The 115,343-nt window shown below is 69.7% G+C and carries 93 protein-coding genes and 11 pseudogenes (1 of these 104 cut by a window edge); 61 read left to right on the top strand and 43 right to left on the bottom strand.

All coding sequences use genetic code 11. From position 1 onward, the window contains the following. Window positions 1-5 precede the first annotated feature (5 nt). The 3 genes from HUT19_RS39640 to HUT19_RS39630 all read left to right on the top strand — a co-directional run bounded on the left by HUT19_RS39640 (window position 6) and on the right by HUT19_RS39630 (window position 1,760). Window positions 6-674, top strand: coding sequence for a GntR family transcriptional regulator (locus HUT19_RS39640; protein ID WP_176185941.1), 669 nt, complete (start codon window positions 6-8; stop codon window positions 672-674). A gap of 147 nt (window positions 675-821) precedes the next feature. Beyond that, the gene (locus HUT19_RS39635; protein ID WP_254886063.1) at window positions 822-1,418 is read left to right on the top strand and encodes an IS1634 family transposase; all 597 of its coding nucleotides are present in this window, start codon (window positions 822-824) and stop codon (window positions 1,416-1,418) included. 30 nt (window positions 1,419-1,448) lie between these two features. Beyond that, a complete protein-coding gene (locus HUT19_RS39630) occupies window positions 1,449-1,760 on the top strand; it encodes a hypothetical protein (protein WP_176185939.1) in 312 nt (103 codons plus the stop codon). A gap of 52 nt (window positions 1,761-1,812) precedes the next feature. On the opposite strand, the gene HUT19_RS42480 is transcribed toward HUT19_RS39630, so the two are convergent. Next, window positions 1,813-1,995 (bottom strand): hypothetical protein, encoded by a 183-nt coding sequence (locus HUT19_RS42480; RefSeq protein ID WP_217712337.1) that lies wholly within the window; start codon window positions 1,993-1,995, stop codon window positions 1,813-1,815. Between the two features lie 152 nt (window positions 1,996-2,147). On the opposite strand from HUT19_RS42480, the gene HUT19_RS39625 reads away from it, so the two are divergent. The 7 genes from HUT19_RS39625 to HUT19_RS39595 all read left to right on the top strand — a co-directional run bounded on the left by HUT19_RS39625 (window position 2,148) and on the right by HUT19_RS39595 (window position 7,980). Then, window positions 2,148-2,417 carry a hypothetical protein gene (locus HUT19_RS39625; RefSeq protein ID WP_254886062.1) on the top strand — a complete coding sequence of 90 codons (270 nt, stop codon included), beginning with the start codon at window positions 2,148-2,150 and terminating at the stop codon, window positions 2,415-2,417. A 238-nt stretch (window positions 2,418-2,655) separates the two neighbouring features. Further along, a complete protein-coding gene (locus tag HUT19_RS42475) occupies window positions 2,656-2,874 on the top strand; it encodes an acyl-CoA dehydrogenase family protein (protein ID WP_217712336.1) in 219 nt (72 codons plus the stop codon). Between the two features lie 141 nt (window positions 2,875-3,015). Then, entirely contained in the window at window positions 3,016-3,582 is a 567-nt protein-coding gene (locus HUT19_RS39615; protein ID WP_217712402.1) for a PhnD/SsuA/transferrin family substrate-binding protein, read from the top strand. Window positions 3,583-3,916: 334 nt separating this feature from the next. Beyond that, on the top strand, window positions 3,917-4,831 hold the full coding sequence (locus HUT19_RS39610) for a ferritin-like domain-containing protein (RefSeq protein ID WP_217712335.1): 915 nt from the start codon (window positions 3,917-3,919) through the stop codon (window positions 4,829-4,831). A 127-nt stretch (window positions 4,832-4,958) separates the two neighbouring features. After that, window positions 4,959-6,470 (top strand): hopanoid C-3 methylase HpnR, encoded by a 1,512-nt coding sequence (gene hpnR, locus HUT19_RS39605; protein WP_176187877.1) that lies wholly within the window; start codon window positions 4,959-4,961, stop codon window positions 6,468-6,470. A gap of 107 nt (window positions 6,471-6,577) precedes the next feature. Continuing rightward, a complete protein-coding gene (locus HUT19_RS39600; protein WP_176187875.1) occupies window positions 6,578-6,910 on the top strand; it encodes an NADH-quinone oxidoreductase subunit A in 333 nt (110 codons plus the stop codon). 410 nt (window positions 6,911-7,320) lie between these two features. Beyond that, window positions 7,321-7,980 carry a hypothetical protein gene (locus HUT19_RS39595; RefSeq protein WP_176185937.1) on the top strand — a complete coding sequence of 220 codons (660 nt, stop codon included), beginning with the start codon at window positions 7,321-7,323 and terminating at the stop codon, window positions 7,978-7,980. A 54-nt stretch (window positions 7,981-8,034) separates the two neighbouring features. Here HUT19_RS39595 and HUT19_RS39590 read toward each other — a convergent pair whose 3' ends face one another. The 3 genes and pseudogenes from HUT19_RS39590 to HUT19_RS39580 form a co-directional block, all read right to left on the bottom strand. After that, window positions 8,035-8,712: a sensor domain-containing protein gene (locus tag HUT19_RS39590; RefSeq protein WP_303332638.1), complete on the bottom strand. Its 678-nt coding sequence runs from the start codon at window positions 8,710-8,712 to the stop codon at window positions 8,035-8,037. A gap of 91 nt (window positions 8,713-8,803) precedes the next feature. Beyond that, window positions 8,804-9,577 carry a CPBP family intramembrane glutamic endopeptidase gene (locus HUT19_RS39585; protein WP_254886060.1) on the bottom strand — a complete coding sequence of 258 codons (774 nt, stop codon included), beginning with the start codon at window positions 9,575-9,577 and terminating at the stop codon, window positions 8,804-8,806. A 702-nt stretch (window positions 9,578-10,279) separates the two neighbouring features. Then, window positions 10,280-10,430 (bottom strand): annotated as a pseudogene (locus HUT19_RS39580) (NAD(P)H-dependent oxidoreductase); the annotation flags it as partial. A 134-nt stretch (window positions 10,431-10,564) separates the two neighbouring features. Between HUT19_RS39580 and HUT19_RS39575 the strand changes: the two are divergent. From HUT19_RS39575 to HUT19_RS39535, 10 genes and pseudogenes are all read left to right on the top strand, one after another. Further along, window positions 10,565-11,366, top strand: a pseudogene (locus tag HUT19_RS39575) (helix-turn-helix transcriptional regulator); the annotation flags it as partial. Window positions 11,367-12,060: 694 nt separating this feature from the next. Further along, a complete protein-coding gene (locus HUT19_RS39570) occupies window positions 12,061-12,381 on the top strand; it encodes a MerR family transcriptional regulator (RefSeq protein WP_176185935.1) in 321 nt (106 codons plus the stop codon). A 344-nt stretch (window positions 12,382-12,725) separates the two neighbouring features. Beyond that, window positions 12,726-13,340 carry a thioesterase domain-containing protein gene (locus HUT19_RS39565; protein WP_176185933.1) on the top strand — a complete coding sequence of 205 codons (615 nt, stop codon included), beginning with the start codon at window positions 12,726-12,728 and terminating at the stop codon, window positions 13,338-13,340. An 843-nt stretch (window positions 13,341-14,183) separates the two neighbouring features. Further along, window positions 14,184-15,101, top strand: a complete 918-nt coding sequence (locus HUT19_RS39560; RefSeq protein WP_176185931.1) for a haloalkane dehalogenase — start codon at window positions 14,184-14,186, stop codon at window positions 15,099-15,101. A 1,053-nt stretch (window positions 15,102-16,154) separates the two neighbouring features. After that, entirely contained in the window at window positions 16,155-17,015 is an 861-nt protein-coding gene (locus tag HUT19_RS39555) for a hypothetical protein (protein ID WP_254886059.1), read from the top strand. Beyond that, window positions 17,012-17,584, top strand: a complete 573-nt coding sequence (locus HUT19_RS39550) for a hypothetical protein (protein WP_176185927.1) — start codon at window positions 17,012-17,014, stop codon at window positions 17,582-17,584. Before HUT19_RS39555 ends, HUT19_RS39550 begins: the two co-directional genes overlap by 4 nt. A gap of 114 nt (window positions 17,585-17,698) precedes the next feature. Continuing rightward, window positions 17,699-17,999: pseudogene (locus HUT19_RS43750) on the top strand (hypothetical protein); the annotation flags it as partial. A gap of 137 nt (window positions 18,000-18,136) precedes the next feature. Further along, window positions 18,137-19,105 carry a helix-turn-helix domain-containing protein gene (locus tag HUT19_RS39545; RefSeq protein WP_254886058.1) on the top strand — a complete coding sequence of 323 codons (969 nt, stop codon included), beginning with the start codon at window positions 18,137-18,139 and terminating at the stop codon, window positions 19,103-19,105. 272 nt (window positions 19,106-19,377) lie between these two features. Beyond that, window positions 19,378-19,581 carry a hypothetical protein gene (locus HUT19_RS39540; protein WP_217712334.1) on the top strand — a complete coding sequence of 68 codons (204 nt, stop codon included), beginning with the start codon at window positions 19,378-19,380 and terminating at the stop codon, window positions 19,579-19,581. Window positions 19,582-19,614: 33 nt separating this feature from the next. After that, window positions 19,615-19,752: a hypothetical protein gene (locus tag HUT19_RS39535; RefSeq protein ID WP_176185921.1), complete on the top strand. Its 138-nt coding sequence runs from the start codon at window positions 19,615-19,617 to the stop codon at window positions 19,750-19,752. 246 nt (window positions 19,753-19,998) lie between these two features. Here HUT19_RS39535 and HUT19_RS39530 read toward each other — a convergent pair whose 3' ends face one another. Genes HUT19_RS39530 through HUT19_RS39520 form a run of 3 tightly spaced genes read right to left on the bottom strand, consistent with a single transcriptional unit; the run spans window position 19,999 to window position 22,649 of the window. After that, window positions 19,999-20,418, bottom strand: a complete 420-nt coding sequence (locus HUT19_RS39530; RefSeq protein WP_176185919.1) for a PP2C family protein-serine/threonine phosphatase — start codon at window positions 20,416-20,418, stop codon at window positions 19,999-20,001. Beyond that, complete coding sequence (locus HUT19_RS39525; protein ID WP_176179786.1) at window positions 20,342-21,535, bottom strand: IS110 family transposase; 1,194 nt, start codon at window positions 21,533-21,535, stop codon at window positions 20,342-20,344. Before HUT19_RS39525 ends, HUT19_RS39530 begins: the two co-directional genes overlap by 77 nt. 55 nt (window positions 21,536-21,590) lie before the next feature. Next, window positions 21,591-22,649, bottom strand: a complete 1,059-nt coding sequence (locus HUT19_RS39520) for a PP2C family protein-serine/threonine phosphatase (RefSeq protein ID WP_176185917.1) — start codon at window positions 22,647-22,649, stop codon at window positions 21,591-21,593. A gap of 1,541 nt (window positions 22,650-24,190) precedes the next feature. Between HUT19_RS39520 and HUT19_RS39515 the strand changes: the two genes are divergently transcribed. Continuing rightward, complete coding sequence (locus tag HUT19_RS39515; RefSeq protein WP_176187869.1) at window positions 24,191-25,312, top strand: serine hydrolase domain-containing protein; 1,122 nt, start codon at window positions 24,191-24,193, stop codon at window positions 25,310-25,312. A 199-nt stretch (window positions 25,313-25,511) separates the two neighbouring features. On the opposite strand, the pseudogene HUT19_RS39510 reads toward HUT19_RS39515, so the two are convergent. The 3 genes and pseudogenes from HUT19_RS39510 to HUT19_RS39500 all read right to left on the bottom strand — a co-directional run. Next, window positions 25,512-25,897, bottom strand: a pseudogene (locus HUT19_RS39510) (phosphotransferase); the annotation flags it as partial. Window positions 25,898-26,170: 273 nt separating this feature from the next. Then, window positions 26,171-26,566, bottom strand: coding sequence for a DUF2267 domain-containing protein (locus tag HUT19_RS39505; protein WP_176187867.1), 396 nt, complete (start codon window positions 26,564-26,566; stop codon window positions 26,171-26,173). A gap of 296 nt (window positions 26,567-26,862) precedes the next feature. After that, window positions 26,863-27,297 (bottom strand): Hsp20/alpha crystallin family protein, encoded by a 435-nt coding sequence (locus HUT19_RS39500; protein ID WP_176185915.1) that lies wholly within the window; start codon window positions 27,295-27,297, stop codon window positions 26,863-26,865. A 130-nt stretch (window positions 27,298-27,427) separates the two neighbouring features. Here HUT19_RS39500 and HUT19_RS39495 point away from each other — a divergent pair, with 130 nt between their 5' ends. Further along, window positions 27,428-28,090: a type III effector protein gene (locus HUT19_RS39495; RefSeq protein WP_176185913.1), complete on the top strand. Its 663-nt coding sequence runs from the start codon at window positions 27,428-27,430 to the stop codon at window positions 28,088-28,090. A gap of 50 nt (window positions 28,091-28,140) precedes the next feature. Here the strand turns inward: HUT19_RS39495 and HUT19_RS39490 are convergent, their stop codons facing one another. The 13 genes and pseudogenes from HUT19_RS39490 to HUT19_RS39435 form a co-directional block, all read right to left on the bottom strand. Further along, window positions 28,141-28,353, bottom strand: a complete 213-nt coding sequence (locus tag HUT19_RS39490) for a DUF6328 family protein (RefSeq protein WP_176185911.1) — start codon at window positions 28,351-28,353, stop codon at window positions 28,141-28,143. A 114-nt stretch (window positions 28,354-28,467) separates the two neighbouring features. Further along, window positions 28,468-28,832: pseudogene (locus HUT19_RS44465) on the bottom strand (MOSC domain-containing protein). 167 nt (window positions 28,833-28,999) lie between these two features. Beyond that, on the bottom strand, window positions 29,000-29,326 hold the full coding sequence (locus HUT19_RS39480; protein ID WP_176185907.1) for a plasmid stabilization protein: 327 nt from the start codon (window positions 29,324-29,326) through the stop codon (window positions 29,000-29,002). Window positions 29,327-29,763: 437 nt separating this feature from the next. After that, window positions 29,764-29,997: a hypothetical protein gene (locus HUT19_RS43740; RefSeq protein WP_254886056.1), complete on the bottom strand. Its 234-nt coding sequence runs from the start codon at window positions 29,995-29,997 to the stop codon at window positions 29,764-29,766. Window positions 29,998-30,307: 310 nt separating this feature from the next. Next, entirely contained in the window at window positions 30,308-31,891 is a 1,584-nt protein-coding gene (locus HUT19_RS39475) for an FMN-binding glutamate synthase family protein (RefSeq protein ID WP_176185905.1), read from the bottom strand. Between the two features lie 199 nt (window positions 31,892-32,090). Beyond that, window positions 32,091-32,411, bottom strand: a pseudogene (locus tag HUT19_RS39470) (transposase); the annotation flags it as partial. Window positions 32,412-32,478: 67 nt separating this feature from the next. Beyond that, entirely contained in the window at window positions 32,479-33,903 is a 1,425-nt protein-coding gene (locus HUT19_RS39465; protein WP_176185901.1) for an RtcB family protein, read from the bottom strand. A 299-nt stretch (window positions 33,904-34,202) separates the two neighbouring features. Beyond that, window positions 34,203-34,847: a protein-L-isoaspartate(D-aspartate) O-methyltransferase gene (locus tag HUT19_RS39460; protein WP_176185899.1), complete on the bottom strand. Its 645-nt coding sequence runs from the start codon at window positions 34,845-34,847 to the stop codon at window positions 34,203-34,205. Between the two features lie 9 nt (window positions 34,848-34,856). Continuing rightward, window positions 34,857-35,291, bottom strand: coding sequence for an archease (locus HUT19_RS39455; protein ID WP_176185897.1), 435 nt, complete (start codon window positions 35,289-35,291; stop codon window positions 34,857-34,859). 378 nt (window positions 35,292-35,669) lie between these two features. Further along, window positions 35,670-36,803 (bottom strand): SDR family NAD(P)-dependent oxidoreductase, encoded by a 1,134-nt coding sequence (locus tag HUT19_RS39450; RefSeq protein ID WP_217712333.1) that lies wholly within the window; start codon window positions 36,801-36,803, stop codon window positions 35,670-35,672. Window positions 36,804-36,820: 17 nt separating this feature from the next. Then, on the bottom strand, window positions 36,821-37,099 hold the full coding sequence (locus HUT19_RS43735) for a hypothetical protein (protein WP_176185895.1): 279 nt from the start codon (window positions 37,097-37,099) through the stop codon (window positions 36,821-36,823). A gap of 68 nt (window positions 37,100-37,167) precedes the next feature. Next, window positions 37,168-37,359, bottom strand: a complete 192-nt coding sequence (locus tag HUT19_RS43730; RefSeq protein WP_176185893.1) for a zinc-binding dehydrogenase — start codon at window positions 37,357-37,359, stop codon at window positions 37,168-37,170. Window positions 37,360-37,373: 14 nt separating this feature from the next. Continuing rightward, window positions 37,374-37,547 (bottom strand): hypothetical protein, encoded by a 174-nt coding sequence (locus HUT19_RS39435; protein ID WP_176185891.1) that lies wholly within the window; start codon window positions 37,545-37,547, stop codon window positions 37,374-37,376. Between the two features lie 740 nt (window positions 37,548-38,287). On the opposite strand from HUT19_RS39435, the gene HUT19_RS39430 reads away from it, so the two are divergent. The 4 genes from HUT19_RS39430 to HUT19_RS39420 all read left to right on the top strand — a co-directional run bounded on the left by HUT19_RS39430 (window position 38,288) and on the right by HUT19_RS39420 (window position 40,803). Beyond that, the gene (locus HUT19_RS39430; protein WP_176185889.1) at window positions 38,288-39,370 is read left to right on the top strand and encodes a hypothetical protein; all 1,083 of its coding nucleotides are present in this window, start codon (window positions 38,288-38,290) and stop codon (window positions 39,368-39,370) included. Further along, window positions 39,367-39,537 carry a trypsin-like serine protease gene (locus HUT19_RS43725; protein ID WP_254886055.1) on the top strand — a complete coding sequence of 57 codons (171 nt, stop codon included), beginning with the start codon at window positions 39,367-39,369 and terminating at the stop codon, window positions 39,535-39,537. The genes HUT19_RS39430 and HUT19_RS43725 overlap by 4 nt, the downstream gene beginning before the upstream one ends. Further along, entirely contained in the window at window positions 39,537-39,743 is a 207-nt protein-coding gene (locus HUT19_RS43720) for a hypothetical protein (RefSeq protein WP_254886054.1), read from the top strand. The genes HUT19_RS43725 and HUT19_RS43720 overlap by 1 nt, the downstream gene beginning before the upstream one ends. A 637-nt stretch (window positions 39,744-40,380) precedes the next feature. Continuing rightward, on the top strand, window positions 40,381-40,803 hold the full coding sequence (locus HUT19_RS39420) for a hypothetical protein (protein ID WP_176185887.1): 423 nt from the start codon (window positions 40,381-40,383) through the stop codon (window positions 40,801-40,803). Between the two features lie 391 nt (window positions 40,804-41,194). Here the strand turns inward: HUT19_RS39420 and HUT19_RS43715 are convergent, their stop codons facing one another. The 3 genes and pseudogenes from HUT19_RS43715 to HUT19_RS39405 form a co-directional block, all read right to left on the bottom strand. Then, a complete protein-coding gene (locus tag HUT19_RS43715) occupies window positions 41,195-41,506 on the bottom strand; it encodes a hypothetical protein (RefSeq protein ID WP_176178465.1) in 312 nt (103 codons plus the stop codon). A gap of 67 nt (window positions 41,507-41,573) precedes the next feature. Next, window positions 41,574-42,219, bottom strand: a pseudogene (locus tag HUT19_RS39410) (response regulator transcription factor). 340 nt (window positions 42,220-42,559) lie between these two features. Next, window positions 42,560-42,910 (bottom strand): DoxX family protein, encoded by a 351-nt coding sequence (locus HUT19_RS39405; RefSeq protein ID WP_176185885.1) that lies wholly within the window; start codon window positions 42,908-42,910, stop codon window positions 42,560-42,562. 114 nt (window positions 42,911-43,024) lie between these two features. Between HUT19_RS39405 and HUT19_RS39400 the strand changes: the two genes are divergently transcribed. The 19 genes and pseudogenes from HUT19_RS39400 to HUT19_RS39305 all read left to right on the top strand — a co-directional run bounded on the left by HUT19_RS39400 (window position 43,025) and on the right by HUT19_RS39305 (window position 67,725). After that, complete coding sequence (locus HUT19_RS39400) at window positions 43,025-43,933, top strand: LysR family transcriptional regulator (protein WP_176185883.1); 909 nt, start codon at window positions 43,025-43,027, stop codon at window positions 43,931-43,933. 258 nt (window positions 43,934-44,191) lie between these two features. Beyond that, window positions 44,192-45,439 carry a hypothetical protein gene (locus tag HUT19_RS39395; RefSeq protein WP_254886053.1) on the top strand — a complete coding sequence of 416 codons (1,248 nt, stop codon included), beginning with the start codon at window positions 44,192-44,194 and terminating at the stop codon, window positions 45,437-45,439. 35 nt (window positions 45,440-45,474) lie between these two features. Continuing rightward, a complete protein-coding gene (locus tag HUT19_RS39390; RefSeq protein WP_254886052.1) occupies window positions 45,475-47,028 on the top strand; it encodes a VWA domain-containing protein in 1,554 nt (517 codons plus the stop codon). Continuing rightward, window positions 47,018-47,806 carry a hypothetical protein gene (locus HUT19_RS39385; RefSeq protein ID WP_254886051.1) on the top strand — a complete coding sequence of 263 codons (789 nt, stop codon included), beginning with the start codon at window positions 47,018-47,020 and terminating at the stop codon, window positions 47,804-47,806. The genes HUT19_RS39390 and HUT19_RS39385 overlap by 11 nt, the downstream gene beginning before the upstream one ends. Before the next feature lie 427 nt (window positions 47,807-48,233). Then, window positions 48,234-49,919 (top strand): NAD(P)/FAD-dependent oxidoreductase, encoded by a 1,686-nt coding sequence (locus HUT19_RS39375; RefSeq protein ID WP_176185879.1) that lies wholly within the window; start codon window positions 48,234-48,236, stop codon window positions 49,917-49,919. A gap of 331 nt (window positions 49,920-50,250) precedes the next feature. Beyond that, window positions 50,251-51,732, top strand: a complete 1,482-nt coding sequence (locus HUT19_RS39370; RefSeq protein WP_254886292.1) for a cation:proton antiporter — start codon at window positions 50,251-50,253, stop codon at window positions 51,730-51,732. Window positions 51,733-51,793: 61 nt separating this feature from the next. After that, window positions 51,794-52,780, top strand: a complete 987-nt coding sequence (locus HUT19_RS39365) for an NADPH:quinone reductase (RefSeq protein WP_176185875.1) — start codon at window positions 51,794-51,796, stop codon at window positions 52,778-52,780. A 70-nt stretch (window positions 52,781-52,850) separates the two neighbouring features. Beyond that, window positions 52,851-53,393 carry an SRPBCC family protein gene (locus tag HUT19_RS39360; protein WP_176185873.1) on the top strand — a complete coding sequence of 181 codons (543 nt, stop codon included), beginning with the start codon at window positions 52,851-52,853 and terminating at the stop codon, window positions 53,391-53,393. A gap of 40 nt (window positions 53,394-53,433) precedes the next feature. Beyond that, window positions 53,434-55,002, top strand: coding sequence for a class I adenylate-forming enzyme family protein (locus HUT19_RS39355; RefSeq protein WP_176185871.1), 1,569 nt, complete (start codon window positions 53,434-53,436; stop codon window positions 55,000-55,002). Window positions 55,003-55,106: 104 nt separating this feature from the next. Next, window positions 55,107-55,772: pseudogene (locus HUT19_RS39350) on the top strand (3-carboxy-cis,cis-muconate cycloisomerase); the annotation flags it as partial. A gap of 29 nt (window positions 55,773-55,801) precedes the next feature. Beyond that, the gene (locus HUT19_RS39345; protein ID WP_176185867.1) at window positions 55,802-57,190 is read left to right on the top strand and encodes an MFS transporter; all 1,389 of its coding nucleotides are present in this window, start codon (window positions 55,802-55,804) and stop codon (window positions 57,188-57,190) included. Continuing rightward, entirely contained in the window at window positions 57,183-59,285 is a 2,103-nt protein-coding gene (locus HUT19_RS39340; RefSeq protein WP_254886050.1) for a molybdopterin oxidoreductase family protein, read from the top strand. The genes HUT19_RS39345 and HUT19_RS39340 overlap by 8 nt, the downstream gene beginning before the upstream one ends. After that, window positions 59,282-60,700: an FAD-dependent oxidoreductase gene (locus tag HUT19_RS39335; protein WP_176185865.1), complete on the top strand. Its 1,419-nt coding sequence runs from the start codon at window positions 59,282-59,284 to the stop codon at window positions 60,698-60,700. The genes HUT19_RS39340 and HUT19_RS39335 overlap by 4 nt, the downstream gene beginning before the upstream one ends. A 41-nt stretch (window positions 60,701-60,741) precedes the next feature. After that, the gene (locus tag HUT19_RS39330; RefSeq protein ID WP_176185863.1) at window positions 60,742-61,995 is read left to right on the top strand and encodes an NAD(P)/FAD-dependent oxidoreductase; all 1,254 of its coding nucleotides are present in this window, start codon (window positions 60,742-60,744) and stop codon (window positions 61,993-61,995) included. Between the two features lie 309 nt (window positions 61,996-62,304). Further along, the gene (locus HUT19_RS39325; RefSeq protein ID WP_176185861.1) at window positions 62,305-63,477 is read left to right on the top strand and encodes a 3-deoxy-7-phosphoheptulonate synthase; all 1,173 of its coding nucleotides are present in this window, start codon (window positions 62,305-62,307) and stop codon (window positions 63,475-63,477) included. Between the two features lie 75 nt (window positions 63,478-63,552). Continuing rightward, window positions 63,553-64,323, top strand: coding sequence for a 2,3-dihydro-2,3-dihydroxybenzoate dehydrogenase (locus HUT19_RS39320; protein ID WP_176185859.1), 771 nt, complete (start codon window positions 63,553-63,555; stop codon window positions 64,321-64,323). Between the two features lie 95 nt (window positions 64,324-64,418). Beyond that, complete coding sequence (locus HUT19_RS39315) at window positions 64,419-65,054, top strand: isochorismatase family protein (protein ID WP_176187859.1); 636 nt, start codon at window positions 64,419-64,421, stop codon at window positions 65,052-65,054. Further along, window positions 65,051-66,982: an anthranilate synthase family protein gene (locus HUT19_RS39310; protein ID WP_176185857.1), complete on the top strand. Its 1,932-nt coding sequence runs from the start codon at window positions 65,051-65,053 to the stop codon at window positions 66,980-66,982. Before HUT19_RS39315 ends, HUT19_RS39310 begins: the two co-directional genes overlap by 4 nt. A 161-nt stretch (window positions 66,983-67,143) precedes the next feature. Further along, window positions 67,144-67,725 (top strand): NADPH-dependent FMN reductase, encoded by a 582-nt coding sequence (locus HUT19_RS39305; RefSeq protein WP_176185855.1) that lies wholly within the window; start codon window positions 67,144-67,146, stop codon window positions 67,723-67,725. A 133-nt stretch (window positions 67,726-67,858) separates the two neighbouring features. Here HUT19_RS39305 and HUT19_RS39300 read toward each other — a convergent pair whose 3' ends face one another. The 3 genes from HUT19_RS39300 to HUT19_RS39290 form a co-directional block, all read right to left on the bottom strand. After that, window positions 67,859-68,758: an arylamine N-acetyltransferase gene (locus HUT19_RS39300; RefSeq protein ID WP_176185853.1), complete on the bottom strand. Its 900-nt coding sequence runs from the start codon at window positions 68,756-68,758 to the stop codon at window positions 67,859-67,861. Window positions 68,759-68,764: 6 nt separating this feature from the next. Further along, window positions 68,765-70,624, bottom strand: a complete 1,860-nt coding sequence (gene asnB / locus HUT19_RS39295) for an asparagine synthase (glutamine-hydrolyzing) (protein ID WP_176185851.1) — start codon at window positions 70,622-70,624, stop codon at window positions 68,765-68,767. 93 nt (window positions 70,625-70,717) lie between these two features. Next, window positions 70,718-72,316 (bottom strand): carboxylesterase family protein, encoded by a 1,599-nt coding sequence (locus HUT19_RS39290; protein ID WP_254886049.1) that lies wholly within the window; start codon window positions 72,314-72,316, stop codon window positions 70,718-70,720. Between the two features lie 477 nt (window positions 72,317-72,793). Here HUT19_RS39290 and HUT19_RS39285 point away from each other — a divergent pair, with 477 nt between their 5' ends. Beyond that, window positions 72,794-74,008 (top strand): transposase, encoded by a 1,215-nt coding sequence (locus HUT19_RS39285; RefSeq protein ID WP_176185847.1) that lies wholly within the window; start codon window positions 72,794-72,796, stop codon window positions 74,006-74,008. Window positions 74,009-74,039: 31 nt separating this feature from the next. Here the strand turns inward: HUT19_RS39285 and HUT19_RS39280 are convergent, their stop codons facing one another. The 12 genes from HUT19_RS39280 to HUT19_RS39225 form a co-directional block, all read right to left on the bottom strand. Further along, the gene (locus tag HUT19_RS39280) at window positions 74,040-76,001 is read right to left on the bottom strand and encodes a helix-turn-helix domain-containing protein (RefSeq protein WP_254886048.1); all 1,962 of its coding nucleotides are present in this window, start codon (window positions 75,999-76,001) and stop codon (window positions 74,040-74,042) included. A 151-nt stretch (window positions 76,002-76,152) separates the two neighbouring features. Continuing rightward, window positions 76,153-77,295 (bottom strand): MFS transporter, encoded by a 1,143-nt coding sequence (locus HUT19_RS39275; protein WP_176185845.1) that lies wholly within the window; start codon window positions 77,293-77,295, stop codon window positions 76,153-76,155. 550 nt (window positions 77,296-77,845) lie between these two features. Next, window positions 77,846-78,580 carry a hypothetical protein gene (locus HUT19_RS39270; protein WP_176185843.1) on the bottom strand — a complete coding sequence of 245 codons (735 nt, stop codon included), beginning with the start codon at window positions 78,578-78,580 and terminating at the stop codon, window positions 77,846-77,848. A 995-nt stretch (window positions 78,581-79,575) separates the two neighbouring features. Next, window positions 79,576-79,938 carry an ATP-binding protein gene (locus HUT19_RS39265; protein ID WP_303332508.1) on the bottom strand — a complete coding sequence of 121 codons (363 nt, stop codon included), beginning with the start codon at window positions 79,936-79,938 and terminating at the stop codon, window positions 79,576-79,578. A 407-nt stretch (window positions 79,939-80,345) separates the two neighbouring features. Further along, a complete protein-coding gene (locus HUT19_RS39260) occupies window positions 80,346-81,140 on the bottom strand; it encodes a TIGR00730 family Rossman fold protein (protein WP_176185839.1) in 795 nt (264 codons plus the stop codon). Window positions 81,141-81,163: 23 nt separating this feature from the next. Further along, window positions 81,164-82,156, bottom strand: a complete 993-nt coding sequence (nadA, locus tag HUT19_RS39255) for a quinolinate synthase NadA (RefSeq protein WP_176185837.1) — start codon at window positions 82,154-82,156, stop codon at window positions 81,164-81,166. Window positions 82,157-82,462: 306 nt separating this feature from the next. Then, window positions 82,463-84,592 (bottom strand): hypothetical protein, encoded by a 2,130-nt coding sequence (locus tag HUT19_RS39250; RefSeq protein ID WP_176185835.1) that lies wholly within the window; start codon window positions 84,590-84,592, stop codon window positions 82,463-82,465. Between the two features lie 172 nt (window positions 84,593-84,764). Then, the gene (locus HUT19_RS39245) at window positions 84,765-85,382 is read right to left on the bottom strand and encodes a carboxymuconolactone decarboxylase family protein (RefSeq protein ID WP_176185833.1); all 618 of its coding nucleotides are present in this window, start codon (window positions 85,380-85,382) and stop codon (window positions 84,765-84,767) included. Window positions 85,383-85,516: 134 nt separating this feature from the next. After that, on the bottom strand, window positions 85,517-89,536 hold the full coding sequence (locus tag HUT19_RS39240; protein ID WP_176185831.1) for a type I polyketide synthase: 4,020 nt from the start codon (window positions 89,534-89,536) through the stop codon (window positions 85,517-85,519). Beyond that, window positions 89,533-95,397, bottom strand: coding sequence for a type I polyketide synthase (locus HUT19_RS39235; RefSeq protein ID WP_254886047.1), 5,865 nt, complete (start codon window positions 95,395-95,397; stop codon window positions 89,533-89,535). Before HUT19_RS39235 ends, HUT19_RS39240 begins: the two co-directional genes overlap by 4 nt. Beyond that, window positions 95,394-97,160, bottom strand: a complete 1,767-nt coding sequence (locus tag HUT19_RS39230; RefSeq protein ID WP_254886046.1) for a (2,3-dihydroxybenzoyl)adenylate synthase — start codon at window positions 97,158-97,160, stop codon at window positions 95,394-95,396. Before HUT19_RS39230 ends, HUT19_RS39235 begins: the two co-directional genes overlap by 4 nt. A 640-nt stretch (window positions 97,161-97,800) precedes the next feature. After that, window positions 97,801-98,526 (bottom strand): hypothetical protein, encoded by a 726-nt coding sequence (locus HUT19_RS39225; protein ID WP_176185827.1) that lies wholly within the window; start codon window positions 98,524-98,526, stop codon window positions 97,801-97,803. Between the two features lie 651 nt (window positions 98,527-99,177). On the opposite strand from HUT19_RS39225, the gene HUT19_RS39220 reads away from it, so the two are divergent. From HUT19_RS39220 to HUT19_RS39200, 6 genes and pseudogenes are all read left to right on the top strand, one after another. Next, window positions 99,178-99,561: a VOC family protein gene (locus tag HUT19_RS39220; RefSeq protein ID WP_176185825.1), complete on the top strand. Its 384-nt coding sequence runs from the start codon at window positions 99,178-99,180 to the stop codon at window positions 99,559-99,561. Window positions 99,562-99,728: 167 nt separating this feature from the next. Next, window positions 99,729-99,887 (top strand): hypothetical protein, encoded by a 159-nt coding sequence (locus tag HUT19_RS39215; RefSeq protein ID WP_176185823.1) that lies wholly within the window; start codon window positions 99,729-99,731, stop codon window positions 99,885-99,887. Window positions 99,888-99,990: 103 nt separating this feature from the next. Further along, entirely contained in the window at window positions 99,991-100,314 is a 324-nt protein-coding gene (locus tag HUT19_RS39210) for a Tn3 family transposase (RefSeq protein WP_176185821.1), read from the top strand. Continuing rightward, window positions 100,314-100,913: pseudogene (locus HUT19_RS44460) on the top strand (Tn3 family transposase); the annotation flags it as partial. The gene HUT19_RS39210 and the pseudogene HUT19_RS44460, both read left to right, overlap by 1 nt. 310 nt (window positions 100,914-101,223) lie before the next feature. Next, a complete protein-coding gene (locus tag HUT19_RS44105) occupies window positions 101,224-101,352 on the top strand; it encodes a hypothetical protein (RefSeq protein WP_303332502.1) in 129 nt (42 codons plus the stop codon). A 125-nt stretch (window positions 101,353-101,477) separates the two neighbouring features. After that, window positions 101,478-103,199: an asparagine synthase-related protein gene (locus HUT19_RS39200; protein ID WP_176185817.1), complete on the top strand. Its 1,722-nt coding sequence runs from the start codon at window positions 101,478-101,480 to the stop codon at window positions 103,197-103,199. Window positions 103,200-103,214: 15 nt separating this feature from the next. On the opposite strand, the pseudogene HUT19_RS39195 reads toward HUT19_RS39200, so the two are convergent. Beyond that, a pseudogene (locus HUT19_RS39195) lies at window positions 103,215-103,439 on the bottom strand (IS110 family transposase); the annotation flags it as partial. Between the two features lie 350 nt (window positions 103,440-103,789). Between HUT19_RS39195 and HUT19_RS39190 the strand changes: the two are divergent. Genes HUT19_RS39190 through HUT19_RS39180 form a run of 3 tightly spaced genes read left to right on the top strand, consistent with a single transcriptional unit; the run spans window position 103,790 to window position 106,484 of the window. Continuing rightward, entirely contained in the window at window positions 103,790-104,140 is a 351-nt protein-coding gene (locus HUT19_RS39190; protein WP_176185815.1) for a PqqD family protein, read from the top strand. Further along, entirely contained in the window at window positions 104,137-104,691 is a 555-nt protein-coding gene (locus tag HUT19_RS39185) for a lasso peptide biosynthesis B2 protein (RefSeq protein WP_176185813.1), read from the top strand. Before HUT19_RS39190 ends, HUT19_RS39185 begins: the two co-directional genes overlap by 4 nt. Beyond that, window positions 104,688-106,484 (top strand): ABC transporter ATP-binding protein, encoded by a 1,797-nt coding sequence (locus HUT19_RS39180; protein ID WP_254886044.1) that lies wholly within the window; start codon window positions 104,688-104,690, stop codon window positions 106,482-106,484. Before HUT19_RS39185 ends, HUT19_RS39180 begins: the two co-directional genes overlap by 4 nt. Here the strand turns inward: HUT19_RS39180 and HUT19_RS39175 are convergent. After that, entirely contained in the window at window positions 106,481-109,579 is a 3,099-nt protein-coding gene (locus HUT19_RS39175; protein ID WP_176185811.1) for a tetratricopeptide repeat protein, read from the bottom strand. The genes HUT19_RS39180 and HUT19_RS39175 overlap by 4 nt on opposite strands. 596 nt (window positions 109,580-110,175) lie before the next feature. On the opposite strand from HUT19_RS39175, the pseudogene HUT19_RS39170 reads away from it, so the two are divergent. The 6 genes and pseudogenes from HUT19_RS39170 to HUT19_RS39145 form a co-directional block, all read left to right on the top strand. After that, window positions 110,176-110,789: pseudogene (locus HUT19_RS39170) on the top strand (TetR/AcrR family transcriptional regulator). Window positions 110,790-111,065: 276 nt separating this feature from the next. After that, entirely contained in the window at window positions 111,066-111,293 is a 228-nt protein-coding gene (locus tag HUT19_RS39165) for a hexameric tyrosine-coordinated heme protein (protein ID WP_176185809.1), read from the top strand. Window positions 111,294-111,304: 11 nt separating this feature from the next. Then, window positions 111,305-111,772, top strand: a complete 468-nt coding sequence (locus HUT19_RS39160) for a MarR family winged helix-turn-helix transcriptional regulator (RefSeq protein ID WP_217712331.1) — start codon at window positions 111,305-111,307, stop codon at window positions 111,770-111,772. Window positions 111,773-111,784: 12 nt separating this feature from the next. After that, window positions 111,785-113,203 carry an aldehyde dehydrogenase family protein gene (locus HUT19_RS39155; RefSeq protein ID WP_176185805.1) on the top strand — a complete coding sequence of 473 codons (1,419 nt, stop codon included), beginning with the start codon at window positions 111,785-111,787 and terminating at the stop codon, window positions 113,201-113,203. A 403-nt stretch (window positions 113,204-113,606) separates the two neighbouring features. Then, window positions 113,607-113,951 carry a hypothetical protein gene (locus HUT19_RS39150; RefSeq protein ID WP_176185803.1) on the top strand — a complete coding sequence of 115 codons (345 nt, stop codon included), beginning with the start codon at window positions 113,607-113,609 and terminating at the stop codon, window positions 113,949-113,951. A gap of 371 nt (window positions 113,952-114,322) precedes the next feature. Beyond that, window positions 114,323-115,343, top strand: the beginning of a protein-coding gene (locus tag HUT19_RS39145) for a SpoIIE family protein phosphatase (protein WP_176185801.1). It continues 1,451 nt past the right edge of the window; only the first 1,021 of its 2,472 coding nucleotides appear in the window; it begins with the start codon at window positions 114,323-114,325; its stop codon lies beyond the right edge, outside the window.

Here is a 115,343-nt window from a genome sequence, read left to right as displayed (position 1 = left end):
AAGCGGTGACCGGCAGCCGTCCCCGAACCAACTACGAGTTCGCGCGCCAGACGCTGCGCTCCGACATCCTCGACGGCCGAGTGCAGCCCGGCAGCCGACTGGTGCAGACCGAGCTCGCCGCCCGGCTCGGCGTGAGCACCACCCCGGTCCGCGAGGCGATTCAGGACCTGGCCCGCGAGGGATTGGTGACCCTCGACCCGCATCGGGGAGCCTTCGTCAGATCGCTGAGCCTCGCCGAGGTCCGGGAAATCTACGAGTTGAGGATCGTCCTCGAACCCATGCTGCTCCGCCGCGCGGCGGAGCAGCTCGACAAGGCAGCCCTCGACCAGGCGGAGCGCTTGTACGAGCAGATGGCCGAGGAGCATGACCTCTCCCGATGGGCCGAGCTCAACCAGGAGTTCCACCACATCCTCTTCGCGCCCGCGGAGGACAGCCGCCTCGCCGGCATCGTCGCGGGACTGCGCGACAGTGCGACCCCGTATGTGGCCCTGTCACTGCGTGAGCCCGATCAGCAAGAGCACAGCAACGCCGAACACATCGAACTGCTCGGCCTCCTGCGGGCCCAGGACATCGAGGCCGCCGAAGAGCTGACGCGTCGGCACCTTGCCGCGACTCTGGGCATCATCGAGCAGTCCTACGACAGCACCGGAGCCGACCGAACCCTCCACGGCTAGTCCCATCCTCCGCATATGACCGGTTCGGATGATCCGACGATGTGCCCGCTACCCGGCCGGGTGTGGCTCGTTGAGTGAGACATGCCGATATCTCGTACACCCGTCGCTCACGGGTCCAGTCCTCGCATGACGGTGGAGTTGACTTCCGTGGTGAAGAGGCGTCTGGGCGCTCTGCCTGCCTCTGCTCCGTTTCTGCGCCGGCTGGACGTGGCCGGGATCATCGACGAGCTGCGCCCGGACCGGGACGTGGCGCACTTGACGCACGGACAGGTCATCGAGGTGCTGGTCGCCAACCGGCTCTCCTCGCCGACATCGATGGTCGGGGTGGAGAACTGGGCGCGTGGGTGGGCTGTGCCGGAGGTGTTCGGCGTTGATCCGGAACTGCTCAACGACGACCGGATCGCTCGGGCGCTGGATGCGATCGCCCCGTGCCTGGAGGAGATCACCGGATCGGTCGGCGCGCAGGCGATTTCGGAGTTCGGCATCGATACCGCCCAGATCCACTGGGACCTGGCCTCGATGTCGCTGTTCGGCGCATATGAGGACCAAGAGGAGGGGTTCTGGCAGGTCATGTACGGCCATCCCAAGGACCGGCGGGTGGACTTGAAGCAGACCCAGGCCGGGCTGGCCGTCAGCCGGGACGGGGGCGTCCCGCTGTTCCACCGCGTCTACGACGGCGGGGCGGGCGAGGTCGCCCAGGTCGTCGGCGCGATGAAGTCCCTGCGCAAGATCGCCGACCGCTAAGACCTCCTGCTCGTCGCGGACTCCAAACTCGTGTCCTACCCGAACATCACCGCGCTGCTGGACGCAGGCGTCGACTTTATCGCCCCGCTCCCGGCCGCCCAGGTCAAGGCCGAGGTCTATGCCGCCTTGGACGTGACCTCCGCCCAACTGGTCGACTACGTCAACGACCGCGACCGCGAGCGGAACACCCTTGCTGACCAGCGGGAAACCTACCGAGTCCTGGAGGACGTCCACGTCATGACCGGGCGGCGTAAACGCGACCCGGTGCACCGGCTGCGCCAGATCCGGTCTACTCTACCGGCAATGCCAAAGGCCAGCAGGCCGCCCGCGCCAAACCCCTGACCAAGGCAACGGAAGACCTGGATAAACTGCAGCGCTCCGCCGGCGGCCGCTACTACAACACCGCGGCGAAGGTCGGGGCCCGGATCGGCGTGATCGCCAAGACCCGGCGCGTCGCGAACTGCCTGCGCACCACCGTCACCACCGACTCCGACGGGCGCCCGTCCCTGACCTGGCACTTCGACCAGGACCTCCTCGACACCGAGGCCGCCGCCGACGGCTGGTACTCCCTGGTCACCCGGCTCACTCCCGAGCAGGCCGACGCCGCCGAAGTCCTCAAGCGCTACAAAGACCAGGCAGTGGTCGAACGCCGCTACGGCGATTTCAGGTCCCCTGGCCGTCGCGCCGACCTTCCTGGAGCACAACCGCCGCATCACCGCCCTGATCACCGTGATCTGCCTGGCCCTGCTCGTGTTCTGGCTGATCGAACGCCAAGTCCGCCAGGCCCTGGGAGCCGAGCAGACCATGCGCGGGCTCTACCCCGACCATCGCAGGGTCCGCTTCACCGGACGGATGATCCTCTACCACCTCGACGGCCTCATGCTCCGCCCCGGCACCGCAACCGACCCGCCCGTCATCCTCGTCAGCCAGGGAGCCCAAGCACACCTGCTCGAACTCCTCGGCATCGACGAAACCCGCCCCCGCTGGCAGGAGACCTGATACCCCCATGTGCGAAGTCACCGGCTAGGCGTGGCGGAGGCGCTGACGACGTTGGCGAGGGACCGCATGACGGGCACCCGTCTGTCTCATCTCGACCAGAGCCTGGCCGTGCAGCCCGTCGTGCGACGGGAGTACGCGCGGCTGCGGATCCGCACCGACGAGGTGCGCACGTTCCTGTACGACACCCTGGCCGCCCTGACCGCGGACCGCCCCGACGCCACGCTTCGTGTGCTGCGCCGTGGCCGGGGAGGTCGCGTCCGAGGTGGCGGACGGTGTGATGCGGATCTGCGGCGGTTCCGCGTTCCGCCGCGAACTCGGGGTGGAACGCCGGTTCCGCGACGCCCTGGCCGCGCGCGTCATGGCGCCGACCACCGAGGCCCTGTACGACTTCACCGGACGCGTCGACCTGGGCCTGCCGCTGCTCGACGAGACCTACCCCGCGGGGGAGGAAGCGTGAGGGCCGGGCTGGCGATGGGGGCCGTCGCCTACGACCCGAAAGTGGTGACGATCTGGTCCGGCTTCCGCGCCTGGCTGACCGAGCGGGGACTGCCGTTCGACTTCGTCCTGCTACTCGCACTACGAGCGACAGGCCGAGGACCTGACAGATGGGCGGCTGCACGCCGCCTGGCACTCGCCGCTCGCCTGGGTGCGCACCCGCCGTATGGCCGCCGCCCGGGGCGTGGCCGTCCGTCCGTTGGTCATGCGGGACACCGACCACGATCTCACCTCGGTGGTGATCGTCCGTACCGACTCGCCGTACACGGTGCCCTCCGACCTGAAGGACCGGACCGTGGCCGTCGGAGCGGTCGATTCCCCACAGGCCACCCTTCTCCCGCTGTCCCACCTGCGCGGCCTCGGCCTGCTCCCGGGCGAGCACTTCCGGGTGAACCGCCACGACACCGGTGTGGGGCTCCACGGGGACCACATCGGCGGCGAGCGCGCCGCCGCCCGTACCCTGGCCGCCGGGGAGGTCGCCGCCGCCTGTCTGACCGACGCCAATCACCTGCTGTTCAGCCAGGAGGGATTCCTCTCGCCGGGCGGCACGCGCATCCTGACCCGGACCGACCCCTACGACCACTGCGTCATGCCGAGCGGCGAAGCGCTCGCCCCCGACCTCGCAAGCCGGTTCGTGGACGACGCGGACTTCTACGACGCGCAGGGTTGAGTGACGGCGTCCGAGTACCGGCCGTGAACCCCCGACGCGAGGAAGGCGTCTCCGCGCCGTTCGTCGACCTGGCGGGCCTCGGCTTCGAACAGGGCGCTCACCTGCTGCTGCGCCGGGCCCTGGCGGACGTGGGGCCGGGCGGCGCGGTCGACATGACGGGTGCGACCCGGCCCTGCCGGTGCACCTCGCGGCGTGGGCCCGTCAGGAAGGCCACCGGCTCCTCCCCGAGGACGCGTCCTCCGGAGCCCCGGCCCGATTCCGCGTCGTCCGGGGCCGGGCGGACACCGACCGGTGGTCCGGTGCGCAACGCGCCGGAGGACCCGGGCCGGATGACGTGGTCGCCCGTCCGGAGGCGCACTGGGGCCTGGCCGCCCGTGGCGCTCTGGCGGAGGCGGGCGGCCCCGAGCTCCCCTTCGACGTGGCCGACCGCGACGTAGCCTGGGCCGACCTGGCGCCACGCCTGTACGCCCATGCCGCAACCGCCCAGTGGGACCCGCGGACCGCGGTCGACTGGGATGCCGAGTTCGAACTGCCAGGTGAACTCGAGGACGACGTCGTGCAGGTGATGACCTACCTGGTGGAGAACGAACAGGCGGCCCTGGTACTCCCCGGCCGCATGCTCGCCCGGGTGCACCCGCACTTCCGGGAGGTGCTGCAACTGCTCGCCGTCCAGGCCGCCGACGAGGCCCGCCACGTCGAGGTCTTCACCCGCCGTGCGGTGCTCAAGCGCGGCGCCATGGGCACCACGTCCGCCGAGGGCAGGGCCTCGCTGGCCACCTTGCTCGCCGAACCCGATTTCTCCCTGGCCGCCTTCCTGCTGTCGGTGCTGGGAGAGGGCAGCTTCCTGACCCTGCCGGCATTCCTGGACCGGCACGCCCCCGATCCCGTCACCCGCCGCGTCACCCGGCTCGCGCGTCAGGACGAAGCCCGCCATGTGGCGTTCGGCGTGGCGCACCTGGAGCACCGGGCGGCCGTGGACCCGGCGCTGCGCCCGAGGCTGCGGGCAGCTGTGGAGCGTCGCCACGACGCGCTGACCGCCACCGCGGGGCTGAACCGTGACGTCTTCGATTCCCTCGTGCTCCTCGCTGCCGGGTCGTGGGCCCCGGACGCCATCGCGCGCGGGCACCGTGCCGTCAAGCGGCTGGAGCCGGAGATGGACGAGGGACGCAGACGCCGTATGGCCCGCCTCGGTTTCCCGGACGACGAAGCTGCCGAACTTTCCGCCTTGCACACCCGCAACGCCATGTAGGAGGAGGAATGCATGGCGGGTTCGGTGAAACAGCGGTCGGCCGAATGGCCCGAAGTGCGAGGAATACGTTTGGGACGCCTCGCGGCGCGGATACGTCAGTGACATCCCCTCACCGGCAGAGGTCATGATGCGTCTGTTGCTCGTCCACCCCAGTGCTCTGATGTACTCGGAGATCTTTCTGCGCCTGGAGCCGTTGGGTTTGGAGCGGATCGCGGGTGCCGCTCGTGACGCCGGTCATCAGGTTCGTGTCATCGACCTCCAGGTGCACTCGCACCGGGATCTGGAAGAGGAGCTCACTTCCTTCCGGCCGGAGGCGCTCGGTGTTTCCCTCAACTATCTGGCCAATATTCCGGAAGCGATCGAGATCGCCAGGCGCGTCGAGCAGACCCTCCCCGACTGCTTCGTGTTCTTCGGCGGTCACAGCGTCTCCTTCGTTGCCCAAGAGGTGCTCGAACAGGCGGAGGGCGCCGTCGACGCGGTCGTGCGGGGCGAAGGGGAACCGGTCATCGGCCCGCTGCTGGAGGGGCTGCGGGACGGGAGCGTGGAGGGGGTGCCCGGCATCGTCACACCCTCCGGAGGCGGACCGGCGCCTCAGATGCTGCACAGCATCGACCTGCCCAGGCCCGCCCGCGATCTGATGCGCCGCCGCAACCGATACTTCATCGGAGAGCTCGACCCCTGTGCCTCGATCGAATTCACCCGCGGCTGCCCCTGGGACTGCTCGTTCTGTTCCGCGTGGACCTTCTATGGCCGCAGTTACCGCAAAGCGTCCCCCAAGGCCGCGGGCGAGGAGATGGCGAGTATCCGGGAGCCGAATGTCTTCATCGTGGACGATGTCGCCTTCATCCGCCCCGAGCACGGGCACGCCATCGCCGCGGAACTCGAACGGCGTAAGATCCGCAAGCGGTATTACCTTGAGACCCGTAGCGACGTCCTGCTGCGCAATGTGGAGGTTTTTCAGCGCTGGACTCGTCTGGGCCTGCGCTACATGTTCCTCGGCATGGAGGCGATCGACGCGGAAGGACTCGACCTCTACCGCAAACGCGTCAGCCCGGACGACAACTTCAAGGCGTTGGAGACGGCCCGCCGCCTGGGCATCGATGTCGCCATCAACCTCATCGTCGATCCGGCTTGGGACGAGGAGCGTTTCCGGGTCGTACGGGAATTCGCGCTGGCGGTGCCCGAGATCGTCCATCTGACGGTGATGACGCCCTATCCGGGCACGGAGATCTGGCACACCGAGTCCAGGCGCCTGACCACACGCGACTATCGGCTGTTCGACATCCAGCACGCGGTGGTCCCGACCACGCTGCCGCTGAAGTACTTCTACGAGGAACTCGTCCGGACTCAGGCCGTCATCAACCGCAAGCATCTGGGGCTGTCCACGGCACTCGGCGCGCTGCGGGTACTCGGGGGCAACCTCCTCAGGGGACAGACGAACTTCGCCCGTATGCTGTGGCGCTTCAACCAGGTCTACGACCCCCGCAAGCAGCTCGCCGATCATCACCGCCCGGTGCGTTACGAGCTGCCGATGCCCAAGCGGCTGGACGTCGGCGACCGCCGTCTGCTCTATGTGCACAGCAAGCCCCCGTCGCGTGGTGCCGGCGCGCGCCCGGTCCCGCCTGCCGATGCCGTCTGACGGCCATCGCGGTGGAACCGATGGGCATAAGAGCGGTGGGTTGAGGCACTCGTCCCTCAGTGCGGGGAAGGGAGGCGGGAGTGCCGGTCAGTCAAGCCTGGGAGCCGATGCTGATCACGCTGGGTGTGGTCGCGGCCGCTGTGGCCGCCCTTTACGGGCTCGGACTGTGGCTTGCCGACCGCGGGGATCCGTTGCGGGCGGGAGCGTTCAGCGGCGGGCTGCCTCCCGCTGAGCATGCCGTCTCGCGTTTCCACGTGCGGTGGTATCCGGTGGCCATGATCTTCCTTGCGTTCGACATGGAGATGCTCTTCATGTACCCGTGGGCGAGGGTGGTGGCGAAGACTGGCACCAGCGCCGTGGTGGAGATGTTCCTGTTCCTCTGGATCCTGCTCGCCGCGGTCGCGTACGCCTGGCGTGAGGGCGCCTTCCGATGGGCCTGAGGGACGAGGCGAGGCGTGCGGCGTTGAGCCGCCCCCACGTGCTTCTGGCTGTTTCGGCGGGGGCCACGGAAACCCAAGAGGGAACTGCGCCGGCTCGGGTGGCCGTCGGCGCAAGGTCCGTCCTCTGCTGATCTGCTGGTGGTGGTCGGTGAGACCGGCGCCGAGCAGGACGCTTGGCTCGGGGAACTTTTCGGTGAGGTCCCGCGCCCCCGTGCCCGCGTTGCCGTCCGCTCGCCCCATGCGGCGACTGCCACGCTGCGGGAGGGTCATCTGAGGCTTCTCGCAGGAGAAGAACGAGGAACTGCGGCGGGCGGTTCACCTGGCGGGCATTCCGGTTACGAGGACCGTGACGGCGAGATGACGGTGGCCGACCTGCCGATGGCGGAGCGGGCCGATGGCGGAGCGGGCCGATGACCGGGACGGGCTCAGGCTTGACCGGCTGCATGTGCCCGCTCGGGCCGGTGCTGCCGGACTGGCCCGCCGGACTTGTGCTGCGCCTGGCTCTGCAGGGCGATGTGGTCCAGTGCGCCGAGATCTGCCCCGTGAGGGCCGCGGGCGCCCCGGGGCAGGCGTACTGGGACGAACCGTGGCTGCGTGCCGCCCGCGGTGAGCGGGTGGAACGGGGGCGGGCCGCCCGGCGGTTGCGCGCGGCCCACCCCGACAGCGCTGCCCGGTTCCTGGCTGTGTGCGGCTGGGACGATCTCGCCGCGCGGGCACGGGGCGTCCGCGACGAGGTGGTGGACGGCCGGGACGTGGCAGACGAGCTGAGGGCCGTGGTGCGGCGCGCGGAGCGCTCGTGGGCGCTGCGCCGGCTGGTCACCGGACTCGGCCCACTGCCCGCACCCCACGCCCGAGCAGCGGGGGTCAGCGGTCCGCTGGTTGCCGGTGGCGCGTCGGGCGCGTCCGCCGCGTTGCTCGCTGTAGCGTTCCTGAGCCTGTGCTGCCTGGAGCGAAGCCAACTCGGCGGAGAGCTGGGCGAGTTCTGTGCTGCTCAGTCCGGTCAGTCGCGGGTCGGCCAGGCGGGATCGGCGTCGCTCGGCGACGCCGCGCACCTCGCTGCTGACAGGTGAGGTAGTCGGCTCGGTGGGGTCGGGCAGCAGGGTGTAGTTCCACTGCCGTGGGTCTCATGCTTGACCAGGAGCAGAGCGGCAAAGCGGTCCCTGCTGATCGCGATGGTCCCGTTCGATGCGGGTGAGTTCGGCCGCGTGGACGTCCAGCGCGGTGGACCGTGTGGCGGCCAGCCGGGCCACGCGGCGGGCCAGTTCGGTGGCGCGCGGGGCGGACAGCAGGCGGTGGGTGAGCCGGGCGTGCAGCGTCGTTGCGGCCGGTGCCAGACGCAGACCCGCCGCGAGGAGGACGAGGCCGAGGAGCAGGGCGGACACCATGGTGGCCGTCGTCGTGACCGGTACGAAGGCGTACCAGTTGCCCTCGCCCAGCCGCCGCCACACCCAGGGCTGGACGAGCGCGCCGAACACCCCGTACTCGGCCAGCCCGAGCGGTACCGCCGCCAGCAGTCCGCCCGTCCACGGCTCCAGCCAGGCCCAGCGCAGGTCGCGCCAGAAGCCGTCGTCCCCGAGGATCGCGGACTGCTGCGGCGGGCCGAGGTGTGTGTCGTGCGGGAGGGGGTCGGGAGGGCTGAGGGGGCGGCCGGACCAGCGGGCCGCGCGGTCCCGGTACCGGTCGGAAACGCGGCGCAGGAGCCGGGCGGCCGGAGGCAGCGCCCAGAAGCCGACCCCGAGCGGCACCAGCAGCAACGCCCCGCCGGCCAGCATCCCGGCACCGATCACCGCGACACCGGTCAGCCCGAGCAGCTGGCAGCGCCCGAGGGCGACCCACTCCTCGCGCCGGAAACGCCCTGTCCCCCGCGCCCTGTCCTCATGACCCCCGCCCCGCTCACCCCGCCGTCGCGGTGATCGTAACGGTGGTGGTACGCCGTCCCCACAACACCCAGGGCACCGCCATCGCCGCGCACGCCAGGCCGAACAGGACCATCGGCGCCGCCCTGCCCGTCTCCTCGTCCATGAACCCGAGCATGCCCAGATTGACCAGGGTGTGGAAGGCGCCCGCGCACAGCAGGCGGACAAGCCCTCGCGCCTGGTCCAGGGCCAGGCCCAGTACGACGGACATCGCGGTCGTGGCCAGCAGGAAACCCGCCGCGTAGGCGGGACTTTGGGCCAGCACCTGGACATGCCACAGGCCCCACACCACCCCCACCGCCGCCGACGCGGCCAACGGACCCAAGCGAGTGCGCAGCAGGGGCTGCAGGAAGCAGCGCCAGCCGATCTCCTCACCGCAGGCCCCGGCCAGCTGGGCAACAGCGATGAGGAGGAAGGGGTGGTGGACAGTGGGCGGGCCGGTGGCATGGGCGGTGGTGGTGAGGAAGGCGTACGAGCCTGCCGACAACAGGATGATCACGGGGGCCGTGGCGAGCAACGGCAGCCAGGAGACAACCGCTCCCGGAGCGGATCCGGCCAGCAGCCCGCGGGTCCGGGACGGCCACAGCACAGCCGCGACAGCCACGGCCAGCGCCGGACCGAACTGGGTCAGAACGACCTCGGTGGGAACGCCCGTCGCCGGCTGCACCACCGCTCCCAGCACACCGGCCGCCACGAACGCGACCACCCCATAGACCCCTGCCAGTGCTCTCCACCGCTGTCTCATCTGCATGACCTCGACAATGCCGCGCATGGGGCGTGCCCGGACTGCACCTGACTACCCGACAGCGCTGTACCCAGCACCACCCCCCCAGACGAGCCGCAGCACGGCATCCCGGCATCCCCCGGCCCGGAGAGAAGTCCGCGACGCATCACCTCCCCCGCCGCACTGATACCCCACACGCGTCCCGCAACCACCGCCGGGGAACACCTCGACGCGGCCGCCGTCACCGCCCGGGGCGAGGACGCGCGGTACGGATCTGGGTAGGCGCGCTCATGCGGCAACCAGCCTGGGAGGATGGCCACCTCTTCCGCGCCATCTGGGGTCCCGTCACGCTCCCGGCGGCTGAACTCGGCAGAGGACACCCTGTGCCTTGGCCGCCCCGCGGACCGGAGAGTCCTGGTACCCACGGCGAGCGGGAGACGGTGGCACCCAGGCACCGCTGCCGCCCGGCACGGCGACCGGTTGCGCCTGGACGGCCCTCCTCCGGGCCGCCCCCGGCAGCGCGCCGTCCGGAGCCCGAGGCGTGAGCGGCGGCCAAGCCGAAAACCCCGTCGAACAGGCCAGTGCGGTCAATACCGCCGGCAAACGGTTCACCGGCGGATACGCCGACTGCATCACCGGCTGCGGCCAGTGCGGGCTGCGGCCAGTGCACTTGCCACCACCCGCTCATCCGTTCCTTCCCACTGACGCACCGACATCGCAGACGCCCCGCGCCGAGCCCACGACCGACTTCCAGTTCATCGCGTACAGATCACTCACCCGTACTTCGTGCCCGGCGTTCTCCCATGGACACCGCGAGGTCCTTCAGCGAACCGTTGAGCGACTTCGGCTCCGGGTGGGCGTAGACGCTCAGCGTCTTCATGGGAACTCCTTCGGATCGGATGCCTTCGATCCTGGGCGCCGCGGCGCCCGGCGTTCAGGAGCCCCTCTTCCATCGGACGGGGCTTCCTGGCACTGGCAGGCCACCTTCACGGGCGCCACCGAGGCCGGGTGGGCATGGACGATCTTGCGGGCTTCCTGCGGACCCGGCGTTCCCGGGTCGACCCGACGGCCGTCGGCATCCCCACCAACAGTCGCCGCCGGGTCGAAGGGCTGCGCCGTGAAGAGATCGCACACCTGTCCGGAGTCAGCGTCGACTACTCCGTACGCCTGGAGCAGGGCCGTGCGACGCAGCCCTCCGAGCAGGTCCTCGACGCGCTCGCCCGCGTTCTCGGCTCGGCCTCGACGACACCGACACCTCTACCGGCTCGCCCGGCAACGCCGACGCCGAGCGAAGGCGCCGGGCGTACGGATCCGGCCGGAGCTGCTACGCGTCCTCGGCCCGGTCGCCGACGCGCCCGCGCTACTCAGGAACCACCGTCTGGACGTGCTCGCCGGGAACCGCCTCGCCGGGGTCCTCTACGGCCGGCCGATGCCGGGCCTGAACACTGCCCGGCACATCTTCCTTTAGGGGGCCGCACGCGGCCTTTACGCGGACTGGGACACATGCGCCCTCGACGTGGTCGGGCACCTGCGCCTGGCCGCCGGTAAATACCATGGGGACCCCCGCCTGGCCCCGCTCATCGGCGAGCTGGCGATGGGCAGCGGGCGCTGCCGCCGCCTCTGGGCCCGCGCGGAGGTGCGTGCCCGCACACACGGACGCACGACGTACCGGCACCCGCTGGTCGGACTGCTGGAACTGCATCAGGAGAACTTCGCGCTGCCGGACGAATCAGGCGTGGAGCTGCTGGTGCTGTCCGCGGCTGGCGGCGCCGCCGAGGGCGGGCTGCGCCTGCTCGCGAGCCTGGTCACGGACAGCAGTGACGCTGCGCCCGTCGGCCGGGCCGCCGGGGGCCACTGGCCGACCGCGCCGAGCAGATCGCTTCGGCTGCCCAGCTGGGGCTGCCCCGAAGCGGACGTCGTCCGCGCGGTCTGGGAAGCCGCTCCGCTGTGCCGGGTTCTTCAAGCCCACACAACACTCTTCCAAGTGGTCTCGTTACAGAAATCTCGTCACCAACGGCAGAGAAAACCTGTTGTGGCGGACGTAGACATTGGGGCGCGCCGAGGGTAGCGTTTTCCTCGTACCCAAGAAGTCGAAGAGGGCACGGCAGAGATGAACTGCCGTGCGAGCAGGTCAGTAGGAAGCGGAACGGCAGTGGAGTGACGGGGCCGGGAACGGTGGGTCCCGTTACTGGCTGCCGGGCCGAGCGGCCCCAGGGGCCGCCAGCAGTACCCGCAATATCCAGCAGTACAACCGAGTAGCCGAGTGAAGTAAGGAGCAGACGCCATCAGGATCGCCCGGGCGGGGAAGAACGCCGCTCGGGCACCGCAGGCCCCGATTGGAAGGTGGTCCCCGGTCACGCATTCGCGATCCCCGCGTTTCCGTCCTCCTGTGCGGAGCAGCGGAACAAGAAGGCCGGCGCAGTCAGCCGGCAGATGGTGTTGAAAGCTCGGGGCCCGGGTGCCAGCACGGCACCCGGGCCCCATGACGCGTCTTTCGAAAGAAGAGGTCTATGCCCCCTAGCAGTTCCCGTCCCACCGACAACCTTGACGACGACGACTACCCCGCCTACACCATGGGCCGGGCCGCGGAGATACTCGGCACCACTCCCGCCTTCCTCCGTGCCCTCGGTGAGCACCGTCTGATCACCCCCCTGCGCTCCGAAGGCGGCCACCGCCGCTACTCGCGGTACCAGCTACGCATCGCCGCCCGGGCCCGCGAACTCGTCGACACCGGCACCCCGATAGAAGCCGCCTGCCGCATCGTCGTCCTCGAAGACCAACTCGAAGAAGCTCAGCGCATCAACGAAGAACTGCGCACCCGCCCGAGCTGATCACCCTCGCCGACCCGCGGAGCACCGGCAGACCCGGCTCTGTAGAACAGATTCTGTGCCAGACCCGGCCGTTGCTCCTGCGCTCCGGCACGCCATGCGCCTGCTGGAGGACGCTGCCGAGGCCGCCTACGCGCTCGCCACCGAGCTGACGCGGCGGTACGCCGCCGAGGCACCGTCTGCGGGCGCCCGCCACGTCCGACGGTCTGCCACAGCCAGAGGCTGGTGGCCTTTCGGGCTCCTGCGCCCGGTCTTGGACAGGACTCAGGCCCCGGTGCGACGCACGAACCTGTCATGCTCATGGCGGAGCGGCACGGGAGCCCGGACGGTCTGCCTCCCCGCGCACAGTGAGGTCCGGACCGCAGGAATACGCGCGCCTGGGCGCCGCGCTGCGCGGGCTGCGGCCGGTTTCCGCGGTGCGGCACCCGGGGTTCGAGCCCAAAGAGGCTCTGCCCTCCACACTGGATGCTCTCGTCACCGCCCAGGCCATCGCCGTCCCCTCAGCTGCCGCCGAAGGCCCGCTGGTACTGCTGGCGCGGTCGGCCGGTGGCTCGGTGGCCCATGTCGTGGTCGAGCGTCTGGAGTCCGAGGGCGCCGCCCCGGCGGCCGTCGCCCTGGTGGACACCTGTCCCCCAGGTCCCGGCGACCGGGGTCAGACCCTCTCCGCGATGACGTCGGACATGCTGCGCCGGGCGGCGGAATTCGCCTCTGCCAGCCCCGACCGGCTCACCGCCATGGCCGGATACTTCGAGCTCTTCAGCGGCTGGAAACCCGCGCCGCTCGCCTGTCCCACCCTGTACGTACCGGCCCGGGATCTACCGCCCGGTGCCGAACCTGCCCCGGAGCGGAACCTGCCGCACGCCGAAGACACCGTGCCCGGAAACCACTCCACCATGCTGGAGGAACACGCCCGTACCACCGCACTCGCCATCCACCGGTGGGCGGGGGCCAGCCCGGTCTGAGGCGTCCTGGGAGAGACGCGGGTGCGCGCGCGGGTTTGCGCAGCGCACCCGGACCATCTGCCCCACCCGGTCGATCAGGCGGGACAGCGTTCCCAGTGACAGGCCCATGGCGCGCTCGTCGTCCAGGATCTCCCACACGATGTCGACCAGTCGCGCATCGACCCGTCCATATGGGGCTGCAGTACGCAGGTGCCGTTTGTCGACCAGGCCCATCAGGCCCTCTTCGCGCCAGGCCGCGCACTTTCGTCCCAGGTTGCCGCGGACACCGGTACTCCGGCTTGGGTGAGCTGGTCGGTCTTGGTCGATGAAAACGTTGGAGGGTCCGTGGCTATACGCATGGGGATTACCGCTGAGCCGATACCCTCGCCTGTATCCGCGCTGGATTACGTCATCCGCCCGGCTCTTGAGCAGGGCCACCACGTCGCGCTCCACGTCCCCGTCATGTTCCGCGGCGTAGCCCGGCGGCACGGTGTGGAGTTCCACGGTGCCGAAACGAACTGGACCTGTGATCCCCTCGTTCAGCAGATGGCGAGCCGGTTTACCTGGGGCTATCGGCAGGATGCGAGGGCTTGCGGACCCGGGGTCCCGCAGGCGGGCGGGCACGCGGACGGCCGCCACCCGTCCGAGGCACCGGATGCCTCCAACTCGGTTCGAACTGAGGCGAGTCGCCATACTGCCCGGCGGTGACCAACAGCGCCGGCGGCTCTGCCCTGTTCATCCCCCTTTTCCGCGCACCGGCGGCATGCCGGGGCTGCATAGGTGTGGCGCAGCCCGGGAAGGGATACGTACCTGAAGGCTGGTTGGCCGCCTCCCGCAGGCCGCACATCCCCCTAGAGTCGTCCCATGAATAGCCTGCGTACGCCTGATGAGCGGTTCAACGACCTTCCGGACTACCCCTTCGCGCCCCACTATGCGGAAGTGGCGGCGGACGATGGCAGCGACGAGTCGCTGCGGTTGCACTACGTCGACGACGGAGACGGTTCCTCGGGCGAGACGGTGTTGCTGCTGCACGGGGAGCCGACCTGGTCCTACCTCTACCGGCACATGATTCCGGTCCTCTCCGCGGCGGGGCACCGGTGCGTCGCGCCCGACCTCGTCGGCTTCGGCAGGTCGGACAAGCCGGCCCTGCGCTCGGACTACACCTACCAGCGCCACGTGGACTGGATGTGCGAGGCCCTGTTCGACCGGCTGGACCTACGCGGCATCACCCTGGTGTGTCAGGACTGGGGCGGACTCATCGGCCTGCGCCTGGTGGCCGAGGCACCCGACCGCTTCGCGCGGGTGGTCGTGGCGAACACATTCCTGCCCACCGGGGACCGCGATCCCGGCGACGCCTTCCGCGCATGGCGTGAATTCAGCCAGAAAACCCCGGAGTTCCGCGCGGGCGACATCGTCAACGGCGGCTGCACGACAACGCTCGCTCCGGAGGTCGTCGCCGCCTATGACGCGCCGTTCCCCGACGAGACGTTCAAGGAGGGGGCGCGGCAGTTCCCGCTGCTGGTACCCGTGTCCCCGGACGATCCCGCCGCCGAACCCAACCGCCGGGCGTGGCAGGCCCTTCAGAGCTTCACCAAGCCCTTTCTGTGTTCCTTCAGCGACCAGGACCCGATCACCCGCGGTGCCGACCGGGTCTTCCTCAAGCTCGTTCCCGGCTGCGCGGGCCAGGAACACGCCGTGGTGAAGGACGGCGGACACTTCCTCCAGGAAGACCGGGGTGCCGAGTTCGCGGAGATCGTGAACCGCTTCATCGCCGCAAGCTGACATCCCGGCGCCGGGCACCTCCCCGGACACACGGCGGGCGGCGCCACCCCGGTTCCCGACCGGCGTCCGGCGCCGTCTTCCGCGTCAGACGGCATCGGCACCCCGGGCGGCCTCCGGCCTGGCCTCATGCCGTCTGGGCCGGACGGCCGTCGGCGCGGCCGCACCGGCCGCTACACGCTCCGCGGGAGCGAGACCGAGGCGGCGCTCGCGCGGCTGACGCTTCCCGTCCTGGGCGTCGGGGTGGAAAACGACGCGCTCGCACCGCCCGGAGCGATTGACCATCTGCTGCAGAAGATCCCGGCTGCGCCGGTGAGCCGGTGGCACTACACCGAGGCCCTGGCCGGCGGCCGCCGGTTGGACCACTTCCGTTGGGGTCCGGCACAGCGACGGCATGAGCACGTACATCACGGACTGGATATCCAGCACGCTCACCACACGGCAGGACGGCACCGCATAGCAACGTTCGCAACAGGACTCGGTCGGTGACGGCCGCCACGGCCTGACAACGGTTGAGCTCGCAGAAATCAGCCTCAGCCGGATCCCCGACGTGCCCCAGCCGGTCGGTGGTGAGCCTCTCATGGAACGGTCGCCTCGGCGCAGGGGCGATGTCCAACGGCACGCAGGTCTGCTCGATCACCTCGTGCCAGGAGGCCAGCCGTTCGCCGACGGGCACCGACGCCGTGGACAGCACATGACCCACCCGAAGTCTCCCCGGTTCGTCATGTCCCCCTGGGAACGTGGCCGCCGCAGCGCGGTGGAGATCAGTGCACTCCCGGACAAGTGTCGGTGCGCTGGCAGGCAAGCGGCGCGTGCCACCGGCCCTAACGTCGGGTGGTGGCGCCGACCGGCTGGTTTGTACGTCATGGCGCCTGTCGCGTACGAGATCCATCGCCATCAGGGACGGGAGACATGGAGCCTTCAGCCCGAAACCGCCAGGTGGTCAGCCGGCGCGCTGTGCTGCGCGGCACGGCGGCCGGTGCGGTCGGGATCCCCTTGGGTGCGGGTGCCGGACTCACCGATAGGAAAGCGGCATGGGCGGCAGGGCCGGCCGGGATGCCGACATATCGGTACCTGCGGGACGCGCTGGCAGCGCCGCTGCGCTACAACCCCACCGGTGAGTGCATCTTCCCCACCGTCCGTGGGATGTACGACAAGATCAGCGGAGCCCGGGCGAAGTACTACCTCTACTATGCGCCGCACGAGAACCCCGGCGGCATCTGCGTGGCCTTCGCCGACTCCCTGGCTGGGCCGTTCGCCGAGTATCGGGGCAACCCGCTGATCGACAACCAGCTGCCGAGCACCACGGTCAGCCACGTGTCCTCGCCGCACGTATTGTGGGATGCAGCCACCCGGCAGTTCTTCTGCTACTTCCACGGCGAGAACACCGTGACCCGGGTCGCCCGCTCCAAGGACGGCATCACCTTCACCGACGAGACACCCATCCTGAGCACCCGGCTGGTGCCTGGCACCTCGGAGACCTCCTACGCCCGGGTCTTCGATCACCGGCTCCCGGGTCGCGACAACAGGTACGTCATGGTCTTCATGGGCGTCCGCAACGGGCGGCGGATCTTCTACGGCTGGTCGCCCAACGGCTGGGACGACTGGCAGTTCAGCTCGACCCCCTTGGTCAACCCCGAGCCCGACGGGCTCACGGACATCGCCGGACCGGCGTTGGTCAAGCGCAATGGAACCATCTACGTCGCCTACCACGGCAGCGACGGCCGGATGCGGATCACCGAGGTTGGCAACGGCCTCGACATGGAGAACCACCTGGGCGTCTTCCACTCGCCCATCCCCTCGGACAACGGCCGCGTCGCCGCACCGTCGTTCGGCAGCGACAACGGCACCGAGTACATGTTCTATGAGGCAGGCTCACGGCTCAGCGCCCGCATCTGCATCGCACGTGCCGCGTGAAGCGAACCACCGCAGACGAAAACAACACAACGACACCGGGAGCCCACAAAATGACCCGATGGAAGAGCAAAGCGACGACGCGTGCGGCCGTGATCGGACTGGCCGCCACATTAATGTCGGTCACTCAAATCGGTTCCGCCTCGGCTGATTTCTGGAGCGCGGAAAAGGTGCGGATCAGGGCGGCCACCGGCCAGAGCGAATGTCTCACCGCCTATGAGCGGTCCACCGATCCGATGGTTCTCGAACGGTGCGACACGGACAACCTCCGAGGCAACTGGCGGATCATTCCCTGGAACCCGTACGACCGCTTCATGGTCAAGAACTGGGCTTCCGGGGAGTGCCTGGACGCCGGAGCGGGGATCAGGGCGCTGGTGTACACCTCCCCCTGCGACCGCAACGACTCCGGCCAGGTCTGGGCCTTCGACTGCAACGACGGCGGGCTCCGGAGCGAAGGCCCGACGACACACCTGACCTGGTGGAACGACAACACGGTCAGCATGCGGCCGTTCCTGGACGTGCCAAGGATCAAGCAGACCTGGGAGATTGTGCCACGACCTGCTCAGTGCTGACGGACTGCGGCATCCCGGCCTGACGGTGTCCGGCGGCGGTGCTGCCGGACACCGTCGGGCGCGGGCTCGACAGCGTCGGCCCTTGGTCTTGGAAACCCCGGCCGACCGGATGACCACTCGCCTCTGATCCTCCCCGAGGTCAATCGGGCGCTGTAGGCACAATGCCGCAGCCCGGTTGACGGTCGGCCGGTCATCTTCTGGCGATCGGGCGGCAAGTCCTGTCTGCGACTGCGCATCCGGTGGGGTCGACATCTGGCATGACCCGGCTGGAGCGGCAGCGGTGAGAGCAGCCAACGATGGCAATGAGTCCGTGCCGACTGACTTCGTGGCGGGACAGCCGCACGTCAACCCTGATCCCTCATCTATGCACTCCCTCTACGCCTCATGGGCCTGTTCGTCCAGCGACACCAGCTGACGCCAGACCCGGTGTCCTGGCGCACCCTGTCCGCCGAGGCACCGAGACTTGTCTCAGAGCACACTGATTTTCCCCTGGCCCCGGCGGCTACATTCGCACGGACGAGTCAGGAACAAGGGGGGAAGAAATTGAGTCGCGTGCTGTCCACGGCATCGGTGCCCGCCGCAGATCGGCTTGCCTACTGGCACGAGGTGATCGAGCGGACCTGCGTGCCCTTGGACATCACGCCCATCGCCGACGAGCCCTTCCGTGGCATGGTCACCACCGACCGGCTCGGCTGCTTGCAGATCTCCACGGTTGAGGGCGACGCGAACCGAGTCCGCCGCACCGCGCGCCTGATCGCCAAGGCCGAGGGAGAGCATGTGAACCTGGGCGTCCAAGGGCGTAACTCCGGAGTGGTCGCCCAGGACGGCAGGGAAGCGCTCCTCGGGCCGGGCGACCTCACCTTCTACGACACCACCCGGCCATACGCACTCAGGTTCGCCGAGCCCTTCCGGATGCGGCTCTTCAGCGTGCCTCGGCAGGCGCTGGGACTTTCAGAGCCCGACCTGCAACGCATCACCGCGGTGACTCTGCGGCCCGACACCGGGACGGCCGCGCTGGTGGCCCGCTTCCTCTCCCGGCTTGCAGCCGAAGCGCCCAGCTACCCGCCACGGATCGGTGACATGCTCGCCCGCAACGCCGTGGACCTGCTGAGCACGCTGATCGCCGAGCGGCTGGGCCAGGACACCACCGACACCGCCGGTACCGCGATGCGGCTGCGCATCCAGACCTTCATAGACCGCCACCTCTCCGACCCCGACCTGTCGCCACAGGCCATCGCCGCTGAGCACCACGTGTCCGTGCGCTATGTGCACCGGCTCTTCGAGGCTGAGGGCACCACGGTCAGCCGGTGGATCCAGCGCCGCCGGCTGGAGGCATGCCGACGTGAACTGGGCCGCCCCGGTACTGGCGGCCCCTCGGTGTCGGCCGTCGCGCACCGCTTCGGCTTCACCAGCCCCTCCCACTTCAGCCGGACGTTCCGAATCGCCTACGGAATGTCCCCCCGGCAATGGCGCGCCATCGCAGGCGGCGGTTGTGCCGACGACCAACGGCGCACCGCATGAAGAGCGCCGCGGTGGCCGACAGGGGCGACAGGGCGGACTCACTCAGTCGGCGGTCGGCGTGTGCCGGACACCCACTCCGCGCCCTCGGTCCCCTTGCGTCGCCAGCTTCACGCAGCAAGTGCGGCCGTACGAGGACGACTTCACCCGCTGAGCCATGAAGTGCCGCGCCGATGAACTCCATCGGGCCGCCGGACGGGAAGCCTGGGACCGCGTCATGGACGCGCTCGCAGGCGTCGACGTCGGCGAACTGAATGATCAATGAGTTGCACGACATGGGACTGCGCTCAGAGCACGCCTTCATCGCGCTGATCGACGGCACTCACCAGCTCGTCAAAGCGCCGATCGTGCTGGTGTGGGACCGCTTGAACACCCATGTATCCCACGCCATGCGTGAGCTGATCGCCGAGCGGGCACGACTGACGGTGTTCCTGCTGCTCCGCCTACTCACCGGCCTCACCCCCGTGGAGTGGGTATGAGCGCACGTCAAGCGCAGCCTGGCCAACCTCGCCGTGGTCGCCCTCGACCGGCTCGAGGCCCTCGTCCGCAACCGGCTCAAACGACTTCAGTACCGGCCCGACACCCCCGACACCCTCGACGGCTTCATAGCGGGCACCGGCCTGACCCTCGACGATCCAGCATCACCCTGACGAGCCGACGTCAGTAATGTTGCGGATTGGCCGGTTGCACGCCCCCGGAGGGCGCTTGTCACTCCACCTCGACGCCACCCTTCGAGTGACGCCGGAAGTCAGCCACCGGGGACCCTGGCGCCTCCCCGGACCGGACTTGCACCGGCTGGCGCCCGGACTGCCGGACGACGCTTGGCGTTTAACCTCGCCGGTTCACCTGGCCTGATGATCTTGTCTGCGTCCCCGGACAGCAAGGACGGCCGTGCTTCACGCTTCGAGGTGTCGAGCAACAGCTGCGCGGGCTACTGGTTCGCCTGCTTCTTCGTCGAGCCGGTCAACGACGATCATCGCCGCATCGTCGGCCAGGTGGCCCCCGGTGTGACGGATCAATGCCCGGTGCAGTTGTTCCAGGAACTGTGACGGAGTGCAAGTGGACACCGCTTCCATGGCCTCGGCCAAGGCGAAGAAAACTCCGTCAGGATTGCGGGCTTCGATCACGCCGTTGGTGTGCAGCAGCAGACGGTCACCGGGTGCGAGCAGATAGCTCTCCACCTTGGCGGGAGGATTCCCAATGACGTTGTCAAGCGTCAGCGATGAGCTGTTCGGGTCCTCATGCCGCCATAGCGACGGGTGGGACCGCTTGGTAGCAGCGCCTGTCCCGCAGGAGTGCCCACAGGACGTTGACACGTCTGCGCGCGAGGGCGATGACGGCCTGCGTGTGGCGCTTCCCCTCGGCCCTCTTGCGGTCGTAGAACGCCCTGGACTCTGGGTGGCGTTGGATGCTGATCAGCGCGGAGGTGTAGAAGACACGCTGCAAGCCGCGGTGGTATCGCTGGGGTCGGCGCAGGTTGCCGCTGATGCGGCCGGAGTCGCGCGAGGCGGGAGCCAGACCGCAGAAGCCGGCAAGCCGGTCCGGGGAGCCGAAGAGCTCCATGTCACCGTTGGTGGCAGCGAGGAACTCCGCACCGAGAGTCGGGCCGATGCCGGGCATGCTGGTGATGACCTCGGCGAGTTCGTGCTCCCTGAACCGCTCGGCGATGCGACGGTCCACTGCGGCGATCTGCTCGTTGAGAGCGGTCAGTTGCTGGGCGAGCGTGTGCACCAGCTCGGCGGCGACGTCTTCCCCCGGCACGGCGGTGTGCTGCCGTTCGGCGGCCTCCAGCGCGGTCCGGGCGACCTGACCGGCGCTGCGGACCTTGCGACGGCGAAGCCATGCCTCCAGGCGGGTGCGGCCCAGCCGCCGGATAGAGGCCGGGGTCTGGTATCCGGTGAGCAGGATCAGCGGGCCCGCGTTGCTCAGGTCCAATGCCCGTTCCAGAGCGGGGAAGATGCCGTTCAGCTGGGCGCGGAGCCGGTTGATGGTGCGGGTGCGATCGCAGACCAGATCGGTGCGGCGGGCAGTGAGGAGCTTCAGTTCGGCGCTGAGGCTGTCGGGCAATCGCATCGGGGTCAGGTCGCGGCGCATGCGTGCCTGATCAGCGATGATCGCGGCGTCGCGGGCGTCGCTCTTGCTCTCGCCCCGGTATGCCTCCGAGGCACGGTTGACGGTGCGACCGGAGATGTAGAGCACCTGCTGGTCATGGGCGAGCAGGGTGGTGATGGCCAGTGCGGCGCCGCCGTCGGCGAGGTCGACGGCCCAGACCACCTCATGGCCCAGCGCAAGGACATCGGCCAGGAGTTGGAGGAGTTCCGGCTCGTCGTTGGCCACGCGGCGGGAGAGGAGTTTGTTCCCCTCGGAGTCGATTGCCACACAGTGGTGGTGGGCCTTGCCGGCGTCGATTCCGGCCCATACGCGGGGGTGCATCGCTCTCCTGATCGTCGTCGTGCCGTGTCCCACAGACGACCTCGCCGACGAGTCCCTACAAAGCGATCTTGTCGCATTTCCCAATTGGCGGCCGAGTCGTCGTGGGGCGCCGGGCGGCCAATCCTCCCGAGCCACGAGCGGCAGACCAGTGATAGCCACACCCAGCGCCCCTGGGTGAGCCAACCCTACGAATGGCTCGCTCAGCCCGATCAAGAAGGTAGGGACCAGTGATGAAGTCGTCCAGGCCCAGGGGTGGCAGTGGTGAGCTGGGCATCAGGGCGTGAACCCTGCCCTGGCGCAGTAGCAGCGGAGACGGATGGCCGCGATTGACCACCTGGACCTCGAAGCCGTCGGGCACCTGCGCCACGAGTGCAGTGACGAAATCCTCCGCCCGGTCTTCCCTCTCGCCCTGGTCGACCGCGCCCGGCGCGACTCTCTCCCGGTGCAGCGCAGCCGCGCAGTGGTTCATCACCTCGAGCAGGTCGTCCTCATAGTGCACGGCCTCCCGGAAGGCGTTCAGCACGGCCGCGGCCAGACCCACAGCAGGCAGCCCTTTGCCGCGGACGTCGCCCACGATCATCCGGACCCCGTACCGGGTCTCCACGGCCTCGTACAGATCGCCGCCGATCTGCGCTCCCGTCTCGGCCGCGAGATACGTGCTGGCCGCCCGTACGGGCCCCAGCCGGGCCGGTACGGGCCGCAGCAGGACTCTTTGTGCTGCCATGGCGACCCGGCGAACCTGGTTGAGCTCGCTCTGCCTGCGCGTGCGCACCGCTTTACTCGTGATGACACTGGCCACGGACACTACGAGGAGGCCCAGGAGGTTGCTGTAGATCAGCAGGCCACCCCACGCCTCGTGCAGGGTGGTGGTGGCCAGGCTGACGGCCAGGGCTCCAGCCGCTGCGGAGAAGGTGCCTTTCGGGCCCATCGTCAGCGAAGCCAAGGCCGGCATCGCGACGAGGAGGGGGCCGGTGTAGATATCGTGCGCAGGCGAGAACTCGATCCCCAGCCCGAGCAGTATGATCACGAACGGCACGCACTGCGCGACTCGGAACAGCGCCCGGCTATGACCGCCCGTTCCGGGAGGAGGAGCCAGGCGGAAGAGTGTCCGCATGGGTACAAGCCTGCCTCGCGGAAGTGGACTGTTCCACTCATCGCGCCCCGGGCGTCCAGGGCCGTGACCGACACCGCCCCCCGCGCTACGGCGCACCCGGGGCGGCACCTCAATCTCCATCGCCTCTCACACCGATCAGCCCGCATTCAGGCGGAGCGCGGGTCGGTGCCGTCCGCCGGCGTGCCGGCCGGGGCCGCCTTCCGCCCAGGCCAGGGCGCCGCGACGTCGACGTGCTCCTGGCGCCGCGTGCCGGACGCGGCATGACCTGCTCGCCAGGGGCGAAGGGAGCGGAGGTGGTTCTCGTGCGCAGTCACGGCCACAGCCTCGCCAGGCCGGGGCCGTGGACAGAGCCTGCTCCGCCGTGGCGGGCCGGCCGGTCAACGTGGCCGGCACCGCGGCCGGGGCGGCGCAGCGTAAAAGCTCCGCGAGCTTGTTCAGCAGCCGCACCTATGCCTCGCGCTCCGGGCGGCGCGGCTCGGTCGTCTTCTCCACCGCCTCCCGGCCGGACGCCGACGCCCGCGCGCCTTCAGCGCGGCGGACCACCTCCTCCAGCGTCAGCCCGTGGGCCTGGGCAGCCGCTTGCGCTCCTCCGCCGGCGGCGGCGGAGCGCAGGACGCGACCAGCGCGTCGACCGCGCCGAACAACTCGGACAGGAAAACACCCCCTGACCAACACTCGCCGCCGAACAGTACGGATAGCCCAACGTTCCCGTACGTCGCGCGTACGGGCGGTATTCGAACGCAGGCGAGGCCGGCCTGGTCAGGCAAAGCGCTGGAAACCATCGCGTCACGCGAAGTCTTGGTGGGCAGATACGAGCGGAGGCATTGCTCGAAGTAACCAGATGGTCACGTGGGGTAGAAAGACGCGTTCGGTGACGTGAGGATGGAACGAGCGGCGATACGGCAGCAACTCGAACGTGTTGAAGACCCGACGGTCGGGCTGACCGCACTGCACGGGGAGCTCACGCAGAGCCCCCTGACGATCCTGGAACTCATCCAGGGGGCGTCACCGGACTGTGCGAGAAGAACCGGGAGGTACTCCGACACCACGACCGGATGATCAGCAACCTCAACGAGACGCGGGGCGAGCTTCGGGGACCGCCGGACCCCGTCGACGTCCTGCGCTCCACGCGCAGGCAGAGAAGGCCGGCGACGGCGCGCAGACGCGTCCCGAGTCCCACAGCGAGTAGAAAAGCACGGGCTGACGCCTACCCGGGCAGCCGCGCGGCGCAGGATGCGCAGGCAGGCGCCGTCCGCCGTCGCCGTGAGCAGGGCGGCCAGAGCGATCTGCCGGTCGGGCAGCAGCCGCCAGGCGAAGGGGGACCCAGGCCTGCCGCAACACCCCCTCCCTCCCCGCCAGCGGGCGCACCCCTGCTGCGCGGCGACCTGGCCGTCCCGGTCCTCGGGGCGCGGACCTGTCGGGCAAGATCGAGTTCCCGCGCCCAGTCGCCAAGGCGGAGACCTCACCTGAGATCCGCAGACTCGCCACCCGCCTTGCCCGAGGCCTCATAGAGACACCATGAGAGGGGAAACGTGCTCGACATGGAAATCCACGGCAATTGCAGCGAAGAGTTCAGCGCAGTACGGGAGGCGTTTGCCGATTCCCTGCGCAGCGGAGCGGACGTGGGTGCGTCGGTGGCGGTCTACCTCGACGGCGAACCCGTTGTCGACCTGTGGGGAGGATACGCCGACCAGGCACGTAGCCAGCCCTGGGAACGCGACACCATCACCAATGTGTGGTCCACCACGAAGACGATGACCGCGCTGTGTGCTCTCGTCCTGGCCGACCGTGGCGAACTCGACCTGAACGCACCGGTCGCGAAATACTGGCCCGAGTTCGGTGCCGCAGGCAAAGACCGTATCGAGGTCCGGCACCTGCTCAGCCACACCACCGGCCTCCCCGACTGGGACCAGCCGGTGACGCTGGACGATCTGTGCGACTGGGAGAAAGTCACCACCCTGCTGGCCCGCCAATCGCCCCGCTGGGAACCCGGAACAGCCTCCGGCTACCACCGGTTCACCCATGGCTTTCTGATCGGCGAGGTCGTCCGCCGCATCTACCAACACTCGATCGGCACGATTCTTGCCGATCAGATCGCTGCGCCGCTGGACGCCGACTTCCACATCGGTCTCGCAGCCGAACATGATCACCGAGTCTCCGACGTCATCCCCGCACCCGGCCCCGCATCCGCAGCCAACCCACGAGTAGAAATCCCGGTTGGCGCCTACGTGACTGCCCAGGACACCTGGAGCACCCAGTGGCGCCGCGCGGAGATTCCCGCCGCGAACGGCTACGGAAACGCGCGATCTGTGGCTGCCCTCCAATCGGTACTCGCCTGCGCAGGCCAGACACCCCAGGGACGCCTCCTTTCCGAAGCAACCTGCCGCATGGTGTTCGACGAACAGTCCCACGGCATCGATCTCGTGCTGGGCATCCCCCTGCGCTTCGGTATCGGCTACGCCCTCAACGCGAGCGACGCACCCGTCAGCACGACCAGCACCCATGCCTGCTACTGGGGTGGAAGAGGCGGATCACTGGTCGTCAACGACCTTGACACGCGCATGACCATCGCCTATGTGATGAACCACATGACCAACCTCGGCCTCGCCGACCCACGCGGCCAAAAGCTCCTTCATGCCGCCTACAAGGCACTGGCACCCTGACCGAGAGCCCTGTGGTCAGCTCAGTTCCCAGCCGGGACGTGTGAGTAACTCTATGTAACTGGCAGTCCTCTATCCGCTCGCGCGTGTGCGTGGGGTCGACCAAGGGCCTGGTTCGGGTGAGTCGGCCGGCGGGACCGCATGGAAGAAGGGGCCTTTTGACAGCTCGCGAGATGTCGAATCCAGCAAGAAGCGAGAGGCCCCACGCCGCCGCGTCGGCACCTTTCGGAGTCACCACGGTCTCCGCGGTCGTCAAGGCCACTCCCGGGGCCGCACCGCGTGGATCGCCACGAGTCGGCGGGCCAGCACAGGGACGCGCGTCGCCCATCCCTCATCGTCCAGGACCGTCCCGCCCGCCACATGTGTCATCAGGAGCGACGGATACTCGCACTGCGCGGCGGTCGGATCAACCGCGACCAGCCCAGCAGCCGGCACGCCGGCCCCCGCCAGCAGGGCCAGCGCGCCGGCCTCCCTGTTCAGCCAGTCCTCGGCACGCTCCACGTAGAACGGGCCGACGAAGCTCCGCAGCACCAGGTCACGGTTACCTCCGTCCCGCGTGCCGATGGTCAGCTCCACACGTCGGCAGTCGACCTGGACCATGCGCTTCCGGCGCGACGCCTGGGACGGACGTACGCGTGGTCACCACACCGTACGGCGCTCCAACGAGACGGAGTTCTTCGTCGACACCGCCCTGGACGGCTACGAAACGGAGCGACGGGTGTTTTCCCGAACCTGGAACGAGACGTTGCCCGCGACCTTTTGTAAGCCATGGTGAGGGCGCCCACGCATACATGCATACATGAAGGCAACGTCCCGATGCCGGTGGCCAGCTGCCCGCCCCGGGCAGGAGGGGAAGAGACGTCAGGCAGCGCGCGTGAGTTCGATTCGGCCGAACAGGAGCGCGTAGCCGGAGGGGAGCTGGGCGAGGATCCGGTCCACCAGGTCGTCCCCCACGAGTTGCGCGACGACCTTGAGCACGGAGCCGGTGTCCCAGCGGGCTGTGGCGGGCGTGCCGCCCGCCCGGGTGGCGAGATCCTTGACGAAGCCCCAGCCGGTGAGCGGATCGGGGTCGGGGATCTGGCTTGCGAACATCCGGGCTGCCTCCACGGGCAGACAGCTAGCGAGTTCCACCCGTTCGTCCCCGGTGAGCTGCCGGCCCAGGCCGGTGAGCACGGCACGGACGACCGCCTCGGCCCTTTCACGGGTGGGATAGGCCCCTTCGTAGCGGATCTTCTCCAGCATCTGGGTGAACGTCATTCCCGCTGTGTTCAGGGTGGGTTCGGACTGGGCCGGCATGGCTGGGTCGGTCACCTTTCTCGTCATGATTGCGGTCATTGGAGGGGCCGGTGGACGGCGCGGACAGGCACCCTGGTGTGGTTCAGCCGGTACGCACCACACGCTTCGACCAGTCGGTGGAATTCAGCGTCCGCCGCGTCGACAGCGGCGCCCGGCGCGGCTCTCCCCCCTCCCCCGGGCTGGGGCGGGCGGTCACGGAGGGGGCAGGGAGCATGAGTCCTGCCCCCGCCCGGCCTCCGTCCGCGCGGCCCCGAGGGTCAGCTGCTGATCTGCTTGCGCCCCGCGCCCTCGCCGATGGTGATCTTGCGGGGCCTGGCCCGCTCGGCGATGGGGATGCGCAGGGTGAGGACACCGGCGTCGTAGTCGGCCCTGATGTGCTCGGTGTCGAGGGTGTCCGCCAGCATGAGCTGGCGCGAGAACACTCCCAGGGGCCGCTCGGACAGCTCCATCTGCACATCGTCGGCCTTGGCGACCGGCCGCCGCTCTGCCTTGACGGTGAGCATGTTCCGCTCGACATCGATGTCGATCGCATCGGTCGAGACGCCAGGGAGATCGAGGGCGATCACATAGTCGTCGCCCTCCCGGTAGGCGTCCATCGGCATCGTGGACGGCCTTGACCAGGTTCCGGACGAGCCCATGAGCTGCTGGGTGAGCCGGTCGAGCTCGCGGAACGGGTCGGTGCGCATCAACATCGTGAAACACCTCCAGTGTGCTCGGGCAGTACCGCCAATGCGCTGCAACCTGGTCCCGTTGTATCATGTCATCGGAACGATGACAAGTTTGCGTGTCGTCCATCAGGCGACAGAGAAGGAGGGATACACCATGACCAGCACGGAGGAGCCCGGCCCCGCCCCTTCGTCCTTCCCTGCCGCCGCGGCTGGGTTGGATGCCATCAACGAGGTCGTACGCACCGCCACCACCCCACCGAGCCGGCGGCCGGAGCAGGACCCGACCAGTTCGGAGCAGGCCCTGGCCGCGTTGTTGCTGCTGCGAAAGCTCCGGGACCAGCTCGCCGGGTGGGAACCGTGGCTGATCGAGACGGCCCGTGAGGCGGGCGCCAGCTGGGCCGAGCTCGCCCACCCCCTGGGTGTGGCGAGCCGCCAGGCCGCCGAGCGACGCTATCTGCGCGTACGGCCCGGAGCCCCCGGCGCCACCGGCGAGCAACGAGTGCAAGCAACCCGGGACCGCCGCGCCGCCGACCGCACCGTCACCTCGTGGGCCCGTGGCAACGCGGCCGATCTACGCCAGCTCGCCGGGCAGATCACCGCCCTCACCGATCTCCCCGCCGAGGCCCGCGGCCACATCACCCGGCTCGCGGACGCCCTCGCCCACGATGACGCCGCCCAGCTCATCGCCCCACTCACCGAAGCCCACCAGCACCTGAGGTCGCGGCACACCGATCTCGCCGCCCGCGTCGACACCATGACCCGCCACACCGACCAACTGCGGCAGCACAGCAGCGACCAGCGCCGCGCCCCGGACTGACCGCCGTGTTCAGAGTCAGCCGAACCGCCGTCGGGACTTGCTCCGGAGTCTCAGCGGGATGGCAACCAGCAGATGGCGAACCACAGCATGACCAGGCCGACGACCGCCTCGGCAACAACATGGTCGACGACGTTGAGAACGAGAAGCAGGGTGCAGGCGATGGTGAGTGCCCACAGCACCATTGCGCACACCATGAGGCGGCCGACAGCTTCGACCACCTCGTCCTTCATGCGCAGCCTGGAGAGAAAGCGGCGGATCGACACCGGCGCCATGAGAGCGGCTACCGAAGACGCTCCCGGCTCGTCCGCCGTCAGACGACTTACCTTCCATCCATGGAGCCGCCTCCGGCACGCTGGCCGGCGACTTGCGGTCCGAGGTCACCGCGCGATCGGGCCACCGACGCCGAGCTCCCCCGGCTCGATGACACGCAGCATGGCGCCGGAGGACGCCTTCTGGGTGGAGCGCCGTAGCCAGCCCTTCTCTCCCAGTCCCGCGAAGGTGCGGCGGGGAATGCGATCGTCGGTCATCTCCAGTACGACTTGAGGCCCACGCGCCAGCGTTCGCCGACCAGCGCTTCGCGCGCGTCGATGCCGACCGTGGTGAGGTTCTCTCCGAAGGGACCGTTGTCAGCGCATCGGCCCAGTTGATGCTCCCAGCCGTTCAGATCCTCGGCGCGAAGGGGTGGACGCCCCGGTCGTCGCCGACCGTGGGAAACCCCGATCGCACACCGCGTCCCCCGCAACTTCGCTCGTCCCGACCACCGGAGGGCCCGGCGAACTCACCCTGACCGGCCCTTCGAGGGTGCTCGTGGTCGTGCTTCGGCGGACCTCCTTCACCGGCCGCGCCTCCCCGGCGCGGCCGGACGGAGGCCGGCCGCGCCGGAAGAGAAGAGTGTCGTCGAGCCGCAGGTCAGCGGCCGAGCGCCTTCGCCAGCTGTTCCTTGTTCATCTGCGAGCGGCCCTCGATGCCCCGCTGCTTCGCCTCGTTGTACAGCTGATCACGGGTGGGGCCCCTCGCTCCGCTGTGCGAGCGCTTCCCGCCCCGCTCCGGCGCGGACTTCGGGTCCTTCACGGAGCTCTTGCTGGCGCTCTTGGCCTCGCCCGCGCGGGCACGTTCCTTGTTCACGGTGCGGGCGGCGATCTCCTTGGCCCGTGGCGTGGACGTACCGCGCTCCTCCTGGCCCTTCTTGATGTGCTCGTACTGTCGTTCCCGCTTGCGGCTGGATCCGGCAGGCATCGGTCAGCCTCCCTTTCATGTTCGCGTGCCGCCTTGGGGCCGACCAGACCGACCGGTGAACAGTGAACGGTCCGGGGGACCACCGAGAGGGCAGAAGCTGCCTCCGATGGCGGACACGGCTTTTCCACTCCGTTTTCAACTTTAGGACAGGTCCGCCGAAGGCGAACTCTGCGAGTGAGACGGCCCCGGGGCCGAGGTGGCTGTCCACGTCACCACGACTCCCCCTCTGCGGACATGACCGGGCCCAGCATTGCTGGAAAACCAGGGCACGTGGGTCGCGCGGTGGCCGAGCGCCGGGTCCGCCCGTCCGCCCGTCCGCTCCAGGCGAATGGCCGCTCGGCGGGGCGCAAGACGGCTCGCAGGCGATCACTCAGCGACGAAGACATCGCCGTGATGCTCCTCGGACAGCTCTGCCTGACTGTTGTCATGCGCACGGATCAGGCGTTGTCGGCCAAGGTGGTATAGCCCTGGGCACGTCCGCAGTGAGCGCAACAGAAGAACTTGCCATCGGCGTGGTGACCATGACCCAGAATGCGACACCCACAGTGGTCGCACACGGGGGCGAGCTTGTGTGCGGCACATTCAAGACTGTCGAAGATGTGAACGACACCCGCCGCGCGTACCTCGAAGGCCATCTCGTAATCGTTTCCGCAGACCTCACAAGCGGCCATCCGTGGTCTCCTTCCCGGGCACGATTCGCCGGTCCTCGCGGAAGCGGCTCAGCCATGAGCTCACAGAACCGAGAACCAGGCGCGTTGCGGGCGCCAAATGGCGTAGTGACGGTGGCCGGACTGTAGCCGCTGGACAACAGAGTGCGGGGAGGGAGAAAGCCAAACGGTACAAGCCCCCCGAGGCGGTCCCCAGCCGGCGGTCGCGTCGCTCACCGTTCTGACGGGGCCCGGGGAATCATGGCGTCGGTGCCCTCGCTCGAGATGACGTCGTTCCACCGCAGGCGAGCGGATCGCTGCCGACGGCCAGAGATCACACGGTGAAACGGTCGGGGTCCGCGGCCCTCCAGTCAGCCGCCCAGGAAACGGGCGGCTCGGCGAGCAACTGGCCCGGCGCAAGCCACTCGTACAACGTGTCGTAGGAATGGTCGGTACAGGGGTCGATGCGCCGGCGGAGCATGTGCGGGCGAAGCTGCGCGGGATCGGTGACGCCCATGGACGCCATGATCTGAAGGGCGCTGGCCACGGTCGCTTCCTGGAAGCGCTGAACGCGCAACGTCTTGTCGCTGACGTCGAGGGCGCGGGCTCGGCGGGGATCCTGGGTCGTGACGCCGGTGGGGCACGTATTGGTGTGGCACCGCTGCGCCTGAATGCAACCGACGGCGAACATCATCGCCCGTGCGGCGTTGCCGTAGTCCGCTCCCTGCACCATGCGCTTCACCAGGTCGATACCGGTGGCGATCTTGCCGCTCGCCCCGATCTTGACGCGATCGCGCAGACCCACCCCGACGAGGGCATTGTGGACGGTGAGCAGCCCCTCGGTGAGGGGGGTGCCCACATGGTCCGCGAACTCCAATGGCGCCGCCCCGGTTCCCCCCTCGGCTCCGTCGACCACGATGAAGTCAGGCGTCGCGCCCTCGGCCAGCATGGCCTTGCACACGGCGAGAAACTGCTGACGCGAGCCCACACAGAGCTTGAACCCGGTCGGCTTGCCCCCTGACAACTCCCGCATCCGGACGATGAAGTGGACGAGTTCGCGCGGGGTGGAGAACACCCGGTGGTACGGCGGCGAGACAACCGTTCGCCCTTCGGGCACGCCCCGGGCCCGGGCGATCTCAGCGTTGACCTTGGCTCCCGGCAGGACACCGCCGATGCCGGGCTTGGCCCCCTGCGACAGCTTCAGGGACACGCACTTGACGTGGTCGTGCGCAGCCTTGTCGGCGAACGCGGCCGCATCGAAATCACCTTCCTCGGTGCGGCAGCCAAAGTAACCGGTACCGATTTCCCATATGAGATCACCGCCCGGACGGAGGTGGTACTCGGACACCCCGCCCTCGCCAGTGTCGTGGGCGAACCCTCCAGCCGCGGCACCGCGGTTGAGGGCGAGGATCGCGTTGGCCGACACCGACCCGAAGCTCATCGCCGAGACGTTCAGCAGCGCCATGCCGTAGGGGCGGGCACAGTCCGGGCCACCGATGCGCACGCGGGGCGGTGTCCGCGGCACCGCGCAGGGCGCCATCGAAGGAACGAGGAACTCGTAGCCGGACTGATACACGTCGCGTTCTGTGCCGTACGGCTCCTCGGCGTCGGTGCCCTTCGCACGCTCATAGACGATGCTGCGCACATCCCGGTCGAAAGGGCGCCCGTCGTAGTTCCGCTCGATGAAGTACTGCTGAAGTTCCGGACGTATCCGCTCAAGGAGGAAGCGTGCATGACCCAGTACCGGATAATTGCGCAGCACCGAATGGCGGGTCTGCAGCAGGTCCCAAGCACCCAGCAGACCCAAGAACGTAAGGGGGAGAGCAGCAAACAGCCAGTAGGCCGAAATACCGGCCGCTGCCACCGCGGCCACGAGAGCGGAGATCAGAGTCAGGGTGACGATTCCAACGCGTATCACCTCACTCGCATTGCCCGGGATCCGGCCCCCATGCGCCTCGGTTGTGTCAAAAGATCTTCATGAACTAGCCACGGAACGCCCTCCCTCTGTGCACCACTGCCCGAGCGCTGGCCGTCGGAGCTGGTCGGGCACGCAAGTCCGGTGAGGGAGACTGCGGGCCGTGTCCGGGTTCGCGCGAGATCCGAAGTACTAGGGCGACCCGCGACAGATCGAGCCGGCCTGTGGCCCGCAGCTCGGCCAGCAGCACTTCATGCAGACGCTGCCAGACTCCTGCGCCGTTCCGGTCCCGTAGTCTGCGCCAGCACGTCATGCCTGAGCCGAAGCGGAGTTCGGAAGGCAGCCACTCCCACTGGATGCCGGAGTAGAGGACGAACAGGATGCCGCACAGCACGTTGCGGTCCTCCAGCACCTTCTTCCGACCGGGGCGTCGGTACCGCTGCTGCGGAACCGGCAGCAGCGGCTCGATTCGTGACGACAACTCATCGTCAGACAACCAGGGTTGAGGGTTTCGCCTACTCACGCCCAGGTAACCGGCCTACCCATGTGGTCCGTCACGACGGATCGCTCCTGCATCAACAGCCGTGGCATCATCCCTTGACAACACCGAGGGGCACCAGGCGGACGACAAGGCGGGCCAGTCCCGCCCCCTCGGTGGCGGCGGCCACGGCGTCGACGTCCTTGTAGGCGGCCGGGGACTCTTCGGCGAGGCCGCGCCAGGAGGACGGTCGGACGGTGATGCCCTGGGCCTCCAGCTCTCCGCGCAACTGCTCGCCCCGGACTCGGCGCAGTGCCTGGTGGCGGCTCCATACGCGTCCCGCGCCGTGGCATGCGGACAGAAATGCGTCGTTCTCCCGCGTGCCGACCATTACGTACGAGGCGGTGCCCATGGTGCCGGGGACCAGTACGGGCTGACCGGCCCGGGTGAGGTCCTCCGGCAGGCTCGGGTGGCCGGGAGGCAGGGCGAGGGTGGCGCCCTTGCGGTGGACGCACAGCCGACGCGGTACGCCGTCCACGTCGTGGGTCTCGATCTTGGCGGTGTTGTGGGAGACGTCGTACACCAGGTCCAGGCCCACCCCGGCAGTGGTGGCGAACGCGTGGCGCACGGTGTGGGCGAGCAGTTGCCGGTTGGCGCGACCGTAGTTGGCAGCGGCTGCCATCGCTCCCAGGTAGTCGCGGCCCGGCGGGGACACGACGGGGGTGCAGGCCAGCTGCCGGTCCGGGACCCCGATGCCGTAGGCGCGCAACGAGTGATCCATGACCCGGACGTGGTCGGTGCACACCTGGTGGCCCAGACCGCGTGAGCCGCAGTGGATCATCACGCACACCTGGCCGGGACGCAGGCCGAATGCGGCCGCTGTGTCCGTGTCGTACACGTGGTCCACGGCCTGCACCTCCAGGAAGTGGTTGCCCGCGCCCAAGCTGCCCACCTGCTGGAGCCCCCGGTCCACGGCCCGCTGCCCGACCTGCGACGGATCGGCCTCCGGGAGCGCTCCATGGTCCTCGCACCGCGCCAGGTCGCGTGGCACGCCGTGACCGCGTTCGACCGCGTACTCGGCCCCGCCGGTCAACAGCTTCTCCATCTCCTGGCGTCCGCTCAGCTTCCACAAGCCGCCCCTTCCCATGCCGCGTGGGATCCGTTCGCCGAGTACATCCATGAGCGTCCGCAGCCGGGGGGCGAGCCGACCGCTGTCGATGCCGGCGGCGAGCAGCCGTACGCCGCAGGAAATGTCGAATCCGACGCCGCCGGGCGAGATCACTCCACCGGCGTCGATGTCCGTGGCGGCCACGCCTCCGATCGGGAAGCCGTACCCCCAGTGCACGTCGGGCATGGCACACGAGGCGCGGACGATGCCGGGCAGAGTGGCTACGTTCGCCACCTGCTCCAGCGCCTTGTCCCCGGCCGCTTGCGGCAGAAGTTCCCGGCTCGCGAAGACGACCCCGGGCACGCGCATCGCACCGCGCCGCTCGATACGGAAGCGGAACGGGGCCTCTTCCACCAGCGTGATGTCCATGCCCGTCGCCTCTCTCCGGAGTTTCCGTCAACGCGACACCGGCCATCCGCACCGTTCGCGAGCGAGCCCGGTCAGCAGGCCGACCGAAGGAGCCAGGTGTGCAGTGCCGACCGCAGAGTCAGGGTGGCCAGGAGATTCAGGAAGGGAAGTTATGGTGCGCGGCGCTACTGTTGCGAAAGCGCATCCGTGGAACGAGGCCGTTGCCTGGACTCCTCTGCGTCCCGGCCCCGTGGCATCCATGCTATTGCGGATGGAAGCATGCTGCCGGAACACGGCGGTTCCGGCGCAGACGGCAGGGCTCAGGAGGGGAAGCCGTAGCGTCCTCGCAAGCGGACGAAATAGGCGGGCGTGAGTACCCGCCGACGCTCCAGCCCCTCCGCGGTGCGCAGAAAGGACACGACCTGGTCCCGGCCACCAGGACCGAGGGGCTGTACGAGGCAACCGCCGAAACGCAGTTGTCCGGCCAGTGGCGCAGGAACCTCTGGGAACGCGGCGGACACGATGATCGCTTCGTATGGAGCGCGGTCCGGCACGCCGCCGCTGCCGTCCCCGACGCGCAGTTCGATGTTGCGAAGCCCCTGCCCGGCGAGGTTGCGCTGTGCCTGATCTGCGAGGTCCGGCCACATCTCTATGGTCACGACATCGGCGGCCAACCGGGCGAGTAGTGCGGTCTGGAAGCCGAGCCCGGTGCCGATCTCGAGGACGTGTTCATCCCCGCTCAAGCCAAGCCCCTCGATCATCATGGCCGACAGCGAGGGCTGCGTGGTCACCTGTCCGTGGCCGATCGACAGGGGCACGTCCTGATAGGCGTGCGTGTGGTGGCCGGTGGGGACGAACGCCGCCCGGGGTGTCGCCCGTACGGCCTGGAGCAGCCGCTCATCGCTGATCCCGGCCGCTCGGAGGGCCCGTACGAGATCCTCGGGTGAAAGGGCACCCTCGGTCATGGCCGACGCTCACACATCGAGCGTCACCGAGCACGTCCAACCCGCCGGATCGCGGACAAAGACCAGATCGTGCCACGTCACAGCCTTCGGCGCGGCTCCCGTGACCGGAAGCGCCCCGGCATCAGCCATGTGCAGCCCGCACCGCAGGCCGCCGGTGACGGGCGTCAGTTCCACATCGACCGGGACCTCGCCTTCGGTGTCGAGCCAGTACACGACCTCTTCCAGCAGGGCGACCAGCACGTCCTCGTCCTTGTCCGCCCGCACCACGACGTCCCGCCTGCGGACACCGGCTGCCCCGGTCAGGTCCAGGAACGACTCACAGACGCCCCGCACCGCCTGGGCCAGGCACTCCTCGCGCGTGGGGGCCCAGGCCTCCACGCGCAGGTCAGCGGTGTGCGGAAGGCCGCGACGCCCGGCGCGCCCCGCGGAACTCTCCGGCCTCATCGCCCTGCTTTCCTCTTACACATCCACCCGAACGATCCGTGCTTCCATCGTCGTACCGCGGGCTCGGACACGCGCGTCGGTCGCGTCAGGTCGCGCCGGCACGTGGCAGTACGGCCGACGTAGGTAGGCTGAGCGCTCGGCCCACCGCGGCCCTTGGATGCTCCTCCTTCGGCCCCAAACGGACAGTACGGTGTCTGCTGAGCCACGTCCGCAGAGACCTTTCAGGCTCGGCCTGAGTGGCGAGTGGCGCATCGGCGCCGGTTGCGCATGACCGCTGCCAACGCCGGACACGCTTCCCCCGCGGCCGGCTCGGTCGGGGCGGCAGCACCAGGGCCGAGCCGCACCACTGACTGGCCCTGCTCCGGACGCGCGACCGGTTCAGCACCGCTTCCGCTCGCCGCGTTCCAGCAAGCCGGGGTCAACCCGCCGCTGAGCACGATCGCCGTGCTGTGGAACGGAACACCGGTCACGATCCGCCGGGGCGAGCCCCGACAAGGTGTTCGCGACCCTGCGGTGCACGGTCGCTGACCTGCTCGTCAGCCGGAAGGCCGCGCTCGAGCCCGACCGGCGGCCCGTCCACGCCGGCGCCCTGCACCTGGTGGCCAGTAACGCCCCGGGCTGGCTCACCTTCTGTGGTGCTGTGCCATGCGCGCTCGCGTCCGCAGCTGAGCAGCCTGCTGACCCGAGTCCGTCCGCCGCGGACTGCGGCATGCTCCCTTGGGCCGGGGACGCGGCGGAAGCGGAACGCTTCTGGTTCGCGGCCCCCTGGACGAACCAGCACTCCCCCGCACCGCCGCCGGTGACGATCCGCAGCACCGTGTCCGCCACGACCTCGGCCGGGATGACGGGCAGGCCCGGCTCGGACAGCATGTCGCGCAGCGGGCCGATGATCCGCGATTCGGCGAACCCTGGGCAGACCGCGTTGAAGCGCACCTTGTCCGGCGCGAGAGCCGGGCCCAGGGAGCGTGCCAGTCCGACGACTGCGTGCTTGTCGGCCGCGACAGAGGGTCGAGCGGTACCGCCGCCAGTCCCGCGAGGGAGGCGGTCGCCACGATCGCCCCTCCGCCGCGGGCCCGCGGCGCCGGCAGCACCGCGTGGTGCCGTAGACCACGCCGTCGAGGTTGGCGCCCATCGCCCGGCGGTAGCGCGCCGGGTCGAAGTCGTCACCGACGCCGCATCCGGTCGCCACGCCCGCGTTGAGCAGCGCGGTGTCGACACCGCGAGCAGCGCGATGTCGACACCGCCGTACTGATCCTGGGCGAAGTCCACCAGTGTGCGGTTGGCCTCCAGGTCGGAGACGTCACAGGCGCGGAAGACCCCGCCGACCAGGTCGGCCACCTCGCGGCCGGTCCGCGCGTCGAGGTCCGCGACGACCACCCGCGCTCCGCCCTCCGCCGGCTCGAGTGCCATGGCCCGGCCGAGTCCGCTGGCACCGCCGGTGACGATCGCTGCCTTGTCCACGAGCGGGGCGCCGTCCGTCCGCCCTTCCCGAAGGGCCTCGGCGGCGGTCATGCCAGCTCCAGCACGAGCTAGCCGACGTTCTCCCTGCGGAAGAGCATCTGCAACGTCTCGGGGAAGTCGTCCGCGGTGCCTTTCACCACGTGTTCCTTGACCTTGATGCGGCCGTCTCCGATCCAGGCGGAGATCTTCTGCGCGGCCTTGGCGTACTGCTTGGCGTAGTCGAAGACGACGAAGCCCTCCCTACGGACCCGACGCACCAGCAGCGTGAGGTAGTTGGCGGGGCCCTTGACCCCGGTGGCGTTGTTGTACTGGCTGATCGCACCGCAGACCACCACGCGCGCGTGCATCGCCAGCCGGGGTCAGCGCGGTGTCGCGGATGTCTCCTCCGACGTTGTCGAAGGAGACGTCGATGCCGTCATGCCTCCCGGCACAACACCTTCCTCACATCCTCGGCGCGATAGTCGATCGCCGCGTCGAAGCCCAGTTCGCCAGTGATCAGCTCGCACTTCTGCGGTCCTCCGGCGATGCCCACGACCCGGCAGCCCTTGGCCTTCGCGATCTGCCCCACCATGGTGTCGACCGCACCGGCTGCCCCCGACACCACCACGGTCTCGCCGTCCTTCAGCGCCCGACGTCGAGGAGACCGAGGTAGGCGGTCATGCCAGGCATGCCCAGCGCGCCGAGATGCTCGTTGAAGGGCAGCAGGCCGCCGTTGGCTCCGCCCACCACGAGCCTGGTGACAGCAGTGGGGACCGCGACCCGCTTGAGACCGACCGCCCCCTGGATCCGAGGCACTCAGTGAAAGTGAGGTGCGCGGGAGGTCCAGCCGCCCGCCCCGCACTCCTGCCCCAGGAGCGGGGGGCTACGTCGTAGGCGCTTCCAGCTCGAGGCGGTGCCGCCCGCGCGGCGCTGAGTTGGGCGAACTCGGCACGGATGGCGTCCATCGGCCGTAACACACCCGACCGGCCGCGTACCAGGGCGCTCGCGCTCGCCACCGCGGTCACGAAGACCACCCCTCCCGCGAGCGACCACATCACGGCCCGCAACTGGTCCTGCTCCTTCCGCAGCGGATGTTCCGCCAGCAGAACCCGGTCCGGCGCCCGGCCCATGATCTCGGGATCGCCGGGCACAGCGAACCTGTAGGCGGTGACATCGCTGAACGGAGCGTGTCCGTTCGCCGTTCCCCGTGCACGCGTACGACCTCGCGACGTGGTGCATCGGCCCTCAACCAGGCGCTGATGCGGCCTGGCCTCGGTGGCGGGCTGGCTACCGGGGCCTTCCGGTCCGGACGGCGTGTGGTCGGTCCGTTGAGCAGCCCGCCGTCAGCTCGAACAAAGAGGTGGGAGTTTGGGTTCACGGATACGGCGGGAATGAGCAAGCGAAAGGTGGGCTCCCTGGACAGGGATAGATTGTTTCGATGAAACAGACGCCAGTCCGCAGATCCTGACGGACGCCATCGCATAACGGAACCGAGGAAAGTTGACATGACTGAGCCTTTGCAAGGAAACGGGAAAAGGAAATTACCCGTACCCCCTGTGATCCGTTCCCGTCAGGAGCTGGCCGAGCGGGGTGTGGCCTTCCCGGCGGTTGACGTCGCGCCAACCGACCTGCCCATCAGCGCGAACGGCGCCACCTATCAGATGGCGCAGTCCCTTGCCTGGCTGGACGACCAGCATTTCTCAGTGGGCCGGTGGGACGGATCGCTGAGCGTCTTCGCGTACACCGGTTCGCCGTATGCGGGGCCGGTCATCAGCCGAGCCGCGAACAGCCCCTCGTTCCAGGGCGTGCGCATGGTGGTGCCCGTGTCACGCCGTTCGTTCGTCACATCCAACGATGACCGGTCCGTCGCACTCTGGAGCTCCCCCGGAGGAGCCTGGTCGGATCTGCGGCTGACCGAGACCTTTGAGTACGACGCTTCACTCGGGGTCGCCACCAGCGGGCGTGCCGTTACCGCCGGAGGCCGGGTTGTTGTAATCGGCCACACAAGCGGTCACTTGTCCGTCTGGCGCCGCCTCACCGAGCCGTCCCGGCTTGAATTCATCCGCTCGGTCGACCTCCGCAACCCCCACCCTGTGAACCCTTGGGGACTGCACGACATCAACGCGGTGGAGATATTCGCCGCTTCGCACGGAACTGCCCGGGTCATCTCAGGCTCGGAGGACGGCTATGTCTGCATCGTCGAGGTCCCCTCGGGCGAGATCCTGTCCCAGACCGTCTACAACCCCGACGCCCAGCGCGGTATCAACGATCTCAACGTGCGGGGGGACGCGTTCCTCGTGGCCAACTGCTCGGTGGGGGCGACTGACCACAACCTCTGGTACTACACCGTCGACCGGAAGACGTGGGGGATCGTCCTACGGGACAGGGCCAACCTCATCGCCGACACCAACCGCCCGCAGGTTTTCAACTTCAACGCCATCTGGGGGGCGTACTCGGGCGGCCCTTGCTGGTTCGCCTCCACCGAGGAGGGGGCCCTGTGGATGGGCACTGCGAACACCGGGATCGACGTCCTGGGCTACAGGGAGGTGACCAGCCCACTGGGGTCCGCGCTCGGCTGGAATGACGCACCGGGCCGACTGGTCATGGTCGCCTACGACCTGTACGAGTTCAATACGTGAGACCGCCCGAAACACACGCTGTCTCCAACCATCGCCCTCGTCGCGAACCACGGCGAGGGATATACCGCAAGACGATGGTCTGCGCCGAGGTGGAGGGCCGCGACGCCTGCCTGGGCGACAGCGGCGGCCCGCTGTTCCGCACCGTCCCCGGCCGTGACGTGACGTGATGTACCAGATCGGCATCGTCTCCTATAGCGGCCCCTGCGGCGCCGGCCCAGGCGTCTACACCTCGGTCACCTCCGCCAAGCTGTGGGACACGCTGGGCGAGTCCACCGAAGGCAAGCTCATCAAGGAGGCGTTGCACCGCTGCACCCGAACCGCTGACCGGCGGTCGCCCCCCGCGGGGTGCGACCGCCGTTCTCCGGCCTGGTAGCGGCGGGACCTCGTGTCGTACGCCTGTCGGCTGATCCCGAAGTAGCGGCAGGGCAACCCGACGTTCCCCGGTGACCTCTTCGGCGTGGCGTATTACTGCCAGGCGCCGCTTGGCCTCAGGGTCAAGCGGCGGGGTGCGCGGAGTGGGCTTCGACATGTGGATCAGGCGCGTTCAGGGCGTCACGGAGATGAGGCCTGGCGCGGTGTGCGGCCGTGGCGACGGGCGGCACCCGCACCGGAGTCGGTGCGCCAACCGTTCGCCCAGCATGCCGCGGTGCGCTGGCGGATGGATCACCCCCTTCGAATCGTCTGCCGACCTCGTCGCCGATTGGGGAGATGTGGTCACGGAACGGCAGTGCCGGTGGTGTTGCCGCCTCCGTGATCAGAACTAGGGTCAACGCGGGGACAAGCACGATCAGGCCCGACCGCATCTCCCATAACCCCTCAGGTGAGTCAAGCCAATCGCCATCCGATGGATTCATGCTGAGGAGAGAGGCTCACTGATCTCCAGTGCAGCAGAACTGATCCATAAAATCGGAGGGAAACATTGGTTCCCGGTGGGAGGCGTGTGAAGATAGCTCGCGGCCAGTTACCCGAAGTCCGTAACCGGCCACAGGAAAAAGACCGTTGGGGAACAATTGCGTACACACAAGGCAGCGGCCGGTCTGGTCATGATGGTGGCCCTACTGACGGGCTGCTCCGACGACGGCGACACGGGAAGCAGTTCAGAGAGCGACGGCCTGGTGGCTGTCGAATTCAAGGTGACGGGGGATTCACCGGCGAGCGTGTACATACCTGGCATCAACTCGAACCTGTACACCGACACCAAGAAGAGCGCCAGTGACACGGATCTGGACCTCGACAAGGTCAAGACGCCGTGGTCGAAGAAGGTCAAGGTGAAGCCGGGAAGGTCGCTGTCCCTGCAAGCGGGGTCCGTGGATCCGAAGACGGAGATCAGCTGCCAGATATTCGTCGACGGCAAGCTCGTGGACGAGGAGACGAAGAAGAACAAGCCCGGCAGTACTCTCACCGCCGGATGCAACGGCACGACCCCGAACTGATCGGGGAGCGTCGGGCAGCGCCTCCAAGGCGCCCCCGCACGCCATGGTGGCGGCCGAGGCGCTGAGCGCAGCGACGAACGCCTCGCCCATAGGACCCGGCCGGGCCCGTCCACTCGGCCGGGTCTTGCGCTACGAAGTCCGTGGAGGCTGGGTCCAGCCCAGTCCGCACCGCGCCAGGTGATCGTTTCTGGCGCCGCCGCCCGCCGCACCTGCCCGAGGTCCCCCCGGCAGGCACACAAACCGTCAGCGGCCTGGCCCGGTGAGCTGCCACGCTGCGCATGAACACCATCCGCGGCGTGCGGGACTTGAAGGCGACCGCGGAGACCATCACCTTCCCGCACAGCGCGAGGGCCGCCGCCACGTTCTGCGTCTCCGGCTTGTCGGCGCCGGTTCACCCCTGCTGCCGCGATGGGTCTGCATCTCTCTGTGCATGGCGGACTGGGAACAGCTGCGTGGGCACTGTCACGTTGGCCGGATGGATGATCTGCTTGTTGATCATGTTGGAGAAGTCGTTCGTGGGGGGCGTGTCGCCGTCGCGGACACCGCCGCCGGGGGAAGGACCCGACCCGCCGCGGATGAAGAGCAACAAGTCCTGGGGTGGCCGGTTGACCAGCAGATAGGTGATGATCAGCAGGACTGCGCCCGACGCCACGAACAACACCCCGTACAGCGGGGTGAGCCGCACGCGGACCCGTCGGGGCATCAGACGGGACACACCCCTGCCACGGGGCCGGGCCGCACGAGGCGGGCTGGGCAGACGCATCGGCATCTCACCTCACGTCATCAGATCCGGTACCCGCCACGGGGACGGTCTCGATCAGCGACGGGCAACCGAGCTCAGGCCGCGGCGGCTGATCGTCGCCTTGACCGTCGTGAACGGAGCGGCCGCCTCATCCCACACCCGCTCCAGGAACTCCTCGGCAGACGCCACTCGGCCCTGAGCCGCCAACAGATACTCCAGCACCTCGAACTCCTTGGGGGTGAGCGCGAGCCGCTCCCCCGCCCGGGCGGCGATCCGCTGCGCCGGATCCAGCCTCACATCAGCATGCACCGGAACCGGCGGCACCGCGGGCCCCGAACGCCGGGCGACCGCCCGGATCCGAGCCACCAACTCGGCGTACGCGAAGGGCTTCGGAAGGAAGTCGTCCGCGCCGAGACTGAGCCCCTCCACCCGGTCCGCCGATGTCCCCGACCGTCAGCATCAGCACCCGGGCATGGATGGGCTCGGCCACCAGCACCCCTCAGAACTCGTCGTCGCCACGCACTCCGGGCAGGTCCCCGGTCGAGTCGACCACTGAGGTGCGCTCCAGCGCCGCCTCGCCGTCGTGGACGACGTCGACCGCCATACCGTCCCTGCGCGGCACCGGCCACGGAATCCGCCAGCTCGACATGGTCCTCGACCACCAGCACCCTCACCGCGCACCCCCCGTCATCAGACGCATCGCGACCGATACCGGCGGGCGACGGAAACAGATCATGGCTGACCAGGATGCTCAAGTCGAGGTCACACACTGGTCACAGCCCCTCTGAATGGGCCCTGGTCTCTTGCCGCTCGAGCTGCCGAAGTCGGCCTGCCGCCGTTATCGCCCATGGTCGTTCAGGCGCAGCGGGCCGCTTTCGGCACCGCCCGCCGACCGGGCCGCTGACTCAAGCTGCCATCGTGGAGCACCTGTCCCAGGTTGCGGACCGGTCTTGAGTGGTGTTGCGGAGGTCCACATGTCAGCCGTCCGGCTGTTCCGGAGGCGAATCAGCGAGATCACTCTGCGACGGCGAGCACGAGAGCGGCGACGGCCAGGGCCAGGTAGCCCCCGGGGAACGGGAGGAGGCGGTAGACGCGCCGGGGGAAGTGTGCGGCAACAGCGCCGAGGTAATACAGGACGAGCCCGGCAGCGGCGGCAACGCCGATGGAACGGACACCCAGAAGTCCGAGCAGCAGCCCAGCGGCACCGGCGGTCTTGAGCGCGCCCAGCCACGGGAGCCAGGACTGAGGAATACCCAGTTCGGCCATGTTGGCGAGGATGACCTTGACCCGAGTGAAGTTCGCGATGGCGCTCGCAGCGTTCGCCACGATCGCGATGACGGTGATGATCGTGTAGCCCGTGAACACATGTTCTCCCCTGATCGGCCGCGTGGGGATGCACCCACCGGTGACTCGCTGTGCGCAACAAGCCTGAGCAGGCCTCGACCTGGTGTCCAATGACTTCGGCTATAACCTGACGGCATGGATGTCGACACCCGGCTGTTGCGCTACTTCGTCGCCGTGGCGGAGGAAGGGAGCCTGACCCATGCCGCGCAGCGGCTGTTCGTGTCCCAGCCCGCGCTGACCAAGCAGATCAAGCAGTTGGAAGCCCGGCTGGGCACGACGCTGTTCACCCGGTCCCGTACGGGCATGGTCCTCACGGGCTCGGGTCGGGCCCTGGCGAAGAGGGTGCCCGCCCTGCTGGTCGACTGGGACCGGATGCTGCGGGAGACGAAGGCCACGGCGAGCCGGGCAGCTCGCGTGCTACGGGTCGGTTTCATCGCCAGTGCCGCCAACGAGGCGACCCCCCACATCGTCGCGGAGTTCGCCCGACGCCAGCCGGGGTGGCGAGCCGAAATGCGGCAGGCCTCCTGGTCGAATCCGTCCGCGGGCTTGGCCGAGGGAGACGCCGATGTCGCCCTGGTGCGGCTGCCTTTCCCGGGCCAGAACGCCCTGCGGGTGGCCATGCTCCTCACCGAGCCCCGCTGCGTCGCGCTCGCGGAGGCGCATCCGTTGGCCGCGCGCGACGTCATCCCCTTCCGGGACCTGTGGGATGAGCCGTTCGTGGCGGCCCCGCCGGAAACAGGCCGCTGGCGGGAGTACTGGCTGGCTGCCGACGAGCGTGATGGCCGCCCGGTTCGCGTCGGCGCCGTCACCGAGCAGCCGGACGATTGGCTCAGCGCGATCGCCAACGGCTACGGGATCGCCCTCGCCCCTGAGTCCGCCACCCGCTTCTACGCTCGCCCCGGCGTCACCTACCGGCGGGTCACCGGTGTCAGTCCCAGCAGGGTCGGCGTCGCCTGGGCCCCCGCCGACGACGCCAATCCCGTCCTACAGGACTTCGTCCGTTGCTGCCTGGAGAGCAGACCCCGGCATGAGGCCACCACCTGACTTGTGCGCAGGTAGCCGTGCGTTCATGCCGCGATGGTCTCGGGCCGTTCGACGAGGTGGCCGCGTTCGAAGCGTGCCGCACGTGCGGTCCAGAGCAGGCGAACGCGCTGGCACGAAAGGATCGCGCAGGGCGCAGCGACGATCCTGCTGGCCGAAGTGGAGCGGCCACGGTGAATTCGGCCCTCATCCCTACGGAATTCATTCGTCCGCCAAGGGCAACGGGAAGGATCCTTCCCCTTTCCCAGGCAGGAGGAGCCGGTGAGCGCCGAAAGATCCAACGCGGAGGAGCCCCGCTTAAGCATCCGTGGTCCCTCTCGACGCCTCGCCCTGCGGGGCCGCACCCTCCGTTCGCTGGTGACCGCGCTCGCCTTCCCCGTGGCCGGGCTGCTGGCGCTTACCGCGGGAGGGCATCTCCTGCTCCCCTTCGACGGAGTCATCACCCTCGAGGGCAAGATCGCTTCCAAGTCGGAGTTCTTCGAGGACGAGAAGGTCCAGCGCATCCTGATGAAACACGGCATCAGGGTCCACATCACCCGTATGGGTTCCCGGGACATCGCCACCACCGGCTTCGACGGCTACGACTTCGCCTTTCCGTCGGGCCAGCCCGCGGCGGACATGATCAAGAACGACCGCAAGAGCAAGGATGCGTACGCCAAGGGGCACTCGGCCTTCGTCAGCCCCATCGTTCTCGCCACCTACCGCGAATACGCCGAAACCCTGCGGGACAACGGTCTCGCCAGGCCACGGCAGGGCGTCGGCGCGGACGAGAACAGCCCGCTCTACTACACCCTCAATATGAAGAGGTTCATCGAGCTGAGCGCGGGCGGGAAGAAATGGAGCGATATCGGCATCGAGAAGCACCGGACCACGAACGGCAACCGGATCCTGGCCCAGACCTCGAACATCTGCGAGGCGAACCACGCCGGGACGTACCTGGGACTGGTCGCCTTCGTCGAGAACAGAAACACGGTCCCGACGGACAACGCGGCGGCGGACCGGGTGGCCCGGATGATCAAGCCGACTCTGGTGTCCCAGGGGCTTCCCTCGGAGGAGATGTTCAAGACGTACGAAGTGCCCGAGGGAAAGGGCCTCGCCCCGATCGTGGTGGTGTACGAGCACCAGTACTTCGCCTACCAGATACGGCACCGGCAGCGGACCGGAAAGCCCGACTCGCAGCGAGTGCTGCTCTATCCCTCGACCCAGTTCCTGACCGAGCCCGAGTACATCGCGCTCACCCCCAAGGGCGACCGACTCGGGGAACTGCTCGCCAGTGATGAGCAACTCCAGCGCCGAGCAATGGAGTTGGGCTTCCGCGTCCTGGACACCAGCGGCAAGGCGACCAGCACCGAGCTGTACCGGTTCCTGGAGGACCAGGGCATTCCGGCGCCCGCCTCGACAGCCGAGGACACCAAGGCCACGCTGCCGAGCCTGCCGCTGCTGGAACGGATGATCACGTCCGTCGGCGACTGCCCGCCGCCGAAGCAAACCCCGGAGACATCCTCATGAGGCGGTGTCCGCGCCGCCGGGCTCCTCGCCGCCGGGTGGCTCTCGCGCTCTGTCTGGCCCTGCTCGGCACGGCCACCGCCTGTGGCTCCGGTGACGAGGAGTCCACCACCCTGCATGTGCTGGCGAGTTCGGAGCTGCGGGACATGGAGCCGCTGCTGGACGACCTGCGCCGGGACACGGGGGTGGACCTGGACATGGAGTACAAGGCCACCGTGGACGCCGGGGACGGGCTGACACCCGGCGCCTACCACCACGACCTGGCCTGGCTCTCCTCCGACCGGTACTTCCAGCTCAGGCTCAAGGAGTCCAGGGGCACCTCGAAGCCCCTCTCCACCACGACCATGCTCTCCCCCGTGGTCGTCGGCGTGAAACCGGAGATGGCAAGCGCCCTCCGTGCGAGGGCCAAGGGCGGGCAGGTGTCCTGGGCGGACATCGCCGATGCCGCCGCCGCGGGCTCGATGCGCTTCGGCATGGCCGACCCCAAACGCACCAACAGCGGCCTCTCCGCGCTCGTCGGCGTCGCCACCGCCGCGGCCGGGACCGGCAGCGCCCTGCGCGCCGAGGACATCTCCTGCGACCGGCTGCGCGGCTTCCGCACCGGCCAGAAGCTCACCGCGGACACCAGCGCCGAGCTGCGCGAGCAGTACATCGCCCACCAGGACCGGCTGGACGCCCTGATCACCTACGAATCGGAGCTGCTCTCGCTCAACGCCGGCGGCAAGCTCCACGAAAACCTGGAGATCATCTATCCGAAGGATGGCATGGTGCTGTCCGACTACCCCCTGCTCCTCCTCGACCCGGCCAAGCGCGAGGCGTACGACAAGGTGGTGAACTGGCTCAAGAGCGCCTCGACGCAGAAAAGGATCATGGAGCGCACGCTGCGCCGGCCGCTCGGCGCAGATGTGCGCAGGGACCCGAGACTGCGGGCGGACATCGGCAACGCGCTGTACTTCCCGGACCAGCGAGCCGTCGTGGACCAACTGGTCGAGGACTACGGCGATCCCCGGCTGCCCACCGCCCACCACGTGATCTTCCTCCTCGACTTCTCCACCTCGATGCGGGGCGCGCGGGTGGCCTCGCTGCGCACGGCGTTCGCCGGGCTCAGCGGTGCCGACACCTCGGCCACGGGGAAGTTCGTGCGGTTCTACCAGGGTGAGCGGATCACCGTGATGCGCTTCGGGGGCCGCGTGCTCGTCGAGCGCGATGTCACCGTCGGCGGGAGGCGGGACCTGGACGCCATAAAGGCTTTCGTCGCGGGCGACGACTTCGACAACTCCACCGCCATCTGGTCCGCGCTGGACCACGCCTACGGGAAGGCGTCCGATATCGCCCGCGACCACCCCGGACAGCCCATCTCCATCGTCCTCATGACGGACGGCAAGAACACCTCCGGCATCACCCGCCAGGAGTTCGAGCGCCGGTACGCGGCACGGGCGGAGACGGTCCGCGGTGTCGCCACCTTCCCGCTGCGGTTCGGCGAGGCGGACACCGCAGAGCTGACCCGGGCGGCGCGTACGACCGGCGGGCACATGGTGGACGCGAACGCCCGCTCCCTTCCCGACGCCTTCAAGGAGATCCGTGGCTGTTGACAGCGGAATGTGGTGGCGCGTCTGGTGGCCCTGGATGCTCGTGTGGCTGGTGACCGCCGTGAGCCTGATCGCCGTCGTGGCCTGGCTGGCGGTCCGGGTGCACCGGTACCGCAAACGGCTCAGATCGAGCCCGGAGAAGCCAACGGAGGGCATCTGCCTCTACCTCCACGACCGGGCCATCATGAACCTCTACGAGATGGGCCGCTACGAGAAGGCGCTGGAGCGGGAGGTCCAGCACCGGATCACCCGCACCGCGGACGGCTCGCTGCGGGCCCGGCTCTTCGGCGTGGGCGTCAGCGGCGGCCGCAACGTCAGCCGCGAGGAAATCAGCATGTACATCGAGAGCGCCAAGCCCATCACGGCGATCGGCCTCATCGTGGACACCCTCGAAAGGGCCGACGCCATCGTCCACGGCGACCTCAGGACCGGCACCATCACCTGGAACCACGCCCTGGCCCGGGCCCTGGACACGATCCACCGCCCGGGCCCTGGGGCCGCGGAGAGCGTCCGGCTGCGCGACATCGAGGACTTCGTCTCCATCAGGGGCCGGTTCCGCAAGGCCGGGCAGACCCCCTCGCGCACCGTCTTCCTCGCCCCGTACGGCGACCCGGAGAACCCGGCCCAGGGCCCCCAGGTGCGCGTGGTCTGCGCCACGGACGGGCTGCGCAACGACGACAGCCACGAGGGCACGTTCCCGGCGCGCTGCCTGGGCAAGGTACGGGACTGGAATCCGGGGACCGGCGAGCTGACGATCGAGGCCATCGCCATTTTCAGCTGACGACCTCGTGCGCGGTTGGCCGTGGCTCGGCGCCCAGCAGACAGGCCGCCGCAGAGGCGTTCTACCGCGTGATCGACACAGCCTACGGACGCCGGTCCGTGATCGTGACCTCGAACCTCCACCCCTCAGGACTCGATATCGCCTGCCCGGGAGGCCGGGTCCGCCGCGCGGTGCCCCGGCGGTGGGCCCGTGGCATCCGGAATCGGTGCCGCAGAGTGCGAACTGACGCATGTCCAGCCGCGAACTGACAGAGTCTCGATTCCTTCGTTGCTCCGCTTCAGCCGGATATTTACGCTCCTGACCCAACGATGTTTTCGCCCCTCACCCCCAAAGGCAGCGGTCAGTACAGGTCTTCACCGAGGTTCCGCACCACTGGACCCAGCAATTGATCAGTGCCGCAGACCGACGAAAGGAACACCGGTAACCGATGACCGATCAGCACACGCAAGCCATGACGACCGAACCCGATATCCTCATCATGGGCGGGGGAGTCACGGCCAATCTGCTTGCAGCATACTTCCGCAAGTACGTACCCGACCTCTCAGTGGTCATCGTGCGGCCCAGGGACAGTACGCGGCCGATCGTCGGGGAGTCCACGATCGAGATCACTACCCGGGTCATGCAGGACCTCGGCCTCTCCCGGATGCTGGTGGAAAAACATTTTCCCAAGTACGGACTGACATACTACTACAAGCGGAACCTCAAGGACCCTACCGACCCGGTCTACTACACCAGCGAACCGGCGAACATTCCGCCGTTCCCCGCCTTTCAGCTCAATCGGTTTGTCTTCGACCGTGATCTGGAGCAGATCAATATCGAGGGCGGCGTCCGCGTCACGAACGGCCGGGTCCGTGAGGTCTCCGTGGGGGAGGGTGCTGCCCGGCACCGGACCAAGGTCCAGCTTGATGAGGGCGACGAGATCGAACTGTCAAGCCGCTGGCTGGTTGACGCGACGGGCCGCTCCCGCGTTCTCGGACGCGCCCTCCACCTCCACACTCCAGATGAGCACGGGCAGCGCGATGTGTTCTGGATGCGGGTTTCGAACTTCGACGAAGGACTGCTGCGGGATATCCCGTCAGTGAAGAAGGAGAACCGCTCCTTCGACTCCTACTATGCGACCCACCACTTCATGGGCAAGGGCAACTGGATCTGGGCGATTCCGATGCGCACCGACGAACACGAGAACCTGATCAGCATCGGAATCATCTACCGGCCGGACATCTATCCACACACCATCAGGAACGCGGAGGATTTTGATAAGTACGTGGCCGAGGAGCATCCAGCCGTCGCCGATCTGGTGCGCAGCGGCACGGTGGAGGACACCAACAGGTACCGCAAGTACATGTACACCTCGCGCCAGCGTTACTCCGCCAACGGCTGGTTCTGCATCGGGGACGCGGCCGACAGCGTCGACCCCCTTTACAGCACCGGTTTGGCACTTTCCTCCGTACAGGCCACGCAGATCACCGAATTGATTACCCGGCAGCGGAACGGTACCTGTGGTCCCGATTTCGCCAGCGACCTCGACCGCGCGTTCGAGGTTTTCCACCACACCGCGCAGAACGACATCACCCGGTTGTACGAGGTGATGGACCAGCCGCTCACCTGTGCCCTGTGGCAGCATCTGGGATTCATCACACACCACTACGTCGTGGCACCGTTCGTCCTCTCCGGCTATCTCTGTGATCCGGTGGGGGCCAAGTTGTGGAGCCGACTGGTCGGCGCAGAGCTGGCGGGCCGTGGACTGAACCCGATGAAGCGTCTGGTGCAGCAGGCGGCTGCGCGGGACGGTCTCGATCTGCGGTCCGAACTCCCCCGGCTGCAATCGGGCTTTGCCCTCAATTTCCGTTTCTTCGAGTGGGCCCGGGAAGAGGACATGGCCCGTTCGCTGGCCAGAATGCACCGGTACCTGGTCGGGTTCCGGCTGCGCATGATGCGGCACGCCGGCTGGAGCAATCTGTCGATGGACCAGCTCGGCGAGCTTGCTCGGGACGCGGCGGCCGGTTCGTTGCTTCCCCTGCTGTTCGAAGGCCGCAAGGTACGCAGCAGTCAGCTCGTGGCCCGGTGGCTGGGTGTGCGCGGCCCGGTGGAACACACCACCCGGCGGGTCTAGGCCCTGCCCGGTGGATCTCATCGGGCCCGCGACGCCTGGCACCGTACCCCGCTGCGTTGTCGGAGTCACCCGAGTACGCCCAGCGAGGGCGATCCTCCGCCGTGCGATCTACGGCACCAAGCGCCGCGGGCTGCTCCTCAAAGATCCACCGGACAGGACCTGGTGCTGTGACCTCAGCACAAGCCCGGTTCGAAACATCCCGTCCGTCCACGGCCCTGACACGCACTCCCCCAGCTTCGGCCTTTGCCCGGCGGAGCCCCCGGACAAAGGCCCGGGGGGGAAGCGTCGACACCGCCGTGCGGCGGGCGGCACCAACGATGGGGATGTGGTGATGTCGGAAAGGCTGTCCCGCAGCTTGGGTACCCAGCGCCGGCGCCGACTGGGTGCCGTCGTCGGCACCGTCGTGCTGCCACTCGCGTTGATCATCTGGGTCTCGGCCCTGGTGGATGAGAGACCAACGGCCGGCTCGCCCAACGCCCTGCCGAATCCGGTACTGGACACCACCGGCCACTTCCTGCTCGGCGTGGCTGTCGTCCTCGCCGCTTCGTACCTGATGGGGGCATGCTCCGCATGTCTTGGACAGCCAAAGGTCATCGGCGAGATAGCCGCCGGAATCGCCCTCGGCCCCTCGCTCCTCGGCTCCCTCAGTCCCGGTGCCGCGAGCTGGCTCTTTCCTCCGGCGGTGTCGCCCATGCTGAACGGCCTCGCCCAGCTGGGACTCATTCTCTTCATGTTCGGTGTCGGACAGGAACTCGGCTCCATGCGGTTCCGCGGAGCGACACAGCAAGCCCTGCTGGTCAGTCAGGCATCCTTGCTGGTGCCGCTCGCCGGCGGCACGCTCGCTGCCGTCCCGCTGACGGATCGTTTCATGGGCGAGGGCGCTCACCCCGTATCGTTCGTCCTCTTCGTCGGCTGCGCGCTCAGCATCACGGCCCTACCCGTTCTGGCCCGCATCCTCAGTGACCTGGATATCACGCATACGCGTCCGGGCCGGCTCAGCCTCTTCGTGGCGGCAGTCGGCGATGCGGGCAGCTGGCTGCTGCTCGCCGTCGTCCTCGCGCTCGCCCATGGTTCCGACTTCTCCGGTGTGCTCCTCAGCACCATGGCAGCCCTCGCGGCCACCGGTCTCTTTCTCGGACCCCTACGCCAGTTCCTCGCCACGTGGCGTGACGGCACTCGGCAGGGCCTTGAGACGCCGACGGTGTCGTGCCTGCTGGTCATCGGTATAGCGACGACCGCCACCCTGACGGCCGCCATCGGTATCCACCAGCTCATCGGCGCCCTGCTGGTCGGGCTGATCTGGCCCACCAGGCACCGGGATGCCGAGGCTGCGGCGACCCCGCTGGCGGCGACCGCAAAGACCATCCTGCTGCCCTTCTTCTTCCTGAGCTTCGGCCTCGGAACGGACTTCAGCGCACTGCACTTCGATACCGAAGCCGTAGTCGTGCTGTGCGTGCTGCTGATGGTGGCCATCACCGCAAAGATCGTCGGCGCCGGCCTGTGCGCCCGGCTGACGGGAATGGCACGGCCCGATGCACTGACCCTCGGTGTTCTTCTCAACTCCCGTGGTCTCACGGAGCTGGTCGTGCTGCAGATCGGCTCTGAAGCCCACATCATCAACCAGCACCTGCTGGGAATCCTCACGATCGTCGCCCTGGCCACCACCGTCATGACCACACCTGTGCTCAGACTGATCACCCGCCGGCCCCGTGAGGACCGCGTGGACGAGGGACCACGGATGAGCGATGACCGCCCTCTGACTGCTCTCGGGGATGCCCGGGCGGGTGAAGACAGTCGCCCGCCAACCGCCTGACATGACAGAAGAACTCTCGCGGGGAGCTGCTCCGCGGGACAGGCTGCCAGAATCCGGACCCATGCTCGCTGCCTACGTCGAACGACTCGGCCCACCGGATGTCATCCGCTACGGCCGACTGCCCGCCCCGCGGCCGGGGCCGACGGACGTACTCGTCGACGTCGCGGTCACCGCGGTCAACCATGTGGACACCTTCGTACGTTCGGGGGCCTGGCGCACTCCGCTGGGGTTCCCCTTCGTGATCGGGAGGGATCTGGCCGGGACCGTGGCGGCTGTCTCCCCCGGCACCCCGGGCTTCGCTGTCGGCGACCGCGTGTGGTGCAACAGCCTCGGCCACGGCGGGCGGCAAGGGGCCGCCGCCGAGCAGGCGGTCGTACCGGCCGACCGGCTCTACCACCTTCCCGACCGGGTGGATCCCGCCGACGCCGTCGCGGTCGCGCACCCGGCAGCCACCGCCTACCTGGCCCTGTTCACCCATGGCCGACTGCGCGCCGGGGAGACCGTGGTCGTCCTCGGCGGCGGCGGGAACGTGGGGAGTGCGCTCATCGTGATGGCCGCCCGGGCCGGGGCGCGGGTCGTCACCACCGCGAACGCCCGGGACACGGGCCGCTGCCGTGCCCTGGGCGCGGCCGAGGCCGTCGACTACCGGGCCCCCGACGTCCCCGGATGCCTGCGGGACGCCTGCCCGAACGGCGCGGACCTCTATATCGACACCTACGGGGGGAACGACCTGACCGGCGCGGTCAATCTGCTGGCACCGCGCGGGCGCGTGATCCTGCTCGCCGGGTTGCGCACCCGGCGCGAGCTGCCCATAGGGCCGCTCTACGTCAAGGACTGTTCGATCACGGGCTTCGCCATCTCGCGGGCCGCCGTCACCGAACTCGCCGAGGCGGCCGGTGCCGTCAACCGGCTGCTCGCTGACGGCTCTCTGCGTCCACCGCTCACCGAGCTCCTGCCGCTGAGTGCCGCTGCCGAGGCGCACCGCCGCCTCGAAGCAGGCGGGGTACGCGGCAAAATCATTCTCCGCAACCCGGGTGCGGATTCCTGAATGGCCGGACTTGACGGACCCTCCTCCTACTTTTTGACCGGTGCGACGGGGGACCACAAGGATCTCCACCATGGAAATCTCAGTCATCGACAACTCGCCTCTTTTCGAAGTGCGGGCCAGCGCCCACGTTTCGGTCGCGCCGAACGATATCTACGCGGTGGTCAGTGATCTGTCGCGCAGCGGCGAGTGGAGCCCGGAATGTCAGGGGGGCGCATGGGTTTCCGGCGAACCCTCGACCGTGGGTGCCCTCTTCCGCGGCAGGAACTTCCGCCCCCAGGACGTGGTGGGCTGGGCGCCGCTGGTGCGGGGCACCTGGTACACGCAGGCCCGGGTCGTCGCCGCCGAGCCGGGGCGCACCTTCCGCTGGATGATGCTCAGCCACGCATGCGAGGACCAGGAGAGCATCTGGGGATTCGACATCGAGCCCGCGGACGGCGGTTCCCTGCTGACCCATCACTTCCGCATGGGCAAGGCCACCGCGGGAATTCACAAGATCGTGGCGAAGCTGGACGAGACGGCCCGCAAGAAGTTCATCGACGACTGGACGGCCAAATTGGAGCGGGACCTCAAGGAGACGCTCAAGCGGATCAAGGACATCTCCGAACAGCGCTGAAACCGGTCCGGTCTTCCTGCGGACCACGAGAGGGCGATATATGTTTTTGCAGCGCATTGGCAACAGGGGAATCAGGCTGGGAACGCTTTTCGACCGGGCCGCGGCCCGCCGTCCGGGGAATCTGGTGATCCTCGACCACGAGCTGGACATCGCCCCGGAGAAGGGACGCCGCATGACGCTGACGGAGGTGGCGGATCTGGTCGACGACTTCGCCTCCCGTCTGTGGGCCATGAGGGTCCGCCCCGGGGAGCACGTGGTCGTCCACAAGAGCGACGGCTTCGACATCTCCCTCCTCGCCTGCTCCATCGCGCGGATCGGCGCCGTGCCCGTGCTGTTGTCGCCGAAGCTGGACGGGGCGACCGTCGCCGAGCTGCTGCGCCGCGTGAACCGGCCGTATCTCGTGACAGACCAGGCCAAGCTGGAGTCGGACCTGCCGGAGGAGGTCTTCGGCCTGTCCGAGCGCGTGCTCCTGGCCTCGGGCAGCCATGAGCGCGCCACGGAGCTGGCAGAACTGGCGGGCGTCGTACGGACGGCGCCCGTGCCCATGCCTCCGGACCATCCCACCCTGATCACGCACACGTCCGGGACCACCGGCATCCCGAAGCTGGCCGTGCACACGGGCCGCACCTTCCAGGCGCGCTACCGCCCTCAGGCGGTCGTGGTCTCCGCCGTCAGGAAGCGGGAGCCGGTCGCGATCCATGTGTCGTTCGTGCACTCCCGGATGTTCACCGCGATGCCGATCTCCGTGCTCCAAGGGCATCCGGTCATCATCCTCAAGCACGACGAGCCGGAGACGGTGAGCGATCTCTTCGCGCAGGTGCCACCGGGCCTGATCGAGGCGCATCCCAACACCTTCCTGCGGTGGGAGGGGCTGGCGGACGACCCGCGCCGTCCGCTGGCGAACGTGCGGTACTTCAGCAGCACCTTCGACGCCATCCACCCGCGTACCGTGCACCGGCTCCTGGGTGCGTCACACCGCCGGATGCCGCTGTTCGCCCAGGCGTACGGGCAGAGCGAAGTCGGGCCGATCGCCGCCCGCGCCTATACGAGGAAGCGCGGTGCGGAGGCCGACGGCCGCTGCGTCGGCTCCTCGTTCCCCGGCATGACCGCCGTGCGGGTGGTCAGCCGCGACGGTAGCCCGCCGGCCAAGTCGAACCCCGGATACATCGAGGTACGCAGCGACGGGCGCATCGTGACCTACCTCGGTGAGCACGAGCGCTGGGAGAAACAGGTCGACGACGGCTGGTGGCGCATGGGCGACCTGGGCTACCGCACCAAATGGGGGTGTCTGCACCTGCTCGACCGTGAGGTCGACGAGATCCCCGGCGTCCGGAGCACCCTGGAGATCGAGGACAAGCTTTTCGCGCGTTTGCCCGAACTCGTCGAGGTCATCATCATCCCGGACGGCGACGGCAGGCCCGTGCCCGTGGTGAGCACCCGGGACGACGAGCCGCTGGACCAGGACGCGTGGAAGTCCGCCGTGGTGGACCTGCCGGACCTGGCCGAACCCGTGCAGTGGCGCCTGCGGGACCTGCCGCAGACCGCCACCACGAAGATCAAGCGTCTGGAGCTGGCCCGGCTGCTGATGTCGGGAGGAGAGGCGGGGTGATCACCGGCCCCGCCTCCACCCTGAGCGACGTCGGCCTGCTCCGGCCGGCAGGTGCCGGGACCCCGGTGGAGGCGGCCGTACGCGACCAGGTGTGGCTCCAGGCGATGGTGAACGCGGAGGCCGACCCGGCGGCGGCCGCATACGTCCACCGTGGGGCCACCGGCCGGAACATCCTCGGCACCGGCGCCATGATGGTCGCCGCCCGCGCTCCGCGCATCATCCGCGCGCACCTGGCCCGTACGGCGATCGCTCCGGCCAGGCTCGCCACCGTCCAACAGAACACCGTGACAGCGGGGCGCACCCTCGCCCTCCACACGGTGCCCACCGCCTTCCGGCTCAAGACGGCCGGCCGGCGGCAGCTCGTCCCAGGCCCGGACGTGTACACCGACCGGCCGGCCGGAGCCTTCGCCGCCGAGAAGGGCCTCGCCCGTCGCGTCCTGCCCTGGCACACACCGCGCACCCCGATCGCCGGCCCGGCCGCCGCCCTTGCCTTCACCGCCGGGGCGCTCGGCAGGATCGCCGTCGACGTTCCGTCGCTGTCGAGGACGAAGACCGGGGAGGTCGCCGACGGGTGCGGCGGCCCCTCCGCCATGCCGTACCCGCGCGGCCCCGTGCTGGCCACGCTGGTGCGCAGCGCCGCCCTCCAGGTTCCGGCGACATCGTCCGGTCTGCCGCGGTGTCCGCTCTCCCAGGACGAACGGCCGACCGGAACGTGGCACGCCGAATGGCCTCCGCTGCGGGAGAGCCTGCGATGGGCCGGCGGCGCGGCGGACGCGCCGACGGACCGCGTGGTGCGGTCATGACCGCTCGTGCCGCCCCTACCGCCCGCGGGTCACGCTGGATCAGGGACTGGGATCCGGAGGACGAGGAGGCCTGGGAGCGGGGCGGGCAGCGGATCGCCCACCGCAACCTGGCTCTGTCGGTCCTCTCCGAGCACATCGGGTTCTCCGTCTGGAGCCTGTGGTCGGTACTCGTTCTGTTCATGTCCCCCGAGAACGGTTTCACCTGCGGGCCCGGCGAGAAGTTCCTCCTGATGGTCGTCCCGACGTTGGTGGGCTCGGTGCTGCGGCTGCCGTACGCCTACGCGGTGACCCGCTTCGGCGGCCGGAACTGGACCGTGTTCTCCTCGGCACTGCTGCTCGTCCCCACCGCGTCGGCGCTGTACTTCGTGCAGCGTCCTGGCACCCCCCTGTGGGTGTTTCTGCTGATCGGTGCGACGGCGGGCGTGGGCGGCGGCACCTTCGCCTCGTCGATGACGAACATCGCCGCCTTCTTCCCGCGGCCCCGCCAGGGCTGGGCTCTCGGGCTCAACGCCGGCGGCGGCAACCTGGGGGTCGCGGTGGTCCAGCTCGTCGGCCTGCTGGTCGTCTCCACCGCGGGCAGCGCTCATCCGTCGTACGTGGTGGCGGTCTACCTGCCGTTGATCGTGCTCGCCACGCTGCTGGCCGCGCGGTGGATGGACAACGTGGACGCCGTACGCGCGGAGCCGGGCACCCAGCGGGAGGCTCTCGCCTGTGCCGATACGTGGTGGATCTCGCTGCTGTACATCGGCACCTTCGGCTCCTTCATCGGCTACGGCTTCGCCTTCGGCCTCGTGCTGCAGAACCAGTTCGGCTCCACCCCGCTGGAAGCGGCCGGCTACACCTTCCTGGGGCCGCTGCTGGGCTCCCTCTCCCGTCCTCTCGGCGGGTGGCTCGCCGACCGTTTCGGCGGGGCCGAGGTGACCCTTTGGAACTTCGCCGGGATGGGCGCGGGGACGGTCGTCCTGCTGGAGGCCTCGCGGCGGGGCTCCTTCGGCCTGTTCCTCGCCGGGTTCACGGCGCTGTTCGTCCTCAGCGGGACTGGCAACGGCTCGACGTACAAGATGATCCCGGCCGTCTTCGCCCGGCGGGCCGAGAACGCGGTCACCTCGGGCGAGGACGCCGCACGCGCCTTCGCCGAGGCCCGCGGGCTCTCCGGCGCGGTGATCGCCATCGCCGGAGCGGCCGGCGCGCTCGGCGGGGTCGGCGTCAACCTGGCCTTCCGCACCTCCTACGGCGGCGGATCCGCCTCGGGGGACCCGGCGTTCCTCGCCTTCCTCGGCTATTACGCGGTGTGTGCGGCGGTGACGTGGGCGGTCTACCTCCGACGTGGGCGCCGGGGCACCACGGCACACACGTCCCTACCCCAGGAGACCACTCGTGCATGACCGCGTCGCAGCAGTGCCGACGCACTGCCCGTACTGCGCCCTGCAATGCGGCACGTGGCTGAGCCGCCGTGCGGGCGGGCCGGGCGCATCCGGCGGGCCGCAGGAGGTGGCGGTGCGCCCGTCCGACTTCCCGTCCAACCAGGGCGGCCTGTGCCGCAAGGGGTGGACGGCTCCCGCGCTGCTGTCGGCCCCCGACCGGCTGTTGACGCCCCTCGTGCGCGGCGGTGACGGGCAACTCGCCCCGGCGGACTGGGACACGGCTCTGGACACGGTGGCCGCCCGTCTCCAGCGCGTCCGGGACGCCCACGGCCCGGACGCGGTCGGTGCATTCGGTGGGGGCGGTCTCACCAACGAGAAGGTGTATCTGCTGGGCAAGTTCGCCCGGCTGGCGCTCGGCACCAGCCAGATCGACTACAACGGCCGGTTCTGCATGTCCTCGGCCGCCGTCGCGGGGAACGCCGCCTTCGGCCTCGACCGGGGCCTGCCCTTCCCCGTCACCGACCTGGCCAAGGCGGGTGCGGTCCTCCTCGCGGGCGCCAATCCGGCCGAGACCATGCCACCGCTGATGCGCCACCTGGACGGTGCCGAACTGATCGTCATCGACCCGCGTCGTACCCGGACCGCCGAACGGGCCGCCCTCCACCTCCAGCCCGCGCCCGGCACCGACCTCGCGCTGGCGCTGGCCCTGCTGCATGCGGCAGTCGCCGGCGGACACCTCGACAAGCCCTACGTGGACGAGCGCACCACCGGCTACGACGCCGCCTGGCGGCGCGCCGTGGCCTGGTGGCCCGAGCACGCCGAGCGCGTCACGGGAGTACCGGCCGCCGACATGTACCAGGCCGTGCGGATGCTGGCTGAGGCGGAACGTGCGTATGTGCTCACCGGGCGCGGCGTCGAGCAGCACAGCACGGGCACCGACACGGCCGCCGCCTTCATCAACCTCGCCCTGGCACTCGGTCTGCCGGGCCGCGAGGGCAGCGGTTACGGCTGCCTCACGGGGCAGGGCAACGGCCAGGGCGGGCGCGAGCACGGTCAGAAGGCCGACCAGCTCCCCGGCTACCGCACGATCACCGCCCCGGAGGCACGGGCCCATGTCGCACAGGTCTGGGGCGTGGACCCGGCGTCGCTGCCGGGCCCGGGCCGCAGCGCATACGAACTCCTCGACGCGCTGGGGACGGAGACCGGGCCGCGTGCGCTACTGGTCTTCGGCTCCAATCCGGTCGTGTCCGCCCCGCACGCCGCCCATGTCACCGAACGGCTGGCCGCCCTGGAGCTGCTGGTGGTGGCCGACTTCGTGCCGTCGGAGACCGCGCGGCTGGCCGATGTGGTGCTGCCGGTGACCCAGTGGGCCGAGGAGGAGGGCACCATGACCAGTCTCGAGGGCCGGGTGCTGCGACGCCGTGCCCTGCTGGACCCGCCGCCGGGCGTACGCAGCGACCTGGAGGTCCTGCACGGACTCGCCACCCGCCTCGGCGAGCCGGGCCACCGGTATCCCACCGTCCCCCGGGAGGTCTTCGACGAGCTGCGCGCGGCCTCGCGCGGCGGCACGGCCGACTACTCCGGCATCACCTACGGCCGGCTCGACGCGGGCGAGGCGCTGTACTGGCCGTGCCCGGACACCACCGGTGCCGGGACGCCGCGGCTGTTCCTGGAACGGTTCGCGCATCCGGACGGGCGGGCGCGGTTCGCCGAGGTGGAGCACCGCGACCCCGCCGGGACAACCACGGCCGACCGCCCCCTGTACGCCACCACCGGGCGCGTGCTCGCGCACTACCAGTCCGGGGCACAGACACGCCGCATCCCCGAACTGCGCGAGGCCGCGCCCGAGCCCTTCGTCGAGGTGCACCCCGACACCGCCGCCCGCGCCGGGCTGGACGACGGCGCGCTCGCGCTGGTCAGCTCCGCGAGCGGCCGCACGGTCGCGCGAGTACGCCTGGACGGGACGATGCGCACCGACACCGTCTTCCTCCCCTTCCACTTCGCGGGGCGTGGCCGTGCCAACCTGCTGACCGGTCCCGCCCTCGACCCGCGCAGCGGCATGCCCGGGTTCAAGGTGTCCGCGGTACGCATCGAGCCCTGGGCGGGGCCGGAGTGACCGACGGCCGCACTGTCGTCGTCGGCAACGGGCCCGCCGCGCACCGGCTGACGGAGCGCTTGCGTCGGCACGGCCACCAGGGCCCGGTGACCGTACTGGGGGCCGAGCCGGCCCCCGCCTACAACCGCGCCCTGCTGGCCTCCGTCCTGGACCGGACGCTCCCACCCGCCGCCCTCGCCCTGCCCCGCCCGGCCGGCGACACGCGGGTGCGGACCGGCGTGACCGTCACCCGCATCGACCGCCGCGCCCTCATGGTGCACACCGACGACGGGACGGCCCACGCGTACGACACGCTCGTCCTGGCCACCGGGGCCCGCCCGAACGTCCCCGCCCTGCCCGGCGCCCGCGGCGGCGACGGCGTACACACGCTGCGCACCCTCGCCGACTGCGCGCGGATCGACGCGGGACCCGCCGCGCGGGCGAGGCCCCAAGGACCGGTGGCGGTGCTCGGCGGCGGAATCCTCGGCGTGGAGGCCGCGCTCGCGCTGCGCCGCACCGGGCGGGAGGTCACCCTCGTCCACCGCCGTTCGTATCCGATGAACCGTCAACTCGACCCAACCGGTGGGCGGTTGCTCGCCGCGTGCTTGGAGGGCCAGGGCATCGCCCTGTGCCTGGGCCGCCGGGCCATCCGGTACGGGAGCGGCAGGCTGCTGCTCGACGACGGACGGACGGTCGAGGCACCCACGCTGCTGATGTGCACCGGCGTCACCCCCGAGACGCGACTGGCCGGACGGGCGGGGCTGGCCGTCCGTCGCGGCGTTGTCGTCGACGACCGGCTCCGCACCACCGATCCGCGCATCCACGCGCTCGGAGACTGCGCCGAGTACGACGGACAGGTTGCCGGGCTCGTCACACACGCCTGGGACCAGGCCGAGACCCTCGCGCGGGTGCTCACCGGCGGCCCAGGGCGCCGCCCTGCCGCCAGAACCGTCACCCGGCTCAGAGCCCCCGGCGTCGACGTGGCCTCCATCGGGCCTCCCGGCGCGCCGGACGGGCCCGGCGGGCCCGGCGGGCCCGGCGAGGAGTCCATGACCCTCTGCGACCCCGCCCGGAACCGTTACGCCGCTCTGACGTTGCGCGATGGCCGCATCGCCCGAGCGGTGCTGCTCGGCCTGCCCCGGGGAGCCGCAGCCGTCAGCCGGCTGTACGACCGGGACGAGCCGGTGCCCCACGGGTGGTCGGCCCTGCTTCTGGGCAGGGCGGCCGACGAGCACGGCGGCCCTGTCGAGCTGCCCGCCGACGCGGTGGTCTGCGTCTGCAACAACGTCACCATGGCCGCGTTGGTGCGGGCATGGCACAGCGGCTCCCGCGAACCGGCCGAGGTGGCCGCGGTGACCGGCGCGACCACCGGCTGCGGCACCTGCGCGGAGGAGGTTCGGCGCGTATGCGCCTCGCTGGAGGCCGCCCACTCGTGAGGAGCCGGGCGGCGTGTCATCCCCGGAAGGGACCCTCGCCCATGACCCGTGGCCGCACCACTGCCCGCACGCTCGTCCTCATCGGGCACGGCATGGCCGGCCATCGTCTCGTGGAGGGCATGCGGGCCCGCGACCCGGCGGGCACCTGGCGGATCGTCGTGCTGGCCGAGGAGGACCGGCCCGCCTACGACCGGACCGCCCTCTCCTCGTACCTCGAGGCGGGCCCCGGAGCCCTCGACCTCGGCCTGGCCACCCCGGAGTCGCTGAACGACCCGCGGGTGGAGCTGCGGCTGGGCACCCCCGCCGCGGCGATCGACCGGCGGGCGCGCACGGTGACCACCGCCGGTGGTGAGCGGATCGGCTACGACGCGCTGGTACTGGCCACCGGCTCGCGCCCCTTCGTGCCGCCCGTGGCCGGCCACGATCTGCCCGGCTGCTTCGTCTACCGCACCGTCGAGGACCTGGACGCGCTGCGCGCCGCCGCCTTCCCCGGCCGTCCCGGGGTGGTGATCGGCGGCGGGCTGCTGGGTCTGGAGGCCGCCAACGCGCTGCGTGTGCTGGGAATGCGGCCGCACGTCATCGAGGCGGCACCACATCTGATGCCGGCGCAGCTCGACGAGGGTGCCGGGCAGGTCCTGGCCGGGCTCGTCTCCGAGCTGGGGGTCGGTGTGCGCTGCGGCACCGCCACGGAGTCCGTCGACGCGGGTCCCGACGGCCGGGTCTGTGCGGTGACACTGAGCGACGCCACCCGCGTGGAGGCCGCCCTCGTGGTGTTCTGTGCCGGGATCCGGCCGCGCGACGAGCTGGCGGGACCGGCCGGCCTGGAGAAGGGCCCGCGCGGCGGTGTCCTCGTGGACGCCCGCTGCCGTACGGCCGACCCGTTCATCTGGGCGGTCGGCGAGGGCGCGGCGGTCGAGGGCCGCTGCTACGGACTGGCGGCGCCCGGATACCGCATGGCCGAGTCCGTCGTCGACCAACTGCTGAACCTGGGCGACACGCCCTTCCCCGGTGCCGACACCTCCACCCGGCTCAAGCTGCTCGGCGTGGACGTGGCCGGCTTCGGCGACACCCACGCCGAGACCGAGGGGGCGATGGAGCTGATCCACGCCGACCGCGCCGCGCGTACGTACACGAAGCTGGTGCTCGCCCCCGACACCCGCACCCTGCTCGGCGGCGTACTGGTCGGCGACGCGCGCCCCTACTCGTTGCTGCGCTCCCTGGTGGGCCATGAACTGCCCGCCCCACCCGAGCAGTTGCTCTCACCCGCGCACGGCGTACACCCCTCCCGGAGCTGATGCGCGATCCGACGGCCGACCTGATGGAGAGTCCCCTCATATGACGAAGAGCGAGGCCCGATCTTGGCGTCCGCCCCCGTCCCCTCACAAGATCTGGGCCATGCGCAACGCCACCGCCATAACGGGCTCGTCCTCGGCGCGCCGGCACCCCCGCTCACGCCCCCGGCACCCGTACGGCTCCGGCGGCGTCTCGCGGAACCGCGCCTGAAGCGCCGGGAAGCGCACCCGCGACTCCGGGCCCGGGGAAACCCGCCACCGATCCGGAGAGCGTGCACCGCGCCGCTCGCCCATTCGTTCGTGGAGGAATCAATGGACCATGTTCTGTCCGAAGTCCGGCGAAGGCCGGCCCTGCAGCAGCCGGACTGGGGTGAGGGAGCGTCGGTCCAGCGGGTCCGGAAGCAGCTCGCGAGCCGCCCTGCGCTCGTCAGGGCCGAGGACGTGCGCACCCTGCGCTCGCTGCTGGCCGAGGTGGCCGCCGGAGAGGCCCATCTCGTGCAGGCGGGCGACTGTGCGGAGGACCCCACGGAGAACACCGTGGGCTACGTGGCCCGCAAGGCCGCCGTGCTGGATCTCCTCGCGGGCGCGATGAAGATGATCACACACAAGCCGGTGGTCCGGGTGGGCCGCATCGCGGGGCAGTTCGGCAAGCCCCGCTCCAAGGCCTTCGAACGTATCGGTGGCACCGACCTGCCCGCCTTCCGGGGCCACATGGTCAACAGCCCGGAGCCGGAGCCCGGGGGCAGGCAGCCCGATCCCCGGCGCCTGCTCGACGGCTACCAGACGGCCAGCGACATCTTCACCCACCTGGGCTGGGGAGGGCCGGCCCGGAGGCCGGTCATCGACCCGCTCGTGTGGACCAGCCACGAGGCCCTGCTGCTCGACTACGAACTCCCCATGCTGCGCCGCGACGAGACCGGCACGCCGATACTCACCTCGGCGCACCTGCCCTGGATCGGCGAGCGGACCCGCCAGCTCGACGGTGCCCACGTCGCCCTGCTCTCCCGGGTCGCCAACCCGGTGGCCTGCAAAGTGGGCCCGGGCATCACGGTTCCCGAGGTTCTCGGGCTCTGTGAGCGGCTCGACCCCCGCCGGGAGGGGGGTCGCCTGATCCTCATCGCGCGGATGGGAGCGGACGCCGTGGCAGACCGGCTTCCTCCGCTGGTCGAGGCCGTACGCGCCGAGGGGCACCCGGTCGTGTGGCTCTGCGACCCCATGCACGGGAACACCGTCGTCACCGCCGAGGGGTTCAAGACCCGCTACCTGGAGACGATCGAGCGGGAGATCCAGGACTTCCAGACCGCCGTCAGGTCGCAGGACGGCATCGCCGGCGGCCTCCACCTGGAGACCACACCGGACGACGTCACCGAGTGCGTCCGCAACGAGTCCTGCGCCGATGAGGTCGGCCGCAAGTACACCAGCTTCTGCGATCCGCGGCTCAACCCCTCCCAGGCCGTCTTCGCGGTCTCGGCCTGGCGCGGCTGACCACCGCCCGCGGCCCCCACGTACGGGACGTCATCGCACACCCAACACCCACCCCAGCACACTTGGAGATCCGGTATGGATGAGCACACAGCCCTCGTCACGGGAGCGGCCGGCGGCATCGGCGCGGCTGTCACCCGGGCACTGGCGGAACGCGGGACGCCGGTCGCCGCCGTCGACAAGGACACCGGCCGGCTGACCGAACTGGTGGACAAGCTGACCGTGGACGGACTACCGGTGTGGGCGTTCGCGGCGGACGTCACCGACAGCGCCGACGTGGAGTCCGTGGTCGGCCTGATCGAGCGGGCGATGGGCCCGGTGGACCACCTGGTCAACGCCGCGGGCGTGCTGCGCGCCGGTCCGGCCATCCAGTGCACCGACGAGGACTGGGCGGCCACCTTCGCGGTCAATGTCAACGGCGTCTTCCATATGTCCCGTTCCGTGGTCACACGGATGGTGTCCCGCTCCCGCGGCGCGATCGTCACCGTCGCGTCGAACGCCGCCGGCACCCCTCGTGACGGGATGGCCGCGTACGCCGCGTCGAAGGCGGCGGCCACGCTGTTCACCAAGTCCCTCGGCCTGGAGGTCGCCCGGCACGGCATCCGCTGCAACCTCGTGGCGCCCGGCTCGACCGACACCCCCATGCTGCGGTCGATGTGGCGCGATGAAGCGGCGGCGAGGGCCACGATCGACGGCAACCCCGACGCCTACCGGGTCGGTATCCCGCTGGGAAGGATCGCGAGTCCGTCCGACATCGCCGACGCCGTCGTGTTCCTGCTCTCCGACCGGGCACGGCAGATCACCATGCACGACCTCACGGTGGACGGTGGGGCCTCCCTCGGCGTCTGAACCCTGGCTGAGGCGGCACCGGGCCCCGGGCCGGTCCGCGCGACGACTCCGTCGAGAAGAGCGACGCAGAACGAGGAAGCGAGGAAATGGACGCCATGGCAGGCATGGACACGATCCGGGCCTACCGGATGCCGACAGCGGGAGATCTGCCCCGCAACACCGCCCGATGGACCGTGGATCCCGCCCGGGCGCTGCTGCTCGTCCACGACATGCAGCGCTACTTCCTGAGGCCGTTCCCGCCCCACGGCGCCGGGGCCGAGCTGGTGCGCAACGCGGTGCGGCTGCGCGAGAGCTGCGCCGCTCTGGGCATCCCGGTGGCCTACACGACGCAGCCCGGCGACATGACGGACGAACAGCGGGGCCTGCTGAAGGACTTCTGGGGGCCGGGCATGGCCGCCCACGCCGCGGACCGGGAGGTCATCGAACCGCTCACCCCCGCCCCCGGCGACTGGGTGTTCACCAAGTGGCGCTACAGCGCCTTCTTCCGCTCCGAGCTGCTGGAGCGAATGCGCGAGCACGGCTTGGACCAATTGATCGTCTGCGGAGTGTACGCCCACCTCGGTGTGCTGATCACCGCGGTGGACGCCTTCACCAACGACATCCAGCCGTTCCTCGTGGCCGACGCCGTCGCCGACTTCTCCGAAAGGCACCACCGCATGGCACTCGACTACGCCGCACAGCGCGCCGCCGTGGTCCTCACCACCGACGCGATCGGGAAGGAGCCGGCATGACCAAAGACCTGCTGGGGCAGGTGCTGGAGGGTGAGCCTCCGGCCTTCGCGTTGCTGCACCGGCCGATGACGGCCGGTGCCGGGGAGCTGGATGTGCTGGTGGGGGAGGTCTCCACGCCACCGACACTGGCACAGGTGCCGCTGGCGCGAAGCCAAGCCCCCTGGGTGGCCGGCGGCCAGGAGGTGCTGGTGGTCATCCCCTACCGGCAGATCGGGGAGCGCGGTTTCGCCTGCGCGGACGACGGGGCGCCGCTGCTGGCGATGGCCGTCACCGACCAGGCCAGAGTGCCGCTCCCGACAGCCATGGCCCGTATCGCGGATGCCCCGATCCGGCTGCGCGGCGGGCACTTCGATGTGGACGACGAGACCTACTCCGCCACGGCCCACACCATCATCACTCGCGAGATCGGCCAGGGAGCGGGGGCCAACTTCGTCCTCAAGCGCACCTTCGTCGCCGACGTCTCCGATGACGGCCCGCACAGCGCCCTGGCCTTCTTCCGGCGGCTGCTGCGGCGGGAGAGCGGCGCCTACTGGACCTTCCTCATCCACACCGGCGACCGGACGCTGGTGGGCGCCAGCCCCGAGCGGCACATCAGCGTGCACCGCGGCACAGCGGTGATGAACCCGATCAGCGGCACCTACCGCTACCCGCCCACCGGCCCCACCCTGCGGGGGGTGCTGAACTTCCTGGCCGACCGCAAGGAGGCCGACGAACTGTACATGGTGGTGGACGAGGAGCTGAAGATGATGGCCCGCGTCTGCGAGAGCGGCGGCCGGGTGTCCGGCCCGTACCTGAAGCAGATGGGCCATCTGGCCCACACCGAGTACCTGCTGGCCGGCCACACCGCCCAGGATCCGCGCCGGGTGCTGCGCGACACACTGTTCGCCCCGACCGTGACCGGCAGCCCGCTGGAGAACGCCTGCCGGGTCATCGATCGCTACGAACCCCACGGCCGCGGCTATTACAGCGGGGTGGCCGCTCTCATAGGCCGCGACCGTCACGGCGGCCGCACCCTTGACTCGGCGATCCTGATCCGCACCGCCGACATCAGCGCCGGCGGCCGACTGCGCATCGGGGTGGGCGCCACCCTGGTCCGCCACTCCGACCCCGCCGACGAGGCCGCCGAGACCCGGGCCAAGGCAGCCGGACTCCTCAGCGCCCTCGAGAGCGCGCACCCCGGGCAGGCGCGGGGACGGACCGCCCGCCCCGCCCGGCTCGCCTCGCACCCACGCGTGCGCGCCGCACTGCGGCAGCGCAACCACCACATCGCCGCCTTCTGGCAAGCGGAGGACGAGGTGCGCCACCGTCCGGACCCGGTGCTGGCCGGACGCCGGGTCCTCGTCGTCGATGCCGAGGACACCTTCACCTCGATGCTCGGTCACCAGCTCCGCGTCCTCGGACTGCAGGTGGCGGTGCGGCGGTTCGATCAGTCCTGTGCCTTCGACACTTACGACCTGACCGTCCTGGGCCCGGGTCCCGGTGACCCGCGCGCCACCGGTCATACCAAGATCGCCCGCCTTCATTCCGCCGTACAGGCCCTGCTCGCCCAGCGGCGCCCGTTCCTCGCCGTGTGCCTCAGCCACCAGGTCCTGTGCGCACACCTCGGCCTGGACCTCTTGCGGCGTAAGGCCCCCAACCAGGGCATTCAGCGGGAGATCGACCTGTTCGGGGTCCGCGAAACCGTCGGCTTCTACAACACCTTCGTGGCGGTCAGCCCCGAGGACACCATGGTCCATCCCGGCGTCGGCCGCGTCGAGATCAGCCGTGACCGGCGCACCGGCCAGGTCGACGCACTGCGCGGACCCGGTTTCGCGTCTCTGCAGTTCCACCCCGAATCACTCCTCACCCAGGACGGTCCGCGTATCGTCGCCACGCTTCTCGGAGCGCTCCTCGCGAAGCCGCCGCACAGGGAGGAGGCGAACACATGACGGGCCCGCTCCGGGACGGCGGGCCACGACCCAGGGCGCTCCCCGCGGGCTCACGGGAGTTGACGGACTCCCTGGGGCGCGCTTGATCCTGGGGCACCGTGCCCACGACAGTCCTGCCACGACAGTCCTGAAGGAATCCACCCAGCTGAAGGAGACAGCGCATGTCCGGAAACCCGCACCGCCTCGCCGTCGTGATCGGCAGTGTGCGGCAGGGCCGCATCGGGCCGGGGGTCGCTTCGTGGTTCGCGCAAGAGGCGAGGAAGCACGGACACTTCGCCATCGACGTCATCGACCTCGCGGAGGCGAGGCTGCCGGAGCTCCTCACCGACGAGCCGCCAACCGAGGTGCGGGCCCTTGCCCCCCGCCTGGCCGCGGCGGACGCGTTCGTCCTGGTCACCCCGGAGTACAACCGCTCCTTTCCCGCCTCCCTGAAGACCGCGATCGACTGGTATGTCGAGGAGTGGCAGGCCAAGCCGGTCGGACTGGTCTCCTACGGCGGCATCGGCGCGGGTATCCGCTCCAGCGAGGCGCTGCGGCCGGTACTCACCGAACTGCACGCCGTGGTCGTCCGCGACGCGATCAACATCCGCAATGTCTGGGAAGACATGGACGACTCGGGCACCCTGCGGGCCCCGGCCGAACTGGACGCGGCCGCCAAGGTCCTCCTCGACCAGCTCGCCTGGTGGGGAACCGCGCTGCACGACGCGAAGGCCAAGCAGCCCTTCAAGGCGGGTCCGGCGTAGGACCTGTCAAGGCGATCTTCTCGAGCCCGCGACGCCGGCTACGGCACCCCCGGCTACGCTGGGGGGTGCCCCTGCCTCTGACGCCGCGGGCTGATCCTCACAGATCGCCTGGACAGGATCCGGGCATCTCGCGTCACGGGCTCCGCCGCACCGCCCCGGTCCGCGCGAGGAGGAACCGCGTGAGGAGCCGCTCCTCCTCTCCGGTGAGGGCGGTGCCGAAGGTCTCCCGGAGGTTCCGCGGAACATCCTCGGCGGACAGGACCGTGCGCCGGGACCGCCCGTCGGGGTACTCGGTGACCAGCACCTGGTCCCTCAGCAGGTGGCGCGCCCGCTCCGAGCCGCGCTGCACGATCAGCCGGCCGACGAACGGCGACCCCGGCCTGGTGGAGCTGCAGTAGTGAGCCGCCTGGAAGTCGACCTCGTACTGCGGCTCCGGGCGGAAGGCGTACAGGTCGAACCACGCGCCCGCCCGCAGGCAGCGCAGGACCCAGTGGCCGTCGTCCACACCCAGCTGCCAGGTCCAGCCGGCGACCGTGCTGGTCGCGCCCTCCGCGAGCGGGATGGGCTCGATCAGGCCCGCATGGCCGTAGCCGGGATCGGCCAGCCACACCACTCCGTCGGCCTTGACCAGCAGACAGGTGTGGGAGCGGGCCCTGCGTCTCGTGTCGCCCTCGCGAATGCGCGCCAGAAGCCGGGTGACCGGGAAGCCCAGGCGGTCGAGCGCGGCCGCGAACAGCAGGTTGTTCTCGTAGCAGTAGCCGCCGCGGCCCGCTCGCACCAGCTTCCGCTGGATGCTCTCGAGGTCGATCCGGACCTCACGCCCCAGGGCGATGTCCACGTTCTCGAAGCAGATGGTGCTCATGTGCGCCCGGTGCAGCCGCCGCAGCACCTCGAAGGCGGCGGAGCGCGGCCCGTCGTAGCCGACGCGGGCGAAGTACGCGTCCAGATCCAGCGTTCGGCTCCCCCACTCCGGCGAGTCGTCGACAGCCCAGAGCAGGTCGGCGGCTTTGATGGGACCGGCGTTCACCGGCATGGCCGCTCACAGCTCCACGCGGACGTCGTACGCGTCCACCCAGGCGTTGAACTCGACCAACCGCTCCATGACGGCACGTGTACCCCACAGGCCGCCGAGCCCGGCGTAGGACTCGACCGGCTTGTCCAGCAGCCTCCTGATCCTCTCGGCCGGCACGAGCTGGAGCACTGGTGAGCCGTCCTTGAGCAGGTCGCGTACCTGGACGCGCAGGGCGGCCACGTAGTCCTGGGCCTGAGTGGAGGGGTAGGGGCTCTTCTTGCGCTCCAGCACCGACTGCGGCAGCAGATGGCTGGTGGCCGCGCGCAGCAGGCTCTTCTCCCTGCCGTCGAAGGTTTTCATCGCCCAAGGGGTGTTGAAGACGTACTCCACGAGCCGGTGGTCGGTGAACGGTACACGGACCTCGAGCCCCGTCGCCATGCTGATCCGGTCCTTGCGGTCCAGCAGGAACTTCTCCCACCGGCTGATATTGAGGTAGGTCAGCTCCCGCATCCGCGCCTCATGACCGGACTCCCCCTCCAGCCGCGGAACTTCGGCCAGGGCTTCGGCGTACCGCCGCTTGACGTACTCCCCCAGGCCCAGCCGGTCCCAGAGCCCGGTCTCCTTCAGCGTCTCCAGGCCGCCGTGCCTCCGCCAGGCGTCGTACCAGGGGAAGGTGTCCCCGTTTACCGCCTCCTCGTCGAAGAACCAGTTGTAGCCGCCGAACAGTTCGTCGGCGGTCTCGCCCGACAGCGCGACCGTCACCCGCCGCTTGAGCGCCGTGCACAGGTGGTACAGCGAATGCTCCATGTCCCCGGTGGAGACGGGCAGGTCCTGGCAGCGCAGGACCCGGTCGCGCACCTCGGGATCGAGCACGTCCGCGCTCTCCAGCTCGACGACCATGTGCTCGGCCCCGCAGTGTGCGGCGACGTCGACCGCGTACGGAGCGTCGGGGTCCAGCCAGATGCCATTGCCCTTGAAGGTGTCGTCGTTGCCCCGGAAATCCACGGAGAAGGCGTCGATGGGCTCCCCTGCCCCCTGCTCCCTGAGTGCCTTCGCGGCCAGGACGGTGATCGCGCTGGAGTCCAGGCCGCCCGAGAGCAGCGTGCCCACCTTGACGTCCGCGATCAACTGGCGCCGCACGATGTCCTCGAGGAGTCCGCGGACGCGGCCGACGGTGGTGTGGAGGTCGTCGGTGTGCGGGCGCGCTTGGAGCCTCCAGTACGTACGGGTGCCGCGGCGGCCCGAGCGGCCGAAGCGTACGACGGTGCCGGGCACGACCTCGTGCATGCCCTTGAAGACGGCGTGACCCGGGGTGTTGACGATGGCGAAGATCTCGGCGAGCCCCTCGGCGTCGACCACCGCCTCGGCCTCGGGGTGGGCGAGGATCGCCTTGGGCTCGGAGCCGAAGAGCACACCGTCCGCGGTGGGGTAGTAGAAGAGGGGCTTGACACCCATGCGGTCACGCACCAGCAGCAGTTCCTCGGTGCGTACGTCCCAGATGGCCAGGGCGTACATGCCGTTGAGGCGCTCGGCGAACTCCTCGCCCCATTCGAGGTAGGCGTGCAGCACCACCTCGGTGTCGCTGGAGGTGCGGAACTGGTGCCCGAGGCCGAGGAGCTCCTCCTTCAGCTCCCGGTAGTTGTAGACCTCGCCGGTATAGGTGATGACGGGGAGGCCGTCGCCCTGGTGGGCCACGGGCATCGGCTGGCGGCCGCCTTCGAGGTCGATGACCGCCAGCCGGCGGTGGCCGAGCACGGCGTGGGGCGAGCTCCATACGCCGCGGGCGTCCGGGCCCCGGCACGCCAGGGTCTCCGTCATGGCCGACGCCGCGTCCTCGCAGCGCGTCAGGTCACGGTCATAGCCGACCCAGCCGGCCAGTCCGCACATAGGGATCAGATCCTTCCTCAGAGCTTTCCGGTTGTCCGCACGGTGGTCGCCACGCGTGCGTGGTGCGGGTGACCTCAGCGGAAAGAACGTGCCTCACGGCCGGGGCACCCATTCCGCCTCGTCCCAGTACCGCAGTTGGCGCTGCTTGGAGACGGTGCCGATCTCGGCGGTCCGCGCGCCTCCCAGAATCATCGTGCTGGGTCTTTCCGGTGAGAATTCGGGCCAGGCGGGGGCGTTCGGACTGTTCGGGGACTCACCCCGGGCAAAGGTGGCCACCAGCTCGATCAGCGTGTCGGATATCCGCCGCTCCAGCGGTCCGTTGCCGTATTCCGCGGCGTTCTGCGGCAACGTGTGCGTGCCGAAGAGGAACTTGGAGGTCGCCTCGTGCGGTGTGCCGGAATACGGCGGCCGCACGGGATGGGCGAATTCCATGACGTACTGGGGGGAACTGCCGTGCCCGGCGTGGCGCTCGGCGAGGCGGACGATCTGGTAGCGGAACAGCCCGTCGCCCCACATCTCCGTCCAGAGGGACACCGGGTCCCGGGGCAGCCCGTCGGCCGCGGCGGCCTCCCGGTAGGCGGTGACACAGGCCTCGACCTGCTCGTCACGGACCTCCACGGCCCCCTTGCACAGCAGGTCGCGCACCGCTGCCCTCAGCCCCTGGTCGTCGGCCGGGTGCGGGCCGGGGAAGGGGAAGCCGGGGCCGGTGGTGAAGAACGAGCCCTCGGTGCGGGCGTAGACGGTCATCATGGGCAGTCCCGGGGTGGGAAGTTGGTGGTCGTATCCGCGCATCCAGTGCCCGTCGACCACCGGTCCCCGGTACCCGCGCCCGCCGTCCACGGCGCGCTTCACCGGGCTGCCGGAGAACTCCTTCTCCCAGGCGTTCTTCAGCGCGCCCGCCGGTACGCGGCGCAGGCCCTTCACGGTCGTGCCGAATGTGCGCGCGATGCTCTCGTACACCGCGCTGGACTCCTCGGCGGACAGGGAGCTGGCCGGGTGCCACACATGCTTGGTGCTGATCGGAACGATCCTGTGGACGATGCCGCGCAGTTCCGGGATGAGGGCGAGCTGCCAGGCGCTGGAGCCACCGGCGGAGGTTCCGCTCAGGGTGATGTTGCCGGGGTCACCACCGAAGGCGGCGGCGTTCTTACGGACCCAGCGCACGAGCGCGGCCTGATCCTGGAGACCCCAGTTGGCGAAAGAACCGGTCACGGGGTCAGCGAAGTCCTCGTGCAGTCCCCACCCCAGGGCGCCCAGACGGTAGTTGAAGGTGACCACGACCATGTCGCCGTGGATCGCGAGACGGGCACCGTCGTAGTCGCGCTCGCTGCCCGCGCCGATGTACCAGCCGCCGCCGTGGATGTAGATGAGCACGGGCCGGGAGCCCTCGGTGCCGGGGGTCCAGATGTTGGCGTAGAGGCTGTCCTCGCTGCTGCCTGGGAGGTAGTCCGTTTGCAGCGACGGGGGGCCGGGCCGGGTGGCGTCGCGTACCCGCGTCCAGGGCTCCGGGGGCCACGGCGAGGCGAAGCGCAGGTCCCCGACCGGGGGCGCGGCATAGGGAACGCCCCGGAAGACAGTGACCCCGCCACGGCGCTCCCCCATCACAGGACCGGCCGTGGTCCGCGCCGTCACCGAACGTCCCCGTCCGGGCGGCAGGCGTGCGGCGGCGACCGCCGGGGGCGCGTCGGCCACGAAGGTCTGCCTCCGTCCCCTCTCAGGGACTCCCCGCTCAGACATCGCGGCATCCCCGGAGCACGGAAGAGGTGTCAGGGGGAGGCGGCAGGAATACCGACGCGATGAGCCGGCGCACACGACACGTGCCCGGAGAGGAAATGACGGCGACATGAAGCATACGGGGCTGCCTTCCTCGGGATTTCCGGTGGTCTGGCGCTACCGAGCCTGCCGTGATGCCCCATTGCCACCAAAGGCGGCGGCCCTACTCCGTCATGTCGTGCGTAACGGATCACTTGCGCGGACGTCCCGGCACTCCATAGGCGTCCATGACGCAAGGTAATCGGCGCACGAAGGACGACCGGAGTGGTGGGTGAGCCACCGGCTTCTGATGTATCGGTGTGTCCTGTGCACCTGGGCAGGCACGTTCCACTTCCCCCATCGTCGCTGTCCAGCGCTGAACGTCCGAACCGAACCGGATGATGGGGATGGAAGACGATGAGCGGTGTCGCCCTGTCCACGGAGGACCTCTCAGGTGACGCAAAAGCCTGGCGGCCGCCCGGCATCGGCGATGTCGTCCTCGACGAACTCTGCTCGACGCTCTTCGCATCGCTGCCCCGCAGGGACCAGCGGCGGAGGGCCGCGGAATATGTGCGGGGGCTTTTGGGGACCGAGGGCCGCAAGTCGGTGAGGAACATCGCAGCGCTGATCGGCGGCCAGGCCACCGAACAGAGCCTGCATCACTTCGTGTCCAGCTCCACCTGGGACTGGACCCCGGTTCGCCGGGCGCTGGCCCAGTACCTGGTGAGGGCCGCGCCTCCGCAGGCGTGGGTGGTACGCCCCATGGTCATCCCGAAGGCCGGTGAGAACTCGGTGGGGGTGGACAGGCGCTTTTTCCCCGCGCTCGGGCAGAGCCTCAACGCACAGCAGGCAGTTGGGGTCTGGGCCGCCTCGATGGCCCGAAGCGATCCGGTCAACTGGCGGCTCCAGCTTTCCGACGCGTGGCTGGCGGACCTTACGCGGCGCAGCCGGGCGTCGATCCCGGACGAACTCGTCCCCGAGTCGCTGGAGGACTGCGCGGTCGAGGCGTACTTGGGCATGACGCGGAGCTGGGACCTGCCGGTCCGGCCGGTCGTGCTGGACGCACGCGAGGCAGGGGCGGTGTCCGCCGTCCGCAGGTTCCGCGCCGCGCACGTGCCGCTGCTGGTGAGGATCAACAGCAGCGTCCGGCTGAGGATGACCGACCCCGCCCTGCCGGACCGGGACGAGGCCCTGTCGGCCCACCAGATCATGAACTTGGCCGGGAACAGGAGGCGTCCCGTGCCCTGGCACGGCCTCGGCCGCCCGGCGGAAGCCGTCCACACCGTCCTGGCCGCGACCGCTCGCGTCACCATGGCCTCGCACCCGGGGCGCTTGGGGCGGGGCGCGGCCCGGGAGGAGCTGCTCCTGCTGGGGACAGGAGAGCACGGCTGCCCATGGCCGGCCGAGTTGTGGCTGACGGATCTGATGCACGCCTCGCCCGCCGACCTGCTGCGGCTGACCACGCTGGTTCACCGGGTGGACCGTGACTTCGCCGAGATCTCGGACCGGGTGGGGATGCGGGACTACACCGGTCGCTCGTACATCGGCTGGCACCGGCACGTCACGCTGGCCTCGGCCGCCCACGCCATCGCAACGCTGACCGGCACCACCCAGCGTCATGCCTGCTGCTGAGCCAGGTCCTGTTCGGTCGCCCGGACAGGACCTACGCGCCCTGGCCCTGGGGAGCCCAGGCCGGCGACAGCACCTCCCGCTTGTCGTCGCGCAGGGCGTGCCGCATCCGGGAGAGCCGGAGCGCCACCTGGATCTCCAGGGCCCGGTCGGGCTGCTGCCACTCGGGGCCGAGCAGTTCGCTGATCCGCCTGAGGCGTCGGGCGACGGTGTTGGGGTGTACGTACAGCATCTTGGCGGTCTGGGTCGGGCTGGTGCCCGCGCTGAAGTAGACCTCCAGGGTGCGCGTGAGGTCAGTGAAGTGCTGCCGGTCGTAGTCGATCACGGGACGGACGGTGGATTCGATGAAGCCCTCGACGTCGTGGTTCCCTGAGAGCAGGAGTCCGAGGAAGCCCAGTTCACCAGCGGCGGCGGCGCGCCCGGTGAGCCCCAACGCGGTCATCGCGGACAGGCAGCGCCGCGCCTCCAGGTACGCGTGGTGGACCGCGCCCGCGTCCGGCACCGGGCCCGCGGCGCTCACCGTCACCACGTCCTTCAACAGCGGGGCGAGTTCCTTGAGCACCGCACGGGCGACGGCACTCGGGTCCGTGCCGGGCAGCAACAACACGGTCCGGCCGTCGTGCGCGCTCTTGATCCCGCCCACCCGGTGAACGTACAGATCGGCCCAGACGACTTCCCTGCCGTGGGTCTCTCCCTCGGGGCACGCGACCACCACGACGTGGGGGTCGTCGAGGTTGACGCCGAGCCGGCAGGCCCGCTTGCCCAGCTGCCGTGCCGACCGCTTGGTGCCGGCCAGCAGGTCGTCGAGCAGCTCGTCGCATGCCTGCTGTTCTCCGACGTCGACAGCCCTGCCCCGCTGCACCAGCAGCCCGGCCGCCATCGCCCGGGCGGCTCCGCCCAGGAGCCGCCGGCCGTGGTCGGTGAAGGGCCGGTCGGGGTACGCGAGCAGCGTACCGAGGTGTTCCTCGCCCGCCAGGAGGGGCGTCGCCCAGGCACCGTTGTCCAGTTCCGTCGGCCCGCGGGACGCGTAGGCGTCCATCGTGGCCACCGTCACGGCGGTCCCGTCCGTCGCCGGCTCTTCTCCGGCGGCGAGAACGGTGCCGTCGGGCCCGTACACCCCCAGCGGACAGCCCAGGCCCCGGCCGGCCTCCTCGGCCACCGCCTGGAGGCCACCGCCGCCGAGCACCTGCCCGATCAGCCGGTCGTGGAGGTCGGTCAGCTCGCTCAGCCTGCGCAGTTCGGCACCACGGCGGGAGTCTGCCTGCTCCAGCGCCGCCACGTCGGCGGCGCCCCGCTCCAGTTGGGCGACCGTCTCGACGGCCGCCGCGGCGAGCTCGGCGAGGGAGCTCATCAGGGACAGCTCATCCGCGCTGAAGTGCCGCACCGTGCGGTCGGAGACGTAGAGGATTCCCACCGGGTCCTCTCCAGGCCCCAGCGGCACGGCCATGAGCGCGCATACTCCCTCGTCCCTGACCACCGCGTCGAGGCGGTCGTTGTGCGGGAAGCGCCCGTCGGCCAGGTAGTCGGCGGTCCACAAGGGGGAGGCACTGGCCAGCACGCCGTTGGCGAGCCCGCCGCTGTCGGGCAGTTCCAGCCCCAGGTTGCGCCGGGAGGTGTGCCCGTCGGACGCCGTGACCCGCAGCCGGTCCTCCCTCCCGACCCGGAGACTGACGAATGACAGGTCGGCGCCGAGCAGGTGCCGTGCCCGGCGGGTGACGAGGTGGAGGAGGGTGTCCAGGTCTCCCGCCCTGGCGAGATCTCGCGCGGTCTCGATCAGCGCGGTCAGACTCGCCTCGCGCTGCCGCCACCGCTCCCTCTCCATATGAAGGTGCAGGCCCAGCCGCCGGGACCGCTCCAGCGCGGCCAGCTCCGCGCCGGAGGCACCGGCCGCCCGCGCTCTCGCGACGAGCGACTCGAAGTGGTCCGCCGGAGCCCTGCTCGCCAGCAGCTCCAGTACGGCACAGGCATCCGCTCCTGTCAGGGTCCTCTGTTCCACCCTGGTTACCCTTTCTGCGGCTCTCCACCGCTCTGGCTGAATGGGGCTCGGCTCGGGAAGCCGCGCATCTCTCGTCGCAGGCCCGGCGGCGGCGTCCAGGCGGCTTCCCGGCACGCCCGCGCGGGAGTTCCGGCGTCCGACGGCCGACCCGTCAGACGTACAGGACCGATACAAGGGCCGGCCCGAAGGCCACGCCGAGGAGGTAGGAGAGGTTGAACAGACCGATCGCCGCCGGCCGGTGGCCCCCGGGGACCGCTGAGGTGGCACGCACCGCGAACACACCCTGGCCCGATGCCGCCGCGATCGACGCGAGGGCCTGGGCCCCCAGGAGGACCGACGCCCAGACGCTGATGGCCGCCGTCAAGGCTGCCACGACACCCATGACGACGAGCGCGGTGGTCACGGCCCGGGGCGCCCGGGCGGAGGCGGCCACGACGAACCAGGAGAGCAGGCCCCCGAGCAGCATCGGCCAGACCACGGCCACTCCGATCTGGCTGGTCGTCCAGTCGGTGTACCGGGCCAGCTGCCGGGGAACCGCGTACACCATGCCGAAGTTGATCACGGCAAGGGAGAAGGCGAGCCCCGCGGCGGTGAGGAACGCGGGCGTGCGCACCAGGACAGCGGGCACAAACCCCGCTTCGCGCACGCGAAGGTGGCTCCACAGCTTCGCGGCGGTGATGGCGGCACAGACACCCGCGACGACGGGCCAGTGGGGGACGGAGACCAACGCCGTGACCAGCGCCGTCAGAAGCACGGCCCCGACCCGGTCGAACCGGTCGTCGGAGGGCGGGAGCTGATGCCCCCTCAGGATGACAGCGGGCACGGCCATCACACTGAGCAGGGGGAGGGCAAAGGCCACCTGCCAGGACAGCTTGTCGCTCACGAGCGATCCCACCAGCGGTGCCGTCGAGCCGACCACGGCCAGCGCGGCGGTCACCACCCCCATCCTGCGCGCGGAGTCGGCGAGGTTCATGGCGGTCGCGGTCAGACCCGCGATACCGAGCGCCTGCAGCGCGCTGCCGAGCACGAGGAAAGGCAGCGCGGGTATGGCGGCGAGGAGCGTCGCGCCGGCCAGTACGAGCAGGCCGCAGGCGGTCAGCGCGGCGCGCATGCCCCGATGGCCGAGCAGACCGGCCATCAGCGGCGTCCCGACCGAGAGCCCCCAGCCGAAGGCCGTCACCGCCCAGGTCGCCGCTTCTGCCGGGACATCGAGGTCCCGCGCCACGTCGTCGAGGATGAGCGCCGGTCCCGCGATACCGAAGGCCATCGGCCCGGCCAGTACGGCGAGCCACATCGTCGGGACCGGGGCCCGGCGGCTGCCGGGGTCTAACGCGCTGCCATACCGATCCACCACACCATCACCCGTCTCTCGGCATCATCCGTATGCCGCTCAAGGACGCTTGCGTCGCACGAAGTCCCAGGGCGGCCGGCACCCACCTCCATGGCCTTCCGCGGGAGCCAAGATCCCCCGGCTCCCGGCCTCCGAGGCGGTATGACGCGTACGTCGCGCCGACCCTGACCCGACGGTGCCACCGGGGCCAGGACCTGGAGCGGGGAGCGGTCGGCGTGGACCCGCAATCGGCCGGGATCACCGTGCCCGAACGCTTCGTCGGTCCACCCGCCATCAGGAGGGCCGCATGTGGAGCCCGACCACCCGCAGGTTCACTCTACAGATGACTCGAGCTTTTCTTAGCCTTCTCCACAAGAGTAGAGCACGCTGGTGTGACGGCCAACACAGCTGACAGATGGCGGCAGTTGGGCCACGTCTCGCCGGGCCGCCCCGCCTCCCCCCTCGCTTCCGCCTCTGCGCTTCGCCACCCGGCCCGGGCTGCCGCTGACCGCAGCTACTTCTCCTTGATCGGGAACACCCAGGAAATGTGTCCCGATCCGATGGCCTCCAGAATGGCGTCTGTGGCCTGGCGGCGCCTCTGCGGCGTCCATTGGGGCGCTTCCTCGGCCATTCTGGCGACGAACTCGATGACACCCGCATCTCTGAGGGCGACGAAGTCATCAAGTTCGACATCGATGGCAGCAGCCAGGTCGTCATCAAGGAAATAAGCGGCCTGCGGGCCATTCTCGTCGGCGAGGCCGAAATGGTCTGCCAGAGCGATGACATGCCTGAGGCGGGGATTGGGGAGCGAACCCGCCGGAGGATTCAGCAGCTCACGGATGTAGCTGGATGAAATGGTGCCGTAACTGCCGTCCTGGCTGATCGACTTGGCGGTCTCCTCTGGCGTGAAGGGCCCGCGCCCCGGCGGATGGACCCTGTCGAACAGCCGACGCAACCTGGCGGGAAACGACCGGCGGGGACTTTCGTCACCCGAGCGTTCCTTCCGGCCGCCCACGAAGACGGCCGGGCACACCTGGAGGGCTGCCGCCAGGTCCTCCAGGGTCTGCAGGGTCGGGTTGTCCCGGTGCCCCTTGCGCAAGTGGGAGATATAGCCGTCGGTGATATACCCACCGCGATCGCAGATGAGCTGGGTGAGTTCGGTGTTGGTGTAACGCTCGCGGCGGTGGTCCGGGTTCTGGCAGAGTTCTTCGAGGACCTGGGCGAACGTTTTCCCTTGCCCGTCACCCATCGTCGCGCCTCCCTTGCGACGTCCTCAACAAGCGTGGCGTCACCCGGCAATGTGGAGCAGATACTCCTGACCTGTTCGGCTCCGAGGTTACCTCATGGAGCGTGGATCGGTGGTTGCTGCAAGCGGCTGTGGGCACCGATCCGGCAGGACGCCGGAAGCGGCCGTCATGCGATGACATGCCGCCGATTCATCACCCACGGGGCGCGATCCGCCGTTCCCCATCGTGAGACACGGGACCGCAGGTGGCCGGTCGGCGTTGGGCAGGACCGGCAGGAAGAGCCCCGCCTCGCACAGGAGCTGGACCTGTCCACCCGCATCTGCGCACTGGAGGGGAGCGCCGGCTCGCGGCCCCGACCACCCGGATCCACCAGGCCAGTTCGGTGTCGATGCTGCCACCGCCCCGGACGCTGTGCTCATCGAGGGTGCCGGCGGAGTCCGGGAGGACGTGACACCCCGGTGCCAGCGGCATACTGTTTCAGGCAGCTGAGCGGCTTGGACCGTGGCGTCGGGTTTCTCACTCGCCCGACCGCTGTTCCGGCCGTGTCCCTCCGCGGTCCGACGGACCGCGAGGTCAAAGTGGAGGGGCAGGTTGGAGAACGCCCGCCAAGACGCCACCGTCCGTGTGTCTGGGGCCGGTTCGGGACCGTGAGCCCGGCGACGAGCAGCAGTCCACGCCGGTGACCGCCGTGAGTGCGATGACCGCAGGATGGCCGGAATAGTAGATGGGAAAATCGAGCGGACGCTCTTCGGACATCTACGAGTGCGAGAACAACAGGCCGGCTAATGCGCCAAAAGCCACGTGGGCGAGTTCATGCAGCAGGATTCCGAGCCGGTGGCACCAGGAGTGCGATGTGATGAAGAAGACGATGCATGTCCCGTCTCGGCATCGGCCACAAGCGCCCGGGCCACAGCGACGGCGGGCGGGCGTGGCGGCCGCCGTCGCAGCCGGCCCGTCCACGCGGCGCTCCCGTGGCGGAAGGAACCGTATCCCTTGGTCAGTCGCCGCCACCGGTCGCGGATGGGGCATGGAAGGCGCACCAGGTCGTCTTCGTACCGTGGGCCTTCCGCTGGAACCCCCAGGCGTCGGAGAGACACTGCACCAACTGGAGCCCGCGTCCGCGCTCTCCCTCACCGTCGGGCTGCCGTATCGCCGGATCGTCGGGGGAACCGTCCTCGACCTCGATGCGCAGCTCGCCGTCGGCGTACTTCACGGCGATACCCACCACCCCGTACGGTGCGTGCTGCACCGCGTTGGTGACCAGCTCGCTGGCTACGGTCCGGGCATCCTGGACGAACGACGCCAGTCCCCACCGCTGCAGGTGTTCCGCCACCAGATCCCGGGCAGTTTTCGGGACCATCTCGGTCCGGCAGTCGGTCGGGAAGAGGCAGGCCTCGAACTCATGCGTGACCGCCGAGCTCGAAGTCCCCGCACCTGGGCGGCAGTTGGTGACAGTTTCGGTCATCATAGCCTCTCAGAGGGAGGAGGGTTCGCTGTGCCGGCCCTCCGGGGGCGGGAGAGCCGACCGATGCGGTCATACCCTTGTGGCGAGAACCGCCAGTCATCACCACATCAGTACGGGTAGAAGGTAGTGGCAACCCCGCCGCGGGACAACTGTTGTGGCGATACGACAGGCTTGAGTCACGTGTCAGTATGGCTCGTTGGCGGGCGCCACACCCTTGCCACAGGAGCCGCCCTGCCTGTTACTCGCGTTTCATACTCAGATGCCACAGGGCACGGCCTGGTGTTCCCCCGGTAAGGCAACCTCTACGGCCGCTTAGGTTGCTCGTCATTTGCTCCTGGGGAGCGACTGACCGCGGAATCAGTGCACCAGCTCGGCGACCGTTGCGGAGGTGCAGCTGTGCCGACAGGCCCGTCCCTGCCGTTCACGACCGTGCTCAACGATCTGTGCCTGCACCCCCTCGGCCGTTCACAGCGCTCCACCAACGCCGAACTGGCCCAACTCGTTGTCGACAACGGTGGCGACATCACCGACGGCTGGTCCGTGACGTGGGGGTCATGGACGCAGGAGTTCATGGCGTCGGCGACGGTGGTGGTCCAGACGGGTTGCGCGAGGTCGGTGGAGCGCAGCAGTTTACGACGGGCGACTTCTTCGAACCACTGCCGCAGTGTGCTGTAGTGCCCGTCGGGGTCGAGGATGACGATGGGTTTGTCGTGTGCGCCGATGCAGGCGGCACTCCAGGTGTCGATGAGTTCCTCACAGGTGCCCAAGCCGCCGGGCAGAACCAGGAAGGCGCCGGCGTGTTCCAGGAAGTGCTGTTTGCGCGTGAGCAGGTCCGGGACGGTGATGAGGACATCGGCGTCGGTGTCCGCGCGATGGGCCAGTTTTCTGGGGACGACCGCGGTGGTGTGTCCGCCGTGGGCGCGCACCGTTGTGCCCAGCACGCCCATGAGGGCGTTGCGTTGTCCGCCCCAGAGCAGGTTCCATCGCTGAGCGGCGATGGCGCGTCCTGTCTCCTCGGCCAGTGATCGGTAGGTGGGCAGGGCTGCTTCGGCCGCTGAACAGTAGACGCAGAGGGTGAATTCGGTGTGTGGTGTCATGGTGGCGATTCCCTGCTCTGCGCTCATTCCCCGCCGCCGGGAGTGCCTATCCGGATCATGCGGGTGACGGCCTGCCGGGCCCGGTCCGCGACCTCATCGGGCACGTGGACCTCGTCGCGCCCTTCCTCCAGGCAGCGCAGCAGAGCACCGGCCGTGATCATTTTCATATAGCGGCAGCTGGCCCTTGGGTTGACGGGCTGGAAATCCACTGCGGGGGCCGCGCGGCGCAGTTGATGGAGCATGCCGATCTCGGTGGCTACCAGCGCCCTGGACGAGCGGCACCGCCGGGCAGCCTCGATCATGCCGCCGGTCGAGGTGATGGTGACGCGCTGTTCGGACACCACGCCCGAGCCGGCAAGGTACAGCGCGGAGGTAGCGCAACCGCACTCCGGGTGGATCAGCAGCTCGGCATCGGATTCCTCGGCCGCCCGGTCGGCGAGGGTCTGCCCGTCGATTCCTGCGTGCACATGGCACTCGCCGGACCAGATGAGAAGGTTCTCCCGGCCCGTTTCGCGCTTCACGTGGGCGCCGAGGAACTGATCCGGCAGGAACAGGACGGTCCGGTCGGCAGGAACGGACCGCACGACGTCGACCGCGTTCGAGGAGGTGCAGCAGACGTCGGATTCTGCCTTGATGGCAGCGGTGGTGTTCACATAGGAGACCACCATCGCATCCGGGTGCTCGGCCTTCCACGCCCGCAGGTCGTCAAGGGTGATCGAGTCGGCGAGGGAACACCCCGCGCGGGCATCCGGGATGAGTACGCGCTTGGCGGGGCTGAGGATCTTCGCGGTCTCGGCCATGAAGTGCACGCCGCAGAAGACCACGGTCGACGCTTCGGTGGCGGCCGCGATACGGCTCAGCGCCAGCGAATCACCAACGTGATCGGCAATGTCCTGGATCTCCGGAAGCTGATAGTTGTGGGCGAGAATCACGGCGTCCGACTGTCGCGCCAGTTCCCGTACCGATGTCTGCCAGCGGACATCTGCGTGGACTTCGGGTTCACGCGGACCATCCATGTCGTTGTCCTCCTTTGAGCGTATGGGCCGTTGGTACCGGGTCGTCTACCCGGCCGATGTGCCACGTGCGTCACCCAGGGTTGTGAGAAACCCAGTTGGAAAACCAGCAACCACCCGCAAGCGGGATCTTTGGACCGGACGTGCGGAGTGCTGCACCGGATCGCCAAACGATCTTCGAAGTGCCGCCAACCATGCTTGACGATGTGAGGCCTCCTGCCGAGATCCGAGATGGCACCGCACAGGCTCATCCGGAGTCGTTGGAAGCTCAGCAGGGAGGAGGACGGACCGCCAGTGTGGGGGCCGGGTTTACGTGGTGCTCGGCGGGGGCGTGGCGAGGGCGTAGGCGATGCCGGCCTCGGGATCCATTTCCGCGCCGGCCGTGCGAGCCGCCTCATACGCCGTATCGCCGATGGCCTCCCGCGCTTGGCGCTCACACCTCTCGCGAGCCGCGACAAGCCACTGCGCACCCGCCTGCTGCCGGCCGACCAGCTGCCAAAGCTGCTGGCCAAGACCGAATAACCGGGCCGCCCGCTCCCCCTCACCCTGAGCCGCCGCGGCCGAGGCAAGCGTATCCACGCCCAGCCCGATCCCGGTGCTGTCCTGCAGCTGCCACCAGATCGCCAGGGAAGCGCGTCCATGTGCGGCCGCCGAGGCGACCTCGCCCCGCCCCAAATCCCCCCACGCCCGCAGCCAGCCGGGCAAGGCCCGCATCCACCGATCACCGCGTTGCTCGCACTCCGCCCACAGTTCCTCGGTCACGGCGGCAGCCTGGTCGAGCTCCGTCTGCTGGATGTGGACGAACGCGCGCATCCCCTGGGTAAGGAGCCAGGCCGCGAGCTGATAGCCGCCGCTGCTGCCGGGGAGGGGTGGCGCCAGCGCCTGGTCAAAGACCACGGCTGCGGCCGCCAGTTCCTCTTTGTGATACAGGCTCGTCCCAATGGGATAGGCGGCGGCGCGCACGCCACCCAGATCGCCCTGCGCCTGGGCCGCCTCTTGGCACACGGTGCCCAGCCGCATGCCCGCCTCACTATCGCCCTGGGAGACGGCGATAGCGGCGCAGGTCCACAGGGCCCGGGTGCGCGCCGGGCCGGGCCGGGAGTCGGCGGCCAGCGCCTGCTCCAGATAGCGGCGTCCCTCCCGCCGAAAGCCGCAGTGCCAAAAGAACCACAGGGCACCAGCCAGTTCCAGCGCGGTGCGGCCGTCCGGCTCGGCCAGGCTGAACTCCAGGGCCGCGCGCAGATTGGCGCGCTCGGCGACCGAGCGCTCATACCAGGCCACCTGGTCCGGGCCGATCCACTCGGCATCCCCCCGCAGGGCAAAAGCCAGGTAGAAGTCGCGGTGCCGGCGCTGGGTCCGTTCCTCCTCGCCCAGCTCGCGCAGCCACTGCCGACCGTACTCACGGACCGTGTCCAGCATGCGGTAGCGCTCCGGCACGGAGTCGGGTCCGGGCGGATCTTCCTGCTCAATGATGATCGACTTGTCCACCATGCCGTAGAGGAGCCGGGGGATCTGCTGGGCCGACAACGGCCCGCCGGAGCACACCTCCTTGGCCGCGTCGGCGTCAAAGCCACCGGTGAACACCGACAGCCTCGCCCACAGCAGCCGCTCCAGAGGCGCGCACAACTCATGACTCCAGCCGATGGCGGTGCGCAGCGTCTGGTGCCGGGGCAGCAGCCCAGCTTCGTTGTCCCCGGTCTCCTGGGCGGTCAGCAGGTCGAAGCGTGCGTGCAGCCGCTGTTCCAGCTCGTCCACGGACAGCTCGGGCAGCCGGGCCGCGGCCAGTTCGATGGCCAGCGGAATGCCCTCCAGGCGCCGGCAGATCCCGGTCACTGCCTCCTCGTTGCTCTCGGTGAGAACGAACCCCGGCATCACGGCTGCCGCCCGCTCGGCGAACAGCACCACTGCGTCACTGGGCCCGCTGTCGCTCCGGGGCACGGCAGGCAGCGGGGCCAACGCCACCTCCCGCTCCCTCGCCAGATCCAGACACTGGCGGCTGGTGGCCAGGATGTGGAGCCCGGGCGCGCTCTCCAGCAGCAGGTCCGCCAGCCGGGCACAGGTGTCGACCAGGTGCTCGCAGGTGTCCAGCACCAGCAGTAGCCGTTTGTCCACCAGCCATTCGATCAGCACCTCCACCACGGGGCGCGCCGTCTGGTCCGCCAGCGGAAGCTTTTCGAAGATCACATGTCCGACCAGCGCCGGGTCCTGCAGCGGGGAGAGCTCCACCAGCCACACCCCGTCGGGGAAGGCCGCCTGATTTTCGCCCGCCGCCCGCAGGGCCAGCCGGGTTTTGCCGACTCCGCCGACTCCGGTCAGTGTCACCAGCCGAGCCTGCTTCAGCTGACCGCTCAGCTGGGCCAACTCGGCCCCGCGCCCCACAAAACTGGTCGTCTCGGCCGGAAGATTCCCCGCCTGTCGACCGCGCCTGATGCTTCCCACGGAAATCCTTCCGCGCCGTTCCAGCATGTCCCAGAGGCCACCCCGGACTGTGGCCGAGACAAGGTCCCGTCGTCAGGGCATGCCGGAGAATGAGTCGGCAATCGTAGTGTTCAGAGATGCCCGGGGAACGGGCGACCACGGCGGTGTGCCGATGCCGCCGCCCACGGGCGTACTAACGAAACGGCGTTGGCCACGATCCCGCCTCGTTTGGCTCTTCCGTAGCCTTGCCCGCCGGAGCCTGGAAACCTTCCACTCCGGGCTCCCGCGCGATGTCGATACTGTTGAGAAGGCCGGCGAGCGTCACATAGTGGCCGACCAGGACGAGAAACTCGATGAGCTTCTTCTCATCCCATCCACGGGCAAGCAGATGCCACGTATCCGGACTGACGCACCGTCGATGAACAAGTTCGTCCACTGCGGTCAGCATGGCCGCATCTTCGGCTGACCAGCCAGGATGCCCTGGGCCCTGTGGAATGCGCGAGATATCCCGCGCTCTCAAACCGCATCGTTTCCCCAGCCTGACATGATGCCCCCACTCGTAATCACTCCGGCACAACCACGCAACACGCAGGATCACCAATTCGCGCTGCCGGTCGTCCATGACTCCGTCGCCCAGTAGCTCCAGACCGAATCGCACGTACCGCACGGCCAATTGAGGGTGTCGCGCCAGGGTGAGAAACACATGCCGTGCTCCGGTCCTCTCACACGCTGAATCAATGACCTCTCTCGTGCCGGATGGAAGCTCCGAGAGACGCGCCATCGTGATACGCGATTCGTTCTCGATACCCATGCTGTCCTCCTGATGGAACGGCCGCTGTGGCCCCGGGGGCCACCGGTGCGAGGCCTTCGCTGGTCGCGCCGCAGTCGCCGATGAGCTGCCCTACCCCGTTTCTGAGATGGGTTGCCGTACCCGTTCCTGATATGTCAGGTCGGCAGCGAAACGAGCCACTCCTCCACGGCTTGCGCTGTCGTCGCGGCCTCTTCCGCCACCATCGAGAAATGGTCGCCCGGTACCTCTCGAAGGGTGTGCGCGCTGGGCCATGTGGCCCGCCAGTCATCCGTCCGCGGTGGCGCTCCCCCGCCCCGGAGAGTGGTGACCCACTGCTGCGGCCGGACGAAGAGGAGCGGCGCGGCGAGTTCCGCCAATGCCAGGTCGGGCATCAGGTCGAAGTACCGCGCCATGGCGGACAGCCGTGCGCGGGCGAACCGGCCGAACAGGGAGGCTTCCCGATCGAACGGGAATGACCGCACGAGCAGGGCCTCCGGGATCTTGCCGGGCGGGTAGCAGTCCAGCAGGACCACTGCCATCGGCGGGACACCTGACTGCTCGAGGTGGCGTGCGGTGGCGTGGGCGAACGCACCGCCGCCGGAGTGGGCGAGGAGCACGAACGGATCTTCGCCGACGGCCCGGCCCACGGTCTGCGCCAGGACCTGAAGCACGGCGTCGGCAGAGATCGGGAGGCTCTCTCCCTCGACGAACCCGGGCAGGGGCAGCCCGTGGATGTCACGCCTGCCACGGAAGTGGGACGCGAGCCGGGCGTGCTGGTGGACACCTCCGGTCAGCGACGGCGTGGAGAGACAGACCAGGCTGGGCTGACGATGGCCACGAGCCAGTTGCACCGGTTCCGGCCCGTGCTCCAGGTCGGCCGACGAGGCGAAGGCCGGGCGCAGCGCGGCGACCGAGCTCAACATAGCCAGGCCAGCACGCGTCTTCCCACGGTGGACGGCCTCGCGGAACAGAGCGCTCAAGGTGTCCTGTTCAGGGGTGCCGGAGCCGCCGGACGATGCCGTCCGCCAGGATGTGTCGCGCGGGTTCGCCGGGGCCTCGTGGCCATGGCCCGGGGTGGCCTGACGGGTGGTCATGTCGACCTGCAGGTGCCGTGCCAGGTCAGCGGGGTTCCGGTATTCGAAGATCGCGGCAACCGGTAGCCGCGCCCCGGTCGCCGCGTTGAGGCTGTTGCTCAGCTCGGTCCCGGTGACAGAGGTGAAACCCGATTCCAGAAAGCCCCGGTTCACCTCGACGTCCTCCGGGCTGCGATGCCCGAGCACCGCGGCGGCATGAGCCCGCACCAGGTCCCGCAGCACACGCTCCTGCTCGGCCGGTGGCAGCACGGCGAGCCGGCGCGCCAGACGTTCACCGTCGGCCTCGGTGGATCCGGTCGCGCCGTCGGCAGCCTGTCGGGCCACCGGGACACCGCCTGCCGACACCGCCGGAGCAGGGTCCGGCCAGAACCGCTGCCGCTGGAAGGCGTACGTCGGGAGGTCCACCTGGCGGCCCCCCGGGCAGAAGGCGGGCCAGTCGGGAGAGGGTCCGCGGACATGGAGGGCGGCGGCCGAGACGAGCAGCCGCTTCAGGTCGCCCTCTCCACGCCGCAGCGTCCCCGCCGTCACGGCCGCCCGGCCGTACTCCGCCATGGTCTCCTCGATGTCCATGGTGAGCACCGGATGCGGGCTGACCTCGACGAAGACCCCGTAGCCCTGTGCGGCCAGTGCGCGCACGGCGGATCGGAACCGGACCTCCTGCCGCAGGTTGGCATACCAGTACGCGGCGTCCAGCCCCGCGGTGTCGCACCAGTCCCCGGTCACGGTGGAGACCATCGGTATCCTCCCCGTGCGCGGTCCGACCGGCGCCAGATCCTCCAGGACCCTTTCGCGCACCGCCCCGACCTGCGTGGAGTGCGACGCATAGTCGACCGGGATCCTGCGCGCCCGGACACCGTCCGCCGCGCACGCGGCGACCACCTCCTCCAGGGCCATCGGCTCGCCCGAAACCACCACGGAACCGGACCCGTTCACCGCGGCCAACGAGACCCGCTCGCCCCACCGCTTCAGCAGGGCAACCGCGTCCTCCCGGCCCAGTCCGACCGAGGCCATCCCGCCCTGCCGCGCGAGCCGTTCGCCGATCGCCCGGCTGCGCAGCGCGACCACCCGCGCCCCGTCCTGAAGCGACAGGGCACCCGCCACCACGGCTGCCGCGATCTCGCCCTGCGAATGTCCCACCACCGCATCCGGACGGACACCGTGTGCCTCCCACACCGCCGCCAGCGCCACCATCACCGCCCACAACGCAGGCTGGACCACGTCCACACGCTCCCACGACGGCGCCCCCGGCCCGCCCTTCAGCACATCCGTCAACGACCAGTCCACGAACGACGAGAGCACACGTTCGCACTCCCCAGCACGCTCGGCGAATACCGGCGAGCCCTCCAGCAGGCCCGCCGCCATACCCGCCCACTGCCCGCCCTGGCCCGGAAAGACCAACGCCGTCTTGCCCGACACGTCGGCCACGCCGGAGACCACGGACGGATCCGGCAGACCCAAGGCCAGCCGCCGCACACCGGTGAGCAACTCCGCACGGTCCTCGCCGACCACCACCGCACGATGTTCCAGCGCCGCACGACACGTGGCCAGGGAGAACCCGATGTCCCCGACGCGCAGCCCGGGACGTGCCTCCACGAACGAGAGCAGACGCTCCGCCTGGGCTCGCAGTCCCGGCGCGCTCCTGGCCGACAGCACCCACGGCACCACCCTGCTCACCGCCCCGGCCGTCTCGGTCCCGTCAGGCTCGCGCGAGTCGGCCTCGTCCGTGGTTTCTGACGCCTGCTCCAGAATCAGATGGGCATTGGTGCCGCTGATACCGAAGGACGACACACCAGCGCGCCGGGGACGGTCCGTGCGCGGCCACCGCACCTCCTCGGACACCAGCTCCACCGCACCCGAGGACCAGTCCACATGCGGCGACGCCACATCCCCGCGCAAAGACCCCGGCACCACCCCATGGCGCATCGCCATCACCATCTTGATCACGCCGGCCACCCCCGCGGCCGCTTGCGTATGCCCCAGATTCGACTTCACCGACCCCAGCCACAACGGACGCCCCCGCTCCCGGCCCTGCCCATACGTGGCCAACAGCGCCTGCGCCTCAATCGGATCCCCCAACACCGTCCCCGTACCATGCCCCTCCACCACATCCACCCCCTCCGGCCCCACCCCTGCACATGCCAGCGCCTGCCGGATCACCCGCTGCTGCGACGGCCCACTCGGCGCCGCCAAACCATTACTCGCCCCGTCCTGATTCACCGCCGACCCCCGCACCAACCCCCACACCCGATGCCCATTCCGCCGCGCGTCCGACAAACGCTCCAACAACACCACCCCCACACCCTCCGCCCAGCCAGTACCATCCGCCGCCGCCGAAAACGGCTTGCACCGCCCATCCCGTGCCAACCCACGCTGCCGCGAGAACTCCACGAACACCGACGGCGTCGCCATCACCGTCACACCACCGGCCAACGCCAATGAGCACTCCCCCGCACGCAACGCCTGACCCGCCAGATGAACCGCCACCAACGACGAGGAACACGCCGTATCCACCGTCACCGCGGGCCCCTCCAACCCCAACGCATACGCCACCCGCCCCGACACCACACTGCCCAGGTTTCCGGTCCCCAGGCCCACGCCGTAGTCGTGATACATGACGCCGGCGAAGACTCCCGTCCGGCTGCCACGCAGCGATGTCGGGTCGATGCCGGCGTGCTCACACACCTCCCAGGCGGTCTCCAGCAGCAGCCGCTGCTGCGGATCCATCGCCACCGCCTCCCGCGGACTGATACCGAAGAACGACGCGTCGAACTCCGCCGCCCCCTGGAGGAACCCGCCCTCACGTACATATGACGTTCCGGGCCGATCCGGATCCGGGTCGTACACGTCATTCAGGTCCCAGCCGCGGTCCGTCGGGAACTCCGAGATCGCGTCCCTTCCTTCGGCCACCAACCGCCACAGATCCTCTGGGGAAGCGACACCGCCGGGGAAACGGCACGCCATGCCGATGATCGCCATCGGCTCGTGAGCATTGGCCTCGGCCTCGCGCAGGCGCTCGCGGGTCAGCTGAAGCTCGGCGGTGGCACGCTTCAGGTAGTTCCGGAGTTTCTCGTTGTCCGTCATCGGCCGCCCGTCTCCTCTCCGTGGTGCGGATGTGCCGCGTTCACGCCGTTCGTGTGTCCGGGCCAGATGCCGATCTCGTTGTCGAGGACATCGAAGAGCTCGTCATCGGTGGCCGATGCGTAGTCCGGGCGCGGCGTCACCTGCTGCCGGTCCCCCTGCGGGTCGCGCCATGCCCGCAGGAGTGCCTCCAGCCGCGCCGTGATCAGGCCGTCCTCGCCATGGTCCAAGGAGAGCGACGACAACGACGACAAAGCCGCTTCGACCCGTTTGATTTCTTCGAACGCCTGCTGGGAAGGGACCACCGGCCCGGGATCAATCTCCGCCGTCAGGTGCCGGGCGAGGACAGCGGGGGTCGGATGGTCGAAGACCACGGTGGCGGGCAGGCGCAGGCCGGTGGCCGCGCCCACCTGGTTGCGCAGTTCCACCGCCATCAGCGAGTCGAAGCCGATGTCCTTGAACGCCCGCTCCGGCTCCACCGACTCCTGGTCGGCGTGCCCGAGTACCGTTGCGGCCTGGAACCTGACCAGGTCGAGCAATAGGCGGTCCCGCTCGGCCGCCGTCACGCCGGCCAGCCGTTCACGCAGCGATGCTCCTTCCGGGGCCTGGTCCGCGGAGGCCGATGGCATGGGACGCCGGGTCAGACCGCGCAGCAGCGGCGGCGCGGCCTCGCCGAGACCGCGCAGCCCGGCGGCGTCCAGCCGGAGGGGAACCACCAGTGCCCGGTCCTGGCTCAGGGCGGCGTCGAAGAGCGCGAGCCCTTCCTCGGCCGAGAGCGTGCCGACGCCCTTCCTGCTGAGCCGGGCGAGATCGGCCTCGTCGAGGCGTCCGGCCATCCCGGACGGTTCGTCCCACAGGCCCCATGCCATCGACGTGGCCGCCAGCCCACGGGCACGGCGGTGCTGGGCCAACGCGTCGAGGCAGGCGTTCGCCGCTGCGTAGTTGGCCTGGCCCGCGGTTCCGAGGATGCCCGCGGCCGACGAGAAGGTCACGAACGCCGACAGGTCCATGTCCTGCGTGAGCTGGTGCAGGTTCCACGCCGCGTCCACCTTCGGCCGCAGCACGGCGTCCACCTGTCGCGGGGTCAGCGATGTGACGACCCCGTCGTCGAGCACACCCGCGGCGTGCACCACGGCGGTCAGCGGATGCTGGGCGGGGATCGCACCGAGCAGTGCGGCCAGCGCGTCCCGGTCCGCGACATCGCAGGCCGCAAACGTGACGTCGGCATCCAGCTCCGCCGTGAGCTCGGCGCTTCCCGGGGCGTCGGCTCCCCGTCTGCCGGCCAGCAGCAGACGGCGTACACCGTGCTCGACCGCCAGATGCCGGGCGACCAGACCGCCCAGACCGCCGCTGCCCCCGGTGATCAGCACGGTTCCCTCCGGATCGAAGCCGGGGAAGCTGCCGCGGTCAGCGTGCGCCATCCGCGCGAGCCGGGGCACGCGCACCGCGCCTGCGCGCACTGCGACCTGCGGTTCGCCGGAGGCCACCACCGCCGCGACCGCCCGGTACGACGCGTCGCTGCCGTCCACGTCCACCAGCACGAACCGGCCGGGGTGTTCCGACTGTGCCGACCGCACCAGACCCCAAACCGCCGCGCCCGCCGGCGCCGGGACATCCTCACCGGATTCGGTGGCCACCGCGCCCTCGGTCACCACCACCAGCCGGGAACAGCCGAACCGCTCATCGGCCAGCCAACTCCGCGCGATGTCGAGAGTCCGCCGCGACACCGAGTGAGCGGCACCGATGGGGTCCTGACCGTCGATCGTGCGATACAGCAACACCACATCGGGCACCGGCGCGCCGGAGGTGATCGCCTCGCCCAGCGCCGCGAGATCGGCGTAGGACTTCACCGGCAGTGCCGGTTGTTGCTCGCCCAGGCCCACCCAGCGGTCCGGGGCCTCCGGGACGGGCGCCGAGGTTCCATGGGTGACTGCCTTCGGCCAGTCCAGCTGGAACAGCGCACCCCTGTGTCCGCCGGTTGCCGCGCGGGCGAGCTGGTCGGGGGAGACCTCTCGCACGGTCAGCGCCCCGATTGCCGCCACCGGCCGGCCGCCGTTGTCCGCCGCGACCACCGACACCGCGTCCGCAGCACCGGCGACCGGGGCGATCCTCACCCGAAGTGCCGACGCACCCGTCGCGTACAAGGCCACCTCGCTCCAGGAGAACGGCAGCCGCACCCGCTGATCCTCAGCGAGCAGCCCGAGCGCGAGCGGGTGCAGCGCGGCGTCCAACAGGGCCGGATGCACCCCGAACGCGTCTGCTGTCACGGCCCCCTCCGGCAGGCCCGCCTCGACGAACACCTCCTCCCCGCGCCGCCATACCGCGCGAAGTCCCCTGAAGGCCGGTCCGTAGCCGTAGCCCAGCCCTGCGAGCCGCTCGTACACGTCGCCCATGTCCACCGCGGCGGCCCCGGCCGGCGGCCACTGGGCCAGGTCGAACGACGGGACCCACCCGCCCACGGCCACCACGCCTGTGGCATGCCGGATCCACCCCTCGCCTGAGGTGTCCCGCGCCGAGGGGCCGTCGTCGGGCCGGGAGTACATGGTCAGCCGCCGGCCGCCGGATCCGTCGCTCCCGCCGACCACGACCTGGAGCTGCACCCCACCGCGTTCCGGCAGTATCAGCGGAGCCTCCAGCGTCAGCTCCTCGACCGTGTCGCAGCCGACGTGGTCTCCGGCGCGCAGCGCCAACTCCACGAATCCCGTCCCCGGGAACAGCACGGCCCCCGTCACCGCGTGGTCGGCCATCCACGGCTGGCTCTCCACCGACAGTCTGCCGGTGAGCACCGCCCCGTCCGTGCCGGCCAGCCCCACCGCAGCGCCGAGCAGCGGATGGTCCACGGCCGCCAGGCCGAGAACGCGCGCGTCCCCCCGCGGTTCTGCCGCGTCCGGCCAGAAGCGCCGTCGCTGGAAGGCGTAGGTCGGCAGGTCCACCCGGCGGCCCCCCGGGCAGAAGGTGCCCCAGTCCAAAGAGAATCCGCGGACATGGAGCGCGGCGGCCGAGACGGACAGCCGCCTCCGGTCACCCTCTCCACGCCGCAGCGTTCCCGTCACCACAGCGGGGCGGCCCAACCCCTCCGCACTCGCCTCGATATCCATGGTGAGCACCGGATGCGGGCTGACCTCGACGAAGGCCGCGTAGCCTCGCGCGGCCAGTGCGCGCACGGCGGATCGGAACCGGACCTCCTGCCGCAGGTTCGTGTACCAGTACCCGGCGTCCAGACCCGTGGTGTCACACCAGTCCCCGGTCACGGTGGAGACCATGGGTATCCTCGCGGCACGCGGCTCGATCGGCGCCAGATCCTCAAGGAGCTGCTCGCCCACCCTCTCGACTGCCGTCGAGTGCGACGGGTAGTCAACCGGGATCCTCCGCGCTCGGACACCCTCCGCCGCGCAGGAGGCGATCAGCTCGTCCAGGGTCTCCGACTCACCCGAGACCACGACGGAGGCGGCCCCGTTCTCCGCGGCCACCGAGACCCGGCCGCCCCAGCGTTCCAAACGGGCGACCGCCTGCTCGCGGCCGAGCCCGACCGAGGCCATCCCGCCCTGTCCCGTGAGCTGTTCGCCGATCACCCGGCTGCGCAGAGCGATCACCCGCGCCCCGTCCTGAAGGGACAGGGCACCCGCCACAACGGCTGCCGCGATCTCGCCCTGCGAATGTCCCACCACCGCATCCGGACGGACACCGTGTGCTTCCCACACCGCCGCCAGCGAGACCATCACCGCCCAAAGCACCGGCTGAACGACGTCCACACGCTCCCACGGCGGCGCCCCCGGCCGACCCCGCAGCACGTCCGTCAACGACCAGTCGACGAACGACGAGAGCGCACCTTCGCACTCCCCGACGCGCTCGGCGAATACCGGCGAGCCCTCCAGCAGGCCCACCGCCATACCCGCCCACTCTCCGCCCTGGCCGGGAAAGACGAACACCGTCTTCCCCGACACGTCGGCGACCCCAGACACGACGGACGGATTCGGCAGGCCGGAGGCCAGCCGCCGCACACCGGCCAGCAGCTCCGCGCGGTCCCGCCCGACCACCACCGAACGGTGTTCCCATGCCGCACGGCACGTGGCCAGGGAGTACCCGATGTCCTCGATACGCAGCTCGGGGCATGCCTGCGCGAATGCCGCCAAGCGCTCCGCCTGGGCTCTCAACCCCGCCGCGCTTCTGGCCGACAGCACCCACGGCACCGCGCCGGTGACATGACCGGGAGCGTCGGCAGCCTGCTCCCGTGTCGGCTCCGCTTCCTCCAGGATCAGATGGGCGTTGGTGCCGCTGATGCCGAAGGACGACACACCAGCGCGCCGGGGGCGATCCGTCCGCGGCCACGGCACCGGCTCGGCCAGCAGCTCCACCGCGCCGGATGACCAATCCACATGCGGCGACGGCGCATCCACATGCAACGACTTCGGCACCCTCCCGTGCCGCATCGCCATCACCATCTTGATCACACCCGCCACACCAGCAGCAGCCTGGGTATGCCCCAGATTCGACTTCACCGACCCCAGCCACAACGGACGGCCCCGCTCCCGGCCCTGCCCATACGTGGCCAACAGCGCCTGCGCCTCAATCGGATCCCCCAACACCGTCCCGGTGCCGTGCCCCTCCACCACATCGACTTCCACCGGCGCCAACCCCGCACGCACCAGCGCCTGCCGGATCACCCGCTGCTGCGACGGCCCACTCGGCGCCGTCAAGCCATTGCTGGCCCCGTCCTGATTGACCGCCGAACCCCGCAACACCGCCCACACCCGATGCCCATTCCGCCGTGCATCCGACAAACGCTCCAACAAGAGCACCCCCACACCCTCCGCCCAGCCGGTGCCATCCGCCGCCGCCGAAAACGGCTTGCACCGCCCATCCGGCGCAAGCCCACGCTGCCGCGAGAACTCCACGAACACCGACGGCGTCGCCATCACCGTCACACCACCGGCCAGCGCAAGCGAGCACTCCCCCGCACGCAACGCCTGACCCGCCAGATGCACCGCCACCAACGACGACGAACACGCCGTATCCACCGTCACCGCGGGCCCCTCCAACCCCAACGCATACGCCACCCGCCCCGACACCACGCTGGCGGCGCTGCCGGTCAGGAGGTAGCCCTCGTGCCCGTGCACGGCTCCGCGCAGACGTGCCGCGTACTCCTGGTACATCACACCGGCGAAGACTCCGGTGGTGCTGCCCCGCAGCGAGGTGGGATCGATACCCGCTCGCTCCAGGGCTTCCCAGGAGGTTTCCAGCAGCAGCCGCTGCTGCGGATCCATCGCCAGCGCCTCCCGCGGACTGATCCCGAAGAACGACGCGTCGAAGTCGGCGGCGTCATGGAGAAAGCCCCCCTCGCGCACATACGACGTCCCCGGCCGGTCCGGATCCAGGTCGTAGAGCGCTCCGGCCTGCCACCCGCGGTCGGTGGGGAAGGCGGTCACGGCGTCCTGCCCCGAGGCGACCAGGTGCCACAGGTCCTCCGGTGATCCGACACCGCCCGGAAACCGGCAGCTCATCGACACGATGGCGATCGGTTCGTCGGTGGGGTCCACCTCCGGGGCGGACGCCGCGGCGCTCGGCGCCCGTTCGCCCAGCAGCCCGGCCAGCAGGAACTCGGCGACATCTGCCGGGGTCGGGTGGTCGAACACCAAGGTCGCCGGCAGGTTCAGCCCGGTGAGTGCGGTCAGCCGGTCGCGTAACTCCACCGCGGTCAGCGAGTCGAACCCGAGATCCTCGAAGGTCAGCTCCGGCTGCACCGTGTCCAAGGACGCGCACTCCAGAACGGCGGCCGCGTTTGTACGGACCAGATCCAACACCGCCTGGTGCTGCTCGCGCCGGGGCAACCCGGCCAGCCGCCGCAGGTCCTGGGTGGTGTTCAACTCCGCTCCCTCCGTGCCTTGCACCGGCCCGAGGTCTCGGTGCCGGCCGGTTCGTCGGTCATCTGGTCGGCCCGGTGCGTCAGCGCTCTCGACACCATGCCGGGGGTGTCCGCCCGTTCGGCCCGCTCGGCCTCCACCCGGCGGGCGATCTCCTCGCGCAACGCGGCCTTGTCGACCTTCCCCACGCCCTTCATCGGGAGCGCGTCAAGCAGTTCCACCCGCGCCGGCAGTTTGAATGGGGATAGACCTCGCCGCGTCAGGTAACGACGGATGACGGGCAGCCCGGGGCGCTGTCCGTCGGTGGGCACCACGTACAGGCACACCGCCTCTCCGTACATCCGGTGCGGCATGGCGACCGCCGCCGCATCGCGCACGCCCGGGTGATCGCGAACCAGGTCCTCCAGCTCGTCGGCCGCGATCTTCTCCCCGCCGCGGTTGATCACGTCCTTGATCCGCCCGGAGACCACGTAGTTGCCGGACGGATGCAGCCGGACCAGATCCCCGGTCCGGTAGAAGCCATCGGGCGTGAATGCCCGTTCGTTGGCCGCGGGGTCGGCCCAGTAGCCGGTGATGACGCTCGGTCCCCGGGTGATCAGCTCGCCGACGCCTTCCCGCGTCGGCTCTCCGTCGTCGCCGATCACCAGGAGTTCGTCGCCGGGTGAGGACGGCCGGCCCTGGGTCTCCCGTACCACTGCGTCGGGGTCGTCGAGGCGGGTGAAGTTGAGCAGACCCTCGCTCATGCCATACACCTGCTGCACCCGGCAGCCAAGCCGTGTCTGGATCCGGTCGGCAGTCACCGGGTCCAGGCGCGCCCCGCCGACCTGCAGCACCCGGAGGCTGGACATGTCGTGCGCCGCTGCTTCGGGGGCCACCGACCACTGCCCGGCCAGCGCCGGCACCAGGGCGCAGTGCGTGACCCTCTCCCGTTCGACCAGGCCGAACGCCTGCCCGGGATCGCCTGGGTCCGCGAACACGACGGTGCCGCCCGCGGCGAGCGTGCCGAGGATCCCGGGATGGCCGAAGACGAAGCTGTGCTCGACCGGCATCAGTGCGAGGTAGACCGACTCGGCGGACAGCCCGGAGACCGCGCTCGCGCAGCGGATCACATGGCCGAGGGCCTCGTGCGAACGCGGGATCGCTTTGGGCGGCCCGGTGGTCCCGCTGGAGAGCAGGAACAAGGCGATGTCGCGGGGGTCGCCAGGCGGAGGGCCGTCGTCCGCAACCTCACCACCCGGCTCGAAGCACAACCCTTCCAGGTCAATGTGCCCGGACCGGTCGTGGCCGGTGACCAGCAACAGCCGGACGTCCGGGTGACGGTCCCGCAGGCCCTCGGCCATCGCCAGGTGGTCGAAGCGCTGGAAGCGTGCGGGGACCGCCAGGGCGACCGGCCGGGTGACCGCCAGGACATGGTCGAGTTCATGCTCCCGCAGCATGGGGATGGCCAGCACCGGCAACGCGCCCAGGCGGATGAGCGCCAGCACCAGCACCAAGAACTCCGGATCGTTCGGGAGCTGTACGAGCACCCGGTCCCTCGGGATGATGCCGATGCGCGACAGCCGTCGCGCCGACCGGTCCACCGCGGCGGCCAGCTCCGCGTGGGTCAGTCGGCGCCGACCCGAGACGACGGCACACTTGTCCGGCTGTGCGGAAGGGTGCCGTAGCACCAGGTCGTCGAGTCGCTCGGGCAGCCACCAGCCACGTTGCCGGTACTGCTCGGCGCGCTCCGCAAGGAGCTCCGGAGGCGACGTGACCCACCGATTCACAGACGGTTCCCTCACATTGAACCCCCGTCCTCACCCAATTTCGGAAAGAGTTTGTCTTCATTCGCCATGCGTTGAAGAACCCTCGCTTCTTTGGAGTTTCGAAACCAGCAGCCGCCCGTAAACGGGACCTCCGGACCGGATGTGCAGCGCTGCACCAGAGTCGCCCGACCACTCTTCGAACTGCCGTCCACATGCTTGGCCGATATGAGGCTCCTGCCAAGACCCACGACGGCGCGACGCGGTTCAATCGGAGCCTTTTGAGTTTGCGTGCGCCTCCGACGTACCACCTGCGCCCCCTGCCCACATTTACTGCGGCAGCATTGAGAGGCCCTTTTCTCACGTCGCGGTAAATCGGGTTAACTGGAGCAGCGCCAAAGAGTCCCGTGCTCCTATCGCAGTAAAGGCGGCATCACTGCGGCAGCGCCGATTCACTCACTGGTTGCGTGGCCGACGTGGTGATCGAGGCGCCCTTGCGCCGGCCGGGCGCGATCAGCTCTTCCCGGCACAGCGACTCAGAATCCGGCACGGCTCAGAGTGCCCTGGCCCTGGCCGTCGCGATATGGCACAACTCCGCGCAGACCAGGCGGTCTGCCGCTCACTGAACGCCTACGATCACTGACTGCATGGGGAACAGCGCGTCTCAGCGGAAGCACCCAGGCGGCTCTCCGGATTCCAGAGCCTGGATGAACGTCTCTACGGCCCGGCGGCGCAGGTCAGGACTCAACCGGGGCGCCTGGTCGGCCATCCGCATGGCGAACTCGATCACGCCGGTGTCTCGCAGAGCCACGTAGTTGGCGAGTTGGGCGTCAACGGTCGCGGCCAATTCGTCATCGAGGAAGTACGCCCCCAGCGGGCCGCTGGAGTCGTCGGGAAGGCCGAAGTGGGCGACAAGGCCCAAGATGTGCTTGAAGCGCGGGTTGGGCAGAGTGTCGGCCGGCGGGTTGAGCAGCTCCCGGATGTAACTGGGCGAGATGGAGCCGTACCGGCCCTCCACACAGATGGCCTTGGCGACCTCCTCCGGCGTGTAGGGGCCGCGGCCCGGGGGGTGGGCCGCACTGAACAGGCGGCGCAGCTTGGCCGGGAAGGAACTGCGGGGATTCTCCTCGCCCCTGCGTTCCACGCGCCCGCCGACGAAAACAGCCGGGCACACCCCGAGGGCCGAGGCCAGGTTCTCGACGGTCTGCAAGGTGGGGTTGTCGCGGCGCCCCTTGCGCAGCAGGGAGATGTAGCCTTCGGTGATATCTCCGCCCTGCTTATTGACGATCTGCGCCAGCTCCTTGTTGGCGAATGGACGGCGGCCACCGACAGGACGCGTGCACAGTCTGTCGAAGGTCAGGGCAAACTGCCCCGGTATACCCCCACCCATCACCCAGCCTCCGCATGAGACACACGAGTGGCGCAGCCTCGATGAGAGCGGCGCCTCGTTCACGGGACTGCCGCACGACAGAACGAGACAACCGTAGCGGCATGCCGGATAGTACAACCCCGCCCGGCCGCACGCCCGCCTCTCGACATCGCATCCATGCTTCTACCTCCCCTGCCGAGCCCAGCCCCCGATTTCGGCCGTCACCGCCTCATCAAATGCATACGGTCATGAATCTGATCCAGCTTCGGGAACACCACCTCGTGCACCATATGCGCATCTTCCGGGCACTACTGCCGTGCACCGGGTCGCTCTCATCGCTGTGTGCTCGGCCTCGGCCTCTTGGCCTGCAGCACGGTGGTAGACAGTCCGGTACCACCCCGGCCTCTACCAAAGGCGATTGGACTGGATGAGAGCCCTCGGCACGACGGTCGTCGACGCCGCAGGTCTGGTAGTTCTTCACGGCCAGGTGGGCGGAGATGCGCAGGCCCTGGAGGAAGATCATGATCTCGGCGATGACCTTCTGGGTGTACCAGGCCTGGGTGATGCGTTCCAGGGCGTGTATCGAAAGAGCTGCCAGGTACCCGGCTGTGTACGCGAAGAGCGAGCGCAACTCGGTGGCGTCTGGAGTGGAAATCAGGAAGGCTCGCGCGCATGGTCTCAATATTGCAGAACGTGGCGATTGACTGTGCGGATGCCTACGAGTTGGCCCGGTTCTGGAGCAGAGTGACCGGCCGTCCGCTGCATCCGGAGGACAAACCGGGTGATCCGGAGACTCAGGTGCTGCTGGCGGAGGGCCCAGTGCTGCACTTCAATCAGGTGCCCGAGGCTAAGACGATCAAGAACCGGATCCATCTGTGTCTGCGCCCGGAGACCTCGCGTGAGCAGGAGGTGGAACGGCTGCTGGGCCTCGGTGCCACCCTTGTCGCCGATCGCCGGAATCCCGATGGCTCCGGCTGGGCGGTCCTTGCTGATCCCGAAGGCAACGAATTCTGCGTTCTGCGCAGCGAGTCCGACCGAGCCGCCATGACTTCCTGATGCTTCCGCGGCCATCCTGGCCAGTGTCGGGTGAGTGCTGGTCACCGCCACTCGTCGATGGCCGCGACGAGGACGGTCGCTTCGCAGCGGACGGCGAGTGTGATGCCCCTATGGATGTCACGCAGTAGCTGGTGGGGTGCCACCGTGCCCCTGGGCACTACGGCACCGTGCGCGGCTTCATCCGCCTGTTGGTCGAGGTCATCGACTTCGCTGCGGTCGAGGCCGGTGCCCCGGTCGTGAAGGCGCTCAAGGGGCTGCCGGACCTGATCGGCCGGAAGAAGGTCGGTGCCGAGGAAGTCGCCTGCGACCTGGCGGCCGGCTCGTGACCGCGGCTGGAGTTCGCCAACCCGAACCTGCCGCAGGGCCTGGTCGACGAGGCCGCGTACTCGTTCTGTGTTTGGGAGCACCTGCACCGCTCCCTGCGCCGGCGTGCTGGAGGTCGCCGAGCTGACCGGCATGGCGGACGCGTTCACGCACATCTCCAGCACCGACTCCGGCATGGAGGGCTTCACCACCAGCCTGTGCGCCGTGCTGCTGAGCGAGGCGTGCAACGTGAACCTGACCCCGGTCATCAAGCCGGACGTCCCGGCGCTCACCCGGGCCCGCCTGGTCCAGGTCGACCAGGCGTGCGCTTCACCGTCCCGTGCAGACCCTGTACGCAGGCTCGAACCCTCGGTACTTCGGCCTGCGGTACAAGGGCGCCACCTGGTTGAACGTGGTCAACGACCAGGTCATGAGCTGGCGGTGTCGTAGTGCCGGGCACACTGCGCGACTCGCTGTTCATCCTGGACGCCATCCACGCCCGCGACGGTGAGCCGAAGCCGGAGACCGTCATCACTGACACCGCGTCGTACTCCGACGTCGTCTTCGGCCTCTTCGCGATCTGCGGATACCAGTTCTCCCCGCGGATCGCCGACATCTCCGACGCCCGGCTGCGGCGGACGAACACCGCAGCCGACTACGGGCCGCTCCAGACCGTCTCGAACCACACCATCCGCCTGGACCGAATACGCGCCCACTGGGGCGACATGCTCCGCGTGGCCGGCTCTCTCACCCTCGGCGAAGTCCGCGGCCACGACCTGATCCGCATGCTCTCCCGCGCACCTGCTCCAATTCGTCTCCGACGAGGGATACCGGCGCATGATCGGCGCCCAGCTCAACGTCACCGAAGCCCGCCACCGCCTCGCCCGCCGGATCTTCTTCGGGCAGCGCGGCGAACTGCGCCAGCACTACCGCGAAGGGATGGAGCATCAGCTCGGCGCCCTCGGCCTGGCCCTGAACGCTGTGGTGCTGTGCAATACATCGAGGCCGCCGTCAAACGGCTCGCCGCCGACGGCTTCCCCGAAACCGACGAACTCCTCGCCCGCCTCTCCCCACTCCAGTACGACCACATCAACTTCCTCGGCCGCTACGCCTTCACCCGACCAGCCGCGCCTGGGCTGCGGCACTCGTCTTCGCCTTCGTCCGGCTCGTCGTTGCTGTATGGGTCGCGGGGGGCCGGGCCACTGCGGCCGGGTGCCCGCACAGTAGTCAGGCGATCACGGCCGCACATCACGCGCCGGGCGGCCGTGTCCAACGGATGTCCAGTCCTCGTCCAGACGTACGACGCAACCTGGAGAGCAACACGCACCGAACCCGACCCGAGGGAAGGAAGGAAAGCTGATGAAGAGCAAGCTGGCTTATGCGGAGCCCAGCGTCACCGTGCTGGGCACCGTCGAGGAACTGACCGGATGGCTGACCATCGGGCAGACCTTCGACAACGTCATCACCACCCACCGGCGCCTCCGCTGAGGACGGCCGGCACCACCCGCTCCGCTCCCGCCTCCATCGGGCGGGAGCGGATGCCGATCAGCCACGCCTGAACGAGGCGAGGCGTCAGATACCGGCTGAACCATGTGGCGAAAGAGGGGGCTCCGTTGCTGGTCGGGGAATTTCTCGGCATCTCCGGTCGGGTGGATTTCGACGCCGCCGGTGGGGAGGTCGGGCTCGCCCGCCTGTCGTTCGCAAGCCGGGGGACACCGTCAGCGCCTCACCACGCGGTGCAGCGGCTGGCCCCGAACCCTTCCCTCGGGCTGGTGGCGACCGGCCCCGAAGAGTACCTGCTGCTATCAGGACCGGTGACCCTTCCGGCCACGGACGGGTGGCAGCGGCGGATCGCGGATCTGGTCCGAGAGGGCCGCCATGCGGAGCTCGCGCGGCTGCCCGGTGAACTGTGCGGGGCCCTGGTGACCGCGCGCAAGGTGACGCTGTTCCGAAACCTCGTCAGTACCGAGGGGCTGCTCTACCGCAGGGACGGCCCGGTGGTGCGTTGGTCCACCGATCCGGCCGACCTGCTCGACCAGGAACGCGAGGAGTTCAGCCGGCAAGCCATCTGGCGGTGCTGTCGTGGCGACGAGGTGTTCATCTACCACGGGCTGACCCCCGTACGCCCCGGCGAGATGGTCGTGGTCCGCCCAAGGACCCTGTCCAGCGTCCGCTTCGACTCCCTCACGCCGCTCGACCTACCGCGTCGTACTCCGCTGGCCCAGTACGCCGAGCTCGCCTACGACATGCTGCTGCGGGAGGCCCGCGCGTACGTGGGCGCGGGCCGGGTCGGAGTCATGGTCAGTGGCGGGCTCGACTCGGCGGCCGTGCTGTGCGCGCTGGTCGAGGCCGGGGCCGACGTGGTGGCCTACCACCATGTGGTGGACGACCCGCTGGCCGACGAGTCCGGGTACGCACGAACGATCTGCAACCACCTGTCCGTTCCGCTGGAGATGGTCAAGGCGGGCTACGACAGCCACTTCCCGCCGCGCGAGCGCTCCTTCCCCCACCCCTTCCTGAACGTGGGGTACCCCTGGCTGGAGCAACTGGCCCAGCGGGTGCACGGCGACGGCATCAGGCTGCTGGTGTGGGGCAGGGACGGTGACCTGCGGTTCGGCCCGCTCCGCTATGGCCTGCACGATGCCCTGGCCGCAGACATCCCGTTCCGCGAGAGGGCGGCGCTGTGCGCGGGGCTGGTCAGCTCCCGCTGGGAACTTCCGCAGATCCTCCGCACCGCCTCCCGGTCCCGCTCGCTGTTCGACGACATCCGGTCCGACAGCGGCCTGATACGGGCCACGGACTTTCTCGAACCCATGCCGGGCGTCCCGGACGACCCGTTCGCGGACGTAGCGGCCGAGGACGACTACTCGGTCAAGGACGTCTGCGCGCATCTGACCTCGTGGCGGCCGCGCGGAATCATGATGTGCAACCCTCTGGGCTCCCGGGAGCTGCGCAGGCTGGCCGCGCGCATGCCCGATGCGTATCGGATGTTCCCCTACCAGGGGCAGGTGATCACCAAGCCGGTGCTTCGGCTGCTGCTGTCCACCCGGCTGCCCGCGTCCGTATGGCGTCGGTACGGACGCCTGTGGATGTCCTCGGCGCACAAGAACCGCGCCCTGGCCGATGCCAAGGTCTTCCATGACCTGATGGGTGGAGGGGACTCCCGGCTCGTACGGATGGGTGTGGTGAACCCCGAGCGGCTGGCCGAGGTGCTGACCGACCCGCACCGCAGGCGCCGCAACGCCGAGACGCTCGTCCACGCCGCCATGACCGAGATCTTCCTGCGCCACTACGAGGGAAGGATCCCCAATCATGACGTCCAGTCGAGGCGGTGACGCCTTGTGACTGGATCATGCCGCTGCGGCAACGGGATGGGCAGTGAATGCCGCGAAGGCGCGGTGGTCGCGTATCAGGGCCCAGAGCACGTTCAGACGGCCTCTGGCGAGCGCGAGGACAGCCTGCTTGTGGGACTTCCCCTCGGCGCGTTTGCGCTGGTAGACGACCTTGGACTGCGGACCGTGCATGGCGGCGACCTGGGCGGGGAGATAGAGCGTCCGCAGCAGGCGACGGCTGTAGCTCGTCCTCGTTGTTCGGTATCCGGCGCGAGAGCAGCTTGGGTGCCGTCCACGTCGAGCGCGGTGCAGTGGTGTTCGGCCTTGCCCGCGTCCGTCCCCGCCCACCGTTCGGGCACCCGACCCTCCTTCGTCCTTCTTCTGTGCTGTCCCAGCAGACGACCTCGCTGTCACGTCCATACGAGCGATTCGGTTCGCGCATCCCAATCAGGAGTCGAGTCGTCGCGGGATACCGGACGGCCAATCCTTCCAAGCCACGCATGCGGCAACCACATGACAGCCGCACCCGGCATCCCTGGGTGTCCGATCTTACGAATGGCCCGAATCAACCCAGCACGAAAGGTATGAACCCCATGACCGTGAACCCCGCTCCCGGCACGGAGGGCCCGTGGTTGGTATCGGTGCCGACCGCGCAGGCAGCCCGCGAACCTCTGCTGCGCCTGGCCGACCACGCCGTCTTCGATCCGACCGACGAGGCCGGGGTGATCCTGGACACCCGCAAGGACGTCTACCTGGCCCTGAACGCGACGGCGACGCTGATGCTCAGTGCCGCCCTGCGGTTCGGAACGCTTCAGGAGGTGGTCGCTCACCTTGGGGACCTGGTGGAGGCGCCCCCCACCACCCTGGACGCCGGCGTCACTGCCCTCGCGCACCAGCTCGCACAGCACGGCCTGCTGTCCCCCGGCGAGGAGGGGCGACCGTGAGAGCCGTCACCAAACCCCTGGCGGACTGGGAATTCTTCCTGGCCGACCCGGCCCCGCACACGGCGCCGCCGGGCGTGCCACCGCGTTTACGGCTGCGCGCGCTGTGGGCCACCGCAGCCACGGCGTGGACCTACCGCCGTCGCGGCTGGAGCAGGGCACGCCTGCTCCTCGAAGGAGCCCGGCCGGCCCCGGGCGCCTGGCGTCTGCGCGGCCTCCACCCGGACTTGAGCGTCCGCCTGGCCCGGCGACAGGTGTTCTGGTCCCAGGCGGTGATGCGGGTCTTGATGCCCCGGGCCGACTGCCTGCCCCGCTCCCTGGCCCTTGCCCGCTATCTGTCGGCCCTGGGACTGCCCGCCGAGGTCTGTGTGGCCAGGGCACTGACCAGCACCTTCGCGAAGGACCACTTCCACGCCTGGACCGCGATCCACGGCATCGTGCTCAACGACAACCAGGACGTCACCATCGGCTACCGCGTGCTGCAGCGCATCAGCTCCGCCCACCTGACGGACGCTGCGGCGGCGCCCGACCGGCGACGCGGGCTCCCCTCGTGAGGCACGTACCAGTCGCGCCCCGCCGCCGGCCGCCCCGGCTGTGGTCGTACCTCTCCCCCCATCGCGGCCCGCTGCTGGCGGTCATGGGGCTGTCCCTGGTCTCGGCGGCCGCAGCCCTTGCCCAGCCGCTGCTGGTCCAGCGGACACTGGGCGCGGCGAACGAGGGCTCCGGTCTCAGCACCGCCCTCGCCCTCCTGATCAGCGTGGTGGTGGCGGCCGCGGCCCTGGAAGGACTCCAGCGCTATCTGCTCCAGCGCACCGCGGAAGGCGTGGTCTTCACCGCACGACGCACCCTGGTGGAGACTCTGCTGCGGCTGCCGATCGAGGAGTTCGACCGGCGACGCACAGGAGACCTGATCTCCCGGGTGGGCGCCGACACCACCCTGCTGCGGTCTGTGGTGACCGGTGGTCTGGTGGACCTGGGCTCGGGAGTGGTGGTCGCCCTCGGTGCCGTGGTCCTGATGGGGAGCATCGATCCGCCGCTGCTGGGGGTGACCCTGCTGTCGGTGGGGGCCGGTGTAGCCGCCGTGGCCACGGTCTCGCGCCGCGTCCGGCGCCTGAGCGGCCAGGCTCAGCAGGCTGTGGGCGCCATGACGGCCTCCGTCGAGCGGGCGCTGACCGCGGTGCGCACCATCCGTGCCGCCCGCGCCGAGGAACGTGAGGCCGCGCAGGTCAGGCGCAGTGCGGCGGCCGCCTACGAAGCCGGGCTCAGCGTGGCCCGCCTGGAATCACTGGCCGTCCCCCTGACCAATGTCGCGATGCAGGCGGCCCTCCTGTCCGTGCTGGGCTACGGCAGCGCCCGGGTGGCGTCGGGTGCGGTGGGCGTGGCGGACCTCGTCGCGTTCGTCCTCTATCTCCTGCTGTTCGTGCAGCCCATGGCGCAGGCAATGCAGGCGTACACCACCTTCCAGGCCGGGCTCGGGGCGCTCGCCCGGATCGAGGAGGTGCATTCCTTGCCCACCGAACCCCGGACCGGCCCCGCAACCGTCCACCGTCCTGCGCCCGTCGTCCTGGCACACCCGCCGCCCCTCGCCTTCGACAACGTCGACTTCGACTATCCCGACGGCATACCCGTGCTGCGCGGCATCAGCCTGGACATCCCGCGGGGCTTCCGTGTCGCGCTCGTCGGACCCTCGGGCGCGGGCAAAAGCACCCTGCTCGCCCTCGCCGAGCGATTCTACGAACCCACCGCGGGCGCCGTCCGCCTCCACGGAGTCGACACCCGTGAACTGCCGCTCGCCGTCCTGCGCGGCCAACTCGGCTATGTCGAACAGGACGCGCCCGCCCTGGCGGGCAGCCTGCGGGACAACCTGCTCCTGGGCGCGCCCGACGCCGACGATGCCACCCTGCTGCGCGTACTCGACACCGTCAACCTGCGCGGTCTCGCCCACCGCACCCCCCGAGGGCTGGACACCCAGGTCGGGGACAGCGGCGTGCTGCTCTCCGGCGGCGAACGCCAGCGGCTGGCCATCGCCCGGGTGCTGCTGGCGGCCCCACCGGTGCTCCTACTGGACGAACCGACCGCCAGCCTCGACGCCCGCAACGAGGCCGCTCTGGCCGAGGCGATCGACTCCGTCTCCGTCAACCGCACGGTGGTGGTCGTGGCTCACCGGCTGTCCACCATCGTCCGCTCCGACCTCATCGTCGTACTCGAAGCCGGCCGGGTCACCGCCCGCGGTACCCATGCCGAACTCCTCGACATCTCGCCGCTGTACCGGGAACTGGCCGGACGACAACTGCTTGTCCGACCCACAGGTCAGGCCGGGGAAGCGGAGGCCGGTGCGCCTGCCTAACGCAAGGTGGGGGACGCGTCGGCGGCGTCGCAGTCCCCACGGGCCAGCGCCGCACCGAGTTGGGCACGCGCCTGTTCGTCACGCTCACCGGTGCTCGCCGCGACCGCCTCGGCTCTGACGTGATAGACGACGGCTTCCGCAGGGCGTCCGGCCCCGCGCAACGCCTCGCCGAGGCCGTTGAGCGCGGACGCCTCGCCGTAGCGCTCGCCGATCGTACGGAACAGGCGCAGGGCCTGGCGGTGGTGATCGGCGGCCACGAGAGGCAGTCCCTGCCGCACAAACACATCCCCCAGGCCGGTCATCGCGTAAGCCTGGCCCCCCTGGTGACCGAAGCGGCGGAAGAGCTCAAGGGCCTGACCGTGGTGGTCGGCGGCCGCCTCGTAACGGCCTTGGTGGAGACACACGTTGCCGAGGCTGGTCAGCGTACGGGCCCGGCCGATCTGGTCGCCCGTCACACCGTGCAGATCCAGTGCCTGGCGCTGGTAGGCGGCAGCCAGGTCATACTCCCCCTGGCGCTGGCACACATTGCCGAGGTTGGTCAGCGTACGGGCCTGGCCGACCTGGTCGCCCAACTCCTCATACAGCGACAGAGCCTGCTGGTGGCAGTGCGCGGCGGACCGGTGGTCGCCCGACCGCCAGTGCACATTGCCCAGATTGGATAGGGTACGGGCCTGACCCGGCCGGTCGCCCGACTCGCGATGGAGAGCCAGAGCCTGCCGCAGATGGACGGCTGCCGATCGGTACGTGCCAAGCCGCCAGTGGACGACGCCGAGGTTGGTCAGCGCGTGGGCTTGGCCGGCACGGTCACCGATGTGCTCGGCCGCGCGCAGCGCGTGGGTGTGGAACGACAGCGCCTCCATGTGGTGGCCGCCGTCCAGATGGCGGAAGAGCACCGCGGCCAGGCGCACGGCGTAGGCGGCCCGGCGCCCGTCCATGGCCATGGCACAGACCGAGCTCATGACGGGGATCTCGGCAGACAGCCAGGCCCGGGCCGCCTCCTGGCCCTGCATCGGCGGGACCGATGCCGCGGTGGGCGCACTGCCGGGGCGGTGGTGCCGCTCGGCGGGGTAGAGCGTATCCATCGCCACGGTGGCAGCAGCCAGGTAGTGGTCGAACAAGCGGGTGCCCGCCGCTCGGCGGTCCTCCGGCGTGTCACGCGCGAGCGACATGCGGCCCGCGTAGGCGCGCAAGAGGTCGTGCATGGCGAACCGCCCGGCCCCGGCGGACTGGACCAGATGGGCCCGGGCCAGCAGGGCGAGCTGACGGCCGGCCTGGTCCACACTCTCACCGGTGAGGGCGGCGGTGGCATGAACGCTGAGGTCCGGCCCCGGGTGCAGGGCGAGCAGCCGGAACGTCCGGGCCGTGGCGGGAGGCAGATGACGGTAGGACCAGAAGAACACTGACCGCACGGTGGCGCGGGAGTCTCCGCCGGCGTCCAGCGACTCGAGCCGCTGTTGCTGGTCGCTCAGCTCCGCCACCAGCTCGGACAAGGTCACTCCGGGGCGGGTAGCGGCCAGTTCGGCCGCCACCCGCAGCGCCAGCGGCAGCCGGGCGCACTGCTCGGCCAGAACCGCGGACGACGTGTGATCCGTCTGTGCCCGGTCGCCGATGAGCAGGCGCAGCAGCGAGGTCGCCTCGGTGGGGAGCAGCGGACCGAGCTCGAGCCGCTGGGCGCCGTGCAGGGCCACCAGACCGGCCAGGCTGTCTCTGCTGGTCACCAGAACCGCGCAGGGGGGCGTACCGGGCAGCAACGGGCGCACCTGTTCGACGGACAGGGCATTGTCCAGCACGACAAGCATGCGGCGGTCGGCCATCTCCGTCCGGTAGCGGCTTGCCCGCTCGTCCGGATCGAGAGGTATGTGCCGGCCACTCAGCCCCAGGGCGTGCAGGAAGCGAGTGAGGGCATCACCGGAGGACAAAGGCCGGTCCGGGTCGTAGCCCCGCAGGTTGACATACAGCTGCCCGTCAGGGAACCGGTGGCGCGCCCGATGCGCCCAGTGGACGGCCAGGGCGGTCTTCCCCACCCCGGCGGTACCGGAGATCACCGAGATCGCCATGGTCGCGGGCTCCGGGGCCCGGCCGTCGGGCCGCTGGTCTCCGGCCCAGGGCCGGTCGAGCAAGGACAGTTCCGCGGACCGGCCGGTGAAGCCGAAGACATCCGCTGGGAGCTGCGCGGGCGGGACGGCAACGGAGGGCGGGACGGGCGGGTCCGGCCTCGTCCGCTGATCGCCCTCGGGCCCGGGGCCGCGTCCGGATCCCTCCCCGGGCCCGGGGACGTCCGACATGACGTCGGCCCCACGGGAAGGCGTTCCCATGAGGCCGGCCGCACCGACACCCGGTCTCCCTGCCGCCTCCCCCAGCAACGCGGCGTACGCTGCGGTCAGTTCGGCGCCGGGCTCCACACCCAGTTCGTGGCCGAGTCTGCGGCGGGTGTCCAGATAGATCGCGAAGGCCGTGTCCCGCTGTCCGATGGCACCGTGGGCCCGCATCAGACGGGCGTGTGCTCTCTCGTCCAGCGGGTGCGCGGCCGCTGCCTCCGCCAGGACGGGCAGGGCCTCTTCGGCCGCACCCGCAGCGATCATCGCATCGCCGTATTTCGCCACCGCGGCCCGCCGCTCCTCGGCCAACGCGACAACAGCGGGATGAGCGGCCAGAAGAGGCAGATCGGCCATCGGTGGGGACTGCCACAGCCGGAGCGCCTCACCAAGCAGCCCTCCTGCGCCGCGATCGTCGCCGTCGCGCCGTGCGGCCTCGGCCCGCGTCGCCAGCTGTCGAAAGCGTGACAGGTCGACGTCGTCCTGGGGGACGCGGAGGGCGTAGCCGTCCCCGACCCTGGGCAGCAGCACGCTGGGGGCTCGCGCCGGACGCGCGGGCTCCAGCAGCCGGCGTAATCGCCTGACGTAGGTCTGGATCAGATTGACCGCGCTGCGCGGTGGCCGGTCTCTCCACAGGGCGTCGGCCAATTCCGCCCGGGACAGCGACCGCCCCCCTGCCAGAACCAGCAGACCTAGGAGGGCCCGCTGGTGAGGTGTGCCGAGGTTGATCCCGGCTTCACCGTGCCAGGCCCGCAACGGCCCAAGTACCTGAATGCGCATGGTCCCCCCGGCCGGAGCCCCGCCCCGGACGAGACGGCCTCCTCCCGCGTATACCAGCCGAGTGTGCCACCCGGATTCCACATCCGTCCCGGGATCTCCGACACCGAACGTTTCATGGAAGTGACGATGCCATCGGACGGGCCCGAGCGGTACGCCGAAACCTGGCCAGTGGCCATCCGTCACGACGGTCAGGGATGTCGGCTCCCTACCGGCGCTGACGGACCCGCCGTCGGACCGTTTCTCATTCGGCTTGACAGGTCCCGACGTGCGGGTCGCCGGGGGCGGGTGGGCCCGGCCGTGGTTCTGGAGCGGCCTGGCCCGGATCTCACGCCGAGCAGTTCTGGCGCCCGCGGACCGGCCGAGACGCGGTCAGCCCGGGTGAACGAGACTCTCCGCAGGGTCCGCCCCTTACCACTTCGCGGTGGCCTGCTGGGCGAGACACTTCCATGTGCCGTCCACTGGGGTCCACACTCCGAGGGTCCGGTTGGCCAATTTTCTTCGCATTTCCGCAGCGGTCATATCCACGCGCATTTCCCTGATCACCACGGCCGCGTCACCGACCACTTTGACACTCTCGATGAGGTGATCGATTCGAGATACGGAACACCGCAGGCCCGGCCAAAGGAGCGTCCGCCCGCAGCGGGCGGGCCGACGCGGTGCGCAACCAGCAGACGCTGCGATGCCGCCGCGGAGGTGTTCGTGAGCTCGGGGATCGATGCGCCGATCCGGGAGATCGCGGCCCGGGCGGGCGTCGGGCCGGGGCCGCTCCACCGACACTTCGCGACCCGGGCGGACCTCGTCACCGCCGTGTACCGCCACCAGATCGAGGCGTGCGCCGAGGCCGGTCCGCAACTGCCGGCCGATGCCGCTCCCCGTTCGAGGCGCTGCGCCAGTGGGTCGACCTCTTCGCCGACTTCCTGGTCACCAAGCACGGTCTCACCGACGCCCCTGCAGTCCGACAGTGACCGCTTCGCCGCGCTGCACACCCACTTCCTCGACCGCCTGATGCCCGTCCGTACCGAACTTCTCGCCGCCGCAGTCGACGCCGGCGACATCAAGCCCGGCGTACAGCCCTACGAGCTCATGCGCGGCATCGGCAACCTCTGCATCGGCCAGGACAGCGACCTCCGCTACGACCCCCCGCCGGCTGATCGAACTACTCCTCCAGGGACTGCGGCGCCCCCACTCCCCTGACGGCGACGACACCTGATCACCCCGGTTTACCTCCACAAGCCATGGCTCGCGCCCCCTGACGCGGCACGGCTGTAGCTCACGTCACCGACGGCGGACCCGAGCCCAGGGCAAACGGCACTCGCTCCGCCCGCTCGACTGCCTCCGGACCGTGCGTTACCCGGCAGGCAGGCAGGTTCCGGTGCCGCCGCGGTAGGGATCGTTGCCCGGAGCCCGAAGGAAACCACACCCTTGACACAATTAAGTAGGGCACTAATGATTCGTGCGCAAACTTACTGCTTCGGAGGTCATGAGGATGGAACTTGTGCCCGGCAACACACTGATCACCGCCACCCCTGAAGAAGGCCGAGCGCTGGCCGTGAAGCTCGCCCGCACGACGGTGAAGGCCACCCAGCCGGACGCCGATGTCCGCCAGCGTCTGCGCCCGGAGTACGCCCAGGACGCGGCCGGGCTGATCTCGGTGGCCCAGGTCGTGGCGCTGGAGTTCGCCACCATCGCCGCGGCCAACGGGTACTGGCGCTGATGGGGCCGGACATGGAGGCCGCACGCCTGTCGGAGCAGCCCTGCTTCGCCCTCTACAGTGCGGCGAACGCCGTCACCCGGGCCTACCGGCCGCTGCTGGACCCGCTCGATCTCACCTACACCCAGTACATCGTGATGATGTCCCTGTGGGAGCGCGATGGGGTGGACCTGCGCACCCTGGCCGACCACGCACACCTTGATCCGCCGACGCTGACTCCGGTGGTCAAGCGGCTGGAGGGCAAGGGCCTGGTGAGCCGGGTCAGGGCGGTGGACGACGAGCGGCGGCTGGTGCTGACCGTGACCGAGGCTGGGCGGCGACTCCAGCGCGATGCCCAGGGCATCCCGCAGGCCATGCTGTGCCAGGTGGGCCTGTCCGCGGCGGAGGAGCGCCGGCTGCGGACGCTGTGTGAGCAGGTACGCCATACCCTCGCCGGCACGCCCTCCTCCCAGCTGCCACACGATGACGGCCACCTGGTGTGAGAGGGGGAGCCGATGAGGGAGTACGACGCAGTCTATCTGGGCGGCCAGTGGCGCCCTGTGCGCGATGCGCAGGTGCTGGAAGTGGAGAACCCGGCCACCGAGGAGGTGATCGGCAAGGTGCCGCTGGCGTCTGCGGCCGAGACGGCCGTGGCCGTGAGCGTCGCGCGCCGGGCACTGGACGGCTGGTCCGGCACCCCGATCGAGGAGCGGCTGGCCCATCTGTCCCGGCTGCACGCCGCGCTGGCGACCCGGCACGAGGAGATGACCCGCACGATCGTCGCCGAGGTCGGCGCACCGGTGTCCTTCGCTCGCACAGCGCAGGTCGGCGCTCCCCTCGCCCTGGTCGCCTCCTACCTTGAGGTGCTGAGGGAGTTCGCCTTCACCGAGCGGGTGGGCGCCGGCATGGTGGTCAAGGAGCCCCTCGGGGTCGTCGGCGCCATCACCCCGGGCAACTATCCGCTCTTCCAGGCGATCGCCAACGGGATTCCCGCGCTGGCCGCTGGGTGCACCGTCGTGCTGAAACCGGCCGAGACGGCCCCTCTGTCGGCGTTTCTGCTCGCCGAGGCCGCCGACGAGGCCGGATTGCCGCCCGGCGTGTTCAACGTCGTGCCCGGCCTGGGTACCACGGCCGGAGAGGCGCTTGTCACTCACCCGGATGTGGACGTCGTCTCCCTCACCGGCTCCACCCGCACCGGCCGCCGGGTGAGCGAGCTGGCCGCGGGAACCATCAAGAAGGTCATCACGAAGCTGGGCGGCAAGTCCGCCAACGTCCTGCTACAGGACGCGGACCTGAAGCGGGCGGTCACGGAGGGCGTGGCCAGCGCGTTCGCCAACTCGGCCCAGACCTGCACCGCCTGGACCCGCATGCTGGTGCACACCAGCCACTTCGACGAGGTGGTCGAGCTCGCCGCCGAGGCCGCCGACAGCTACACCGTGGGCGATCCGACGTGTGAGGAAACCTCGCTGGGCCCGCTGCTCTGCGCAGCCCAACGGCGGCGGGTCCTCGGCTGCATCGCCGAAGGACTCGACGACGGCGCACGCCTCGTCGCAGGTGGAACGGAACGCCCCGACGGCCTGGAGGTGGGCTACTACGTGCGGCCCACCGTCTTCGCCGACGTACGCCCCGACATGCTCATCGCCCGGCAGGAGATCTTCGGCCCCGTCCTGTCGATTCTGCCCTACACCGATGAGGAGGAGGCGATACGCATCGCCAACGACTCCGTCTACGGCCTCAGCGGAGCGGTGTGGTCTGCCGACCCCGAACGGGCCATGGCATTCGCCCGCCGCCTCCAGGTCGGCCAGGTGCAGATCAACGGAGCCCAGACCGACCTCCTTATCCCCTTCGGCGGCCGCAAACAATCCGGCAACGGCCTTGAACTCGGCCGCTACGGCCTGGAGAAGTTCCTGCAGGCCAAAGCTATCCACGCATGAGCGGCGGCTCGCTGCGGTCATGGCCCGTGGGCCGTGACCGCCGAGCCGTGACCACCGGCCGTCGCGCCGATCGCAGTCCTCGGGGCCGGACCCGGACGCCCCGGAAACGGGCCCCGTCTCCGGCTCCGCCCGGCCCCGGCCCCTGCCGAGGCCGACCTCCCTGCGGCGCGCACGCCGCGCGCCGCCGGACCGTGCCCGCTGCCACCGCCCGCCTGCCGTGAACCTCATGCCGAAGGAACTCCCTAACGTCTCCTCACCGGAGGTGGCAAAGCCTTGCGGGGCTTGCTGGTGGCCCATCCTTGCTCGCCGACCAGCGCACAGGACGCATGGAAGGCCTATCCTGCGGTTCCAGCTCCAGCCGGACTACCGTGGCCAGTCTGGTCGGCCGAGGCAGGGAGGGCAGATGAGCGGAAACGATCCGCACATCCACGTCGAAGTGAACGTGTTCCATGTTGATGCCGCCGTCCGCAACCTGATGGCGTCCACGTTCGGTCTCGCCGGTGACCTGCCGCGCGTCGTCACGACGGGATGCGGGGTGCGCGTGCCGTATGCGATGACCTCGCCGCACCCGGAGAGCGTCACCTGCCTGGCCTGCCGGGAACACGCTCGCCGACAGCACCTGCGCTTCGCCGAGGAGGTTCAACGCCTCAGCCGGATGCCGGGGACGAACATCAGCGGCGCCGAAGCGGACCGAGCCGCAGAGGGGCACCGCGACCTCGCGAAGAGGTTCTCCGGCGCGGAGGACTGAGGGCAGCCCCGTAGGTGATCTTGCTGTGGGACGATCTTCATCGTGGCTGGTGTGATCACGGCGTCCGTTGTTCGACGCGGCGGCAATGTCGATGGACGGGCCGCCGGAGCGGACGTTCGGGCACATCGCCGTCGACGAGGCCCAGGAGCTGACCGCCGCGGCGTCGCCCACATGCACGACCTGGCCCTGAGCCTCGGCGTCCATCGGGGATCTGCGGGTAGATCGGGGCGCGAGTAGGACGGTGCGCTGAACGCCAGGCGGCTTCGTGGATCAGGCTGCGCAGCGGAGGGTGCCCGGCTGTCGCTGATCAGTGGGCCAAGGTCACCGCGCTCCGTTGGGCTGCCGTGCTCTGACCTGCGCATACTGGATACATGCGCGGGTTGACCGCCAGCGGGGCGATGGAGCGCGAAGGCTTGCTCGCGGACGCCGTCGTGGAGGCCGTACAGGGAACGAGCGCGTACGCGGGCAGCATCTTCCTGCGCTCCCGCGACCGCCGGTCGATCGTCCTCGCCGCGACGTGCGGGGTGCCGCCGTCCCTCCTCGGTGGCTGGCGTCTCATTGCGGCGAGCAGTCCCATCCCGGTCGCCGTGGCGTACACGACCGGGCGCACGGTTCACCTTGTGAACGCCGAGGAGACGATGCGGCGCTATCCGCAACTCGCGGTGGCTCTGCCGTATGCCTTCGGCTCCTGCTCGGTGCCGGTACGCACAGGTCAGGAACTTTTCGGATCGATGGCGATCGTGTGGCCGGCTTCGCCGGGCAGCGAGGGGCTGTCCAAGGCCCAGCGCCGCCACCTGCGGAGCATCGCCTGTCGGCTCGGTGATGCCTTGGCCGAACTCCGTGCCCGTACCGGTGATCCGGTTGAGTGCGAACCGGGGACGGCTGCCGTCGAGACCCTGGCTTACTCGGCGGCGGCCGTGCAGGTGGGCTTGTTCGACTGGAACCTCGACTCCGGCATCCTCAGCGTGGACGACGCGTTCTGCGCGATCTTCCGTCTCGATCCCGGCGCTTTCGACGGACGTCCCGACACACTTGCTTCGTGCCTGCACCCCGGTGATCGTGCCGCCTTCCGGGCCTGCATGCGCGAGGCAGTGGGCGAGGGCCGGATCACCGCGCGGCGCCTGCGCGTACGGGATCGCGGCGACGGCGGCGAAAGGTACCGCAACGTCGAGCTGTGGGGCCGTGTACCGGAAGCCGATGACGCGCGCGCGGCCACGCATCTGGTCGGCACGGTCGTGGATGCCCGGGCGGGCGGTGCGGCCGTCGCAGCAGTCGAACGGCTGCCAGACGGGCTGTTCTCCCTCGCCCCCGACGGGCGTGTCACCTACGCCAATCGCTGCGCCCTACACCTCCTGGACGTCTCCGCCGACGACGTACTCGGCCGGTGCCTGT

Origin of the sequence: Streptomyces sp. NA02950, from assembly GCF_013364155.1 — a bacterium.
GTDB lineage: Bacteria > Actinomycetota > Actinomycetes > Streptomycetales > Streptomycetaceae > Streptomyces.
Note: the sequence above shows the minus strand (reverse complement) of the source record. Positions and strands in the feature narration are given on the sequence as shown.

What these genes read in the sequence shown, in the direction of transcription:
- hpnR (WP_176187877.1), top strand. Translation starts at nt 4,959, where the DNA reads ATGCGTCTGTTGCTCGTCCACCCCAGTGCTCTGATGTACTCGGAGATC.
- HUT19_RS39600 (WP_176187875.1), top strand. Translation starts at nt 6,578, where the DNA reads ATGCTGATCACGCTGGGTGTGGTCGCGGCCGCTGTGGCCGCCCTTTAC.
- HUT19_RS39595 (WP_176185937.1), top strand. Translation starts at nt 7,321, where the DNA reads ATGACCGGGACGGGCTCAGGCTTGACCGGCTGCATGTGCCCGCTCGGG.
- HUT19_RS39585 (WP_254886060.1), bottom strand. Translation starts at nt 9,577, where the DNA reads ATGCAGATGAGACAGCGGTGGAGAGCACTGGCAGGGGTCTATGGGGTG.
- HUT19_RS39570 (WP_176185935.1), top strand. Translation starts at nt 12,061, where the DNA reads ATGCCCCCTAGCAGTTCCCGTCCCACCGACAACCTTGACGACGACGAC.
- HUT19_RS39560 (WP_176185931.1), top strand. Translation starts at nt 14,184, where the DNA reads ATGAATAGCCTGCGTACGCCTGATGAGCGGTTCAACGACCTTCCGGAC.
- HUT19_RS39555 (WP_254886059.1), top strand. Translation starts at nt 16,155, where the DNA reads ATGCCGACATATCGGTACCTGCGGGACGCGCTGGCAGCGCCGCTGCGC.
- HUT19_RS39540 (WP_217712334.1), top strand. Translation starts at nt 19,378, where the DNA reads ATGGGACTGCGCTCAGAGCACGCCTTCATCGCGCTGATCGACGGCACT.
- HUT19_RS39525 (WP_176179786.1), bottom strand. Translation starts at nt 21,535, where the DNA reads ATGCACCCCCGCGTATGGGCCGGAATCGACGCCGGCAAGGCCCACCAC.
- HUT19_RS39520 (WP_176185917.1), bottom strand. Translation starts at nt 22,649, where the DNA reads ATGCGGACACTCTTCCGCCTGGCTCCTCCTCCCGGAACGGGCGGTCAT.
- HUT19_RS39515 (WP_176187869.1), top strand. Translation starts at nt 24,191, where the DNA reads ATGGAAATCCACGGCAATTGCAGCGAAGAGTTCAGCGCAGTACGGGAG.
- HUT19_RS39505 (WP_176187867.1), bottom strand. Translation starts at nt 26,566, where the DNA reads ATGACGTTCACCCAGATGCTGGAGAAGATCCGCTACGAAGGGGCCTAT.
- HUT19_RS39500 (WP_176185915.1), bottom strand. Translation starts at nt 27,297, where the DNA reads ATGTTGATGCGCACCGACCCGTTCCGCGAGCTCGACCGGCTCACCCAG.
- HUT19_RS39495 (WP_176185913.1), top strand. Translation starts at nt 27,428, where the DNA reads ATGACCAGCACGGAGGAGCCCGGCCCCGCCCCTTCGTCCTTCCCTGCC.
- HUT19_RS39480 (WP_176185907.1), bottom strand. Translation starts at nt 29,326, where the DNA reads ATGCCTGCCGGATCCAGCCGCAAGCGGGAACGACAGTACGAGCACATC.
- HUT19_RS43740 (WP_254886056.1), bottom strand. Translation starts at nt 29,997, where the DNA reads ATGGCCGCTTGTGAGGTCTGCGGAAACGATTACGAGATGGCCTTCGAG.
- HUT19_RS39465 (WP_176185901.1), bottom strand. Translation starts at nt 33,903, where the DNA reads ATGGACATCACGCTGGTGGAAGAGGCCCCGTTCCGCTTCCGTATCGAG.
- HUT19_RS39460 (WP_176185899.1), bottom strand. Translation starts at nt 34,847, where the DNA reads ATGACCGAGGGTGCCCTTTCACCCGAGGATCTCGTACGGGCCCTCCGA.
- HUT19_RS39455 (WP_176185897.1), bottom strand. Translation starts at nt 35,291, where the DNA reads ATGAGGCCGGAGAGTTCCGCGGGGCGCGCCGGGCGTCGCGGCCTTCCG.
- HUT19_RS39450 (WP_217712333.1), bottom strand. Translation starts at nt 36,803, where the DNA reads ATGACCGCCGCCGAGGCCCTTCGGGAAGGGCGGACGGACGGCGCCCCG.
- HUT19_RS43735 (WP_176185895.1), bottom strand. Translation starts at nt 37,099, where the DNA reads ATGCACGCGCGCGTGGTGGTCTGCGGTGCGATCAGCCAGTACAACAAC.
- HUT19_RS43720 (WP_254886054.1), top strand. Translation starts at nt 39,537, where the DNA reads ATGTACCAGATCGGCATCGTCTCCTATAGCGGCCCCTGCGGCGCCGGC.
- HUT19_RS43715 (WP_176178465.1), bottom strand. Translation starts at nt 41,506, where the DNA reads ATGCCCCGACGGGTCCGCGTGCGGCTCACCCCGCTGTACGGGGTGTTG.
- HUT19_RS39400 (WP_176185883.1), top strand. Translation starts at nt 43,025, where the DNA reads ATGGATGTCGACACCCGGCTGTTGCGCTACTTCGTCGCCGTGGCGGAG.
- HUT19_RS39375 (WP_176185879.1), top strand. Translation starts at nt 48,234, where the DNA reads ATGACCGATCAGCACACGCAAGCCATGACGACCGAACCCGATATCCTC.
- HUT19_RS39370 (WP_254886292.1), top strand. Translation starts at nt 50,251, where the DNA reads ATGTCGGAAAGGCTGTCCCGCAGCTTGGGTACCCAGCGCCGGCGCCGA.
- HUT19_RS39365 (WP_176185875.1), top strand. Translation starts at nt 51,794, where the DNA reads ATGCTCGCTGCCTACGTCGAACGACTCGGCCCACCGGATGTCATCCGC.
- HUT19_RS39360 (WP_176185873.1), top strand. Translation starts at nt 52,851, where the DNA reads ATGGAAATCTCAGTCATCGACAACTCGCCTCTTTTCGAAGTGCGGGCC.
- HUT19_RS39355 (WP_176185871.1), top strand. Translation starts at nt 53,434, where the DNA reads ATGTTTTTGCAGCGCATTGGCAACAGGGGAATCAGGCTGGGAACGCTT.
- HUT19_RS39345 (WP_176185867.1), top strand. Translation starts at nt 55,802, where the DNA reads ATGACCGCTCGTGCCGCCCCTACCGCCCGCGGGTCACGCTGGATCAGG.
- HUT19_RS39330 (WP_176185863.1), top strand. Translation starts at nt 60,742, where the DNA reads ATGACCCGTGGCCGCACCACTGCCCGCACGCTCGTCCTCATCGGGCAC.
- HUT19_RS39325 (WP_176185861.1), top strand. Translation starts at nt 62,305, where the DNA reads ATGGACCATGTTCTGTCCGAAGTCCGGCGAAGGCCGGCCCTGCAGCAG.
- HUT19_RS39320 (WP_176185859.1), top strand. Translation starts at nt 63,553, where the DNA reads ATGGATGAGCACACAGCCCTCGTCACGGGAGCGGCCGGCGGCATCGGC.
- HUT19_RS39315 (WP_176187859.1), top strand. Translation starts at nt 64,419, where the DNA reads ATGGCAGGCATGGACACGATCCGGGCCTACCGGATGCCGACAGCGGGA.
- HUT19_RS39310 (WP_176185857.1), top strand. Translation starts at nt 65,051, where the DNA reads ATGACCAAAGACCTGCTGGGGCAGGTGCTGGAGGGTGAGCCTCCGGCC.
- HUT19_RS39305 (WP_176185855.1), top strand. Translation starts at nt 67,144, where the DNA reads ATGTCCGGAAACCCGCACCGCCTCGCCGTCGTGATCGGCAGTGTGCGG.
- HUT19_RS39300 (WP_176185853.1), bottom strand. Translation starts at nt 68,758, where the DNA reads ATGCCGGTGAACGCCGGTCCCATCAAAGCCGCCGACCTGCTCTGGGCT.
- asnB (WP_176185851.1), bottom strand. Translation starts at nt 70,624, where the DNA reads ATGTGCGGACTGGCCGGCTGGGTCGGCTATGACCGTGACCTGACGCGC.
- HUT19_RS39285 (WP_176185847.1), top strand. Translation starts at nt 72,794, where the DNA reads ATGAGCGGTGTCGCCCTGTCCACGGAGGACCTCTCAGGTGACGCAAAA.
- HUT19_RS39275 (WP_176185845.1), bottom strand. Translation starts at nt 77,295, where the DNA reads ATGTGGCTCGCCGTACTGGCCGGGCCGATGGCCTTCGGTATCGCGGGA.
- HUT19_RS39270 (WP_176185843.1), bottom strand. Translation starts at nt 78,580, where the DNA reads ATGGGTGACGGGCAAGGGAAAACGTTCGCCCAGGTCCTCGAAGAACTC.
- HUT19_RS39265 (WP_303332508.1), bottom strand. Translation starts at nt 79,938, where the DNA reads ATGGTCCCGAAAACTGCCCGGGATCTGGTGGCGGAACACCTGCAGCGG.
- HUT19_RS39260 (WP_176185839.1), bottom strand. Translation starts at nt 81,140, where the DNA reads ATGACACCACACACCGAATTCACCCTCTGCGTCTACTGTTCAGCGGCC.
- nadA (WP_176185837.1), bottom strand. Translation starts at nt 82,156, where the DNA reads ATGGATGGTCCGCGTGAACCCGAAGTCCACGCAGATGTCCGCTGGCAG.
- HUT19_RS39245 (WP_176185833.1), bottom strand. Translation starts at nt 85,382, where the DNA reads ATGGGTATCGAGAACGAATCGCGTATCACGATGGCGCGTCTCTCGGAG.
- HUT19_RS39240 (WP_176185831.1), bottom strand. Translation starts at nt 89,536, where the DNA reads ATGACGGACAACGAGAAACTCCGGAACTACCTGAAGCGTGCCACCGCC.
- HUT19_RS39225 (WP_176185827.1), bottom strand. Translation starts at nt 98,526, where the DNA reads ATGGGTGGGGGTATACCGGGGCAGTTTGCCCTGACCTTCGACAGACTG.
- HUT19_RS39220 (WP_176185825.1), top strand. Translation starts at nt 99,178, where the DNA reads ATGGTCTCAATATTGCAGAACGTGGCGATTGACTGTGCGGATGCCTAC.
- HUT19_RS44105 (WP_303332502.1), top strand. Translation starts at nt 101,224, where the DNA reads ATGAAGAGCAAGCTGGCTTATGCGGAGCCCAGCGTCACCGTGCTGGGC.
- HUT19_RS39190 (WP_176185815.1), top strand. Translation starts at nt 103,790, where the DNA reads ATGACCGTGAACCCCGCTCCCGGCACGGAGGGCCCGTGGTTGGTATCG.
- HUT19_RS39175 (WP_176185811.1), bottom strand. Translation starts at nt 109,579, where the DNA reads ATGCGCATTCAGGTACTTGGGCCGTTGCGGGCCTGGCACGGTGAAGCC.
- HUT19_RS39165 (WP_176185809.1), top strand. Translation starts at nt 111,066, where the DNA reads ATGGAACTTGTGCCCGGCAACACACTGATCACCGCCACCCCTGAAGAA.
- HUT19_RS39160 (WP_217712331.1), top strand. Translation starts at nt 111,305, where the DNA reads ATGGAGGCCGCACGCCTGTCGGAGCAGCCCTGCTTCGCCCTCTACAGT.
- HUT19_RS39155 (WP_176185805.1), top strand. Translation starts at nt 111,785, where the DNA reads ATGAGGGAGTACGACGCAGTCTATCTGGGCGGCCAGTGGCGCCCTGTG.
- HUT19_RS39150 (WP_176185803.1), top strand. Translation starts at nt 113,607, where the DNA reads ATGAGCGGAAACGATCCGCACATCCACGTCGAAGTGAACGTGTTCCAT.